The organism is Janthinobacterium algoris (genome assembly GCF_051380935.1).
Taxonomy (GTDB): domain Bacteria; phylum Pseudomonadota; class Gammaproteobacteria; order Burkholderiales; family Burkholderiaceae_D; genus Janthinobacterium.
Map to the genome: position 1 here is coordinate 56,725 of NZ_JBNYXZ010000003.1, position 113,757 is coordinate 170,481.

At 60.9% G+C, this 113,757-nt stretch carries 103 protein-coding genes, 1 tRNA gene and 1 pseudogene (2 of these 105 cut by a window edge); 63 read left to right on the plus strand and 42 right to left on the minus strand.

The genetic code is table 11. The annotated features are described in order from the left end of the window. From ACQ4W7_RS05195 to ACQ4W7_RS05230, 8 genes are all read left to right on the plus strand, one after another. Positions 1–297: the end of a heavy metal translocating P-type ATPase gene (locus ACQ4W7_RS05195; protein WP_436528963.1), read on the plus strand. The gene continues 2,145 nt to the left of window position 1, outside the view; only the last 297 of its 2,442 coding nucleotides appear in the window; the start codon falls outside the window, past its left edge; the stop codon is at positions 295–297. 3 nt (positions 298–300) lie between these two features. Then, entirely contained in the window at positions 301–477 is a 177-nt protein-coding gene (ccoS, locus tag ACQ4W7_RS05200) for a cbb3-type cytochrome oxidase assembly protein CcoS (protein ID WP_426074718.1), read from the plus strand. Between the two features lie 238 nt (positions 478–715). Then, positions 716–2,143, plus strand: a complete 1,428-nt coding sequence (gene ccoN, locus ACQ4W7_RS05205) for a cytochrome-c oxidase, cbb3-type subunit I (protein ID WP_034752511.1) — start codon at positions 716–718, stop codon at positions 2,141–2,143. 15 nt (positions 2,144–2,158) lie between these two features. Beyond that, complete coding sequence (gene ccoO, locus ACQ4W7_RS05210; protein WP_071080090.1) at positions 2,159–2,773, plus strand: cytochrome-c oxidase, cbb3-type subunit II; 615 nt, start codon at positions 2,159–2,161, stop codon at positions 2,771–2,773. 1 nt (position 2,774) lies between these two features. Continuing rightward, positions 2,775–2,978: a cbb3-type cytochrome oxidase subunit 3 gene (locus ACQ4W7_RS05215; RefSeq protein ID WP_353659451.1), complete on the plus strand. Its 204-nt coding sequence runs from the start codon at positions 2,775–2,777 to the stop codon at positions 2,976–2,978. Next, positions 2,971–3,891 (plus strand): cytochrome-c oxidase, cbb3-type subunit III, encoded by a 921-nt coding sequence (gene ccoP / locus ACQ4W7_RS05220; protein ID WP_426074721.1) that lies wholly within the window; start codon positions 2,971–2,973, stop codon positions 3,889–3,891. Before ACQ4W7_RS05215 ends, ccoP begins: the two co-directional genes overlap by 8 nt. A gap of 4 nt (positions 3,892–3,895) precedes the next feature. Further along, on the plus strand, positions 3,896–5,278 hold the full coding sequence (ccoG, locus tag ACQ4W7_RS05225; RefSeq protein ID WP_426074722.1) for a cytochrome c oxidase accessory protein CcoG: 1,383 nt from the start codon (positions 3,896–3,898) through the stop codon (positions 5,276–5,278). A 54-nt stretch (positions 5,279–5,332) separates the two neighbouring features. Beyond that, the gene (locus ACQ4W7_RS05230; protein WP_436528967.1) at positions 5,333–5,857 is read left to right on the plus strand and encodes a FixH family protein; all 525 of its coding nucleotides are present in this window, start codon (positions 5,333–5,335) and stop codon (positions 5,855–5,857) included. Between the two features lie 3 nt (positions 5,858–5,860). Here ACQ4W7_RS05230 and fnr read toward each other — a convergent pair whose 3' ends face one another. Beyond that, a complete protein-coding gene (gene fnr, locus ACQ4W7_RS05235; protein ID WP_426074724.1) occupies positions 5,861–6,619 on the minus strand; it encodes a fumarate/nitrate reduction transcriptional regulator Fnr in 759 nt (252 codons plus the stop codon). Between the two features lie 239 nt (positions 6,620–6,858). On the opposite strand from fnr, the gene ACQ4W7_RS05240 reads away from it, so the two are divergent. Continuing rightward, entirely contained in the window at positions 6,859–9,933 is a 3,075-nt protein-coding gene (locus tag ACQ4W7_RS05240; RefSeq protein WP_426074725.1) for a response regulator, read from the plus strand. A gap of 1 nt (position 9,934) precedes the next feature. Here the strand turns inward: ACQ4W7_RS05240 and ACQ4W7_RS05245 are convergent, their stop codons facing one another. The 4 genes from ACQ4W7_RS05245 to modA are packed head-to-tail and all read right to left on the minus strand — an operon-like array spanning position 9,935 to position 12,909. Next, a complete protein-coding gene (locus tag ACQ4W7_RS05245; RefSeq protein WP_436529380.1) occupies positions 9,935–10,702 on the minus strand; it encodes a TOBE domain-containing protein in 768 nt (255 codons plus the stop codon). A gap of 40 nt (positions 10,703–10,742) precedes the next feature. Next, on the minus strand, positions 10,743–11,453 hold the full coding sequence (locus tag ACQ4W7_RS05250; protein WP_436529382.1) for a sulfate/molybdate ABC transporter ATP-binding protein: 711 nt from the start codon (positions 11,451–11,453) through the stop codon (positions 10,743–10,745). An 8-nt stretch (positions 11,454–11,461) separates the two neighbouring features. Beyond that, the gene (gene modB, locus ACQ4W7_RS05255; protein WP_077398318.1) at positions 11,462–12,133 is read right to left on the minus strand and encodes a molybdate ABC transporter permease subunit; all 672 of its coding nucleotides are present in this window, start codon (positions 12,131–12,133) and stop codon (positions 11,462–11,464) included. A gap of 17 nt (positions 12,134–12,150) precedes the next feature. Continuing rightward, complete coding sequence (gene modA, locus ACQ4W7_RS05260) at positions 12,151–12,909, minus strand: molybdate ABC transporter substrate-binding protein (protein ID WP_426074726.1); 759 nt, start codon at positions 12,907–12,909, stop codon at positions 12,151–12,153. 140 nt (positions 12,910–13,049) lie between these two features. Between modA and ACQ4W7_RS05265 the strand changes: the two genes are divergently transcribed. Together ACQ4W7_RS05265 and ACQ4W7_RS05270 are read left to right on the plus strand one after the other, a co-directional pair. Then, on the plus strand, positions 13,050–14,282 hold the full coding sequence (locus tag ACQ4W7_RS05265; protein WP_426074729.1) for a putative DNA modification/repair radical SAM protein: 1,233 nt from the start codon (positions 13,050–13,052) through the stop codon (positions 14,280–14,282). After that, the gene (locus tag ACQ4W7_RS05270) at positions 14,279–15,742 is read left to right on the plus strand and encodes a UdgX family uracil-DNA binding protein (protein WP_436528970.1); all 1,464 of its coding nucleotides are present in this window, start codon (positions 14,279–14,281) and stop codon (positions 15,740–15,742) included. The genes ACQ4W7_RS05265 and ACQ4W7_RS05270 overlap by 4 nt, the downstream gene beginning before the upstream one ends. Here ACQ4W7_RS05270 and ACQ4W7_RS05275 read toward each other — a convergent pair. Then, the gene (locus ACQ4W7_RS05275; RefSeq protein ID WP_436528972.1) at positions 15,694–16,707 is read right to left on the minus strand and encodes a bile acid:sodium symporter family protein; all 1,014 of its coding nucleotides are present in this window, start codon (positions 16,705–16,707) and stop codon (positions 15,694–15,696) included. The two genes, ACQ4W7_RS05270 and ACQ4W7_RS05275, sit on opposite strands and share 49 nt — an antisense overlap. Before the next feature lie 283 nt (positions 16,708–16,990). Between ACQ4W7_RS05275 and ACQ4W7_RS05280 the strand changes: the two genes are divergently transcribed. Beyond that, positions 16,991–17,434 (plus strand): hypothetical protein, encoded by a 444-nt coding sequence (locus ACQ4W7_RS05280; RefSeq protein ID WP_436528974.1) that lies wholly within the window; start codon positions 16,991–16,993, stop codon positions 17,432–17,434. Between the two features lie 62 nt (positions 17,435–17,496). Here ACQ4W7_RS05280 and ACQ4W7_RS05285 read toward each other — a convergent pair whose 3' ends face one another. From ACQ4W7_RS05285 to ACQ4W7_RS05300, 4 genes are all read right to left on the minus strand, one after another. After that, positions 17,497–17,859: a BON domain-containing protein gene (locus ACQ4W7_RS05285; RefSeq protein ID WP_426074732.1), complete on the minus strand. Its 363-nt coding sequence runs from the start codon at positions 17,857–17,859 to the stop codon at positions 17,497–17,499. Between the two features lie 277 nt (positions 17,860–18,136). Next, positions 18,137–19,504 (minus strand): sigma 54-interacting transcriptional regulator, encoded by a 1,368-nt coding sequence (locus tag ACQ4W7_RS05290; RefSeq protein ID WP_436528976.1) that lies wholly within the window; start codon positions 19,502–19,504, stop codon positions 18,137–18,139. Then, complete coding sequence (locus tag ACQ4W7_RS05295; RefSeq protein ID WP_436528978.1) at positions 19,501–20,043, minus strand: hypothetical protein; 543 nt, start codon at positions 20,041–20,043, stop codon at positions 19,501–19,503. The genes ACQ4W7_RS05290 and ACQ4W7_RS05295 overlap by 4 nt, the downstream gene beginning before the upstream one ends. After that, a complete protein-coding gene (locus ACQ4W7_RS05300; protein ID WP_436528980.1) occupies positions 20,040–21,452 on the minus strand; it encodes a HAMP domain-containing sensor histidine kinase in 1,413 nt (470 codons plus the stop codon). Before ACQ4W7_RS05300 ends, ACQ4W7_RS05295 begins: the two co-directional genes overlap by 4 nt. Before the next feature lie 297 nt (positions 21,453–21,749). Between ACQ4W7_RS05300 and ACQ4W7_RS05305 the strand changes: the two genes are divergently transcribed. After that, entirely contained in the window at positions 21,750–24,620 is a 2,871-nt protein-coding gene (locus tag ACQ4W7_RS05305) for an insulinase family protein (RefSeq protein ID WP_436528982.1), read from the plus strand. 28 nt (positions 24,621–24,648) lie between these two features. On the opposite strand, the gene ACQ4W7_RS05310 is transcribed toward ACQ4W7_RS05305, so the two are convergent. From ACQ4W7_RS05310 to ACQ4W7_RS05325, 4 genes are all read right to left on the minus strand, one after another. Next, positions 24,649–25,053, minus strand: coding sequence for a VOC family protein (locus ACQ4W7_RS05310; RefSeq protein WP_426074771.1), 405 nt, complete (start codon positions 25,051–25,053; stop codon positions 24,649–24,651). A 176-nt stretch (positions 25,054–25,229) separates the two neighbouring features. After that, positions 25,230–25,562, minus strand: coding sequence for a helix-turn-helix domain-containing protein (locus ACQ4W7_RS05315; RefSeq protein ID WP_436528984.1), 333 nt, complete (start codon positions 25,560–25,562; stop codon positions 25,230–25,232). A gap of 26 nt (positions 25,563–25,588) precedes the next feature. Then, on the minus strand, positions 25,589–26,482 hold the full coding sequence (locus ACQ4W7_RS05320) for a LysR family transcriptional regulator (protein ID WP_426074738.1): 894 nt from the start codon (positions 26,480–26,482) through the stop codon (positions 25,589–25,591). Between the two features lie 124 nt (positions 26,483–26,606). Beyond that, a complete protein-coding gene (locus tag ACQ4W7_RS05325) occupies positions 26,607–27,506 on the minus strand; it encodes a LysR substrate-binding domain-containing protein (protein WP_436528986.1) in 900 nt (299 codons plus the stop codon). A gap of 112 nt (positions 27,507–27,618) precedes the next feature. Here ACQ4W7_RS05325 and ACQ4W7_RS05330 point away from each other — a divergent pair, with 112 nt between their 5' ends. Beyond that, on the plus strand, positions 27,619–28,890 hold the full coding sequence (locus ACQ4W7_RS05330) for an MFS transporter (RefSeq protein ID WP_436528988.1): 1,272 nt from the start codon (positions 27,619–27,621) through the stop codon (positions 28,888–28,890). Here the strand turns inward: ACQ4W7_RS05330 and ACQ4W7_RS05335 are convergent. Further along, positions 28,887–29,546, minus strand: coding sequence for a helix-turn-helix transcriptional regulator (locus ACQ4W7_RS05335; protein WP_436528990.1), 660 nt, complete (start codon positions 29,544–29,546; stop codon positions 28,887–28,889). The two genes, ACQ4W7_RS05330 and ACQ4W7_RS05335, sit on opposite strands and share 4 nt — an antisense overlap. A 123-nt stretch (positions 29,547–29,669) precedes the next feature. Here ACQ4W7_RS05335 and ACQ4W7_RS05340 point away from each other — a divergent pair, with 123 nt between their 5' ends. From ACQ4W7_RS05340 to ACQ4W7_RS05360, 5 genes and pseudogenes are all read left to right on the plus strand, one after another. Further along, the gene (locus tag ACQ4W7_RS05340; RefSeq protein WP_436528992.1) at positions 29,670–30,152 is read left to right on the plus strand and encodes a DUF2165 family protein; all 483 of its coding nucleotides are present in this window, start codon (positions 29,670–29,672) and stop codon (positions 30,150–30,152) included. A gap of 46 nt (positions 30,153–30,198) precedes the next feature. Continuing rightward, positions 30,199–31,299, plus strand: a complete 1,101-nt coding sequence (locus ACQ4W7_RS05345) for an efflux RND transporter periplasmic adaptor subunit (protein ID WP_426074743.1) — start codon at positions 30,199–30,201, stop codon at positions 31,297–31,299. Between the two features lie 13 nt (positions 31,300–31,312). Beyond that, positions 31,313–34,411 (plus strand): MexW/MexI family multidrug efflux RND transporter permease subunit, encoded by a 3,099-nt coding sequence (locus ACQ4W7_RS05350; RefSeq protein WP_436528994.1) that lies wholly within the window; start codon positions 31,313–31,315, stop codon positions 34,409–34,411. Beyond that, positions 34,408–35,796, plus strand: coding sequence for an efflux transporter outer membrane subunit (locus ACQ4W7_RS05355; protein WP_436528996.1), 1,389 nt, complete (start codon positions 34,408–34,410; stop codon positions 35,794–35,796). Before ACQ4W7_RS05350 ends, ACQ4W7_RS05355 begins: the two co-directional genes overlap by 4 nt. A gap of 3 nt (positions 35,797–35,799) precedes the next feature. Then, positions 35,800–36,225, plus strand: a pseudogene (locus ACQ4W7_RS05360) (DUF1349 domain-containing protein). A gap of 1 nt (position 36,226) precedes the next feature. On the opposite strand, the gene ACQ4W7_RS05365 reads toward ACQ4W7_RS05360, so the two are convergent. Together ACQ4W7_RS05365 and ACQ4W7_RS05370 are read right to left on the minus strand one after the other, a co-directional pair. Then, positions 36,227–36,625 (minus strand): DUF4440 domain-containing protein, encoded by a 399-nt coding sequence (locus ACQ4W7_RS05365; protein WP_436528998.1) that lies wholly within the window; start codon positions 36,623–36,625, stop codon positions 36,227–36,229. Beyond that, the gene (locus tag ACQ4W7_RS05370; RefSeq protein ID WP_436528999.1) at positions 36,622–38,043 is read right to left on the minus strand and encodes an MFS transporter; all 1,422 of its coding nucleotides are present in this window, start codon (positions 38,041–38,043) and stop codon (positions 36,622–36,624) included. Before ACQ4W7_RS05370 ends, ACQ4W7_RS05365 begins: the two co-directional genes overlap by 4 nt. A 127-nt stretch (positions 38,044–38,170) precedes the next feature. On the opposite strand from ACQ4W7_RS05370, the gene ACQ4W7_RS05375 reads away from it, so the two are divergent. Beyond that, positions 38,171–39,073, plus strand: a complete 903-nt coding sequence (locus ACQ4W7_RS05375) for a LysR family transcriptional regulator (RefSeq protein WP_436529000.1) — start codon at positions 38,171–38,173, stop codon at positions 39,071–39,073. A 139-nt stretch (positions 39,074–39,212) separates the two neighbouring features. Further along, positions 39,213–40,043, plus strand: coding sequence for a hypothetical protein (locus ACQ4W7_RS05380; RefSeq protein ID WP_426074749.1), 831 nt, complete (start codon positions 39,213–39,215; stop codon positions 40,041–40,043). Positions 40,044–40,071: 28 nt separating this feature from the next. On the opposite strand, the gene ACQ4W7_RS05385 is transcribed toward ACQ4W7_RS05380, so the two are convergent. The 4 genes from ACQ4W7_RS05385 to ACQ4W7_RS05400 all read right to left on the minus strand — a co-directional run bounded on the left by ACQ4W7_RS05385 (position 40,072) and on the right by ACQ4W7_RS05400 (position 44,104). Continuing rightward, the gene (locus ACQ4W7_RS05385) at positions 40,072–41,127 is read right to left on the minus strand and encodes a bifunctional nicotinamide-nucleotide adenylyltransferase/Nudix hydroxylase (RefSeq protein ID WP_426074750.1); all 1,056 of its coding nucleotides are present in this window, start codon (positions 41,125–41,127) and stop codon (positions 40,072–40,074) included. Beyond that, entirely contained in the window at positions 41,124–42,839 is a 1,716-nt protein-coding gene (locus tag ACQ4W7_RS05390; RefSeq protein WP_436529003.1) for an NAD+ synthase, read from the minus strand. The genes ACQ4W7_RS05385 and ACQ4W7_RS05390 overlap by 4 nt, the downstream gene beginning before the upstream one ends. Before the next feature lie 108 nt (positions 42,840–42,947). Continuing rightward, complete coding sequence (locus tag ACQ4W7_RS05395) at positions 42,948–43,460, minus strand: ClbS/DfsB family four-helix bundle protein (RefSeq protein ID WP_436529005.1); 513 nt, start codon at positions 43,458–43,460, stop codon at positions 42,948–42,950. After that, a complete protein-coding gene (locus tag ACQ4W7_RS05400) occupies positions 43,460–44,104 on the minus strand; it encodes an ArsR/SmtB family transcription factor (protein WP_436529007.1) in 645 nt (214 codons plus the stop codon). Before ACQ4W7_RS05400 ends, ACQ4W7_RS05395 begins: the two co-directional genes overlap by 1 nt. 62 nt (positions 44,105–44,166) lie before the next feature. Between ACQ4W7_RS05400 and ACQ4W7_RS05405 the strand changes: the two genes are divergently transcribed. Next, positions 44,167–44,655 (plus strand): DUF2938 domain-containing protein, encoded by a 489-nt coding sequence (locus ACQ4W7_RS05405; RefSeq protein ID WP_436529009.1) that lies wholly within the window; start codon positions 44,167–44,169, stop codon positions 44,653–44,655. Here ACQ4W7_RS05405 and ACQ4W7_RS05410 read toward each other — a convergent pair. Then, positions 44,652–47,123 (minus strand): DUF3772 domain-containing protein, encoded by a 2,472-nt coding sequence (locus tag ACQ4W7_RS05410; protein WP_436529011.1) that lies wholly within the window; start codon positions 47,121–47,123, stop codon positions 44,652–44,654. The two genes, ACQ4W7_RS05405 and ACQ4W7_RS05410, sit on opposite strands and share 4 nt — an antisense overlap. Positions 47,124–47,366: 243 nt before the next feature. Here ACQ4W7_RS05410 and ACQ4W7_RS05415 point away from each other — a divergent pair, with 243 nt between their 5' ends. Beyond that, a complete protein-coding gene (locus ACQ4W7_RS05415; RefSeq protein ID WP_436529013.1) occupies positions 47,367–47,813 on the plus strand; it encodes a hypothetical protein in 447 nt (148 codons plus the stop codon). Between the two features lie 38 nt (positions 47,814–47,851). On the opposite strand, the gene ACQ4W7_RS05420 is transcribed toward ACQ4W7_RS05415, so the two are convergent. The 3 genes from ACQ4W7_RS05420 to msuE form a co-directional block, all read right to left on the minus strand. After that, the gene (locus ACQ4W7_RS05420) at positions 47,852–48,880 is read right to left on the minus strand and encodes a methionine synthase (RefSeq protein WP_436529015.1); all 1,029 of its coding nucleotides are present in this window, start codon (positions 48,878–48,880) and stop codon (positions 47,852–47,854) included. 23 nt (positions 48,881–48,903) lie between these two features. Next, complete coding sequence (locus tag ACQ4W7_RS05425; protein WP_436529017.1) at positions 48,904–49,884, minus strand: DUF1852 domain-containing protein; 981 nt, start codon at positions 49,882–49,884, stop codon at positions 48,904–48,906. Positions 49,885–49,950: 66 nt separating this feature from the next. Next, complete coding sequence (gene msuE, locus ACQ4W7_RS05430; RefSeq protein WP_436529019.1) at positions 49,951–50,532, minus strand: FMN reductase; 582 nt, start codon at positions 50,530–50,532, stop codon at positions 49,951–49,953. 128 nt (positions 50,533–50,660) lie between these two features. Between msuE and ACQ4W7_RS05435 the strand changes: the two genes are divergently transcribed. After that, the gene (locus ACQ4W7_RS05435; RefSeq protein ID WP_436529021.1) at positions 50,661–51,593 is read left to right on the plus strand and encodes a LysR family transcriptional regulator; all 933 of its coding nucleotides are present in this window, start codon (positions 50,661–50,663) and stop codon (positions 51,591–51,593) included. A gap of 111 nt (positions 51,594–51,704) precedes the next feature. On the opposite strand, the gene ACQ4W7_RS05440 is transcribed toward ACQ4W7_RS05435, so the two are convergent. The 3 genes from ACQ4W7_RS05440 to ACQ4W7_RS05450 all read right to left on the minus strand — a co-directional run bounded on the left by ACQ4W7_RS05440 (position 51,705) and on the right by ACQ4W7_RS05450 (position 54,060). Continuing rightward, on the minus strand, positions 51,705–52,847 hold the full coding sequence (locus tag ACQ4W7_RS05440; protein ID WP_436529023.1) for a serine hydrolase domain-containing protein: 1,143 nt from the start codon (positions 52,845–52,847) through the stop codon (positions 51,705–51,707). 140 nt (positions 52,848–52,987) lie between these two features. Continuing rightward, positions 52,988–53,161: transfer RNA gene (locus ACQ4W7_RS05445), tRNA-Phe, on the minus strand. Then, positions 53,152–54,060, minus strand: coding sequence for a LysR family transcriptional regulator (locus tag ACQ4W7_RS05450; protein WP_436529025.1), 909 nt, complete (start codon positions 54,058–54,060; stop codon positions 53,152–53,154). Before ACQ4W7_RS05450 ends, ACQ4W7_RS05445 begins: the two co-directional genes overlap by 10 nt. A gap of 118 nt (positions 54,061–54,178) precedes the next feature. Here ACQ4W7_RS05450 and ACQ4W7_RS05455 point away from each other — a divergent pair, with 118 nt between their 5' ends. The 4 genes from ACQ4W7_RS05455 to ACQ4W7_RS05470 all read left to right on the plus strand — a co-directional run bounded on the left by ACQ4W7_RS05455 (position 54,179) and on the right by ACQ4W7_RS05470 (position 56,926). Beyond that, positions 54,179–55,270, plus strand: coding sequence for an aldo/keto reductase (locus ACQ4W7_RS05455; RefSeq protein ID WP_436529027.1), 1,092 nt, complete (start codon positions 54,179–54,181; stop codon positions 55,268–55,270). Between the two features lie 125 nt (positions 55,271–55,395). Beyond that, entirely contained in the window at positions 55,396–55,983 is a 588-nt protein-coding gene (locus ACQ4W7_RS05460; RefSeq protein WP_436529029.1) for a flavodoxin family protein, read from the plus strand. 33 nt (positions 55,984–56,016) lie between these two features. Next, positions 56,017–56,463: an ester cyclase gene (locus tag ACQ4W7_RS05465; protein WP_426074765.1), complete on the plus strand. Its 447-nt coding sequence runs from the start codon at positions 56,017–56,019 to the stop codon at positions 56,461–56,463. Positions 56,464–56,758: 295 nt separating this feature from the next. Continuing rightward, on the plus strand, positions 56,759–56,926 hold the full coding sequence (locus ACQ4W7_RS05470; RefSeq protein ID WP_436529031.1) for a hypothetical protein: 168 nt from the start codon (positions 56,759–56,761) through the stop codon (positions 56,924–56,926). An 807-nt stretch (positions 56,927–57,733) separates the two neighbouring features. Here the strand turns inward: ACQ4W7_RS05470 and ACQ4W7_RS05475 are convergent. The 3 genes from ACQ4W7_RS05475 to ACQ4W7_RS05485 all read right to left on the minus strand — a co-directional run bounded on the left by ACQ4W7_RS05475 (position 57,734) and on the right by ACQ4W7_RS05485 (position 58,908). Continuing rightward, positions 57,734–58,267 carry a hypothetical protein gene (locus tag ACQ4W7_RS05475; RefSeq protein WP_436529033.1) on the minus strand — a complete coding sequence of 178 codons (534 nt, stop codon included), beginning with the start codon at positions 58,265–58,267 and terminating at the stop codon, positions 57,734–57,736. A gap of 230 nt (positions 58,268–58,497) precedes the next feature. Continuing rightward, complete coding sequence (locus tag ACQ4W7_RS05480; protein ID WP_436529035.1) at positions 58,498–58,686, minus strand: LuxR C-terminal-related transcriptional regulator; 189 nt, start codon at positions 58,684–58,686, stop codon at positions 58,498–58,500. Between the two features lie 21 nt (positions 58,687–58,707). Then, positions 58,708–58,908 carry a response regulator transcription factor gene (locus tag ACQ4W7_RS05485; protein WP_436529037.1) on the minus strand — a complete coding sequence of 67 codons (201 nt, stop codon included), beginning with the start codon at positions 58,906–58,908 and terminating at the stop codon, positions 58,708–58,710. Positions 58,909–59,289: 381 nt separating this feature from the next. On the opposite strand from ACQ4W7_RS05485, the gene ACQ4W7_RS05490 reads away from it, so the two are divergent. The 6 genes from ACQ4W7_RS05490 to ACQ4W7_RS05515 all read left to right on the plus strand — a co-directional run bounded on the left by ACQ4W7_RS05490 (position 59,290) and on the right by ACQ4W7_RS05515 (position 64,530). Then, positions 59,290–60,687 (plus strand): hypothetical protein, encoded by a 1,398-nt coding sequence (locus tag ACQ4W7_RS05490; protein ID WP_436529039.1) that lies wholly within the window; start codon positions 59,290–59,292, stop codon positions 60,685–60,687. A gap of 67 nt (positions 60,688–60,754) precedes the next feature. After that, entirely contained in the window at positions 60,755–61,999 is a 1,245-nt protein-coding gene (locus ACQ4W7_RS05495; protein WP_436529041.1) for a hypothetical protein, read from the plus strand. Between the two features lie 31 nt (positions 62,000–62,030). Continuing rightward, complete coding sequence (locus tag ACQ4W7_RS05500; RefSeq protein WP_436529043.1) at positions 62,031–62,300, plus strand: hypothetical protein; 270 nt, start codon at positions 62,031–62,033, stop codon at positions 62,298–62,300. A gap of 92 nt (positions 62,301–62,392) precedes the next feature. Further along, the gene (locus ACQ4W7_RS05505) at positions 62,393–63,091 is read left to right on the plus strand and encodes a glycoside hydrolase domain-containing protein (protein ID WP_436529045.1); all 699 of its coding nucleotides are present in this window, start codon (positions 62,393–62,395) and stop codon (positions 63,089–63,091) included. Between the two features lie 220 nt (positions 63,092–63,311). Further along, positions 63,312–63,620 (plus strand): hypothetical protein, encoded by a 309-nt coding sequence (locus tag ACQ4W7_RS05510; RefSeq protein ID WP_436529047.1) that lies wholly within the window; start codon positions 63,312–63,314, stop codon positions 63,618–63,620. Between the two features lie 370 nt (positions 63,621–63,990). Next, on the plus strand, positions 63,991–64,530 hold the full coding sequence (locus tag ACQ4W7_RS05515) for a hypothetical protein (RefSeq protein ID WP_436529049.1): 540 nt from the start codon (positions 63,991–63,993) through the stop codon (positions 64,528–64,530). A gap of 335 nt (positions 64,531–64,865) precedes the next feature. Here the strand turns inward: ACQ4W7_RS05515 and glmS are convergent, their stop codons facing one another. Further along, the gene (glmS, locus tag ACQ4W7_RS05520) at positions 64,866–66,695 is read right to left on the minus strand and encodes a glutamine--fructose-6-phosphate transaminase (isomerizing) (protein WP_436529051.1); all 1,830 of its coding nucleotides are present in this window, start codon (positions 66,693–66,695) and stop codon (positions 64,866–64,868) included. A 161-nt stretch (positions 66,696–66,856) separates the two neighbouring features. On the opposite strand from glmS, the gene ACQ4W7_RS05525 reads away from it, so the two are divergent. Further along, positions 66,857–67,330: an Lrp/AsnC family transcriptional regulator gene (locus ACQ4W7_RS05525; protein ID WP_426075093.1), complete on the plus strand. Its 474-nt coding sequence runs from the start codon at positions 66,857–66,859 to the stop codon at positions 67,328–67,330. 298 nt (positions 67,331–67,628) lie between these two features. Here ACQ4W7_RS05525 and ACQ4W7_RS05530 read toward each other — a convergent pair whose 3' ends face one another. Further along, positions 67,629–68,330, minus strand: coding sequence for a response regulator transcription factor (locus tag ACQ4W7_RS05530; RefSeq protein WP_426075094.1), 702 nt, complete (start codon positions 68,328–68,330; stop codon positions 67,629–67,631). A gap of 53 nt (positions 68,331–68,383) precedes the next feature. Between ACQ4W7_RS05530 and ACQ4W7_RS05535 the strand changes: the two genes are divergently transcribed. After that, positions 68,384–70,417, plus strand: a complete 2,034-nt coding sequence (locus ACQ4W7_RS05535; protein WP_436529054.1) for a sensor histidine kinase — start codon at positions 68,384–68,386, stop codon at positions 70,415–70,417. Between the two features lie 101 nt (positions 70,418–70,518). Here the strand turns inward: ACQ4W7_RS05535 and ACQ4W7_RS05540 are convergent, their stop codons facing one another. After that, positions 70,519–70,713 (minus strand): hypothetical protein, encoded by a 195-nt coding sequence (locus ACQ4W7_RS05540; protein WP_436529056.1) that lies wholly within the window; start codon positions 70,711–70,713, stop codon positions 70,519–70,521. 65 nt (positions 70,714–70,778) lie between these two features. Here ACQ4W7_RS05540 and ACQ4W7_RS05545 point away from each other — a divergent pair, with 65 nt between their 5' ends. After that, positions 70,779–76,664 carry a YDG domain-containing protein gene (locus ACQ4W7_RS05545; protein ID WP_436529058.1) on the plus strand — a complete coding sequence of 1,962 codons (5,886 nt, stop codon included), beginning with the start codon at positions 70,779–70,781 and terminating at the stop codon, positions 76,662–76,664. 4 nt (positions 76,665–76,668) lie between these two features. Continuing rightward, on the plus strand, positions 76,669–78,369 hold the full coding sequence (locus tag ACQ4W7_RS05550; protein ID WP_436529060.1) for a ShlB/FhaC/HecB family hemolysin secretion/activation protein: 1,701 nt from the start codon (positions 76,669–76,671) through the stop codon (positions 78,367–78,369). Between the two features lie 432 nt (positions 78,370–78,801). Here the strand turns inward: ACQ4W7_RS05550 and glmU are convergent, their stop codons facing one another. Further along, complete coding sequence (gene glmU, locus ACQ4W7_RS05555; RefSeq protein ID WP_436529062.1) at positions 78,802–80,178, minus strand: bifunctional UDP-N-acetylglucosamine diphosphorylase/glucosamine-1-phosphate N-acetyltransferase GlmU; 1,377 nt, start codon at positions 80,176–80,178, stop codon at positions 78,802–78,804. A 42-nt stretch (positions 80,179–80,220) separates the two neighbouring features. Between glmU and ACQ4W7_RS05560 the strand changes: the two genes are divergently transcribed. The 5 genes from ACQ4W7_RS05560 (at position 80,221) to ACQ4W7_RS05580 (ending at position 83,440) form a co-directional block, all read left to right on the plus strand. Then, the gene (locus tag ACQ4W7_RS05560; RefSeq protein WP_436529064.1) at positions 80,221–81,111 is read left to right on the plus strand and encodes a DUF6279 family lipoprotein; all 891 of its coding nucleotides are present in this window, start codon (positions 80,221–80,223) and stop codon (positions 81,109–81,111) included. 69 nt (positions 81,112–81,180) lie between these two features. Then, a complete protein-coding gene (gene rsmD / locus ACQ4W7_RS05565) occupies positions 81,181–81,840 on the plus strand; it encodes a 16S rRNA (guanine(966)-N(2))-methyltransferase RsmD (RefSeq protein WP_426075100.1) in 660 nt (219 codons plus the stop codon). A 100-nt stretch (positions 81,841–81,940) separates the two neighbouring features. Further along, on the plus strand, positions 81,941–82,438 hold the full coding sequence (coaD, locus tag ACQ4W7_RS05570; RefSeq protein WP_034752633.1) for a pantetheine-phosphate adenylyltransferase: 498 nt from the start codon (positions 81,941–81,943) through the stop codon (positions 82,436–82,438). A 14-nt stretch (positions 82,439–82,452) separates the two neighbouring features. Next, positions 82,453–82,719: a YfhL family 4Fe-4S dicluster ferredoxin gene (locus ACQ4W7_RS05575; RefSeq protein WP_034752637.1), complete on the plus strand. Its 267-nt coding sequence runs from the start codon at positions 82,453–82,455 to the stop codon at positions 82,717–82,719. A 100-nt stretch (positions 82,720–82,819) separates the two neighbouring features. After that, on the plus strand, positions 82,820–83,440 hold the full coding sequence (locus ACQ4W7_RS05580) for a chalcone isomerase family protein (protein ID WP_436529067.1): 621 nt from the start codon (positions 82,820–82,822) through the stop codon (positions 83,438–83,440). 65 nt (positions 83,441–83,505) lie between these two features. Here the strand turns inward: ACQ4W7_RS05580 and ACQ4W7_RS05585 are convergent, their stop codons facing one another. Further along, on the minus strand, positions 83,506–83,811 hold the full coding sequence (locus ACQ4W7_RS05585; RefSeq protein WP_426075102.1) for a hypothetical protein: 306 nt from the start codon (positions 83,809–83,811) through the stop codon (positions 83,506–83,508). Positions 83,812–84,004: 193 nt separating this feature from the next. On the opposite strand from ACQ4W7_RS05585, the gene ACQ4W7_RS05590 reads away from it, so the two are divergent. Next, positions 84,005–84,985 carry a LysR family transcriptional regulator gene (locus ACQ4W7_RS05590; RefSeq protein WP_034752642.1) on the plus strand — a complete coding sequence of 327 codons (981 nt, stop codon included), beginning with the start codon at positions 84,005–84,007 and terminating at the stop codon, positions 84,983–84,985. Positions 84,986–85,035: 50 nt separating this feature from the next. Here the strand turns inward: ACQ4W7_RS05590 and ACQ4W7_RS05595 are convergent, their stop codons facing one another. Together ACQ4W7_RS05595 and ACQ4W7_RS05600 are read right to left on the minus strand one after the other, a co-directional pair. Further along, a complete protein-coding gene (locus tag ACQ4W7_RS05595; protein WP_436529069.1) occupies positions 85,036–86,595 on the minus strand; it encodes a methyl-accepting chemotaxis protein in 1,560 nt (519 codons plus the stop codon). 201 nt (positions 86,596–86,796) lie between these two features. Further along, the gene (locus ACQ4W7_RS05600; RefSeq protein WP_010393827.1) at positions 86,797–87,252 is read right to left on the minus strand and encodes an Lrp/AsnC ligand binding domain-containing protein; all 456 of its coding nucleotides are present in this window, start codon (positions 87,250–87,252) and stop codon (positions 86,797–86,799) included. A 206-nt stretch (positions 87,253–87,458) separates the two neighbouring features. On the opposite strand from ACQ4W7_RS05600, the gene putA reads away from it, so the two are divergent. Then, positions 87,459–91,112: a trifunctional transcriptional regulator/proline dehydrogenase/L-glutamate gamma-semialdehyde dehydrogenase gene (gene putA / locus ACQ4W7_RS05605; RefSeq protein WP_436529071.1), complete on the plus strand. Its 3,654-nt coding sequence runs from the start codon at positions 87,459–87,461 to the stop codon at positions 91,110–91,112. 77 nt (positions 91,113–91,189) lie between these two features. On the opposite strand, the gene ACQ4W7_RS05610 is transcribed toward putA, so the two are convergent. Continuing rightward, positions 91,190–91,966 (minus strand): 5'-methylthioadenosine/adenosylhomocysteine nucleosidase, encoded by a 777-nt coding sequence (locus tag ACQ4W7_RS05610; protein ID WP_436529073.1) that lies wholly within the window; start codon positions 91,964–91,966, stop codon positions 91,190–91,192. Between the two features lie 1,461 nt (positions 91,967–93,427). On the opposite strand from ACQ4W7_RS05610, the gene ACQ4W7_RS05615 reads away from it, so the two are divergent. The 7 genes from ACQ4W7_RS05615 (at position 93,428) to ACQ4W7_RS05645 (ending at position 102,176) form a co-directional block, all read left to right on the plus strand. Continuing rightward, positions 93,428–95,053 (plus strand): GMC family oxidoreductase, encoded by a 1,626-nt coding sequence (locus tag ACQ4W7_RS05615; protein ID WP_436529075.1) that lies wholly within the window; start codon positions 93,428–93,430, stop codon positions 95,051–95,053. Positions 95,054–95,186: 133 nt separating this feature from the next. Continuing rightward, positions 95,187–95,957: an ABC transporter ATP-binding protein gene (locus ACQ4W7_RS05620; protein WP_426073619.1), complete on the plus strand. Its 771-nt coding sequence runs from the start codon at positions 95,187–95,189 to the stop codon at positions 95,955–95,957. Further along, positions 95,957–96,682 (plus strand): ABC transporter ATP-binding protein, encoded by a 726-nt coding sequence (locus ACQ4W7_RS05625; protein WP_426073618.1) that lies wholly within the window; start codon positions 95,957–95,959, stop codon positions 96,680–96,682. Before ACQ4W7_RS05620 ends, ACQ4W7_RS05625 begins: the two co-directional genes overlap by 1 nt. A gap of 69 nt (positions 96,683–96,751) precedes the next feature. After that, positions 96,752–97,969 (plus strand): ABC transporter substrate-binding protein, encoded by a 1,218-nt coding sequence (locus ACQ4W7_RS05630; RefSeq protein WP_426073617.1) that lies wholly within the window; start codon positions 96,752–96,754, stop codon positions 97,967–97,969. 164 nt (positions 97,970–98,133) lie between these two features. Next, positions 98,134–99,018 carry a branched-chain amino acid ABC transporter permease gene (locus tag ACQ4W7_RS05635; protein WP_436529078.1) on the plus strand — a complete coding sequence of 295 codons (885 nt, stop codon included), beginning with the start codon at positions 98,134–98,136 and terminating at the stop codon, positions 99,016–99,018. Between the two features lie 31 nt (positions 99,019–99,049). Next, a complete protein-coding gene (locus tag ACQ4W7_RS05640; RefSeq protein WP_099761176.1) occupies positions 99,050–100,030 on the plus strand; it encodes a branched-chain amino acid ABC transporter permease in 981 nt (326 codons plus the stop codon). An 82-nt stretch (positions 100,031–100,112) separates the two neighbouring features. Then, positions 100,113–102,176, plus strand: a complete 2,064-nt coding sequence (locus ACQ4W7_RS05645) for a 3-hydroxybutyrate oligomer hydrolase family protein (RefSeq protein ID WP_436529384.1) — start codon at positions 100,113–100,115, stop codon at positions 102,174–102,176. Between the two features lie 57 nt (positions 102,177–102,233). Here ACQ4W7_RS05645 and ACQ4W7_RS05650 read toward each other — a convergent pair whose 3' ends face one another. The 3 genes from ACQ4W7_RS05650 to sugE all read right to left on the minus strand — a co-directional run bounded on the left by ACQ4W7_RS05650 (position 102,234) and on the right by sugE (position 104,169). Next, positions 102,234–103,391: an iron-containing alcohol dehydrogenase gene (locus tag ACQ4W7_RS05650; RefSeq protein ID WP_436529080.1), complete on the minus strand. Its 1,158-nt coding sequence runs from the start codon at positions 103,389–103,391 to the stop codon at positions 102,234–102,236. 86 nt (positions 103,392–103,477) lie between these two features. Next, complete coding sequence (locus ACQ4W7_RS05655) at positions 103,478–103,837, minus strand: NADH-quinone oxidoreductase subunit A (RefSeq protein WP_436529082.1); 360 nt, start codon at positions 103,835–103,837, stop codon at positions 103,478–103,480. An 11-nt stretch (positions 103,838–103,848) separates the two neighbouring features. Continuing rightward, positions 103,849–104,169 (minus strand): quaternary ammonium compound efflux SMR transporter SugE, encoded by a 321-nt coding sequence (gene sugE / locus ACQ4W7_RS05660; RefSeq protein ID WP_426073613.1) that lies wholly within the window; start codon positions 104,167–104,169, stop codon positions 103,849–103,851. Between the two features lie 318 nt (positions 104,170–104,487). Here sugE and mnmG point away from each other — a divergent pair, with 318 nt between their 5' ends. The 11 genes from mnmG to atpG all read left to right on the plus strand — a co-directional run. Then, on the plus strand, positions 104,488–106,425 hold the full coding sequence (mnmG, locus tag ACQ4W7_RS05665) for a tRNA uridine-5-carboxymethylaminomethyl(34) synthesis enzyme MnmG (RefSeq protein ID WP_426073612.1): 1,938 nt from the start codon (positions 104,488–104,490) through the stop codon (positions 106,423–106,425). Continuing rightward, entirely contained in the window at positions 106,422–107,066 is a 645-nt protein-coding gene (gene rsmG / locus ACQ4W7_RS05670) for a 16S rRNA (guanine(527)-N(7))-methyltransferase RsmG (protein ID WP_426073611.1), read from the plus strand. Before mnmG ends, rsmG begins: the two co-directional genes overlap by 4 nt. Positions 107,067–107,225: 159 nt before the next feature. Beyond that, positions 107,226–107,996, plus strand: coding sequence for a ParA family protein (locus ACQ4W7_RS05675; protein ID WP_426073610.1), 771 nt, complete (start codon positions 107,226–107,228; stop codon positions 107,994–107,996). 65 nt (positions 107,997–108,061) lie between these two features. Beyond that, the gene (locus ACQ4W7_RS05680) at positions 108,062–108,946 is read left to right on the plus strand and encodes a ParB/RepB/Spo0J family partition protein (protein ID WP_426073609.1); all 885 of its coding nucleotides are present in this window, start codon (positions 108,062–108,064) and stop codon (positions 108,944–108,946) included. 270 nt (positions 108,947–109,216) lie between these two features. After that, positions 109,217–109,585, plus strand: a complete 369-nt coding sequence (locus ACQ4W7_RS05685; RefSeq protein WP_426073608.1) for an ATP synthase subunit I — start codon at positions 109,217–109,219, stop codon at positions 109,583–109,585. Between the two features lie 46 nt (positions 109,586–109,631). After that, positions 109,632–110,441 (plus strand): F0F1 ATP synthase subunit A, encoded by an 810-nt coding sequence (atpB, locus tag ACQ4W7_RS05690; RefSeq protein WP_426073607.1) that lies wholly within the window; start codon positions 109,632–109,634, stop codon positions 110,439–110,441. A gap of 59 nt (positions 110,442–110,500) precedes the next feature. Continuing rightward, positions 110,501–110,779 (plus strand): F0F1 ATP synthase subunit C, encoded by a 279-nt coding sequence (gene atpE, locus ACQ4W7_RS05695; RefSeq protein ID WP_426073606.1) that lies wholly within the window; start codon positions 110,501–110,503, stop codon positions 110,777–110,779. Positions 110,780–110,822: 43 nt separating this feature from the next. Beyond that, positions 110,823–111,293, plus strand: a complete 471-nt coding sequence (locus ACQ4W7_RS05700) for a F0F1 ATP synthase subunit B (RefSeq protein ID WP_034752697.1) — start codon at positions 110,823–110,825, stop codon at positions 111,291–111,293. A gap of 2 nt (positions 111,294–111,295) precedes the next feature. Next, positions 111,296–111,841: a F0F1 ATP synthase subunit delta gene (locus ACQ4W7_RS05705; protein WP_010393786.1), complete on the plus strand. Its 546-nt coding sequence runs from the start codon at positions 111,296–111,298 to the stop codon at positions 111,839–111,841. 78 nt (positions 111,842–111,919) lie between these two features. Next, a complete protein-coding gene (gene atpA / locus ACQ4W7_RS05710; protein ID WP_096232956.1) occupies positions 111,920–113,461 on the plus strand; it encodes a F0F1 ATP synthase subunit alpha in 1,542 nt (513 codons plus the stop codon). A 62-nt stretch (positions 113,462–113,523) separates the two neighbouring features. Further along, positions 113,524–113,757, plus strand: partial view of a F0F1 ATP synthase subunit gamma gene (gene atpG, locus ACQ4W7_RS05715; protein WP_219887685.1) — the 5' portion only. The gene runs 642 nt beyond the window's last position; 234 of the gene's 876 nt are visible here — the first part of the coding sequence; its start codon is at positions 113,524–113,526; its stop codon lies beyond the right edge, outside the window.

A 113,757-nucleotide genomic window follows, 5' to 3' on the forward strand; every position in this document is an offset into this window, starting at 1 on the left:
GCCGTGCTGAGCGCGGCCGACGTCTCGTTCGCCATGGGTTCCGGCGCCGCGCTGGCGCAGGCGCATGCGGACACGGTGCTGCTCTCGAGCCAATTGGTTTCCGTGCTCGATACGGCGCAAACGGCCGCGCGCAGCATGCGCATCATCCGCGAAAACCTGGGCTGGGCCACCCTGTACAATCTGACGGCCATCCCGGCCGCCGCGCTGGGTTTCCTGAACCCCTGGCTGTCCGGCGTCGGCATGGCTGCCAGCTCGGCGGTCGTCATCGCCAACGCCCTGCGCCTGCGGAAAGCTTGAACCATGGAAGCACTCTACCTTCTCATCCCTTTAAGCGTCGTGGTCGTCTTCATCGCCCTGTGGGTGTATTTCACCGCCTCGGACAGCGGCCAGTTCGACGACCTCGTCGGACCGGGCCTGCGCGTGCTGCAAGACGACGATACGGCCGTCAAACCGCCGCCCGACGAACCGCACGCTTGACTTTTCCACACCCGGCACGATGGTACCCAGCCATCGTTGGCATACGCTTTTTGACACAGGTCAAGCACCTCTTGCAGGGATCTTGCCTGGCTTTTTTTATCCAAATCAGCATTTATTTCGATGCCAGTTAGCTACCCTTATTTCATCCTGGGAATTTTGATCCACATCAAAGTTTTTTCGCGGTCAAACACTTACTCTCTGGCCACCATCATAAATAGTAATTCCAGGGAGAGTCTTTGTGGATCAATCGCTGAACTATAACTACAAGATCGTGAAGCAATTCGCGGTCGCTACTGTGGTATGGGGCATCATCGGCATGCTGGTTGGCGTTATCATCGCCGCTCAGTTGGCCTGGCCTGCCCTGAACCTCGACATACCTTGGCTGACATACGGACGTTTGCGTCCGCTGCACACGAATGCGGTGATTTTCGCCTTCGGCATCTGCGGCCTGTTCGCCACCTCGTACTACGTTGTACAACGCACCTGCCAGGTGCGCCTGTTTTCCGACAAACTGGCCGCTTTCACGTTCTGGGGCTGGCAAGCGGTGATCCTGTGCGCCGTCGTCACCCTGCCCATGGGCATGACGCGCGGCAAGGAATACGCCGAACTGGAATGGCCTATCGCCATCCTCATCGCCGTCGTCTGGATCGCTTACGCCATCGTGTTTTTCGGCACCTTGATCAAGCGCAAGGTCAAGCACATCTACGTGGCCAACTGGTTCTTCGGCGCCTACATCCTGGCCGTGACGATTTTGCACGTGGTCAATGGCGCTGTCATGCCAGCCTCGTTCACCAAGTCGTATTCCGCCTATGCGGGCGTGCAGGACGCCATGATCCAGTGGTGGTACGGCCATAACGCGGTGGGTTTCATCCTCACCGCCGGCTACCTGGGCATGGTCTACTACTTCATCCCGAAACAGGCCGAGCGCCCCGTGTACTCGTACCGCCTGTCCATCGTCCACTTCTGGGCGCTGATCTTCACCTACATGTGGGCCGGCCCGCATCACCTGCATTACACGGCATTGCCTGACTGGACGCAATCGATCGGCATGGTCTTCTCGCTGGTTCTGTTGGCACCAAGCTGGGGCGGCATGATCAACGGCATCATGACCCTGTCGGGCGCGTGGCACAAGCTGCGCACCGATCCGATCCTGAAATTCATGATCGTCTCGCTGTCGTTCTACGGCATCGCCACCTTCGAAGGTCCGATGATGTCGATCAAGACCATCAACTCGCTGTCGCACTACACCGACTGGACCGTTGCCCACGTACATGCGGGCGCCCTGGGCTGGGTGGGCTTCATCACCATGGGTTCGATCTACTATCTGCTGCCACGCCTGGCGGGCCGCACGCAGATGCACAGCACGCGCCTGGTCGACGTGCACTTCTGGGTGGCCACCATCGGCATCGTGCTGTACATCGCGGCAATGTGGATCGCCGGCGTGATGCAGGGCCTGATGTGGCGCGCGGTCAATCCGGACGGCACCCTGACCTACACCTTTGTCGAAAGCGTGAAAGCAACATATCCGTACTACGTGGTACGCGTGGCCGGTGGCCTGCTGTACCTGTCGGGTATGTGCATCATGGGCTACAACACCTGGATGACCTTGCGCGGCAGCAAACTCCCCGTCGCCCGCATTCCGGAACTGAACGCGGCGCACGCCTGATAGGAGCAAAAGCAAATGAAATTTTCACATGCATGGATTGAGAGAAACCCCTGGCTGCTGATCGCCCTGGTCACGGTGGTGATCAGCATCGGCGGCGCCGTCGAAATCATTCCCCTGTTCTTCCAGAAGAGCACGACGGAACCGGTCGCCGGCCTGAAGCCGTATTCGCCGCTGCGCCTGGCGGGCCGCGACATTTACGTGCGCGAAGGCTGCTACAACTGCCACTCGCAGATGGTACGTCCGCTGCGCGCGGAAACGGAACGCTATGGCCACTATTCGGTCGCTGGCGAGTTCGTGTATGACCGTCCGTTCCAGTGGGGTTCCAAGCGTACGGGGCCGGACCTGGCCCGCGTGGGCGCCCGCTACAGCGATGAATGGCACCGCACGCACTTGAACAACCCGCGCGACGTGGTGCCCGAGTCGAATATGCCGGCCTACCCATGGCTGGCGAAGACCAAGCTGGTGCCTGACGACATCATGCCGAAGATGCGCGCCCTGCAACGCCTGGGACAGCCGTACAGCGATGCGGAAATCACCGCCGGCCCGGCGCAGCTGCAGGACAAGACGGAAGAAGACGCCCTGGTCGCCTATCTGCAAGGCCTCGGTACATTAATCAAAACAAGGAATTAGCATGGCAATCGAAAACCTGTTTGACAGCGCCAGCAGCGTCATGACGGTGGTTTCCTTTACGACGTTCGTAGGCATCCTGTGGTGGACGTTCAGCCGCAGCAACAGCGACTTCGACGCGGCGGCACGCCTGCCGTTCGCCGATGACGCATTGGACTATCCGGCCGAGGCCGAGATGAGCGTGGCAAAGGAGCGCAACCATGGCTGACTTTACCAATGGCTTCTGGAATATCTACATTATCGTGCTGTCCTTGCTGGGCATCATCGGCTGCGGCGTGCTGCTGTACTCGCAGTCGAAAATCAAAGTGGTCGACGGCGCCCCTGCCGACGGCACCACGGGCCACGTCTGGGACGAGGACTTGAAGGAACTCAACACGCCAATGCCGCGCTGGTGGATGTGGTTGTTCTACATCACCATCGTCTTCGCCCTGGCGTATCTGTTCCTGTATCCGGGCCTGGGCAACTATGCCGGCAGCCTGGGCTGGAAATCGACTGGCCAGTACGAGGAAGAGCTGAAGAAGGCGGAAGCCGACTACGGCCCCCTGTTCAACAAGTACCTGAGCCAGGACTTGAAGACGGTGGCCGCCGATCCGCAGGCGCAAGCCATCGGCCAGCGTTTGTTCCTGACTTACTGCGCGCAATGCCACGGTTCGGATGCGCGCGGCAACAAGGGCTTCCCCAACCTGACCGACAAGGACTGGCTGTATGGCGGCGAACCTGACATCATCAAGACCACCATCCTGCACGGCCGCAATGGGCAGATGCCACCGATGGGCGCCGCCCTGGGCTCCGAAAAGGATGTCGAGAACGTGGCCCACTATGTGCTGAGCCTGTCCGGTTCCACCTCGGATCCCGTCAAGTCGGTGTTGGGCAAAGCCAAGTTCGGCGCCTGCATGGCCTGTCATGGCGCCGATGCGAAGGGCAACCCGATGCTGGGTTCGCCGAATCTGACGGACAAGATCTGGCTGTATGGCGGCAGTGCCGATACCATCATGGAAACCGTACGCAAGGGACGCAGCAACACCATGCCGGCCTTCAGCGATTTCCTCGGCGAGTCCAAGGTACACGTGCTGTCGGCCTATGTCTGGAGCCTGTCGAATCCCCAGACGCCCGTGAAATGATGTAATGGAACCTCAAGTCATCAAGATGTATGCGGCCCGCGAGCAAATCTACCCTCGCGAGGCCAAAGGACGCTACGCTACCTGGCGATGGGTATGCGTATGGCTTACCCAGCTGGCGTTCTACGGCTTGCCGTGGTTGACCTGGAATGGCAGGCAAGCCCTGCTGTTCGATTTGACCACGCGCAAGTTCTACATTTTCGGCGTCGTGCTGTGGCCCCAGGATTTCATCTATCTGGCGGCCCTGCTGATCATCTGTGCGTATTTGTTGTTCCTCGTCACGGCCATTGCCGGGCGGGTGTGGTGCGGGTTCTCTTGCCCGCAAACGGTATACACGGAAATCTTCCTGTGGGTCGAACGCCGCATCGAAGGCACGCGCAGCGCGCGCATGGCCCTCGACAAGCAGGGTCCCTCCGTGCGCAAGGCCTTCAAGAAGACGGCCAAGCACCTGGTGTGGGGCGCCATCGCCCTGTGGACGGGCTTTACCTTTGTCGGCTACTTCACGCCGATCAAGGAACTGGCGCAGGCGGTGACCACCTTGAATTTCGGTCCCTGGGAATGGTTCTGGGTCTTGTTCTACAGCCTGGCAACCTACGGCAACGCGGGCTGGCTGCGCGAGCAGGTGTGCAAATACATGTGCCCCTACGCACGCTTCCAGAGCGCCATGTTCGACCAGGACACGCTGATCATCACCTACGATACCAAGCGCGGCGAACCGCGTGGCGCCATGAGCAAGAAGGCCGGCAACAACGACAAGCTGGGCGATTGCATCGACTGCACCCTGTGCGTGCAGGTGTGTCCGACCGGCATCGATATCCGTAACGGCCTGCAGTATGAATGCATCGGTTGCGCCGCCTGCGTCGATGCCTGCAACAGCGTGATGGACAAAGTCGAGCGGCCACGGGGCTTGATACGCTACAGTACCGACCATGCGATGGAAAACAACTTCAATTCGAAGCAGATACGCCAGCGCGCCATGCGCCCGCGCGTGCTGATCTACACTTCCATCCTGGCTTTGATCATCATCGCCGTGTGTACTTCGCTGGCCTTGCGCACGCCCCTGAAAATGGACGTGATCCGCGACCGCGGTTCGATGGGACGCGAAGTGGAAGACGGCATGATCGAAAACGTCTACCGCCTGCAGATCATGAACACCTCGGAGCAAAGCCAGCATTTTAAAATCAGCGTCTCCGGCTTGCCGGGCCTGACCTTGCTGACGCGCGAAGAAGTGATGTTGCAGCCGACGGAAACGCTGGGCTGGCCGATCCGCCTGCGCGTGCCGCACGGGGTCGGCGAAAAGGGCTCGAACAAGATTGCGATCGAATTGCACTCGCTGGACGACCCATCGCTGCATGTACGTGAAAGCGCGGTATTCATCGTGCCGCGCTAATGTAGGAAGGCCAGTCCCCGCATGGGGACTGGCTGATCAAACAGGAGAAATATCATGTCCGACAGTCTCAAGCTGCAAGCACCCGTTGCACCGTGGTACAAGCATCGCTGGCCTTGGCTGCTGATGATCGGCCCAGGCCTGTCCGTGGTCGTCGGCAGCTTCATGGGCTATATCGCGTTTACGCAGCCCGATGCGCTGGTGGTGGGCGACTATTACAAGCAGGGCAAGGCAATCAACCAGGATTTGAAGCGCGACACGATCGCCAGCAACCTGGCAATGGATACCAGCTTATCCTATGATGTGGCGCACGCGCGCCTCAGTGGTTCCGTGCACAGCTTCGGCAAGGCTTACCAGGGTCCGCTGCAGCTGCATCTGGCGCATGCGACCTTGCCGGAAAAGGATATCAAGCTGCTGGTGCAGCCCGATGCGGCCGGCAACTTCTCGGTAGCGCTGCCGATGCTTGAGCGCAGCCGCTGGCAAGTGCTGGTGGAAAACGATAAACGCGAGTGGCGCCTGTCCGGCATCTGGACCTGGCCCCTGCAGCGCAGCATCGCGCTGCATGCTGACGCAGAGCTGTAAAGCTTACTTGCAGACGTCGGTACCAGCCGTAATGGCTTTCAACTTGGCGGGCTGCAAGATTTCAATTTCTCGATTCGAGACGCGCAGCCAGCCTTCCTTCTTGAACTTCGACAGCAGACGGCTGACGCTCTCGATGGTCAGCCCCAGGTAATTGCCAATTTCCTCGCGCGACATGCGCAACTGAAATTTGCTGGCCGAATAGCCGCGCGCTTCATAGCGTGAGGCCAGGTTGACGATAAAGGCGGCAAAACGCTGCGTCGCCTGCATATTACCCAGCAACAGCATCACGCTTTGCTCGCGCGTGATTTCCTGGCTCATCATGCGGTGGAAATGGCGCAACAGGGTCGGCATATTGCCCAGCAATTGTTCCAGGCTGGAAAACGGTATTTCACAGACTTCGCTGTCTTCCAGCGCCACGGCATTACAGTGGTGGCGGTCGGCGCTGATGGCGTCCATGCCCAGCAGTTCGCCGGCCATCTGGAAACCCGTCACCTGCTCTTCGCCACCCGGATTGATCTGGTACGTCTTGAAGTGCCCCAGGCGGATCGCATACAGGTTCTGGAACGAGTCGCCGATGCGGAACAGCGAGGCGCCGCGCACGATCTTGCGGCGGCGGCCGATGATCTGGTCCAGCCTGTCCATATCGCCCACATCGAGACCCATCGGCAGGCACAATTGATGCATGCTGCAGGTCGAGCATCGCGCACGCAACGCTTCCACGTTCACTATGGGCAAGGTGGGAGTGAGTAGCGCTTCAGTCATGTTAATACCTTTTAGAAAATGCAATAACAAGTTTACTGCATACACGGTTGCCGTGTGCCAATTTCACCGCAATTGCGCTGAATAAACGACGTTCTGACTTTAATTATATGGCAACATCGTCAAAAGCCCATGCGGGGAGGGCAATTTGCGCCGCGCCGCTTGCCAAGCTCGGGTATTGATAGGAAAATTCCTGACAGCATTATCTGCCGCCTGTGCCGCCCGGTACTGAAAAGGAAATCATGAAGCCTCTCGGCATTAAAGCAAAAGTCGCGCTAGCCACCAGCCTGACCTCGATCGCCATGATCGCGCTGGTCACCATGATCCAGGTGCAGCACATGCGCGCCGACTTCACCAAAGTGCTGCTGAGCCAGCAATCAGCCCTGATCACCCGCACCGCTGCCGAGCTCGACGACAAGCTGGGCATGCTGCTGCAGATCGTCGCGCTGACGGCCAGGCAGCAGCCGCCGGAATTGATCGCCCAGCCCGCCCAATTGCGCGAATACTATGCGCGCCGCGCGATGCTGGTGCTGTTCGACGACGTGCTGGTGCTCGATGCGCAAGGCGCCATCGTGGCCGACATGCCGCGGGTCGCGGGACGCGCCGGCATCAACGTCGGCGAGCGCGAATACTTCCAAACCGTCGTGCGCACGCGCCAGCCCATGATCACCGAGCCGATGCTGGGCAAATCAAGCGGCATGCCCATCGTGCAGATGGTGGCGCCCGTGCTCACCGCCGATGGCCAGGTGGCCGGCGTGGTGATTGGCGTGCTGCGCCTGTACAAGGATAACCTGCTGGGACGCCTGCGCTCGGAAAAGATCAGCAAGAGCGGCTATTACTTCATCCTCACGCGCGGCGCCGTGCCGCGCTACGTGCTGCATCCCGACACCAGCCGTTTGCTGCAGCCGCGCCAGCCGAACGCCAACCTGACGACCACGCAGTTGCTGAAGGAAGATGGCGAAGGCAGCATGGTCAGCACCAACAACCGCGGCATCACGGCCGTCAACAGCTTCAAGCGCCTGAAATCCGTGAACTGGCTGCTGGGTGCCTCGCTGCCCGTCGAGGATGCCTTCGAACCCTTCGATGGCGTACTGTACCGGCTGGTACTGTGGAGCATCCTCGCTTCGCTGCTGGCTGCTTTTGTTCTGGGCTGGGTCACCGTGCGCCTGCTGTCGCCGCTGGTACGCCTGCGCGACACCCTGCTGGCCCTGCGCACCAGCGGCAACCGCTTCACTCCCGTGCCGGTGCAGCAGCGCGACGAGATCGGCGAACTGACGGAAGCGTTCAACGGCCTGATGAGCGAACGCGACCGCCTGCAGCAGGAGCTCGAATCGCGCGCGGCAGAGCTGGAACAGGAGCGTGACCGGGCCGAGGCGGCCAACCGCGCGAAGAGCGATTTCGTGGCCAACATGAGCCATGAAATCCGCACGCCCCTGAATGCCGTGCTGGGCATGGTGTACTTGCTGGGCAATACCAAGCTCGATACGGAACAGCGCAAGTATCTGACCATGGTGCGCGTGGCGGGCCAGTCGCTGCTGGGCATCCTCAACGACGTGCTCGATTATTCGAAGATCGAGGCGCGCCGCATGGAATTGTCGCCCGTCGAATTCGATCTCGACGAAGTCATGAATACCCTGGCCACGACGATGACCATGAATGCGGGCGAAAAGGAGCTGGAACTGGCCATCGCCGTCGAACCCGACGTGCCGCGGCGCCTGGTAGGCGACGCCCAGCGCCTGCAGCAGATTCTCGTCAACCTGGCCGGCAATGCCATCAAGTTCACCGAGAGCGGCGAAGTGGTGGTGGCCGTCAGTCTGGCCGAGAGCGAAAACGGGCGCGCCTGGCTGCGCTTCGAAGTGCGCGACACGGGCATCGGCATGACGGAGCTGCAGCAACAGCAGCTGTTTTCCGCGTTTTCACAGGGCGACCAGAGCATCACGCGGCGCTTCGGCGGCACGGGCCTGGGCCTGGCCATCAGCAAGCAGCTGATCCACATGATGGGCGGCGACATCGCCGTCGCCAGCAGCGAAGGCAAGGGCAGCCGCTTCTGGTTCAGCGTGCCGTTCGACATGCTGGCGCAGCCGGCCGAAACGCGGCGCACGCCGGCCTTGGGCCAGCTGCGCCTGCTGGTGGCCGACGATAACCGCACCACCCGCGAACTGATCGTCAAGCTGATCGAGGCGTGGGGCTGGCTGGCCGACGAAGTGGACTCCGGCTTTGCCGCCATCGAACTGTACCGCGAACGCCTGGCGCAGCAGCAACCCTACGACGTGGTGCTGGCAGACTGGCACATGCCCGTCATGGACGGCCTGGCCACGGCCAAGGCCATTCGCCAGGCGGCCATCGGCCAACGCCAGCCCATCGTGGTCATGGTCAACGCCTTCGCGCGCAATCACCTGGAGGAAATTTCCAGCGCCGCCGAGGCCGATGTCGTGCTGATGAAGCCGATCACGGGATCGAGCCTGTTCGATGCCCTGCACCAGGCGCTGATCACCAAGAACGACGGCGGCGAGCAGCGCATCTTGCACCAGCCGCTGGGCACGGAGCTGGCCGGCGCGCATTTCCTGCTGGTGGAAGACAATCATTTGAACCAGGCCGTGGCGCGCGGCATCCTCGAGCACATGGGCGCCACTTTGGACGTGGTGGGCGACGGCTTGCAAGCCGTGGAACGGCTGCGCACGGAGGCGCTGCGCTACGACATCGTGCTGATGGACATGCAGATGCCCATCATGGACGGTTTCAGCGCCACCCACATCATCCGCACGGAACTGCGTTTGAGCCTGCCCGTGATCGCCATGACTGCCGGCGTGCTGGCGTCCGAGCGCGAGCGCTGTATGACGGCCGGCATCAGCGATTTCATCGCCAAGCCCGTGGTGGTGGAAGAGATGATGGAAGTCATCCTGCGCCACCTGCCCAAGCGCCCGCAAGTGCAGACGGCCGAGCCGGCGCCCGTTGCCGATGAGGAAGTGTTTTCCATGGCGCCGCTGATGCGCGTGATGGGGCGCGATGCAAAGGGGCGCGGCGTGCTGCGGCGCATGGTGGAAGACGCGCTGAACAAGGGCATGACGCCCGCGCGCGACGCCGAAACAGCGTTGCAGGAGGACCGCCACAGCGACGTGGCGCGCATCCTGCACGGCGTGCGCGGTTCCGTCGGTACGCTGGGCACGAAGCGCCTGATCCGCGCCGCGTTTGCCACCGAGGAAGCCATCGACGCGGGCCGCCTGGACGAGGTGCCGGCGCTGCTGGCGCACACGGCGCAGGAACTCGAGCAGGCGCTGGCCGCCGCGCGGGAGTGGCTGGCGCGCTTACAAGATTAAATCAGGCCGGTACGCCCAGAATCACGCTGGAAGCCTTAAATATAGCCGTCACCTTGCTGCCGATCTCAATGCCCAGGTCGGTGCTGCTCTGGTTCGTGATGATGGCAGCGATCGTGCCGCCACGCGGCAAGTCCAGCACCACTTCCGTGTTGACGGCGCCCGTCTGCACGCGCGTCACCAGTCCGGCCAATTGGTTGCGCGCGGAAAAGCGCGCTCCTTCGCCATCGAGCACGAGGATGATCGACGACGCCTTGATCAGCGCAAACGCTTCCGCGCCCGGCACCAGGCCCAGGCTTTCGCTGCTGCCCTGCGTGACGATGGCCACGATGTGCTGGCCGCCTGGCAATGCCAGGGTGACTTCATCGTTGACGGCGCCCTGTTTCATTTCAGCAACTTTGCCCAGGAATTGATTGCGTGCCGTGGTTTTCATGGCCATTCTCCGTATGAGTAAAAGATCGTCGGCGATGCCTTCCGCCTGGCTGCCCAGCTGGCGCAGGTAACGGGCATGCTCGCGCTCGATGATACGGAAATTGTCGACCAGCTGGCGCCCCCGTGGGGTGAGCCGCGTGCCGCCGCCGCCCTTGCCGCCCGTCAAGCGCTCGACCAGCGGCTCGCCAGCCAGGTTGTTCATGGCGTCAATGGCGTCCCAGGCCGCCTTGTAGCTCATCTTGACGAGTTTGGCCGCCTGCGTGATGGAGCCGCATTCGGCGATGGCGCCCAGCAATTCCACGCGGCCGACGCCGCCCAGGTGCTCGCCGCCCACCGTCATCCATACCGAGCCTTGCAGGCCGATTTCTGCTGCCGCTGATTTATCCAATGCGTTCACCCAATGCCCTATTTTCTTCCATGCTGTCAATTTGTCCGTCACGCAAGTACAGCACATGCTCGCCCAGGATGCGCGCATCTTCCGGATCATGCGTGATCAGGATCATGGGCACGTCCAGGCGCTGCTGCCACTGGCTCAATTCCAGACGCATTTTGACACGCAGGGCCGGATCGAGGGCGGCAAACGGCTCGTCGAGCAGCAGCGCGGCCGGCTCGGCCACGAGCGCCCTCGCCAGCGCCACCCTTTGGCGCTGGCCACCGGACAACTCGTCGGGGAACTGGTGCGCCAGTTCCTGCAAATGAAACGCGGCTAGCCAATGCTCGACTTTCTGCAATTTTTCGCGCGCACGCGGGTTGAACCAGCCCCGCGCCAGGCCGAAGCCCACGTTCTGGCGCACCGTCAGGTGCGGAAACAGCGCGTAGTCCTGGAACAGGTAGGCCACGTTGCGCTGCTGCGGCGGCAGGTTGATGCCGGCGGCGGAATCGAACAGGGTACGGCCATTCAGGCGGATATGGCCGGCGTCCGGTGTCAACAGTCCGGCAATGGCTTTCAGGGTCATGCTCTTGCCGGCGCCGGACGGGCCATACATGGCGATGCGCTGGCTGCTGGACGTGCATTGCACCTGCAGCTCGAAGCGGCGTTTGCCGGAGCGCAAGGTGGCGCGAAGGTCGAGGTCGAGTTGCATAGGCGTCATCATCAGTGTCATTTGTGCGCAATGCGCCCGGGCGCCAGACGGCCGGCCGACAACAGCACCACGATGCAAACGGCAGAAGTAATCAGCACCAGGGTGTTGGCGACGTCGTCCTGGCCTGCCTGCACGGCTTCATACACGGCCACTGACAAAGTTTGTGTCTTGCCGGGAATACTGCCGGCCACCATCAGGGTGGCGCCAAACTCGCCCAGCGCGCGCACAAAACCCAGCAGCACGCCGGCCAGGATGCCGCGCCAGGCCAGCGGCAAGGTCACGCGGAAGAAAATCGCCATTTCCGAGATGCCCAGCACGCGGGCCGCCTGCTCCAGTTGGCCGTCGACCGCCTCGAAGGCGGCGCGCGCCGGCTTGAAAACGAGGGGAAAGGCGACCACCGTGGAGGCGATCACGGCGCCCTGCCAGGTAAAGATGAGGTTGATGCCGAAGTTGTCTTGCAGCCAGATGCCCAGCGTGCCGCGCCGGCCCAGCAGCACCAGCAGGTAATAGCCGAGCACGGTGGGCGGCATCACCATCGGCAGGGTCAAGAGGGCGTCGAGCAGCTCACGCCCGGGAAATCGCGTGCGCGCCAGCAGATAGCCCGTGCCGATGCCGAGCAGCAAATTGAGCGCCGTGGCCCAGGCCGCTACTTTGAGCGACAGGGCCAGCGCGGTCCAGGCAATATCCATGCGGGCGCGTGCCTAAGTTATGGTTTCTTGAATCCGTACTTGGCGAGGATGGCTTGCGCCGGCGCCGTCTGCAGGTAGCTGACGAAGCGCTTCGCTTCGGCGGCATTGCCGCTGCTCTTGATGGTGGCGATCGGGTACAGCACGGGCGCCTCGAGCGGCACCTCCAGCACGACGTTGACTTTATCCTTCATGATGGCCGCGTCGGTGGCGTAGACAAAGCCCGCATCGACTTCGCCGCGCGCCACATAGTCGAGCGACTGGCGCACATTCTGCGTGCCGATGGCTTTAGCTTGCACGGCGTCCCACAGCTTCGCCTTTTTCAGTGCGCCTTCCGAATAACGGCCGACGGGCACGCTGGCCGGGTTGGCGATGGCCACGCGGGTCACGCCCTTGTGCGTCAGGTCGCTCAAGCTCTTGATACCCAGCTTGCTATCGTGCGGCACGATCAGCACCAGGCTGTTGCTGACGAAGTCCATGCGGTCGGTCGGCAGCACCAGGCCCTGCTTTTGCGCCGCATCCATGGTTTCCTGGTCGGCCGAGGCAAACACGTCCACGGGCGCGCCCTTGACGATCTGCTGCAGCAGCACGCCCGAAGCGGCGAAGTTCAAGGACACCTTGCTGCCCGGATACTGCGCCTCATAGCTTTGCGCCGCATCCTTGAACGCATTCGTCAGACTGGCCGCAGCCGACACCACCACTTCGCCGGCCAGGGCGGACGAGGCGACGGTGGCAAGCAGGGCGGCGCCGAAGAATTGGGCGAGAGGGGTGAGGCGCATGGTCGTATCCTTGTAAGTGAACGGTGAACAAGGAGCGTAATATACACTTATATATAGCGTTCTACCATGGCACAAGTCAAGACAGCACAAGGTCGATTCCCTGATATACTGTATATAAACACAGTATACCGAGGCACCCCATGGAACTGACAGACAAGCTGGAAATCCTGGCCGATGCGGCCAAGTACGACGCGTCCTGCGCCAGCAGCGGGGCGCCCAAACGCGATTCCATCGGCAAGGACGGCTTTGGCGCCACCTCCGGCATGGGCATTTGCCACAGCTACACGCCGGACGGGCGCTGCGTCTCGCTGCTGAAAGTGCTGCTGACCAATTACTGCCTGTACGATTGCCAGTACTGCGTCAACCGCCGTAGCTCGAACGTACCGCGCGCGCGGTTTACGGTGGCCGAAGTGGTGAAACTCACCGCCGACTTTTACCTGCGCAACTACATCGACGGCCTGTTCCTCAGTTCCGGCATCATCCAGTCGGCCGACTACACGATGGAGCAGCTGGTACAAGTGGCGCGCGAGTTGCGCGAGGTGCACCAATTCCGCGGCTACATCCATCTGAAAACCATCCCCGATGCCGATCCGGGCCTGATCGCGCAGGCGGGCCGCTATGCCGACCGGCTCAGCGTCAATATCGAACTGCCGACGCAAGACAGCGTGCAAAAGCTGGCGCCGGAAAAAAGCGTGCACACGATCAAGCTGGCGATGGGGGCGATCCGCCGCAAGCTCGATGAAAAGGCGGAAGAACCGCGCTCGCCGCGTTTCGCGCCGGCAGGGCAGAGCACACAGATGATCGTCGGCGCCGACGCCAGCGACGACCAGCAAATTCTCTCCACGGCCGAGACCCTGTACGGCAGCTACAAGCTCAAGCGCGTTTACTATTCGGCCTTTAGCCCGATCCCCGACAGCCCGAACAGCGTGCCGCTGGCGCCGCCGCCCATGCTGCGTGAACACCGGCTGTACCAAGCTGATTTCCTGCTGCGCAGCTATGGCTTTCAGGCCAGCGAATTGCTCCCGAGTACGGGCGGCAACCTGGCGCTCGACATCGATCCCAAGTTGGCCTGGGCGCTGGCGCACCGCGAACATTTTCCGCTGGACTTGAACCGCGCGGCGCAGCACATGATCGCGCGCGTGCCCGGCATCGGCTTGCGCAATGCGCAGCGCATCGTCGACCTGCGCCGTTTGCGGCAGGTGCGCTACGCCGATTTGTCGCGCCTGCGCTGCAGCATGAAAAAGATTGCGCCGTTCATCATTACGGCTGATTACTTTCCCGCGCGCGACACCACCGCCTCGGAACAGCTGCGCCGCACTATGGCCGATGTGCCGCGGCAGATGAATTTATGGCCGGAGCTGCAGGCCGCATGAGTACGATGGTGCGGCTGGCGCAGTCGTTCGACGAGTGGCGCGCGGCCGCACGCGAACTGATCGCGCGCGGCGTGCCACCTGCCGACGTTGCCTGGCAGTCGCAACCCGGTGATGGCGACCTGTTTTCCTCCACGCCAGATGCAACGGATACCAGCGCGCCACTGCTGCGCCTGCCCCGTCCCTTGGTGGAACTGCTGGAGGCTGCCGCCTGTTTCAGCGCCGCCGACCGCTGGGCCTTCCTGTACCAGGTGCTGTGGCGCTGGCAACTGGGCCAGCACGACGTGATGTCGCCTGCCGATACGGACGGCGCGCGCCTGCACGCCATGGCCAAGGCCGTACACCGCGAAGAGCACGACATGCACGCGTATGTACGCTTCCGCGAGCGGGCCGAAAGTGACGGTGCCCCCCGTTTTGTCGCCTGGTTCGAGCCGACCCACGACGTACTGCCGCAAGTGGCGCGCCATTTCGCGCGCCGCATGGGCACCATCAGCTGGATGATCGCCACGCCCACGGCCACCATGCTGTGGGATGGCACGACCTTGCGCGCCGGCCCCGCATTGCTGCGCGGCGCAGCCGACATCGATGACGCGGGCGAAGCGCTGTGGCTGACGTATTACCGCAGCATCTTCAACCCGGCGCGCGTGAATGCGGACTTGCTGCACAGCCATATCCCCTCGCGTTTCTGGAAGAACTTGCCTGAAGGAGCCATCGTGCCCGCCATGCTCAGCGGCGCCGCGAATGGCGAACGGCGCACGGGGCAGACCGCTAGCGTGGGCCAGCGCAGTGGCGCCACCATGATCCCGATTTCCGCCGAGCGCGCCCAGCCCGCGCGCGCGGCAGCCACCACTTTGGACCAGTGCCGCCGCTGCGAACTGTGGCAACACGCCACGCAAGCCGTGCCCGGCAGCGGCCCGCAACAGGCGCGCATCATGCTCGTCGGCGAGCAACCGGGCGACCAGGAAGACCTGGCGGGACTGCCGTTTGTGGGCCCGGCCGGCGCGCTGCTGGACCAAGCGATGCACGATGCGGGCATGGCGCGCGACAGCATCTATCTGACCAACGCCGTCAAGCATTTCAAGTGGGAACCGCGCGGCAAGCGCCGCCTGCACAAGACGCCCGCGCAGCGCGAAATCCTCGCCTGCCATGGCTGGCTGGAAGAAGAGATCGATCATGTCAAACCACAGGTGATCGTGGCGCTGGGCAGCACGGCGTTAAAGTCCGTGCTGCAAGATGGCACAGCCACCATGACGCCGCTGATCGGCACGCCCATCCAGCACGACGGGCGCTGGCTGGTTGCCGTGTATCACCCCTCATATGTGCTGCGCGCGCCGGACGAGGCCAGCTGGCGGCAGGCGTATGCGGTGATTATTGCTGGGCTGCAGCAGGCGATGCGGCTACTACAAGACCAGGATCACAGCGTCGACGCAGGCACTTCCTCCCCCGCATCACGCCGCGCATAGCGCTGCGCAATCACGGCGCAGATCATCAACTGGATCTGGTGGAACAACATCAGCGGCAAAATCACCATGCCCAGCGAACGCGTGGAGAACAGCACCTTGGCCATAGGCACGCCGCTGGCCAGACTTTTCTTCGATGCGCAAAAGACGATGGCGATTTCATCTTCCTTGTTGAAACCCAGGCGGCGGCTGACAAAGGTCGAGATGCCCAGCACCAGCGCCAGCAGCAGCAGGCTGATCAGGCCCAGCGCGACCAGGGTTTCCACCGAGATCGTATGCCACAGGCCTTCGCTGACGGCTTCGCTGAACGCCGTGTAGACCACCAGCAAAATCGAGCCCTGGTCGACGTACTTCAAGGTGGCCTTGTGACGGTCGACCCAGCGGCCGATCCAGCGGCGCAGGAATTGGCCGGCCAAAAATGGCAGCAGCAACTGCATGACGATGGCGAGCACCGCGTCCACCGACGACTTGCTTTCCGCGCCCTTGGCCACCAGCAAGCCGACCAGGATGGGGGCGAGGAAAATACCGATGAAATTCGAGGCCGAGGCGCTGCAGATGGCAGCCGGTACGTTGCCGCGCGCCATGGCCGTCATGGCGATCGACGATTGCACGGTGGATGGCAGGGCGCACAGAAACAAAATGCCCATGTACAGGTCGGGCGTCAGAAACGTCAGCGCCAACGGACGCAGGGCCAGACCCAGCAGCGGAAACAGGACAAAGGTGCTGGCCAGCACCAGCAAGTGCAGCCGCCAGTGCATGGCGCCGGCCACCACGGCTTCGCGCGACAGCTTGGCGCCGTGCAGGAAAAACAGGGCGCCGATGGCAACGGTGGTGATATTGCCGAAGACCACCGCCGTCATGCCCGTGCAAGGCAGGAACGTGGCCAGCACCACGGTGACGAGCAGAGCAACGGTAAAACTATCGGGTTTCAGATTGCGCAACAGGGCAGCGGTAGAAAAAGAAGACATGCGGTAACCTGGTAGCGGCGCAGTCTTGCAACACTGTGCCGGGTATGACAAACAGCGCCGGGAGCGGCGCCAGTGCCGGCTATTCTACCGTTGAATTTGATTCCTCATTGCTAGAAATGATGCTGTAAGAATGACAGGGGCTTTGCTGTCGCATTATTTGCGCTTCCAGTGATTCATCTAAAAAGAAACAAAATTTCCACAATTAAAATATTTTCATAGATAAATAAACAATGCCAATTTACACTGATTTGTTTTGAAAATTACAACTACATCTAGGGTAAATATGTTTAAGTTATCTATTGTTTTAGCATCACTGGCGTTGACTGGCTGCGCATCCGTCGCGGGCGAAAAATTTCAACCGGTATCTATCCAAACCATCCATGACAGCAAGGAAGTATCCGGCATTGGTTGCAATCTCAGCAACGATGCAGGTAACTGGTTCCTTGTCAGCCCAGGTAGCGTTATGGTGCATAAGAGTACTGGCGACATGATCGTCGACTGCAAGAAAGGCAATCTGTCAGGGAGTTCGACTTTGGTATCGAAGTCGAATGGTGCCGTATGGGGCAATATTCTCCTGGGCGGCGGCATCGGCTACATTGTCGACCGGAACACGGGGGCGGGCTTTGATTATCCCAATACGACAACTATCCAGATGCGGGACATCGCCACCGCCCCGGTGGCACTGCCGTCCCCGCAAGCAGCTTCCGAAACCGTCAAGGCCAATTGAATAGTCAAAAAAATGCCCTGTCCGCAGACAGGGCAACCCGGAGTAAAGTACAGCGCGAGGGATTAACCGGCGGCTTTGACTTTCAGCTCGTTCTTGATTTCTTTCACGCCGCTCACGGAAGCGACGATCTGCACGACGCGGTCACCCGCTTCGGCGCTCGGCACATCGCCCGACAGCACAACGACACCTTGCTGGGTTGCTACCTTCACTGGCAGGGCAGCGGCTTGCGCATCGGCGCTCAGGGCGGCCTTGGCCGAGGAAGTGATGGTTTCATCAGGGATGGCAGCGGCAGCGTTGGCGGCCACTACGGTGTCAGCAGGAGCTTGTGCTTTTGGGGCGGAGTCAGCTGCATGCGAAGCGGTGATCGAGGCGCCCGACAGTACGATAGCGGCGACTAGGGTATTGAACAGTTTCGATGTTTGCATGGTAGTTCCTCTCAATGAAGTTAAAAGCTTCTTACTTGGCTATAGCAATAAACAGCAACACGTTGAAGCGTCACATATACCCATACAGCAAGCACCGTGCCAGCTTTTAAATTACCTTCAAAATCAACGACTTACTTGCAAACCCGATTTTTCCAGCCCGTTTCAGCCGGATCTGCCCCGAAAAACGGGGCTTTTTGTCGCCTGACAGCGACAGCTTGTGGCAAGACAATCAATATTTCTCGGTAAGTCTTTGATTATCCATGCTTTATTTTTGTCGCTATTCAGCGACAGGGTCGCCGTCAAGCCGGAACAGGGCCGGCGTCAGCTCGTATTTCTGTAGTAAACGGTAGAACTCCGTGCGGTTGCGGTCGGCCAGGCGGGCCGCGTCGGCCACGTTGCCGTCCGTCAGGCGCAGCAATTGAATCAGGTAGTCGCGCTCGAAGCGCTGCTTGGCTTCGTTGTAACTGAGCGCTTCCAGCGACGGCACGCGCAAGGCCCGTTGCACCAGGCTCAGGGGTACCAGCGGCGCCGTGGCCAGCGCGCACACTTGCTCGACCACATTGACCAGCTGGCGCACGTTGCCGGGCCATGGCGCGCTGACCAAGGCAGTGAGGGCGTCGGGCGCGAAGCCGTTCAGGGGCTTCTGGTACTTGGCCGCCAGTTTCTGCAGGAAATGATTCGCCAGCAGGGCGATGTCTTCGCGGCGCTCGGCCAGCGACGGCAGGGTCAGGGTCACCACGTTCAGGCGGTAATACAAGTCTTCGCGGAATTGCCCTTCCGCCATGGCCACGTCCAGGTCGCGGTGCGTGGCGGACAAGAGCCGCACATCCACGGGACGCGTCTGGTCGGCACCGACGGGGCGCACGGCCCGCTCCTGCAGCACGCGCAGCAGTTTCACCTGTAGCGGCAGCGGCATGTCGCCGATCTCATCTAAAAACAAGGTGCCGCCATCGGCCGCCAGGAACAGGCCTTCACGGTTGCCGACGGCCCCCGTAAACGAGCCCTTCACGTGACCGAACAGTTCCGATTCCAGCAACTGCTCGGGGATGGCGCCGCAATTGACGGCGATGAAAGGTGCCTTGGCGCGGCGGCTGGCGTTGTGCAGGGCACGCGCCAGCAACTCCTTGCCCGTGCCACTGGGGCCACGGATCAGGATGCTGGCGTCCGAGCCGGCCACCAGCTTGGCTTCGGCCAGCAGCTCGGCCATCTGCGCGCTGCGGCTGATCAGCTCGGCGCGCCAGCTCTCGTCGCCGGACGCTGGTGCCGGCATGACGGTAGACAGGTTGATGGCATACGCCACCTTTTCCATGAGCAGCTTGCCATCGAACGGCTTCGTCAGGTAGGCAAACGCGCCGCGCGCCGTCGCCTCGACGGCGTCGGGGATGGTGCCATGCGCCGTGAGCAAAATGACGGGCAGGGCCGCATGCTGGCGGCGGATTTCATCGAACAGGGCCAGGCCATCGCGGCCCGGCAATTGCACGTCAGTAATGACCAAGGCCGGCAATTCCACGGCCAGGCGGGCCAGCGCCGCTTCCGCGCTGCCCACGGCCGTGACCCGATAATTGCCCGCTTTCAAGCGGATGGTCAGCAGGCGCAGCAGGTCAGGGTCGTCGTCGACCAATAAAATGTGGGCGTGCTCGCTCATTTCGGCACTCCTGCGGCTGGGCGCACGGACAGGCTGCGCTCGATGTTTTTCAGCGCTTCCAGTTTTTCATTGAGCTGATCGATACGGCGTTGGGCGTCGCGCAACTGGGTGTTGAGCTTATCGATGCTGTCTTCCTGGCGGCGCAGTTCCGCATATTGGCTGCTGAGCAATTGCACCAGCGGCGCCAGCAATTGTGCATCCTTGCCCGTGGCCGTGAGCAATGGTTCGAGCAGCGCTTGCGCGCGGGCAAGGTCGCCGGCACCACGCAAGGCCGCTTGCAGCATGGCGCGGCGGACGGTGCTGTGCGGCGCGTGATCGGCCTTCGCCAGGTCCAGCTGCGCTTTCACCAGTTCCGACGGCGTCATCAGGCGCAAGGCGCCTTGATACGCCAGCAGTTCGGCCAGCTGGGGGTCCATCACCACCACGACGCGCGGCGGCGTTTGCACCAGCACGGGCGTCTGGGTGGGGGCCTTGGCGGCGCAAGCGCCCAATAGCAGCGCGCAGACCGCCATGCCAGCCAGGGAAATTCTCGTCATCATAAGGGCAGTTCTATCCGAAAATGCGCGCCAGCGGGGCGCGGTAAAAGAGTCACGCTGCCATCGTGGGCGGCGACATATTCGCGCACGATGGACAGGCCAATGCCATTGCCGTTGCGCGCGGCGGCCGCCTGGCGCACTCCTTGGTAAAACGGTTCAAAAATACGCGCGGCATCCTCGGGCGCCACGCCAGTGCCTTCATCGATGCAGTCGATGCGCACACGGCCGCCTTCGCTGGACAAGGTAAAGCGCACGGTGCCGCCTTCCGGGCTGAAGCGCACGGCGTTCGACAGCAGGTTCGCCAAGGCCGTCGCCAGCTTGTCGCGGTCGGCCTGCACGCTCAAGGATTCGCCCTGCACCTCGACGGTCAGGCGGCGCGCCAGCCATTGCAAGCGCTGCCCGGCCACCACATCTTGCAGCAAGACCAGCAAGTCGACCTTGCTGCGTGCCAGATGCTGGGCGTCAAAGGCGGCAGTATTGTAGCGCAGCAAGTCTTCGATCTGGGTTTGCAAGGAGGCCGTGTTTTGCTGCAGGATGCCGGCGATTTCGCGCTGGCCATCGCTGAGCTTGCCGGCCACTTCGTCTTCCAGCAAGGCCACGCCTTCGCGCAGGGCCGCCAGCGGCGTCTTCAGTTCGTGCGAGATGTGGCGCAGAAAGCGTTCCTTGTCCGCGTCGAGGTCTGCCAGGCGCTGGCGCAGCCAATCGAGCTGCTGGCCCAGGCGGCGCGTGTCAGCCGGGCCACCGACGACGATGGGCTGGTCATAGCGCTTGTCGCCCAGGCGCCCGATGGCCGTCTCGATGCGGCGCAGCGGACGCGACAGCAAGAAGCCGAAGCAGGTGGCCAGCACGGCCGCCAGCAACACGGCGCCGCCCACCAGCACGCTCAGCACGCGGCGCTGGCGTTCCAGCTCGGCCAGCAAGGCATCGTTGCGGCTGCCGATTTCCGTCTTGCTTTCGCGCGCCAGGCGGTCATTGATCTGCGTCATGCGGGCAAACGCGCGGTAGACGACGGCGTGGCCATCGCGCTTGCGACGTTTTCCCGCTTGCAACACTTCCCAGGCCGCTTGCGCTTGCACCATCCACTCGTCGGCCAGTTGGGGCGCGAACTCGGGCGTGGCGCGGTTCAGCAACTGCAGCGCCGCCGTCGCTTCGTCGCGGGCCGCCGCGTAGCGCTCGCGGAACACGGGATCATCGAGCACGAGGAACTGGCGCGCGCTACGCTCCATGGCCAGGGTGCGCTCGGACAAACGCTGCGACTGTTCCGTCAGGGCAATCGCCTGCGCCGCCGTCTCGCGCCCCAGGCGCGCCAGGTACTCCAGGGTCAGCAGGGCTTGCACGGAGGTGGCTGTCAAAATGCCCGTCGTCAAAATGAAAGCGGCAAATAACAGTTGGCGAAAGGACAGTCTGGACAAGGTAAGCGCCTTCGGATCAGTCAGCAAGGGGAAAAGGCGCATGGTACGCTAAGCCTCCATCCCAGGGCGCCACCTGTCCACAAATAGTTTATTTAGCAATATTGTTGCTTTTGCGTCCGACAAGCAAGCCTCGGCGGCGGCGCGCAGATACTCCTAGTACAATAGGGAAAACTTCATACAGGCATCAAAGTGGCACCCCGCCCTGGCGGCCAGCCCTGGCATTGTGCCACTTTGCCCCCACATGTCATGCAGCCCAACCGACTATCCGTATCACCTACCGCAGAGATCCCATACCGCATGAGCACATTTGAAAAAGTCAGCAGCAACTTCATTCCAGTCTTGCAGGCAACCATCGAGCAATATGTCGAGCCAGCAACGGGCATGCGCCATATCCACATGCATACCGAGCAGGCTGAGATGGTGTTCCTGGTGGCCTTTCCCACTGTGCCGGAAGTGAGCGACGGGCGTGCCCACATCCTCGAGCATCTGGCCCTGTGCGGCTCGTCGCGCTACCCGGTGCGCGACCCCTTCTTCTCGATGCTGCGCCGCTCGACGGCCACCTTCATGAATGCGATGACCTATCCGGACCGCACCGTGTACCCGTTCGCCAGCACCGACCGCAAGGATTTCTTCAACTTGCTCGACGTCTACCTCGATGCCGCCTTCTTCCCGAACCTCGATTACCTGAACTTCCGCCAGGAAGGCTGGCGCCATGCGTTCGAAGGCGATAAGCTGGTGTACCAAGGCATCGTCTTCAATGAAATGAAGGGCGCCTTCAACAGCCCCATGCGCGCGCTCGACAGCGGCATCGCCAGCGCCTTGCTCAAGGGCACGACGTATGAAGTGGAATCGGGCGGCGATCCGCTGGTGATCCCGGAACTCACGCATGCCATGCTGAAAGAATTCCACGCCAGCCATTACCATCCTTCGCAAGCCGTGATCATGACTGCCGGCAATATCGAAGCGTCGGCCGTGCAAGAGCAGGTTGCCGAACGCGTGCTGTCCAAGCTCAGCGGTTTTTCCGAGCGCCGCTTGCCGCAACTGGCTCCCGCGTGGACCACGCCGCAGGAAAACGTGGTGAAAATTCCTTCGCAGGAAGCGCGCGACGATGAGTTCGGCCTGCAATTCGCCTGGCTGATGGGCGAGTCGAGCGACCCCATCGCCTACTACCACGCGCATTTGCTGTCGCACGGCTTGCTCGGTGAATCCTCGGCGCCCGTCATGCGTGCCATGGAATCGGCCGGCTATGGCCGCCCATCGGACATGAATGGCCGCGACGCGGGCATCCGCCAGATGGTGTTCCACATCGGCATGGAAGGTTTAACCCAGGAACAGATCACCGATGCGCACCAGCGCATCTGGACGGCCCTGGAAGAAACGGCGGAAGAGGGCATCCCGGCCGCCGTGCTGCACGCTGCCTTGCGCGACATCAAGTACAGCCAGCGCGAGATCAGCAGCGGCCGCATGCCTTACGGCCTGGGACGCTTGCTGCACGCCTTGCCGCTGGCCATGTATGGCGGCGATGTGATGGATGCCTTCGACAATGCAGCCATCCTGGAAACCTTGGAACAGCAGATCGAAGACCCGGAATTCTTCAAGCAATTGGTGCGCGAACTGATCGCCAATCCGACCCGCTTGACCACGCACGTGGTGCCCGACAGCGCCTACTTCACGGACCGCGCGGCCCAGGAAGACGCCAAGCTGGCGGCCCTGCAAGCGCAGCTGACGGATGCCGAGCGCGAACACATCATCGCCGAATCGGCCGCGCTGGAAGCGCATCAGCAACTGCCATCGAATTCGGAAGTCTTGCCACGCATCCGCCCTGGCGATGTCAGCGCCGCGCCGCGTCCGGCCTTGCCGATCCCCCCGGCGATCGACGGCGCCGTGGCGTTTTCCATCGCATCGAACGGCATCAGCTATGCCAACGTGCTGTACGACGTGTCGAGCCTGCCGGAAGCGTCGTGGCCATGGCTGCGCCTGTACACGGACCTGGCGCCGGAACTGGGCGTGGGCGACATGTCGTTCGACGACGCCAGCGCCTGGCGCCAGAGCATGGTGCCCTCGTTCCACATCGGCCTGGAAGCCATTCCCCGTCCGCAGCAAGCGATGCGCGTGGAACTCTCGTTCTCGGCCAGCGGCTTGCGCGAAGAACACGCGGCGATTGCCGCCGTGCTGTCGGCCTGGATCGCCAAGCCCCGCTTCGATGAAGAAGAGCGCCTGGCCTTCCTGATCGAAAGCCTGGTGCAGGACAAATTGAGCAGCCTGGCCGAATCGGGCAACCGCTACGCCATGCTGGCCTCGGCAGCGCCCCTGTCGCCCACGCGCCGCTTCGACGACATTGTCGGCGGCCCGGCCGCGCTGCCGTTCTACCGCCGTTTGCAGCAACTGAGCAAGACGTCGGCAGGCTTGCAGGAAATCGCGCGCGAGCTCGACACCCTGCACGCGCACATCATCGCGCAGGCGCCAACCGTGTTGTGCGCCGGCCTGGAGCAAGATGGCATCACCCTGGCCCGCTTGCTGGAGTTGCCAACGGCTAGCACGGATGCGGCTACGCCAAGCGACACGGCGGCACCAGCAGCATTGCCACTGGCTAACACTGCCCTGCATGCGACGAGCCAGATCAACCATTGCTTCGTTTCCTGGGCCGTGCCTGGCGTGCACAATCCGGACGCTGCCGCCCTGGCTGTCGCCGCTGAACTGATGACCAACCAGGTGCTGCATACGGCCCTGCGCGAAAAAGGCGGCGCGTATGGCGGCAGCGCCAGCTATGCGGCCGGCGCCGGCACGTTCACCCTGAGTTCCTACCGCGATCCGCGCCTGGCCGGCACGTTCGCCGACTTCGGCACGACCCTGGATCAAATCCTCGATGGCGATTTCTCGCAAGAGCAAGTGGAAGAAGCCATCATCTGTGTCATCAAGGGTCTCGACAAGCCGCACTCGCCGTACGCGGAAGCGCTGACGGCGTGGAACATGCAGCAGCGGGGCACGACGGAAGCCGTGCGCCAGCAGTTCCGCACCGGCGTATTGACCTGCACCTTGAGCCAGATCAAGGAAGTCACGCGCACCTGGCTGAAAAACGGCCAGCAAAGCCGCGCCGCGTTTGCGGGCAACACGACGCAAGACCTGGCAGGCCTGGAAGTGGTCGACCTGCTGGCGCTGGCCAGCTAAGAGCGCCGTGCCGGATTCAATACCGCAACTATTGCGGTATTGAATTCGCTTCCATGTACATCAACTCCCATTGATGCCCATCGGGATCCTGGAAACTGTGGCCATACATGAAGCCGAAATCGATCGGCTCCTTGTAAATGCTGCCGCCCGCCTGGACGGCCTTTGCCACCAGGTCATCGACTTCGCCCCGGCTCTCGGCCGACAAACACACCAGCACTTCCGTCGCCACCTTGGTATCGCACAGCTGCTTGGGCGTGAATTGCTTGAATTTTTCGTGCGTCAAGAGCATGACGAAGATATCGTCGGCGACGATCATGCAAGTCGCCGTTTCATCGGTGAAATAGGCATTGAAACTGAAGCCCAGTGCCGTGAAAAAGGCCACGGAACGCTCAAGCGACTGCACGGGCAGATTGACAAAGATTTTGCGGGCCATCATGTCTCCTTGTAAGTCGAATGAGTACATCTTGCCCGCCGATTCTACACCGGCTTTTCAGCGCTTCGCGCGCGCCACGGTCTTGCGCGCGTAGTCGAAATGGCGGCTAAATGCGGCACTGAAATTGGCCGGGTGGCGGTAGCCCGGTTTATCAGCCCGGTTTATCAGCCCGTTTATCAGCTCGCTTGCGCCACCTGGCAAGCATTTTCCAGCAGCAACTTTGCCAGCTGCATGCGCAGCGCCAGCAGAGTGCCTTGCGGGCTGTCGTTGTGGCGGTAGTGCCAACCCTGCTTGAACTTGAACAAACTCAGCCCCACTTGCGCGCACAGGTAGTCGAGCGTGAGGTCTTGCGCCATCGGCTCCTGCATCAGCGCGTAGGCGCGCTCCAGTTTGGCAATGTCAGCCTTGGACCAGCGCGGCAAGGGGAACTGGCACAGCACTTGCGCAGCGCCGGCTTTGCCCGCATCGAGCGATACCAGGCCAGCGACTTCCCCATGACGCCCGTGCAAGTGCTGATCGCCCGCCAGGCGGCCAGTTAAAGCTTCGACAGCGCGTCGCCCAACTCATCGAAGACGAGGCGCAGCCGCTGCGCCAGCGGCCCCCGCTGCGGGCGATAAATATAGATGTCCCATGGCACAGGTTCTGCGGCGCGCATGACGGCCACCAGGCGACCGGCGGCCAGGTGGCTGTCGACGAGAAAGCTGGGCAGCTGGCCAAACGCCAGTCCTGCCAGCACGGCGGACAATTCCGCTTCCGCGTCATCGCACATGAAACGCGCGCCCGCCGGATAGATGTGCTGGCCATCGGCAAACAGCCATGGCCAGGCGCGGCCCGTGTTGCGGTCATGCATGGCGGTGGTCGGCAAGCGGTTCAAGTCGTCGAAGACGTCCGGGCTGCCGTGGCGCGCGATGCACTCGGGCGTGCCCACCACGTACAGCTGCGTCTTGGCCACTTTGCGCGCCACGAAACGGTTGTCGCGCAGCACGCCGATGCGCACGCCGATATCGATCTTTTCATTGACCACGTCGACCAGTTCATCGCTGAGGCGCAAGTCGAAATTGATCTTCGGATGGCGCAGGGCCAGGTCCGTCAGGGTCGGCAGAATCACGGCGCGCGCCAGCGAAGCGGGCGCCGTCAGGCGCACCAGCCCGGCCGGTTCATCGCCATTGTCGATATCGTCGTGTTCGAACAACTGGTCCACTTGCTGCACGGCTTGCTGCGCAAGAATGGCCAATTTCGCACCAAATGCGCTGAGCTGCACCTGCCGCGTATTGCGGTGAAACAGTAATTCACCCTGCAAGCGTTCCAGTTCCTGTACCGCGCGCGTGACGGCCTGCGGTGAAATGGCCAGGCGGATGGCCGCTTCCCTGAAACTGCCCAGTTCGGCAGCACAGCAAAAAATACGCAACATTTCCAGTCGATTCGACATAAGGCGGCCTCACGATGCTTCCCAATTTTGAAATTTTTTAAGCTTAGCATTCCATTGTTTGCAAGCATGATGGGCCAGCGACTGATGTCATCCGCAGCAGCGGCTGCCTCACGGTGCAGGCGTGTCAATCCGCACCTTGCTGCAGCGACTCGATGATCAGGCTGGCGAGCCGCTCGACGGGCGGCCTGGACACGCTGGAGGCGCGCAGCAGTTCCAGCGACAGCGGGGGCAGGGCGGGCAAGCCCTCCGCCACGTGATCGAGCGCGCGCACGGAAGAGGGCAAGCCCAGGCTGGTGCGCACCGTCACGCCCAGCCCGGCGGCCGCGGCGGCCCACAGGCCGGCCAGGCTGGGACTGGTGAACGCCGTGCGCCAGGCGATGCCAGCCCGGTCCAGCGCCTGCGTGGCGCAGCGCTGGAACAGGCAATCGCGGTCAAACGTAATCAAGGGTAACGGTTCGCCCGACCCGGGCCGCCAGTCCAGGCTGGACGAAGCGATCCAGCGCATGGCCGGCTCGGCAATATGCTGGCGCTGCTGCGGCGGATACTGCGCCACGTCGGCGATGCAGGCGCCACCCCACAGCAGGGCCAGGTCCAGCTGGCCCATGGCCAAGCCTTCCATCAGGGCCGTGTTACGCGCCACGTGCGCCTCGATGCGCACTTTCGGATGCGCGCGCGCAAAGCGCCCCAGCACGTCGGGCAGCAAGGCTTCGCCAAAATCCTCCTGCAAGCCCAGCCTGATCCAGCCTTCCAGTTCCGCGCCGCGCAAGGCAACGGCCGCCTCGTCGTTGAGTTCCAGCAAGCGGCGCGCATAACCGAGCAGAACTTCGCCGGCCGGCGTTAGCGCCAGTCCCCGGCCATCCTTGCGGAACAGGGGCATGCCCGCTTGCTCCTCGAGTTTTTTCAGCTGCGCGCTGACGGCCGAGGTGGAACGGCCCACCTTGTCGGCCGCGCGGGCAAAGCTGCCCAACTCGATGCCAGCTACATAGCTGCGCAAGAAGGCAATGTCAAAATTAAGCAGGCTCATGGCGCAGATTCAATCGTCCTATTTTATGGGATGGTGCAGCGAAAATTATCTGATATTCAGAATGATCGTAGCGCGCAACACTGTCAGGGTCAACCACTTTCCTCTCCATACCATGACCACCAGTTGCCCAGCTGTTCCTGTTCCCGTCTCCACGCCCGCGCTCGGCGATGCCCACCGCTGGAAAGTGCTGGCCGTGGGCGTGGCGGCCAATGCCAGCTTTTCCGCCGCCGCCAACGGCATGCCCACCACAGCCATCTGGCTGCGCAGCGGCTATCACCTGAGCAATACGCAACTAGGCGTGGCGCTGGGCGCCATGGGCCTGGGCGTGGCCCTGACCGAATTGCCGTGGGGCATGGCCACCGACCGCTGGGGCGACCGTCCCGTGCTGCTGACAGGCTTGCTAGGCACCATGCTGGCCTTGCTGTCCCTGCTGCTGTGGATCACGCCGCAGGATGGTAACGTGCCGCCCTTGTGGGCGCTGGCGGCCGGGCTGGCGCTGGTGGGCGTGCTGGGCGGTAGCGTGAATGGCGCCAGCGGTCGCGCCGTGATGCGCTGGTTCGGCACGGGCGAACGGGGTTTCGCCATGAGCATCCGCCAGACGGCCGTGCCGCTCGGTGGCGGCTTGGGTGCCCTCATCTTGCCCAGCCTGGCATCGCGCTTTGGCTTCATGCCCGTGTTTGGCGCCCTGGCCCTCGTATGCGGCCTGTCGGCGTTTTTTACATGGCGATGGATGCATGAACCCGATTTCTCTGCCGAGGCCGCCACGGACCCACAAAACGCGTCCATGGGCCTGTCCGGGGCCAAGCCGCCGCCACCGCTGCAAGGTCCCCTCAAGAACCGCAAAGTCTGGCGCATGGTGGCCGCCATCGGCCTGCTGTGCGTGCCGCAATTTGCCGTGCTCAGCTATGCCACCGTCTTCCTGCACGACCATGGCCACCTGGGCCTGGCCGCCATCACGGCGGTGATGGTAGCCCTGCAGGCGGGCGCCATGGTGATGCGCATCTGGAGCGGACGCCACACGGACCGCCACGCGAACCGGCCCGCCTACCTGCGCGGCTCGGCCCTGGTGGCGCTGGCCTCATTCGTCTTGTTGGGATGCATCGCCGGACTGGACGCGCCCGGCTGGCTGCTGATGGCCGCCGTGGTGGCTGCCGGCATCGCCGTGTCCGCCTGGCATGGCGTGGCCTACACGGAGCTGGCCACGGAAGCGGGCGGCGCCAATGCGGGCACGGCCCTGGGCATGGCAAATACGGCCGTCTACGTCGGGCTGTTCCTCACGCCGATGGCCATCCCGCACCTGCTGGCGGCCAGCAGTTGGCCCGTCGTGTGGTGGCTGGCGGGGCTGGTGGCGCTATGCACGTGGCCGCTGTTCCCCAAGACTTAAGGCAACGGCGAAATGCGATAGATACACCGCATGGCGTTCGTCAGCAAATGCTGTTCGCGCACGATGGTCGCGCCCGGCCCCACCACTTCCTGGAACAGCTGCAATTCGGAGCGGCAAAAGCCCTGGCAAGTGCGCGCGGCGGCGCAAATGGGGCAGTGGTCTTCGATCAGCAGCCAGTCGTTGCCATCGGCTTCCACGCGCGCCATGTAGCCCTCTTCATCGCGCACGGCCGCCAGTTGCTGCAAACGCGTGGGCAAGTCCGGCGCCGAGCATGCCAGCGCATACGCGCTGCGGCTTTCCTCTTCGCGCTGGGTAATGAGTTTATCCAGCCCCGCTTCGCCGAACAGCTGGCGCACCGAGCCGATCAGCTTGATCGTCAGCTGCGCATGCGTGTCGGGAAAGCGCGCATTGCCCGCTTCCGTCAAGACCCAGTTCTGGCGCGGCCGGCCAGCACCTGCCTGCGCTTCCTGGCGCCCCTCGATCAAGCCCGCCGCCACCAGCTTTTGCACTTGCTGACGCGCCGCCTCGCCCGTCATGTCCAGGGTCTTGGCCAGGGTGGCCGTGGAGACGGGTCCCTTGGTCTTGATGAAATATAGGATGCGCTCCGTCGTTTGCGGTGCCTCGCCATTATCCAAACGTTTACTTGTGTAATTCATTTCGCTCAACTATCATGGGGCCAGTTAACCAACTAATTGCTTGCATAATAGGCCGGTAGCTCCCCGCTGTCGAGGAGTTTCCACGTCCGCATGCAGGCAAGACACTTTTTGGACTGGAATCCCATGCAACTTCCGCACTCCATCTGGCTGTTTCACGCCATCCTCGCTACCGGCCTGGCCACCTGGCTCAGCCTGGCCGCGATGAACAATCTGCACGCCTTCCACGGCGCCGTCTGGGCCATCGGCAACACCATGCGCATGGACCCGCTGCGCCAGGACCCCACCATCCAGACGCCGCTGCTGCGTCGCGCCCTCACCTCATTGACCTTGCACCGGCTATCGCTGGGCGTGGTGCTGGCGCTGCAACTGCTGGCCGCCATCACCGCCTGGACGGGCGTGGTGCTGTTCTTTGGCGCCTCCCTGACGGCGGCGCTGCCTTGGCTGAACCTGGCCTTGTGCGCCATGGCCGCCTTTTTGCTGCTGATGCACCTGGGCGGCCTGTGGTTCGGCTACTGGATCGCCCAGGAAGGCTTGCAGACGACGCATTTGGTGCTGCTGCTGTGGACCTTGGGTTTGTTCTTTCTTTTCAACGCGCAGTGGACCTGATCAGCCTCCGCTGCGCCTCTTCTTTCCTGTTGTAAAGGACTTCATCATGAATACGAAACTCGTCGGCGCTTCCGCGCTGGCCATCACCCTGGCCGTCGCCGGTGCCGCGCTCTATCCGCGTGCCGACTCACATGCGGCCGATGCCGCCGCCTACCCCGCCACCAAGGTGGCCCTCGTGCCCGTCGTGCTGGGCACGCAGCAGCGTTTTTTTGCGGGCGTGGGTGAACTGGAAGCGGCGCGCCAGGTGCAGGTAGCGGCCGAAACGGGCGGGCGCATCACGCAGATCCGCTTCGCATCGGGACAGACCGTGGCAGCCGGCGCCATACTGGTGCAGCTCAATGACGCGCCGGAGCAGGCGGCCCTGCTGCGCCAGCGCGCGCAGCTGAAAAACGCGGAAAGCAGCCATGCCCGCACGGCGCAGATGGTCAAGGAAAAGGCCGCCACGCAGGAGCAATTGGATAGCGCATTGGCCGCGCGCGACGCGGCCCAGGGCGACGTGCGCCAGACGGAGGCGCTGATCGCGCAAAAGACCATCCGCGCACCGTTCGCCGGGCAGCTGGGCATTCGCAAAGTGCACGCGGGTCAGTACCTGAACGCGGCCGACACGGTGGCCAGTTTGATCGATACGCAGTCGCTGCTGGTGAACTTCGCCCTCGATGAACAGAGCAGTGCGAAGCTGGCGCCGGGCCAGGCCGTGCAAGTGCTGGTGGACGCCTATCCCGGCGAGGTTTTTACAGCCAGGATCAACGCCATCGATCCGCTGATCGCCCGCTCACGCATGGTGCAAGTGCAGGCAGCGCTGACAAATCCGCGGGGAGCGCTCAAGGCGGGCATGTACGCGAATGTGCGCGTGGCGCGCGAAGCGGGCCAGCAGCTGACGGTGCCGGAAACGGCCGTGACCTACAGCGCGTATGGCGACACGGTGTTTGTCGCGCAGCAGGAGGGCAAGCAGCCGCTCACCGTCAAGCGCGTGAGTGTCAAGCTGGGCGAGCGGGCCGGGGGTCGCGTGGCCATTCTTGACGGCTTGCGTGAAGGCCAGCGCGTGGTCGCCTCGGGCCAGCTGAAACTGGCCGACGGCATGGCCGTGCAGGCGGTGGCCAACACCCTGGACGAGGCCAAGCGCGCCGCGCCCAAGGCCGGTTCGTAAGGAGCACGCTACCATGAAATTTACCGACTTATTCGTGCGCCGCCCCGTGCTGGCGCTGGTGATCAGCACCCTGATTCTGATGCTGGGCGTGATCGCCATCAAGCAACTGCCGATACGCCAATATCCGATGCTCGAATCGTCCACCATCACCGTCACCACCAACTATCCGGGCGCCTCGGCGGAACTGATGCAGGGTTTTGTGACGCAGCCGATTGCGCAAGCCGTGTCGTCGGTGGAAGGCATCGACTACCTGACCTCGTCGTCGGTGCAAGGCAGCAGCACGGTGACCGTGCGCATGGAACTGAACCGCGATTCCACGCAGGCGTTGACGGAAGTCATGGCCAAGGTTAACCAGGTGCGCTACAAGCTGCCCGAAGGCGCCTTCGATCCTGTCATCGAGCGCTCGGCCGGCGATTCCTCGGCCGTCGCGTATGTCGGCTTTGCCAGCGAGAGCGTGTCGGCGCCCGCGCTGACGGACTACCTGGCGCGCGTGGTGCAGCCGATGTTCGCCACCATCGATGGCGTGGCGAAGGTCGACGTGTATGGCGGCCAGCAACTGGCCATGCGTTTGTGGATCGACCCGGCGAAACTGGCGGCGCGCGGCCTGACGGCGGCCGACGTGGCCGACGCCGTGCGGCGCAATAACTACCAGGCGGCGCCCGGCAAAGTGAAGGGACAATTCGTCGTCTCGAACATCAGCGTCAACACCGACCTGACCAGCGTGGCGGAATTCCGCGACATGGTCGTCAAGAAGGGCGGCGATGCAAAGGACAGCGCATCCCTCGTGCGCCTGAAGGACGTGGGCACGGTGGAACTGGGCGCGGCCGCGACGGAAACGAGCGGCATCATGGATGGCGTGCCAGCCGTGTACCTGGGCCTGTCACCCACGCCGGGCGGCAACCCGCTGGTGATTGTCGACGGCATCAAGAAACTGCTGCCGGAGATACAGAAAACCCTGCCGCCCGGCGTGAAAGTCGAGTTGGCATTCGAGACGGCGCGCTTTATCCAGTCGTCCATCGACGAAGTGGCGCACACCCTGCTCGAAGCGCTTGTGATTGTCTTCATCGTTATCTACCTGTGCATGGGTTCCTTGCGCTCGGTGCTGATTCCCGTCGTGACGATACCGCTGTCGATGCTGGGTGCGGCGGCGCTGATGCTGGCCTTCGGCTTCAGCATCAATCTGCTCACCCTGCTGGCAATGGTGCTGGCCGTGGGCCTGGTGGTCGATGACGCCATCGTCGTGGTGGAAAACGTGCACCGCCATATCGAGGAAGGCAAGACGCCCGTGGCGGCGGCCCTGGTGGGCGCGCGTGAAGTGGCCGGCCCCGTGATTGCCATGACGATCACCCTGGCGGCCGTGTATGCACCCATCGGCATGATGGGGGGTCTCACCGGCGCGCTGTTCAAGGAATTCGCGCTGACCCTGGCCGGCGCCGTGGTGGTGTCGGGCGTAGTGGCCTTGACCTTGTCGCCCGTGATGAGCTCCTTGCTGCTGCAGCCGAAACAATTGGAAGGGCGCATGGCGCGCGCCGCCGAGCATTTCTTCGAGGGCCTCACCAGCCGCTATGCGCGCCTGCTGGACCGCTCCTTGCACCACCGCTGGCTGAGCGCCGGGTTCGCCGCGCTGGTAATGGTCAGTCTGCCGTTTTTGTACCTGCTGCCGCAGCGCGAACTGGCGCCGGCGGAAGACCAGGCCAGCGTCTTGACGGCGATCAAGGCGCCGCAACACGCCAACCTCGATTACGTCGAGCGCTTCTCGTACAAGCTCGATGACATTTACAAAAATATTCCCGAAACGGCGTCGCGCTGGATCATCAATGGCGGCGAAGGCCCGGCATCGAGCATCGGCGGCATCAACCTCACGCCATGGGCCGAACGCTCGCGCAATGCAGCCGTCATCCAGGCAGAACTCCAGCACGCCGTGGGCGATGTGGAAGGCACCAGCATCTTCGCCTTCCAGCTGGCGCCCTTGCCGGGATCGAGCGGCGGCTTGCCCGTGCAGCTAGTCTTGCGCAGCGCGCAAGATTACGCCACCCTGTTCCGCACCATGGAAGACGTCAAGCAGCGCGCACGCGATAGCGGCTTGTTTGCCGTCGTCGACAGCGACCTCGATTACAACAACCCCGTGGTGAAAGTGCGCGTGGACCGCTCCAAGGCGAACAGCCTGGGTATCCAGATGCAGGATATCGGTGAATCGCTGGCCGTGCTGGTGGGCGAAAATTACCTGAACCGCTTTGGCATGGATGGCCGCGCGTATGACGTCATCGCGCAAAGCCCGCGCGAACAGCGGCTCACGGCGCAAGCCCTGACGCAGCAGTACGTGCGCGCCGACGATGGCAGCCTGCTGCCCCTGTCGGCCGTCGTGTCGGTGACGGAACAGATCGAGCCGAACATGCTGACACAGTTCAATCAGCAAAATGCGGCCACCTTTCAGGGCGTGCCGGCGCCGGGCGTAACCCTGGGCGATGCCGTGGCCTTCCTCGACGGTGTGGCGAAAACCCTGCCACCGGGCTTCAGCTACGACTGGCAATCGGACGCACGCCAGTTCGCCACGGAAGGCAATGCCCTGCTGCTGGCCTTCCTCGCGGCCGTCGTCGTGATTTACCTGGTGCTGGCGGCCCAGTATGAAAGCCTGACGGACCCTTTGATCATCCTGATCACGGTGCCCCTGTCGATTTGCGGCGCCCTGATTCCGCTGGCGCTGGGCTACGCCACCGTCAATATCTATACGCAGATCGGCCTCGTGACCCTGATCGGCTTGATCAGCAAACATGGCATCTTGATGGTGGAATTTGCCAACGAATTGCAGGTGCATGAACAGCTGGACCGCATCACGGCCATCCGCAAGGCGGCGCAAATCCGCTTGCGCCCCATTCTGATGACGACGGCCGCCATGGTGGTGGGCCTGGTACCGCTGCTGTTCGCTTCCGGCGCGGGCGCCAACAGCCGCTTCGGTCTGGGCGTGGTGATCGTTTCCGGCATGTTGATCGGCACCTTCTTCACCCTGTTCGTGCTGCCCACCGTGTACACCTTTTTGGCCCGCCGCCATACGGCCGACCATGCCACGCCGCGCGCGCGCGACCTGTCGCAGGCGCTGAAGGAATCCCTATGAAAAACTACCGCTTTCTTGTCTCCCTTTTCCCCCTGCTAGCCGGCTGCGTCGTCAGTCCCGCCTACGTCACGCCAGGCACGCCCGACGTCCATCTGGCCAGTCCGCAGCAAGCGCAATTCGCGCCCGGTGCGAGCGCCGTCAGCGAGACCGCCTGGTGGACATTTTTCGACGATGCGCGCCTGTCGCAACTGATCGCCAGCGCGCTCGAACACAACCTCGATATCGCGCAGGCGCAGGCGAACTTGCTGGCCGCGCGCGCCGTCTTCGACGAGCGCCGCCTCGATGAACTGCCTGCCGTCACCAGCCAGGCGGGATGGCAACGCCAGGTGCAGCAAAACACAGCCGATAGCCGCGCCGCCAGCGCCAGCACGCGCGTGGGCTTCGACGCGCAATGGGAAATCGACCTGTTCGGCCGCCTCGCCCATATCAGCCGCTCGGCGCAGGCGCGCGCCGACGCGGCGCAGGCGGATTTGCGGCAAGTGCAGTTGACGATAGCCGCCGATGTGGCGCGCAATTACTACGAGGCCCTGGGTTACCAGCAAAACCTGGCGCTGACGCAGGCGCAGGTGCAAAGCTGGCGCGATACGGTGGCCCTGATCGACGCGCGCATCCGCGCCGGCAGCGGCTTGCCGGAAGAACGCCACAACGCGCTGGCCAACCTGGCGCGCAGCGATGCGATGCTGCCTTCCTTGCAGGCGGGCCTGCGCCAGGCGCAGTATCGGCTCGATGTGCTGAGCGGCCAAGCGCCGGGCGCCATTTCGCTGGCGACCATGCCGCGCCAGGAAGCGCCGCTGGCGGGCCAGCTGCCGCTCGGCGACGTGAACCGCTTGATCAAGCAGCGTCCCGACGTGGTGCGCGCCGAGCGCCTGCTGGCAGCTTCCAGCGAAGACGTGGGGGCGGCCACGGCCGACCTGTATCCGCGCCTGAGCCTGGGTGGCTTTTTAGGCTTCTTTGCGCTGCGCGGCAGCGGCGTGTTCGATGGCGGCGCGCGCGCCTTCGAGGTAGCGCCCTCCGTCAGCTATCCAGCCTTCCGCCTGGGCAGCGTCAAGGCACGCTTGCGCGGCACGCAGGCGGAGGCGCAGGGCGCCCTGGCGCGCTATGCGCAAGCCATCCTGGTGGCGCAGGAAGACGTGGAAAACGCCGTCACGCAACTGGCGGAAAACCAGACGCGATTGGCTTCCTTTCTGAAATCGGCGCGCCACGGCAATGCCGCCCTCGATATCGCCAACACGCGCTATCAGAGCGGTTCCGGCAGTTACCAGGCGGTGCTGGAAAATCAGCGCGCCTTGTACGATATCCGGCGCGAAGCGTTGCAGGTGGAAACGGCGTCCTATATCGATGCGATCGCCCTGTACAAGGCGCTGGGATGGGGGCACACTATGTGAAATATCGAGGGCGATTTTACGGCGCAGCTGCACGTGGCGGCGCAGTACGCTGCGCTGTACGACCAGGCCGGCATGATGGTGCGCATCGATGCGGAAAACTGGATCAAATGCGGCGTCGAATTTTCCGATGGCCAGCTGCTGCTGAGCACCGTGCTGACGCTGGAGAAATCGGATTGGGCCGTCAGCCTTGCCCCTGCCATGCCCAATGGTTTCTGACTGCGCGTGACGGTGGAGCAGGGCGTGATCCGGGTGCAGTATTCGACCGATGGCCTGCGCTGGCCGCTGCTGCGCCTGGCGCCGTTTCCCGAGGCCAGCAACTACCGCGTGGGACCCATGTGCTGCACGCCGGAACGCGGTGGGCTGGAAGTGGTTTTTTCCCGCTTTTCCATCGCTCCGGCGCAACAAAAAGACTTGCATGATGTGAGCTAGATCAAGCCGCCCACGTCTCGTGCAAATGGCGCCAATGCAGCGTTCCAGCCGCTGTTTTTTCATACACGACGGTCGACAGGCGCTCGGTGCTGTCGCCGCCGGGCAGCGACTGGAACTCGCGGTAAGTTACGCTGGCGCCGGCGGCACTTTCCTGGATCAATGTCAGGTCGGTGATGCGCATGGCAAGGCCCGGACGGCTGCCGCCGGCTGCGCGGAAAAACTTTGTTAAGCCGGCGCCATCGAGCTGCTTGCCGCCCGGCGCCACCATCGTGAAATCGGGCGAGAAACGCGCCAGCAATTGGGCGCAGTTTTCCGCTGCCGCCGCTTCGCCAGAAAGCCAGTCGCGGATCAGCACATGCGTAGATAAAACGTCGTCAAAATAGGGATTCGTTGCATTCATTTTTTGCTTGCTCCATGGTGATGTAAAAGATCGAGAATGGCACGGTTATCGATGCGCAGGCACAGCGCCAAAGGCAGCACGCACGAGGCGGCTGCCAGCGCAAAACACCAGTGAAACACCTGCGCCGCGCGCGCATGCAGGGCAGGGTCGTCCAGGCTGCCGATGCCCTGCGCCGCCAGCAAGCCATTCAGTAGTACGCTAAGCAGCGCCACGCCCAGGCAAAATCCCAGTTGGCGGTTGATATTCCACACCGCGCTGGCCTGGCTCAATTGCGCGTCCGGCGTGCGCAAGTAGGCCGTGCTTTGCGCCGTGCTGCTGCACAAGCCGCCGCCAAAACCCATCACGGCATACGCGCCGGCCAGCCAGAACAGCTGACCTGCCGCATCCACCCGCAGCAGCATCAGCATGCCCGCCGCCTGCAACAGCGCGCCGGCGATGAACAGGGGTTGCGGACCCACGCGGCGGTAGCTTTTACCGGTCAGCGCAATGGCCGCAAACGAGGCCAGCGCCCACGGCAGCATCAGCGCACCCGCCGTCGACGCCGACATGCCCAGCACGCCCTGCAGGTACAGCATGGCCAGCAAGCTCACGCCCATGAATACACCCGGCACCAGCAGATACATCAACATGGCAATGCGCAGCAGGGGTTCGGCGGCCAGACGCAGGTTGAGCAGCGGCGTGGATTTGCGCAGCGCGCCGCGCACATAGCCCCATGCGCAGACGGCGCCCAGCGCCAGCAGACCGGCGCCAGCGGCCAGCTCGCCCGGCGTGCCCAGCATGCTCAAGCCCAGCAACAGCAGCAAAATCGCCGTGCTGCCCGCCAACAAGCCGCTCACGTCGAGGCGGGTAACGGTCGCGCGAGGCGGGTCGGGACGCAGCCAACAGGCGGCCAGCAGCAGCGCCAGCGCCGCAAACGGCACGTTCAGGTAGAAAATCCAGCGCCACGAGAGACTGTCGACGATCACGCCGCCCAAGGCGGGCGAGAGGGCGGGCGCCAGCAAGCCCACCAGCATGATGACGGAGGACAGGCCGGGGCGCTCGGCAGGCCGGTATAACTGGTAGGTCATGCTTTGCCCCAGCGGGATGAGCAAGCCGCCGCCCAGGCCCTGCACGCAGCGCCAGATAATCAGCGCCTCGGTCGACGGTGCCAGGCCGGCGCCGATGCTGGCGCATAAAAAAGTTAGCAACGATGCCATGAACACGGTTTTGCCGCCATAATAGGCAGCCAGCCAGGCGCTGGCCGGGATGACGATGGTCAGGCCGAGAATGTAGCCGGTGCTGATCCAGGCCAGCTGCGCCACCGAGGCGTGCAGGGCATGGCCGATGTCGGGGTAGGCGACGCTGGTGATGAACATGTTGATCAGGTCGACGAAAAACCCCAGCAGATAAATGGCCGCGACCTTTTTGCGATAGTCCATGGTGCTCCGAATGGCAAACGGCCAGCTTAAGCGCCCATCGCCATTTGCGTAACGGGCCAGCCCCGATTACACTGTCAAACAAATTTTGACAAAACCTTGCAACCGGCATTTCTTCTCACTGTTATCTATGATCAGTCTCGACCGCCTGGGTATTTTTATCGCCATCGTCGATGCCGGTTCGCTGACGGCGGCAGCCGCCGTGCTGGGCCAGAGCAAGGCCGTCGTCAGTTTTAACTTGAAACAGCTGGAGGCGGAGCTGGGCGTGTCGCTGCTCACGCGCAGCACGCGGAGCCTGGCGCTGACTGACGTGGGGCGGCGTTTTTACGAAGATTGCCAGCGTGTGCTGAGCGAAGCGCAGAGCGCCATCGAGACGGCGCGCCAGGGGCATCAGGGCTTGCGCGGCACGCTACGCCTGACCACCACCGTCGAATACGGCAGCCGCACGGTGATCCCCGCGATGATCGCCTTTGCCGCCGCCCATCCGCAGCTGCAAATCCAGCATTCCTCGTCGTCCTCGCATGAAGACCTCATTTCGGGCGGCTATGATCTGGCCATCCGCATGGGTTCACTCAACGATTCTAGCTACCGCGCTTCGCTGGTGGAGCGCTACGCCATCTGGCCCGTCGCCTCGCCCGCCTACCTGGCCAGCCTGCCCGGCAAGGACATCGCCACCTTGCCCGACTTGCAGCGCGCGCGCTGGCTGGCGCACAGCCGGCTCAGCACGCCGCTGCGCTGGGACGTGCAGACGCCGGACGGTCCCGCCGCCTTCACCGTGCAGGACGAGGCCGCCATCCATTCCGACTCCGCCTCGGCCCTGCTGGGCTTTGCCCTGGGTGGCTGCGGCGTGGCCCTGCTGCCGCAGTGGCAAGTAGAAGGGGAAGTGCGCGCGGGACGCCTGCGCCGCCTGCTGCCCGACGTCGTCTTTCCGCAGCAGGGCGTGTATGCCATGTATCCGAACACCCAGCATATTGCGGAAAAGGTGCGCGCCTTTATCGACTTTTTGCGCGCGTTCGTGGGCACGCCCGCCTGAGGTTTCACGTGGCGCCACGCTGCCCATATCACGTCGATAATACTTGTTGAATACAACGATTTCCAAGGGGCAAACGAGCGCCCTTTTTCTTGTGCACGGCCTACACTGACAGGACGTTGTTCACCGATTGGAGATCATCATGGCACACACATTGGCAGCAGTTTTCGTCCTGCGCGACATGGCCGAGCGCGCCCGGCACGACCTGATCACGGCTGGCTTTTCCGGCGCCAGCATCCGCCTGCACGATGCGGGCAGTGACGATATTTCCGCCACGGAAAACATCCGCCGCGACGACAGCGACAGCCTGCTCGACAACATCAAGCATTTCTTTACGGACCTGTTCGGCGGCCACGCCGACCGCCACATCTATGCGGAAGCCGTGCGGCGCGGGCATGTCGTGCTGACACTGGAAGGGGCCAGCGACGCCGATATCGAGCGCGCCACCGACATCGTCGAGCGCTACGCGCCGCTTGACATCGATGCGCACGCCGACCACTGGCGCGCGGGCGGCTGGCAAGGCATGCCGCAAAACGACAGCGCGATGCGCCAAGGCGCCAGCATGCAGTCAAGCGCATCATCGCAGCAAGGCACGCCCAGCGGCAACCTGAACGCGGCGGCAGCGGCGTCGCAGCAATTTGCGGGCGGCATGGCATCGCCGCCGTCCAATGCGGGCGCCAACGTGCGCCGCTATCCAAGCGCCGACAACCTGCCAGGCACCAACTACGACGACGAGCAGTATTACCGCAACCACTGGAGTAACCAGTATGCGTCCAGCGGCGGGCGCTTCGACGACTACGATCCCGCCTACCGCTATGGCCATTCGATGGCGGGCAGCGACAGCTATCGGGGGCAAAGCTGGGAAGAGGTCGAGCTTGAACTGCGCAGCACCTGGGAACACACGTATCCGCAGTCGGCATGGAACGACTTCAAGGCGGCCGTCAGGCATGGCTGGGAACGCGTGATGTCCTGACACGCGACGAGAGGGGGAAAACGCCCCCTCAGCGCCCCTCGTGCGTGAGCTGCAGGAAGTGGTTCAGAATATGAAAGTGGTCTTCGAAGAATTGCTCTTCCATGGCCGGCAGCGATGCCACGGGCACCCACTCGGCCAGCGCCGCATCGTCGGCCGCCGTCACGGCCGGCAGCTGGCGCGTCTTCAGGTCGAAATAATGCGCATGCGTGATGGTGCGGCCGCGCTGGCTGCGATCCGGGTGGTCGAACACGGCCACGCCGACCAGCGCCTCGACGAGGGTGGGCGCCAGCACGCCCAGCTGGGTTTCTTCCGCCAGTTCGCGCAGGGCGCCCTGCAGCAGGCGTTCGCGCGGTTCCAGGAAGCCACCGGGCAAGGCCCAGAGGCCCTTGCCCGGATAGCCACCGCGGCGCACGAGCAAGACGTGGCCGCCCGTCTGCACCAGCGCGTCCACGGTGCAAAAGATGGGCGCATATGGCGCCGTGCGCCAGCGCGCCTTGTAAGCCTCGATGGCGCGGTATTCCTGCACCAGCGGCGCGTACCACGGCAACAAGGTCCACGCTTTTAAATACTGGCCGATGGCCGCCGGTAGCAGCTGCGCCACGGCGCTCAGCGACACATCCACATCCTCAGCTTCAAACAGCACGTTGCGGATCGCCGTCGCGCCAATCGGTGAACCAGGATCGATCTCCAGATTGAGTAACTGCCAGTGCGGGAAGTGGTGCAGATAGTAGCTGGTGGCGTCCTTGAAGCAAGCCACCAGGGTGACGCGCTGCGCCGCGGGCACGGCGCCCGCCACGGCGCGCCGCACGGCATCGGCCCACAGGCCATCATCGTAATAATCGCGCACGGCCACGTAATGCACGCGCGCGCGCTGCGCCTCGGGCAGGGTGGCGGCGATCATGGCGGCCCGCTCCTGCCACGTAAACGGATTCTTCGGGCTGCGCGCATGGAAGGCGGAACCGAGCACCACCACCACCTGGGCGGCGGTGGCCAACGCCGTTTGCAGCAAGCCGGCATGGCCATTATGAAAAGGCTGGAAGCGGCCGATCAGGATGGCGGCGTCAGCGGAATAGGCAAGGGTCATGCGTCGTCTCCGGTGGGGTAGTGGGCGGCGATCGGCAATTGGCGCCCGCTGCCAAAGGCGCGCGAACGCACGCGGATGATGGGCGCCGCCTGGCGCCGCTTGTATTCGTTGCGGGCGACCATGCCAAGGATGCGCGTCACCAGCGCCCGACCCTCGTCCGTCTCGCGCAGCTGATCGACCAGGGTCAGCGCTTGCGCGCTTTCCTGTGCCGGCAGGCGCCGTCCCTCGATATGCCACTTCAAAATTTCATCGAGCACGGGATATGGCGGCAGGCTGTCGGTGTCGCGCTGGCCCGGCGCCAGCTCCGCCGACGGGGGTTTATCCAGCACGGCGAGAGGAATCAGTGCGCGCCCGGCGCTGGCGTTGAGATGGCGCGACAGGGCGAACACTTCGGTTTTATACAGGTCGCCGATCAGCCCCAGTCCCCCGTTCGTGTCGCCGTACAGGGTGCAGTAGCCAACCGAGATTTCACTCTTGTTGCCGGTGGTAAGCAGCAGGGCGCCGAAGGCATTCGAGTATTCCATCAATATGGTGCCGCGCACACGCGCCTGCAGGTTTTCCAACGGCAGTCCTTGCAGCTTGCCGTCGAAGGCGGCCGCGTAGCCGACTTCGTACTGCGCCACGATGTCGCGTATCGGGTGCGTGTACAGGGCAATGCCAAGGTTGGCGCACAGGGCGACGGAATCGGTGACGGAGCCGGCACTGGAAAAGACAGATGGCATGGTGATCGCCGCCACGTTGTCGGCACCCAGCGCTTCGACGGCCAAGGCCAGGGTCAGCGCCGAATCGATGCCGCCCGAGCAGCCGACGACAACTTTCGTGAAACGGCAACGGCGCGCGTAGTCTCGCAAACCCAGCACGATCTGACGCCGCGCAAACTCCACGGCGGAAATGCCGTCCGGGTCCGGCACGGGGAAAGGCTGGCCATCGGGCTGCGCGAAACGACCGTCGGCAAAGCGCAGCAATGGAAAATCCTCGACGAAGCGGGCCGCCTCGAACTGCACGCCCAGGCTGGGTGAGATGGCAAACGAGGCGCCGTCGAACACAAGTTGGTCCTGGCCCCCCACCTGGTTGACGAAGAGCAGGGGCAAGTTGACGCGCGCGCTGGCGGCGCCAAACACGGCGTGGCGCTGCGCGCGCTTGCCGATGTCAGACGGGCTGGCATTGATGCTGACGACCAGGTCGGGCCGCGCCGCGTGCAGTGCCTCGAAGGGGTTGACGGCGTAGGCGCGGCCGTCGTCGTTCCAGCCATCCTCGCAAATCATGAAGCCCACCTTGCAGCCGGCGATGGACATGGTGCAGGCACCGGGCGGGCCCGGCTCGAAATGGCGGCCCTCGTCGAAGATGCCATACGTCGGCAGCAGCTGCTTGTAGTATTCGGCCACGATGCGCCCGTCGCGGATGGCCAACAAGGCGTTATACAGCGGCTTGCCAACGCCGGGATTGGGCCGCGCCGTGCCGATGACGGTGACCAGCACCGGCCAGCGCGTCGATGCCTGCAGCAAGGTTTCCAGCGCCTGTTGCATGTCGCGCAGGAAGGCGGCATCCTCGAACAGGTCGCCCGGGTAATACGCGCACAGCGACAGTTCGGGGCACACCAGCAGGTCGGCGCCATCGCTGCTGGCGCGCTGCATGCGCGCGATGATGGTGGCGACATTGGCGTCGAAGTCGCCCACGGTGGGATTCAGCTGGGCGAGGGCGATGGTCAGCATGGTGATCCTTCATTGGTTACGCATAATGGTGGCACTTGAGACCACTATCCTGCCTGAAAAATTTTCTGAAGGTACTGATGCAATCGTGCAAGCCTGCCGATCAAGCAGCTACAAGGTCTTGAGCCAGGCCCGCAAGCGCGTACGTGCATTCGCATACGGCGACGAGGTATTGAACTGGATCATGCGTCCCATCGTGTAATGCGTGTACCAGGGTTGGCCATACAACTGCGCATCGTCGTGCGCCTCGATCAGCGCCAGCAGCTGGTTTTTCGCCTGTTCCAGGCGCTGCAGCAAGTCTTCCATGCCCAGTTCAGCATAGTCGGCATAGAAGCGTTGCGCCAGTGGACCCAGAGCGTTCCACGTGAAACCTTCGGCGGGAAAGGCGATGTCCTCGATGCGCTTGCCTTCGCGCAGCTGCGCGTGCCAGTGCAAGACCAGCTCGTTCCACCCCACCAGATACGCGAGCAGATCGCACACGCTCATGCGCGTGCCCTTCACTTGCCCCTCCAGCACGGGTGCGCGCGCCAAGGCCGGTGGCACGCGCGCCAGCTCCTGCGCCAGCTTGGCGTAGGTGGTGCTAATCGCCTCGACCAGTTCCTGCTTGCTGTTCGGGATCGCCATCACGCCGCCTTCACGACAGGCAAGCCGGCCGCCTGCCAGTCGTCGTAGCCGCTGCCGAGACGGCGCGCATGCAAGCCGTGCTGGCGCAAGACCGCCACCGCCTGCACGGACAGCACGCAATACGGGCCGCGGCAATACGCGGCGATGTCCTGGTTGGCAGGTAGCTCGGCAAGGCGGCGCTGCAAGTCTTCAAAGGGAATATTGATCGCACCGGGCAAATGGCCGGCAGCAAACTCCTGCGCGGGCCGCACGTCGAGCACGGTGATGCTGGCTTCCTGCATGCGTGAGAGCAGCTCCTCGCCCGTGATCGCTTCCACATGGTCACCCCGGCTCAGCGTCTGCAACTCGCTGCGCTGATGCTGCGCATACAGCGCCAGCGCATCGAGCAACTGCATGACAGGGCCGCTACCGAGCCGGTACAGCACGCGCTTACCGTCGCGCCGCGCCTGCACGAAGCCGGTGCGCCGCAACTGCTGCAAATGCTGGGAGGTATTCGCCACGGACAGGCCCGTCAACTCCACCAGTTGCTCCACCGCATACTCGCCCTGCGCGATTTGCTCGAGCAGGCGCAGACGCGGCGCGCTGCCCAAAATATGGGCAAACCCGGCGGAACCGGTGAGAAATTCGATGTCGGCATTTTTCATTGACACGATGCTAGCACCCTTATAACATTCAATCAACAAATTGAATGTTATAAGGGTTAGCGATGCAAATACTCTGGCTGGATGCCTTGGCGATCGGCGTGGGCGCGACGGCGGTGATGGATGTGTGGGCGATAGCGTTAAAGCGCTTCTGGTGCATTCCCTCGCTGAACTTTGCGATGGTGGGACGCTGGCTGGGCCATCTGCCACGCGGTACTTTGACGCATGCCAACATCGCCCAGGCGGCGCCCGTGCGCGATGAAGCGGTCATGGGCTGGAGCGCCCATTATGTGATCGGTGTGCTGTTTGCGGCCGTGCTGCTGGCGCTGGTGGAGCGGGAGTGGGTGCAACAGCCGACGTTCGCGCCGGCGCTGCTGGTGGGCCTCGTGAGCGTGGCCGCGCCGTTTTGCATCTTGCAGCCGGGCATGGGCGCTGGCGTCGCCGCCAGCAAGACATCGCATCCAGCCGCCGCCCGCCTGCGCAGCCTGATGGCCCACACGGCGTTCGGCATCGGCCTGTACCTGACGGCCCTGCTGTGGTCGACCGTGCGTTAAGACGTCAACGGCGGCACGGGTGCCGGCGCCGCAGTCGGTGTGGGTACCGCTGCAGAGATGGCCGGCGTCTCCGGCTGCGCCGGTACGCTGCTCAGCACCATCGTGCTGGGCTTGGCAATCGCGATATGCGCCTCGTCCAGGCGCTTGAGCAGCTCGAACAACAGGGCGCTGCGGATGCCTGCCGTCAGGCGCGGCGACGAGGCATAGCCGGTGGCGTTGAACAGCAACAAGCCATTGTCGATGCCGTCGAGCTGCACGCTGGGCGCCGGCGTGTCGAGCACGTCAGGATTGTCGACAAAGGTGGACAGGATCAGCGCGCGCGCCGCCTGCGCATCCGTGCCCAGCGGCAGCGGCAACTTGACCTGCACCAGGCCCAGGGGATTGGCGTGCGTGACGTTGCGCACCGTCTTGGTGATGAATTCCGAGTTCGGCACGATCACCGTGGAACGGTCGCCCAGTTGAATTTCCGTGGCGCGTACATTGATGCGGCGAATGTCGCCTTCCACGCCGCCCAGCGAGACCCAGTCGCCCACCTTGACGGGACGCTCGGCCAATAAAATCAGGCCGGAGACGAAGTTCTGCACCACCGCCTGCAAGCCAAAACCGATACCCACCGACAAGGCCGACGCCACCCATGCGATGCGTTCCAGGCCGATACCGGCCGCCGACAGGGCCAGCGCCACGGCCAGCACGCCGCCAATATAGCCAAACAGCGTGATGAACGACACTTGCATGCCAGAATCGAGATTGGTGGTCGGCAAATAACTGTTTTGCAGCCAGCGCTTGAACAGACCCAGCGCAACAAAGCCCACCACCAGCACCAGCAGGGCCTGGATCAGCGCGGCAGGGCGGATCGCCACCTCGCCGATGGCCAGGCCATCCTGTAGCTTGCCGACCCGCTGGAACAGCTCGCCCGGACCTTCGCCGAACGGCGCCAGCAGCAGCATCAGGGCCAGCAGCACGACGATGGCACGGCCGATGCCCGACAGCAGCACGGCCGCCTGGTCGCGCGCCTTGGGCGTGGCCAGCACGGGATTGACGGCGTCCGGCGGCGGCGGGGTGGATGCCAGCAGCATGCAGATATCGTCGACCAGCACCGTCAGCAGATAGGTGCTGCCCACCACCACGATGACCCAGGCGATTTGCTTGGCGATAAAACTGCCGAAGGCCACATAACCGACCAGCAAGCTGATGACGCTCGACGCCAGCGCCAACCACAGCAGCACCGTGACGCAGCGCAGCCACAGCGGCGTGATCAAGCTGGCGGGGTCGGCCTCGCGCAACAGGCGCCAGCAACGCTCGGCGCGCATCAAGCCATAGGCGATGGTCGTGCTCATCACCAGGGCGACGATGCAATTGACGGCCACTGCCGTCGACAGACCCGCATTGATGACGATGGTGACCCGTTCCGTGGCCCACACCAGCACTACGATGAAGGCAAACGTTGACGGAAAATGGCGCAAGCGGTGCGCCAGCGCATCAGGCAGGGGCAGCAAACGCCACGACACGCGCCAGGGCGACAGCAGCGCGTGGCCCAAGCCCGCCGTAAAACCGGCAAAACAGATGATGCCGATCAAGCTGCTGAGGAAAGTCGAAGTTTTTTCGGACAGGCCGCCATCCCAGCGCAGCCCCATGGCCAGCAATTCGGCCACCAAGCCCGGCGTGGCCAGCGCCAGCACCAGCACGGCTAGCGCATGCAAGGAGCGGCGCAAGCGGCCATGCGGCACGCGCGTGGCCGTCACCACCAGCAGATAGCGCGACACCCAGACGCTGGCGCCGATCACGGCCACGATGCCGGCCAGCAAACCGCCCCAGGCCGACCACGGCGTAGCGCGCGCGGCGTTGGCCAATTCCAGCTCCAGCGCTCGCAGGCGTTGCAGATTTTGCGGCAGTTCGCCATGCAGCTGTTTCCAGAAGGAACCGGCCAAGATCGATGCCGTGCGCTCACCCAGGCGCGCCTGCAACTGCGCGCGGCGCACCGTCGATACTTGCTCGGACGCCTGCGTCGCTTCCACGGCCAGCAATCGCGCCAGCTTCACCTGCGCATCGAGCGCGCTGCTGGTGCGGTCCAGCTGGCTGCGTTGCGCTGCCACGTCAGGGGCATCTTTCGTGCCCGCCGCCGGCTTGCCCAGCTCGGCCAGCCGCGCCTGCACGCTGGAAAGCGTGGGCGCGAGCGCCTCGGCCACCTTGTCCGCCTCGGCGCTGGCCGCCAGCGCATCGGCGCGCATCTGCGACAGGGTCGCATCATCGAGATCGGCCTCGCCATCGAGCGCCTTCTGAATGGTCGTGATCTGCTTGCGCAAGCCATCGAGGCGCTGATCGGCCGTGGCCGCATCATCGACGGGCTGCGACCAGGCCGGCGGCGCAGATAGCGAGCACGCCAGCAGCAAGGTCAATAGCAGCGGTAATAGCCAGCCACGCCAACGGTGGTGCGCAGAAAAAGAATGGGGGGTACGGAATGAAATCATGCGGTCCTATCGGCCAGGTCAATACGGGTGAAAGCGAGACAGCATCGCGCCAGCAGGCGCAGCGGCAAAAAGCAGCGGCGGCCGGCACCGGGGCGATGGGTATTACGGGAGTTGCTGAACTGTACGGCAAACAGCGACAGCCTAGCGCACTCCTGCGATAGATGGCGGAAATTTTCGTGCGGCAAGGAATTAGGGCATATAGGTGAACATAAAGTTGAATTTAGAATGATTCAATTCAATTTTATGTTTATATATTATGCGCAGTTCTTGCGTCTGTCGGGCAACGGTGAGCGCTGGGGTGCGCTAACCGTGGGTGACACGCCCAAACCGAACATTGCCAAGCTGGCTAGTCCCAGGCTGCATCACCTTGACGCGCTGGTGCAGGAACTGTTGGCCATCGCTAAAAGCCGGCCGACACTCAATGCGTCCTTGCGCAAGCGCCTGTTCGCCGACACGCGCCACCATCCATTGACGGCCGAACGCAGCGTGGTGCGCATCCTGCGCTACGACCTGCGCGGCACGCGGCGCAGCATGACGGTCAGCGCCGCCTCGCTGCTGCTGGTGCGCATCGCGGATGGTTTTACGCAAGTGGCGCCACTACTGAACGAAGCCTTGCGGGCACGGATGGCGGAGCGCTTGCGGGTGATGCTGGCGGTGTTGGGCAAGACGCAGGCAGAAAACGAGTTGTAAAGTACCGCTACTCACCTGTTCGGTATGTCACCCGCCTGCTAGGTTGAGAGTTCTCCTCGGATGATTTCTGCGCCTGCACTGAGCGCATGTAATTTGCCTCTGGCTACGCGACGAGCCAGGGGCGCCATGCCACAGTTGGTACTCGGATAGAGCTTGTCTGCATCGACAAACCGCAGCGCTTTGCGCAGGGTGTTGGCGACTTCCTCCGGCGTTTCAATGGTATTGCTTGCCACGTCAATGGCCCCGACCATCACTTTTTTGCCACGAATGAGTTCAATCAGGTCCATTGGAACACGCGAGTTGTGGCATTCCAGCGAGATGATATCGATATTCGATTGCTGCAGCTTGGGAAAGGATTCTTCGTATTGCCGCCACTCGGACCCCAGCGTATTTTTCCAGTCAGTATTGGCTTTGATACCGTAGCCATAGCAAATATGGACGGCAGTTTCGCATTTGAGCCCTTCAATCGCCCTTTCCAGGGTAGCAATCCCCCAATCATTCACCTCATCAAAGAAAACATTGAATGCGGGTTCGTCAAACTGAATGATGTCGACCCCGGCAGCCTCTAATTCTTTGGCTTCCTGATTGAGAATTTTAGCGAATTCCCAGGCCAGTTTTTCGCGGCTCTTGTAGTGGCTATCATACAGCGTATCAATCATCGTCATCGGACCTGGCAAGGCCCATTTGATCGGTTGCGTGGTTTGCCGACGTAAAAACTTGGCGTCTTCGACAAAAACCGGCTTTGGGCGACTCACCGCGCCAACGACGGTCGGCACACTCGCATCATAGCGATCACGAATTCTGACGGTCTCGCGTTTGTCAAAATCGACTCCGCTCAGGTGCTCGATAAACGTGGTGACGAAATGCTGGCGGGTCTGCTCGCCATCGCTGACGATATCGATGCCTGCGTGCTGCTGTTCCTGCAGGGACAAACGTAAAGCATCTTGTTTGCCCTCGATCAATTCCTCGTCCTGCAATTTCCATGGCGACCACAGCTTTTCAGGTTGGGCAAGCCAGGAAGGTTTGGGCAAGCTGCCGGCAGTGGAAGTCGGTAATAATTTTTTCATGATGGTGATTTCGTGTATTTTTGTTAGTTAGAGAGCGTGGTGGCAGTCCATTGTTCAAGAACATTTTTATATGGCTTGATGAAGTGCTCTTCCGTATATTTTCCCTGCTTGACAGCCAGCTGGCTGCGCTCTTCCCGGTCGTAGACAATCTGCGTCAATGAATAATCCTGATTCTTCAGGCTGGGCTGATACGACTTGCCTGCCGCCGAATTGGCATTGTAAATTTCGGGCCGGTAAATCTTCTGGAATGTTTCCATCGTGCTGATGGTGGCGATCAGTTCAAGATTGGTATAGTCGTCCAGCAGGTCGCCGATAAAATAAAACGCCAGCGGCGCGGCGCTATCCGGCGGCATGAAGTAGCGAACTTGCATCCCCATTTTTTCAAAATATTGATCGGTGGAGGAAAACTCGTTTTGTTGATACTCGACACCCAATACGGGATGCTGATTTCCGGTCCGCTGATAGGTCTTGCTGCTCGATGCACTGAGACAGATGACCGGCGGCTTGTTGAAGCGCTTTTTGTAAGTATTTGATCTTACAAAGTGCTTGAACAGCTTGCCATGAAAATCGCCGAAATCATCTGGTGCACTGAATGCAGATTTATTATTGTTGTGCTCTGCCAGCACTACGCTGAAGTCGTAATCGCGCACGTAAGAGGAGAAGTTATTGCCTGCAATCCCATCGATGCGTGCCCCGGTTTTTTTGTCGATGATGGTCGGTTTCAGTATCTCGATCAATGGAATATTGCCGCCTTTGACATCAATATTCAACTCCACGGAAATGATTTCAAGCTCTACGGAGTAGCGATCGCCTTTCGGGTTGTCCCAATGCGCCAGGTTGTTGAAACGGTTGTCTATCATCCTCAGGGTATTGCGCAGGTTTTCCTGGCGGCTGTTTCCCCGGGCCAGATTGGCAAAGTTGGTCGTCAGGCGCGTATTGTCGGCCGGATGATAGTTTTCATCGAAAACAATACTCTTGATGCTGAATATAAAATCTTTGCTCATGGTGATCTGGTGTCCTGATTTCTGCGAAAAAATGAATGTGTGGATTGCTGGCCGTCGTGATGCGTGTCAGGCCGCGACCGCTTCATCAGCCTTGGCAGCTCTCGCATGGCACGTCAATTCGATCAAGGGCAATGCCCGCTGGACCGCCAAAGTGGCCCGCTGGATCAATGCCTCGTCCTGCAGACGGTAGTCGAGGAAATCCTTGTCGGTTGCATAAACGCCCAGCGGCAATGTGCGTGCCTGGAAGAAGCTGAACAGCGGGCGCAACTGGTGCTCGATCATCAGGGCATGGCGCTCGCTGCCGCCGGTGGCAGCCAACAAGACTGGCTTGTCGATCAAGGCGTCCTGATGAATGAAGTCGAAGAAGTGCTTGAACAGTCCCGTGTACGCGCCGCGAAAGACTGGTGTTGCCACCACCAGGATGTCGGCTTGCTCGACTGCTGCAAGTTCGCGCTCCACCGTATCGGGCAGGTGGGAGCGCCAGACCGCGCCGGCGAGCTGCGGTGCGAGCTGACCCAGTTCGACTAGGCGTTGTTCGCACAGCACTTCGTCGGCGATCAGATCCATCAGGTGCTCTGCCAGGGCTGCAGCCTTCGAAGGGCGTTGCAGCCCGCCGGAAACCGCGACTAAACGAAGTGGACGTGTCATTTTTGCTTTCATAGGGATGGATGCGCCAGGGCCGAAAAATACAGGCAACAAGGGGATCGATGATAGCGGCGGGAATCGATGAAGTATAATGGTCTTATTTCATACATCCATGAACATGGCTCATCTCAATGCTTGAACGCATCCACCTCAGCATCGTCCAGCAGGTCGAGAAACAAGGCTCGTTGACGGCCGCAGCGAGCGTGCTGCACCTGACCCAGTCGGCCCTGAGCCACAGCATGAAGAAGCTGGAGCAGCAACTGGGCACCGACGTTTGGCTGCGCGAAGGGCGAAGCCTGCGCCTGACGCAGGCCGGCCAGTATCTGCTGGCGGTGGCGAACCGGGTGCTGCCGCAACTGGACCTGGCCGAAGAGCGCCTGGGCCAGTTCGCGCAGGGCGAGCGCGGCGCGCTGCGCATCGGCATGGAATGCCACCCTTGCTACCAGTGGCTGCTCAAAGTGGTGTCTCCCTATCTGGCCGCATGGCCCGACGTGGATGTGGACGTCAAGCAGAAGTTCCAGTTCGGCGGGATCGGCGCGCTCTTCGGCTACGAGATCGACTTGCTGGTCACGCCCGACCCGCTATACAAGCCAGGGCTGACATTCGAACCCGTGTTCGACTACGAGCAGGTGCTCGTCGTGGCCAAGGGCCATGCCCTGGCTACCGCGGCCTATGTGAAGCCCCAGCAACTGACCCAGGAAGTGCTCATCAGCTACCCCGTGGACATCGAGCGCCTGGACATCTATAACCAGTTCCTGTTGCCGGCCGGTGTCACGCCCAAGCGCCACAAAGCCATCGAAACCACCGATATCATGCTGCAGATGGTAGCCAGCGGCCGCGGTGTGGCCGCCCTGCCGCGCTGGCTGGTCGAGGAATACGCGGCCAAGATGGACGTGGTGCCTGTGCGGCTGGGCGTGCGCGGCGTCGCCAAGCAGATCTTCCTGGGGGCACGCGAGGCGGACACCGCCATCGACTACGTGCGGGCCTTCATCGAACTGGCCCGCCAGCCTGCTATCGTCGTTGCGCAAGGAAACGATGCTAACGCCCTTGATGCATCCAGATAAATCCAGGCCCGCCAACAACATCACGCACGGCTATTCCCTGGAAGTCAGTGCCCTGCTTTGAGCGCAGCGGCGCCCCGGATATTGCCCGCGTCAACCATTTCCATTCCCGGCCTACTTCGCGCTTTCCATGGATTCCACTGTATTGAAAATATGCGCCAGCGCGCTTTCCATGGCGCTGGCAGTAGCGTCGCCGCTCTGGTTGGTGATGATGAAAACCCCAAGCTGATATTGAGGAACGACGTAAGCGTAGCTTTGCGCACGTGGCACGCCGCCATGGTGGACATAATGCGTGCCCAACTGGCGATTGCTACCGATGTTCCAGAAATAGCCAATGCTGAAGTCGTCCTGAAAGCGTACCAGCGGCTTGTGTGATTCGACGACCGCGGGATTGGCGCCCAATTGCAGGCGCAGGTACTTCGTCATATCCGGCATAGTCGACTTCAGGTTGCCCGCTGCCCCCCAAGGCAGTTGTGGCATCGCTGTTGTGACGACGGGATTGTCGCTGTGGTAGCCGGGCGCCAGCTGGCCGGTATCCCTGGCTGTGATTCTCAGCTTGGTATCGTGCATGCCGGCTTCGCGCGCGACGAATTGCGTGAGCAGGACTTCATAGGGCATTCCGTAGATTTTTTCGAGCGTGTGCGCAATGAGTTCGGTACCGGCGCTTGAATAGGCGTAGTCCTTGCCAAGCGGACCTTTGATGCTGACTGTGTGCAAGTCCTGCCAGAATTGCTGTTGTCCGTAGTTGGCGTAGGCTGCATTGAGCTTTGCCGGCGTGGCGTGTGCAGTGAAATCCTTCAATACGGTGTTCACCTGCAATGGCAGCATGCCCGGCATATTGCTGGTGTGCGTGATCAAATGGCGCAAGCGAATTGGCTGGCCCTGCGACTGCAGGTTCGGGTAGGCGGCTGCCAGGTACTTTTGTATGGGATCGTCGAGCGCCACCTTCCCATCAAGCACTGCGTTCGCCAGTAGCAGGCCAGCAAAAGTTTTGCTGACTGAGCCGATTTCATATAGCGTTGTATCGTTCGGCGGATTGGCTTTGCCGGTCTCCAGCTCGCCTTGATGCAGAATGAATTCCTTGCCGCGATAAACGACAGCAATCGAGGTCGCGTGTAGAAATTTTGATTGCAGCAGCGTGCTTGCGGTCTGGCGCATTGCCGCAGGAATGTCATGCGCAGGTACTGGGGCTGCGGGCTTGCAAGCTGCCAGCACTAGTGTCATTCCAATCATGATTGCGGCGAGTTTGGTCATCATGCGCACCATCCAGGGGAGAGGGGCATTCTCGCACAATGGATTCAGCGGTGACAGAAAAAAGTCATTCGTATGGTTTTTCCAGAGAATGAACGGTGGTGCCTGATAAAAGAAAACGCCACCCGGAGGTAGCGTTTTCTTCTTGGTGGCCCGGGGCGGAATCGACCCACCGACACAAGGATTTTCAATCCTTATGTGATCTTTCAATAAAATAGAACTTGGCTCCAAGACCAAGAAAGAACATGCGTGCCTGCTTCAGCAAAACTGAGCGCATTGCCTAGGTCAAGGGAATCGCAGTCCGCCGTGACTACCGGTCCAGGTAAGGCGTCAGAATGTTCTCAAGCCACTCGACGAAGATGCGTACCCGGCGTGACAGATTATGCCGATGTGCTACCACGATAGACACTGGCAAGGATTTTGGCCGCAAATCAGGCAGAACTTCTACCAGCTCACCACTGTGAAGGAAAGGCTTCAGGCTCGAAAGGCCAGCCTGAATCAGCCCAAGCCCCGCCAAACCGGCACCATGGTATGTCTGCACGTTGTTGACGCTGAGCGATCCTGGAAGTGCAAGCACAGCATAGGTCTGACCTGTTGGATATTCCCAACCAAGCGTCCGACTGCCCAGTGTTGGGGTGTAGTGCACCATGCGATGTGCCTGCGCCAATAGGTCTTCCAGCGTGTGCGGAACACCGTACCGCGCTAGGTAGGCTGGACTCGCGGCATTCACCATCCGCAAGGTGCCAAGCGTCCGCGCAACGAGGGTCTCGTCAACGATGCCACCGACGCGAAGGGCGCAATCCATTCCTTCCTGAATCAAATCAACGCGCCGGTCAGTGCTGGATAACTCCAGCTCGATGCCGGGGTATCTCTCCATGAACGTGGGCAACGCTGGCATGACCGTGGAGCGAGCGAATTCGGTCGGCAGATCGATGCGGAGACGGCCGCTGAGCGGGGCCTCGCTCGCGGCGAACATCACACTTAGCTCCTCAGCATCAGCAAGCAGTGCACGTGCGCGCGCGTAAAAGCTGCGCCCATCCTCCGTCAACTGCACTGTCCGAGTTGAGCGGTGCAGCAAACGGGCGCCCATCTGAGCCTCCAGTTCACGCACCACGTTCGACGCGCGTCCTTTCTGGATGCCGAGACTCTCCGCTGCGTGAGTGAAACTGCCCATTTCTGCAATGCGAACAAAGATTGCCAGGGCCTCCAGATTTTTCATTGTAATTCTTTTGAGTAACAACGGGTTTTGATTGGAGTACTTTATAGCAAAAGTCGCACAGGGCATAGTTAACTCCACTGGAGCAAACGGTTGCTCCCCACGAATGTTGGAGCTCGCAATGCGCTACAAGCAACTGGGTAACACTGGACTGTTCGTGTCCGAGCTTTGTCTCGGCACAATGACCTTCGGGCCTTCGGGACAAGAAGGTCTGTATCACGATATTGCGGGGATGGATCAACTGACCGCTGATCGTATCGTCGAGCAATCCCTGGCGGCAGGAATCAACTTCTTCGATACCGCCGATGTGTATACGCACGGCCAGTCCGAGCGAATGCTGGGGCAGGCTTTAAAAAATCTTGGCGTGGCGCGCAAGGACATCGTCATTGCCACCAAGGTATTCAACCCTTCAGGCACCGGCCCGAATGACAGGGGAGCCTCGCGCGGGCACATTATGGATTCGGTATCGGCAAGCTTGGAACGTTTGCAGACCGATTACATCGATCTCTATCAGGTGCACGCCAACGATCCCCTCACACCGATCGAAGAAACGCTACGTGCGTTCGATGACCTTATTTCGCGTGGACTGGTGCGTTACATCGGCGTCTCGAACTGGTCGGCGTGGCGGATCGCCAAAGCCAATGGTATTGCCCGTCGCCATGGATATGCACGTTTCGAAACCGTACAAGCCTATTACTCGATTGCGGGGCGGGATATCGAGCGTGAAGTCGTGCCGATGCTAACCGAGGAAAAGATGGGCCTGCTCGTCTGGTCACCGCTTGCAGGCGGTCTGCTGTCGGGCAAGTTCGGCCCCGATTCGTCGAGCGAAGGGAGGCGCGCAGCGTTCGACTTTCCGCCCGTTGACAGGAATAAAGCTTGGGAATGTGTGGACGCGATGCGCCACGTCGCCGAGAAGCATAGCACCAGTGTAGCGAGCGTCGCGCTGGCCTATGTCTTGGCAAAGCCTTTCTTGACGTCGGTAATCATTGGCGCAAAACACCTTGATCAGCTGGCGCAGAACTTGGGTGCCGTCAAGCTCCAACTTGATGCTGACGACCTCGGCTTGCTTGATACCGTCAGCGAGCTCACGCCCGAATATCCCGGGTGGATGCTCGCGCGCACCGCTCACACACGTATGCCCTCCGGCAGCCAAATCATGCCAGGCGGCCCGAGTCCAACAGTCAATGCAAAGGAGGCTGCCATTGATCTCTGAACGACGCGCAGGGTGCAGCTTAAAGCAGGTGCACAGGCCCACTGATCGCAGCGTTGCGTATTCCGTTTTTTCTGATGCCAGTTAGAGCTGGCGAACTACATTACTTAACATTAAGGGTTTTTATCATGAGCATGCATCCATCGGAATTAAAAGGCGTCGTTATTTTTCATTCAGGCTACGGCCACACGAAACGGGTGGCCGATGCCGTAGCGGCAGGTGCGAAAGCAGGCTTGTTGCAAATCGATGCAGATGGGAATCTGTCCGACCAGGCATGGGCGGAAATCGAGCATGCACACTACATCATTTTTGGATCGCCCACCTATATGGGCGGGCCTAGCTGGCAGTTCAAGAAATTTGCGGACGCTTCGTCCAAACCATGGTTCGCCGATCTTTGGAAGGACAAAGTTTTTGGCGGATTCACTAATAGCGCCAGCGTCAATGGCGACAAACTGGCGACGCTGCAGTATTTCACCCTGCTTGCCGCACAACATCGCGGTATCTGGGTGGGCGTGGGAATGAAATCGTCCAACACAAAGGCTTCTCAACGAGATGACATCAATCGTATGGGTTCCTTCCTAGGGCCGATGGCACTGTCGCCGGCCGATGCGGCACCGGAGGAAATGTCTTCGGGTGACTTGGAAACCGCGCGTCTTTACGGCTCGCGTGTTGCCGAGATAGCTGCCAAATTGTTCTTGGCCTCTACACCACACTGAATCCATTCTCAACCAACTCAACTAATTACTTTCATGAAAACGTCAACTACAGACTTGTCCTCGCAATTACGCGCCGAACGCATCGCAGTCGAAACGCTGTATCGCGCGTTCAGCGAGCAAAACCCAGATATGGTGGATTCGGTCCTAGCTCCACAGTGGGAGGATATTCCACTGGCGCCAGGCCAGGGACCCGGTCCGTCCGGCATCAAGCCCATCATTCGTATGCTTGCTGCCGCGTTTCCGGATGTTCACATCACCATCCACGACATGCTCCAAGAGCCGGGCAAGATTGGCGTGCGTGCCGAGATCAGCGGTACGCATCTGGGCGAGCTGTTCGGCATCGCACCAACCGGCAAAAAGGTGAGCTTCCGTCTGCACGAATTTCACACCGTCGCCAACGGCCTAATCACGACCACGTGGCACATGGAAGACTGGTTCGGTTTGTTTTTGCAACTGGGCCAATTCCCATCGCACGGTTAAACCCATCAATATCGGCCGGCATTACATCAGAAATATCAGCTGATGCAGAATGCTGGCATCTGAACGCGGCTCCCCCGCCGCGCAAACAACTGACGCCTGCTGTTGGCCAGGTTGTCATTCAATGGTCTGGGCAGCGCCAGATCACCTGGGTTTGATGCACCTCGTACTGAGCGCTTGCAACGTGGCGTGAGTATTCTCATCACTGCAGCCCCCCAATCGCATTGAACGATCTGTGCTTGCCCCACAACAATTACAGCAGCACGGCCTACCTTGCGCACCTGCGGCCAGAGCGTTGATGCCTCGCCGTGCAGCACCGGTCCAACGCAACAGGCGCGAGGAAGCCGAGATCGTCAAGGACGGCATCATGCCGTTGGGCTGGAAGGACGCTTGTCAAAGCGGAGAAGCCCTGAACACCTGTGCCGTACAGCGCCCATCGGTCAAGTCGCGGCTGGCGGAGAGCTGAACTTGTGAAGTGCCAGGTGGCAGCAATTTTTTTTGAATTTTCACGGCACGTGAAATCCAAAACAATATTGCATGTGCGAGCGTGAGCCGCCTTGGAGAGCGACGATCCGCGTCCACACCAGTCTGCGTGAAAACTTGGCCGTCGGCCGCGAATCTTCCATTTTTTTAGCCGGTCAACGGTAGGCGCTCACTCCACAAATGGCGCAGCCCACAAGAATTAGTATCGCCCTGTGGATCGCAGCTCACCGCATCGCATTCGAGCGTAAGGATGACGACCTCAGGATGGAGGATTTCAGGAAAGCATCAATCACATACCTGGTCGGAGCAAGGCATCAGGTCGTTTTACATCGACAATCCGCATAGCATGCGCCCGGCCGTGATGACTCAGTGAACGAAGCAAATCAGCCCCCGTCTGTACGGTCCATGTTGCTACCGGCAAGATTTGAGCTCGAGGCACAAATCGATTGTGTTCACAAACTCGATTCTGCACGCAATAATTCAATCAGTCGTTAGGCCCTCAAAACGTGGTGCATGGCCATGGAATAGTTCCTCTTGGAATCTCGGCGCCATAGCCATTCGTTAAGCGTGATCAGCCAAACAACCAGAAAAGCAACAGAGCCAAAACCGTTGGCCAGCCATCATGTAAACTACGGCCCAAGCATGGGTTACTAAAAAATATAAGGTTGCATCCATTGTCTCCGCGTGTCACCTCCCGAGATGAGCATCAGGTCGATCCTCGCAGCCACCTCTACGGACCGCTACCACTTGCAGGGGGCGTCGGTCCGGAAGCCACATGAGAAGTCGGGCGTTATGCCCGCACTGCCGCAAGCCCTTTCCAATCGACAACCTCAAAGGCAGTGTCCCCAAAACGTACTTGTCCGCGTCGGCGTTCAACAAGGTCCAACTCGATCACCAATTGGCGCAATGCAGGGGAGAGCTGGCGCAGCGCCCGAAATAAGTGCGTGTTGATGTGTTGGGTGTCGATGCCGAGCATCGCACCGAGCGACACCATATCGCGCCAGCCAGCCTCCGAGGAGATGATGCTTTGACACTCGTCCCCACGTCGCTCCCGGGCAAGCAACAGCAGCGTTTGATGATGAGCGCGTTCGCCCAAGTCGACGACCGAACCATCCACAATGAGTTCGAGCCGCACGTGTTCCTCGTCCTGGCTTACCAAAAAGTGAAACTTCGGATGCCTATGGCTGGGCTTGCCGAGAGTAGCGTTGGCCTCCTTGGCGTCGCCGGCCTCCTCAGGCTCAACGGTGCTCGTGCGCGCTATGGCCGTGGTGCGGCCGGCTTTTGAAGGCAACGCGGCCATTGCACTCAGTTCTTTATCCATCATGCATCCCTCAATGTTTAGGCCGTCAAGCACGACGCCAGCGGTCCGTTATTTATGATGCAATTTACTTTTTGATAACTCAATACTCCCAATGTCGTACTGACATGGCTTGGAATTACGAGTCATTTACATCGTTTTGGGTACCGAAGCACTAACCTTTTGCACCAAGTCTGACAATCAGCCGAAGCCGTCGATTCAATGCGCTCGCTACCTGTCAACTCCACAAGCTATTTTTACAAATCTAGGGTGAGCGCAATCAACTGGGCAGTGCTGCGTAAGCCCAATCGACGAAGGAGGTTCTCGCGGTGCTTGCGCACGGTAAGTACGCTGACGCCAAACAGACGTGCGATTTCCTTGCTCGTTCGGCCCTGAACGATGAGAACCATGACTTCCTGTTCGCGCCTGGAAAGGGCTGCTCCCAAGGGTATCCGGCTCGTCCGAATTCAGCCAGCGTTTCGGGCGTACGCAAGTAGCTCAGCTGCATTGCGTAACCCAAGTTTGTTGAGCATGTTGCTCCGGTGTTTGCGGACCGTCGACTCAGTGATCGACAACTGAGTGCCTATATCTCGGCACGACAGCCCACCAGCAATAGCTAGCAAAATTTGCGACTCGCGCCGGGTGAACGGCTCAGATTCATGACTCATTGACCTGCTGCTCCCCGCCTGTTTCGCGGATCAAGAGGCCTCGATGCGCACACGCTGGCTATTTCGGCCCATCGCTCGAAATTGCTCAGAGGAGACATCGGTTTGAACGTGGTCCAAGCCATCGTGCCGGGGCTGCGCCATTTTTGGCCCGGGCCAGCCCCGGGGCGGCTGAATGACGTGTCCGTCGCTATGGGTTGGCGACCCGCGGCCGAGGCCGATACTGGATTGAATTCGGTACCATTGTTCCTGTGGCGGGTTATTGTCTGGTCATGGCTCGTCATCGGCGGTAATGGTAACACTCAAGTTTAAGAAGGATATTACGTAGGCAGGCCGCAAATGTAACCTGCTTCCGAAACGAACCCTTAACTTGAGGTAACCAAGATGGCAAACGTAGATCAATCCAAAATGTGGGCGCAGTTGATGCAGGCCATGCAGTCCAAGCTATTTCCGGGCGGCATTGGCTCCGACATGGTGTTCTCGGCCGCGTCGGTGGCACGCTCCGTCAATCTCAACGCTACCGATCCCGGCGTCACGAACTATGGCGTATATGCGCTCGGTGACATCGTTCCTGCCAACAGCCCCGCATACAATCCCGCGCCCAGTGGCTTGCTGACCTCGTACTCGCAATTCCTCGACTGGATTAATCTAGGCGGCGACAGTAATCCGAACCTGCAGTCGCAACTGAACATCGCAATTAACGGCGACGGTGGCGCAACACCTGGCTTAGTTGCTATACAGACCGGCTACAACACCCAATACACCGCCGCTGTGACGCAGTACCTGGCCCAGAAGACGGCCGCTACGTCGGTTGGGGACACCATCGCGCCCTTCCAGTCCTGGGTCCTGACCAACTACCCGCAGTTAGCCGTTGCCAAGAGCCAGCTCGACGGCGCGCAGTCCCAGGTCGACCAGCTGAGCAGCCAGTTATACGGGCCGGGGTACGCACAGGTTCAACTGGCGCGCCAGATCACCAGTATCAATGGTGGCGCCCAAGATCCGATGAAGCAGAATGGCTACAACATGCAGGTCACCTCCGCGACATACGTTCCACCGGGATCGACGGCAGCGGTGATCGGTGCCGCTGCGGCAGCCAGCACCAGCACGACGGCCCAGGGCGTCTCTTCGTTCGTGCCACTGTATTCGCTGGACACGGCCTATGCCGCGACCTACGCCGAATGGCAGAAGGCGAGCGCTGCCGGCCAGATCGGCGAAACTTTCCACTTCGACTCGCACAGCAACGACTACGACTACCAGGAATCGGGCTGGAATGCGTCGGCCAAAGCGAGCTGGAGCAGTTTCTTCTGGTCGGCCAGCGCTTCGTCATCGTCGAGCGCGCAGACGGTGAGCGTGGATGCTAGTTCGTCCGACTTCAGCGTCGATGTCGAGTTCGTCGGCGTGAAGGCCTTCGGCATCACCCCAGGTCCTTGGTGGCAGAACGGTTCGCTGCTGTCGACCTACAAGGGCAAATTGAAACCGGGTGCGCCGGACTTCTTCTCCGACGACGGTGCCTTGGCGCGCCGGGCCTCGCAGATCGTGCTCGGCTTTGAACCAACGATCACGGTAAAGCTCAGCGCCTCCGACTACAGCCGGCTGAAGAGCTCGTGGCAGACCCAGGCGAGCGTCTCCGTTGGAGTCGGCCCGTTCAGCTTCAGCGGCTCCGGCGGGGCTGATTCATCGAAGGACAAGATCCATTACGACGACGCAACGTCATCGCTGAAGATCGGACCGATTAAGTCGACAATGCCGGTCCTCCTCGGAGTAGTCAGTAGCAAGGTTTAGGGTAGTCAGTCCCCACTGGCCCGCGCGAGCGGGCCCTTCCCTAGCATCCCGATTGGAGAGATCAATCATGACAACACCTGAAGGCGGTCTCGAAGTGGCATGGTCGGAGTGGTCGCAGGCTCTCGTGAGTACGCTGTTTCCCGGGGGGCTTGGACCCGGCCAACACTTCGCGTTCGGTCAGACGACGCTTATGGCGGATTTCGCGAACGCCGACCCGCAAGTCGCCAATGCCGAGATCTTCCGCATCGGTGACACGGTGCCAGCTGCGGCGCCCAATTTCGTGCCCCAGGCGAGCCTGAGCGACGCCTACGGATTCTTTCTGCAGCGCATCGAATCGCCGGCGCTGGCGATGGCACAGGCCAACATGGCCGCCGCATGTAGCGCGGCGCAAACTGGCTTCAACATGCCCGCGAAAGTGGGCACGCAATCGCCGGGGGGCTACCTGCCGCCGGGGCCGGGCGGGACGGCGCAGGCATTGCAGGCAATTTTTTTACCGGCCTACGAACTCGACACCGGGTTTCGGACGCGATACCAGGAGTGGCAAAGTTTAAGCGCCAGGGGCCAGACCCGAGCAGGCGGCGTGATTAGCTTCAGTTCGCGCATCGGCGACCCGTCGGGATCGTCACCGTCGATGAACACGTTGATGCTGCCGCCAGTCAGTACCATGGCGGCGCAACTATCGCCGGACACAGCTGTGGCACCCCAGGTTCCAACTCCCCCCGCCTTTTTCAGGGTTGTCATGGCCACCCCCGATCCCTTACAGTCCGCGTTAGCGGCCGGCACGGCGCAGCCTCCCACCTCACCGCGGAACTCTGCGCAAGCTGCCGTCGAACACTACCGGCCCGTGGCGCTGGCTTCCAATGGAGATTCAAGCAATTTTTCGCTTGAGGTCTCGTTCACGGGACTCGGTACCTTCATGATCGGGCCCGCCCGATGGTTTAGCGACACCGCGGTGCGGCTGTTCGCCGACCAGCTTTCGCCCACGGACAAGGCTCTATTCTTTGCGGCAGGCGGCGTTCTCGCGCGCCGCATCTACCAGGTCGTCCTCGCCTTCGAACCCACCGTCATCCTGCGTTTCGACGACCGCCAAGTCTTTAAGAACGCGAAAACGCTCCTGTCCGACCCGCAGGGCGACTCTGTCAGCATCGGCCCCCTCAACTTCGACTCGAAGCTGGTCACATCGATGAGTAGCAAGGGACCGGTCTATAGCGACGATGTCCAGACCATTACCATCGGCCCCGTCCCATCGACTTTGCCTATCTTGCTCGGCGTGGTCAGCACGGACGTGGCCAATTTCCCTCCGGCCCCATGACCGGATTTTTTCAAACTCTAAAGGAAATCAAATGTCTGACTATTTCGTATGGCTCGAATACTACGCCGCCGCTCCGGTGAGTAAGAACGTGAAATCGGATGAGATGAAGTACGCCGACGGGCACCAGCATGGCATCCAGCCGACTCAGGGCCAGGTCGATGGCCTGCAGCCCTCTCTCACGAATAATGTCTTGGCAGTGTACGCGACCTACAACCGCACGCATCCGGCGGCGGGGGCCGTGGTTCCGACCAACGCCGCTATAACGCAGGCGCGCCTCATCAAGACTCGATCAGCCCACTAACCTGGACCTGCACCCGCGCCGCAGGGAAATCAACAGCTGAGAAATTCACCAATCTTCGCGTCCTTCGGACGCCTAAGCAGAGAGGAAATGCCATGACCAACTACGCAGGATTCGATACCGACATCCACCCAGGCCTCGCCCAACTTGAATGGCTGCAGCTCAACACCAATCTCAGATGGTGCGGCTACTACCTCGCGCCTGCACCAAGCCACGACAATACCAGCTGGATGGGCCAGCGCCAGCGGCTATTAGCCCAGGGCTGGGGTATGGCGCCCATCTTCGTCGGCCAGCAAACTGCGGGGCCGGGCTCCCATAATGCAGTGGGACCGCAAGGCAGCACTGACGGTGCGCTGGCCGCCGAGCTCGCAGGCAAAGAGAGTTTCCCTCCACAGTCGTACATCTATCTCGACTGGGAAGACGGCAGCAGCCCGAGCCAGGACGCCCAAGCCTATATCAGCGCTTGGGTCACTGCAGTGACCGAAAGCGGCTACAATCCGGGCATCTATTGCTCGCATCACCTGGCGCCCGACATGGCAACGCTGATCTGCCAACTCAATCCGGCGCCCGCGTTGCGCATCTGGGCGTGGGAGGTAGCCACCGTTGCCGTACACCGTTATGAGGGCTCGATCGATGGATTTCCGGACTTCGCCCCAGCCAGTTGCGGCTATACGGACGCAATAGCATGGCAATGCGAGCAAAACAGTGAGCTGGACCTGCCCGGGGCACCGATCACCAGCATGAAAGCTGACCTCAGCTGCGCTAGCGTGGCGGATCCGAGCGCACCTCAGTGATGAGTTGCAATCCGAGTCGTGAACAGCAATAAAGTGAGCCGAGAGGCTGACGCTAAACGCTTTCAATGACTAATAATCCGAATGGTGGCGCAGGTACTGGAACGCATTACAGAGAATGCTCTCGCGCAAAAATACTCTCTGTCTCCCGGCTACGTCATAATCACTGCACCTTTTCATCATCATATTGGTACATCCAAAGCCGGCAATCGAGGGGCCGTTCATGGCAGAAACCGAAGGCATTCATCAGAATTATCTTCCACGCCGAATCCAGTTGCATCAAGACGATGGGACCTTTCGGCAATTTAGTGAAATAGAATTTCTGGCACTCGATGGCGCAAAAGTGGTCTTAGGAGAGCCAGGAATGGGCAAGTCGGAATTTATGTCAGTTGCTGGACGCCACTTCGAAGTAGAACCAATCCGGACTAGCCGATTCATACTGAGCAAACGTGTAGACCGTTTAGTGAACGATCGTCATTGGAGCAGATCCATTCGGTGTACCGAGGTATGGAGAAACGAAGAATTTCACTGAGGCGCAAATAACAGCCCTGTTTGACGCCTTGCAACATTTGACCGAAGACGATCCGTACTTCCTGAGCCGAAATCGGGACGATCGCACGGCAGCCGGATTGATGATTTTGCCGCTCAAGGAAAGGATCAAGAGTGCTATCGCATCAGCAGATAACATCCCCGATAGCTGGAAAGCGTACTTGTCCTCAGTTAGGACGGGACACCACCGATGCACGTCAACGATATTTTCAAATAATTAATATTGTTACATTTGAATAGCTTCTCTTTAGTATAAACATATAGGATTTGTACTTCTTATATCCTAGAGCTACGAGCCGGACCTTAATTCGAGATACCAGACTCAACCATTTAACCAAGTCGAAAGGAACAAGATGAAATCCCAGATGCGTCTTGCAGCAATGACCGTTTCGCTGTTGTCCGCCTCCGCCGGTGCTTTGGCGCAGGCTCCAAATCGATGCCCATCGCTGGCGTTTTATGGCAATGCCGCCGCCAGCGGCCTCTGCAAAAGCCTCAGCCCTGCTACGCAAAACCTGCAAGTGTGTGAATTGACGGCCGCACAACCCGACGTTCACTTGACCTTCGGCCTCCTGCCAAATGGCGTGAACCCGCCCACCACTCTCCACCTGACAGTGCGCACTCAGGCCAATAACTGCGAACAGGCGACCAATATAGTCCGGAACGCTGCCGGAGCGTTTGTCGCGCAAAACAACGCCCTGCTCTGTGGTGTCAACCCCGTCAGCTATGTTCAACGCATGAACGCTCAAGCAATTGTCCCGGGGGCCAACGGTCAAAGCGCTTGTCGCACAGCATTCATAAACGCACAGGCGGGCGGTAAATTGACGCCCGCAGTGGCGCAAAGCTACCTCAACGCTTGCAACACCGGGGGCCTAGCGAATGCCGCATGTCCGTGATGTGAAGCGGCAAGCACCAAAGGCGACAAGAAATGAGCTGCATTCCGAGTGCGAGCGCGTGGCCTAAACGGTCTCCCTTTTCCATAGAACAGAACCGTGAATCACCACGACCATTGTAGACACTCCTGTGGCCTTCCTCCGTCCTCACGGACACTTCCGCTAGGCGCGTTTTAGATTTTCAAAATGTACTGGGCTGAGATAAGCGATGGTGGAATGCCGCAGCCGTGGATTGCAAAACCTTTCCATATAGTCGAACACATGGCTCATTTACGACTTTAATGAACCATTTACGACTTTAATGAGCCGGAATACATGAAAGGCGGAATCCGGCCTGCTTACTCCACCGTCACTGACTTCGCCAAATTCCTCGGCTTATCCACATCCGTGCCGCGCGCCAGTGCCGTGTGATACGCCAGCAGTTGCAGCGCGACCACGTGCAGGATCGGCGACAGGTCGCCGTAGTGCTCGGGCAGGCGGATGACGTGCAAGCCTTCGCCAGAGCTGATGCGGGAATCCACGTCGGCGAAAACGTAGAGCTGGCCGCCGCGGGCGCGTACTTCCTGCATGTTCGATTTGAGCTTTTCAATCAGGGCGTCGTTGGGCGCGATGGTAACGACCGGCATTTCATTCGTTACCAGGGCCAGCGGGCCGTGTTTCAGCTCGCCGGCCGGGTAGGCCTCGGCGTGGATGTAGGAAATTTCTTTCAGTTTCAAGGCGCCTTCCAGGGCGATCGGGTAGTGCATGCCGCGCCCCAGGAAGAGGGCGTTTTCCTTGCGCGAAAATTCCTCGGACCAGGCGATGATTTGTGGTTCCAGCGCCAGCACGGAAGCGATGGCGACGGGCAAGTGGCGCATGGCTTTCAGGTGCGCCGCTTCCTGTTCGTCGGACAGGCGGCCATTGACTTGCGCCAGGCACAGGGTCAGCAGGAACAGGCCGGCCAGCTGCGTCGTAAACGCCTTGGTCGACGCCACGCCCACTTCCACGCCGGCGCGCGTGATGTAGGCCAGCGCGCATTCGCGCACCATGGCGCTGGTGGCCACGTTGCAGATGGTCAAGGTGTGCAGCATGCCCAGGCTGCGCGCATGTTTCAGGGCGGCCAGGGTATCGGCCGTCTCGCCGCTTTGCGAAATCGTCACCACCAGGGTGTTCGGGTGCGGCACGCTGTCGCGGTAGCGGTATTCGCTGGCCACTTCCACGCTGACGGGCACCTTGGCAATCGCTTCGATCCAGTACTTGGCCGTCATGCCCGCATACGAGCTGGTGCCGCAGGCAAGGATCAGCACGCGATCGATCTGCTTGAAGATGGCATAGGCATTGTCGCCGAACAGTTCCGGCATGATGCCCGTCACGCCTTCGAGCGTATCGCCGATGGCGCGCGGCTGTTCAAAAATTTCCTTCTGCATGTAATGGCGGTATGGGCCCAGCTCGGCCGCACCCGTATGCGCATGCACGGTTTTCACTTCGCGCTCGACGGGCTTGCCATCGACATCGACGATCCAGCAGCGCGACAGTTGCAGGTCGACCACGTCGCCTTCTTCCAGGTAGATGATCTGGTCCGTCGTGCCGGCCAGCGCCATGGCGTCGGACGCCACAAAATTTTCACCGTTGCCCAGGCCGACGATCAGGGGCGAGCCCTGGCGCGCGGCCACCACGCGGTGCGGCTCGTCGCGGCAGAACACGGCAATCGCATACGCACCGTCGAGGCGTTTCACGGCCTGCTGCACGGTCTCGAACAGGTCGCCGTTATACATGTGCTCGACCAGGTGGGCGATCACTTCCGTATCCGTTTGGCTCTGGAAGACGTAACCGAGGGCCGTCAGTTCGGCACGCAGTTCGTCATGGTTTTCGATGATGCCGTTATGCACCAGCGCCACGCGGGCGTTCTCTTCCGTCGGGGAAAAGTGCGGGTGGGCATTGAAGGAAACCGGGGCGCCATGCGTGGCCCAGCGCGTGTGGGCGATGCCCGTAAAACCGCTCAAGCCTTCTTCGGCGATCTGCTTTTCCAGCTCGGCCACGCGCGAGGTGGAACGCGAACGCTGCAAACGGCCATCAGCGTGCAAAGCGATGCCGCAGGAATCGTAGCCGCGGTATTCCAGACGCTTCAAGCCTTCGAGCAGGATGGGAGTGATATTACGTTGCGCTACCGCGCCGACGATGCCGCACATGGAAACCTCTGTCTAAAATTTAATCAATGCACGCATGCTAATGCAGAGTGCATGAAATATGCTTTCTAAATTAGCATATTTTTGACTGAATATTTCACGACTATTTTGCGATGAAATATTATTTCATTTAGAATCAATATATTCTCCATTTCGTTAAAACTATGAGCGAACTCAACATTACCCTCGACGAGATTGATCGTCGCATCCTGAACGCCTTGCAAATTGATGCATCGCAAACCAACAGTGAGCTGGCGCGCGCGGTGCATGTCTCGGCGCCCACGTGTTTGCGGCGCGTCAAGCATTTGACGGAAAGCGGCGTGATCGAGCGGCAGGTGGCCATCGTTGCGCCGCAGTTGGTGGGCGCGCGCCTGACGGCCATCGTGGAAATCACGCTCGACGTGCAGGCGGCGGAACGCATGACGGAATTCGAGCAGCTCGTGGCGGACGAGCCCGCCGTGCTGCAATGCTACCGCGTCTCGCCCGGTCCCGATTTCGTGCTGATGGTGCAAGTGGCCGACATGCCCGCGTATCACGCGCTGGCGCACCGCCTGTTTGCCGCGCACGCCAATGTGCGCAACGTGAAAAGCTATTTTTCCACGTTTCGCAGCAAGTTCGAGACACGCATTGCCGTCTGATTTTAATCCGCCGATTATCCACCGCTTGCCCACATGCTTATACGCGCCTTGTGCACCGCTTATACGATACTTTTGCACAAACTTATGCACAAGCAATACCTGGCAAATGTCATGCCACGCAGATACTGCTCAATGAAGAGCCTGACGAGCCCCCACCGGAGCCAGCAAGCGCGCCCCGCGCATCAGCGGCACTACTTACCAAGGTAAGCGGCGTGACTTTCACACAGCTTGCCAACAGGCTTTTGCACCACTTATCGACAGGCTTATCCACAACCACCAACGCATGGCAACGGTACATTCAGCGACGCACTTGCGCGTCGGCATAAAACCGGTAGCCGGCATTGCGGGCAGTATTGATGGGCAAGGTCATGCCGGTGGCCTGCTCGGCCTTGCGGCGCAAGCGGCTGATCTGGGTGTCCAGGCGGCGCTGGTCATAGCTGAGGAAATCCTCGCCCAGGGACTGGACGATCTGCTGGCGGCTGACGATGCGCTCCGGTTCGGCCATCAGGGCGTGCAGCACCGTCACATCCTGTTGCGACAGCGCAATGGCGTCGCCACTGGGCGGCAGCAGGCGGCGCGGCCCCAGTTCCAGCACCCAGGCCGTGGCGGGCGCCGCGATGACAGCGGCGGCAGGTTCGCCCAGGCGCCGTGCCAGCGCGCTCAAAGTGGCTGCCAGTTCATCCAGGTCGGCGCTTTTGGGCAGGTAATAGTCGGCGCCGCCACCCAGGCCATTCACCTTGTCTTGCGTCGTGCCGCGCGCTGTAAACACGACGATGCCGATGGGCTCCCCCTGCGCCCGCAAGGCGCGTACCAGCAGCATGCCATCGCCGTCGGGCAAGCCCAGGTCGATGATGGCGATACAGTGCAGCGCCGGTGCGTAACAGGCATGAAACGCGGCCAGGTCGGCCACGGCGGTCACGCGGTAACCGCTGTCGCCGAGAAACTCGGTCAACTCCTGCCGCAGCACGGCTTCGTCTTCAAGCAAAATGAGGTTCAACATGGCGCAAGGATAACCGATCGTCATGCTGCCGGGAAGCAAGCCGCAGGGGCATCATGCCCCGCATGATAAGCTCCTGCGCCATGAAAATCCTGTTTGCCATTGTCCTGTTGTTCGCCAGCCTGCCAGCGCTGGCCGGCGAGGCCGCGCCCGTCTTGGCGCCACTGACGCTGCCGTCCAGCGGGCAGCCCGTGTCGGCCAGCGGCCACATGCAGATGCTGCGCGATACGTCCGGCCAACTGGATCCCAAGGCCGCGCTGGCCGCGTCAGGCTGGCGCCCGCTGCCTGGCGCCGTCAGTGCCGGCTATACGCAGGACGCCATCTGGCTGCGCCTGGAGGTAAGGCGCGCAGCCCAGTCGCCCGATGAATGGGTGTTGCGCTTTAGCAACGCCGTGCTCGATGACGTGCGCCTGTATCGCCAGGATCAGGCCGGACATTGGCTGCTGCAGGAGGCGGGCGCCGACGTGAGCCGCGACGCCTGGCCCGTCGATACGCGCCAGGCGGTGTTTCCCGTGCAGTTGCCGCCAGGTCAGCCGCAGCGCTGGCTGGTACGCCTGCACAGCAAGAAAGCCATGTCGACGGAGCTGACGTTGTTGCCCAGCGCCAGCTTCGACGCGTCCTCGCGCCGCGAATACCTGTATTACGGCTTGCAGTTCGGCAGTTATTTGCTGCTGATCCTGTTCCATATCTTTTTCTGGCGCATGACGCGCGAAGCCCACAGCGGCTGGTATCTGCTGTACGTGCTAACGAATGCCACCACGGAAGCGCTGACGATCGCCATTCCCCAGCAAATTTTCGCCATGCCGAACTGGCTGTCCGATCCCATGCTGGGCGTATCGATGGCCATGTCCATCGCCGTCGGCGCGCGTTTTTCCACTTTACAATTGGAGCTGCCCGCGCTGTATCCCCGTTTCAGCCGTGCCGTGGTGGGCATCACGGCTGCGGCCGCCCTGTTCGGGGCGCTGCTGGTGCTGCGCGGCGACTATGCCGCAGGCGTGCTGGTGGTGCAAATGACGGCCTTGCCGCTGATCGTTCTGTTCATCACGCTGGCCAGCTGGCTGGCGCTGCGCGGGCACCGCCCGGCGCATGCCTTTCTGTTCATTTTCGGCATCTTCTACGCCGGTGTCATCATCAGCTTCCTGCGCAATATGGCCGTAGTGCCGCCGAATTTCTGGACCAACCATGCAGCCACCCTGGGCGCCTTTGTCCACATGATGCTGATGAGCCTGCGCCTCAACCGCCGCTACGCCGAATTGCGCCGCGCCAAGGACAGGGCACAGGCCGAAGCCGTGCGTGCCGTGCGCGCACTGAATGAACGCCTGGAAGAGCAGGTGGCGCGGCGCACGCTGGCGCTGCAACAGGAAATCGGCCGGCGCGCCGCGCTCGAAGTCGAATTGCGTGCCGCCCTGGAAGTAGAAACCCGCACGCGCGAAGAACAGCAGGATTTCGTTGCCATGGTGTCGCATGAATTCCACACGCCGCTGGCCATCATCAACACCACGGCCCAGCAAATTGCCCGCAACACGGAGGCGCCACGGGAAAAAACCTTACAACGCTGCCAGAATTTGCGCGAAGCGAGCGGCCGCATGACGGCACTGGTGGATGAATACCTGAGCGCCGACCGTATGGAAACGAGCGCGGCGACGTTCCGTCCCCAGCCATGCGACTTGCGCGCCCTGCTGCACGCCGTGCTGGCTGAATGGCCCGATGGCCGCATCGATGCCAGCGTGCAGGCACTGCCCGACAGCGTCGTGGCCGATGCCAGCCTGCTGCGCGTGGCCTTGCGCAACCTGCTCAGCAATGCTGACCGGCATGCGCCGCAGGCCCAGGCGATACGCGTGCAAGCCACCACGCTCGATGACGGCCGCGTGCAAATCGTCGTCAGCAATGCGGGCGAGCCTCTGCCTGCCGATGAAATCCCGCGCCTGTTCCAGAAGTACTTCCGCGGCCGCATCGCCCAGCACAAGCCTGGTGCCGGATTGGGCCTGTACCTGGTGCAGCGCATCGCCGCATTGCACGGCGGCCAGGTCACCCTCGACAGCGCCGGCAACAACGGCACCATCAGCTTCGCCTTGCGCCTGCCCGCCTGATTGCCTGATTGCCTGATTGCCGCCGGCATTCCCGACTAAATCAGTCGGGAATCGCTCAGGTTTGCTCAACTTCAAATTCTTCCATTCTGCTATATTTCCCATTAGAAATTTTTGTAACTTTTTATAACATTAATATTTAAAAAGACAACAAAAAAGATGACTTCAGGGAAGCGCACTTTTCCTGTCAGCCATCGGCGCCACCAGATACAGCACAGGAAAAACATGCATCGCCGTTCATTCTTCAGCAGCAGCATTGGCCACGCCTGCCCCCGGCCGCATTCCTGAGCGATGTTCATCCCGTTTCTGCCCACGCCAGCCTGGCGTCAGGGCATTCTTTTTCAAATCAACAAGGATCGACCAAATGCATCGTCATGGATCATTGAATCACGTATACCGTCTCGTCTGGAGCCACGTCCTGAACGCCTGGGTCGCCGTTGCGGAAACCTCGCGCGGGGGCGGCAAGGGCAGCCGCCGCAAACTGGCCGCAGCGGCTGCCGCCATGACGGCGCTGGCGCTGGGAGGACCGGCGCTGGCCGCTCCCACGGGCGGGCAGGTGGTGGCAGGCACGGCCAGCATCAGCCAGCAGGGCAACAGCACCACCATCCGGCAATCGAGCCAGCAGGCGGCGCTGAACTGGAACAGTTTCAACGTTGGCGCCAATGAAACCGTCAACTTCGTCCAGCCCTCGGCCAGCGCGCTGGCCGTCAACCGCATCTTTGACAACAACGGCACGCAAATCTTGGGGCGCGTCAACGCGAACGGCCAGGTGTACCTGATCAATCCGAACGGCGTGCTGTTCGGCCGCGGCGCGCAAGTCAATGTGGGCGGCCTGGTGGCCTCGACGCTCGACGTCGACAACGCCAGCCTGGGCGGCTCGAAGCACGCGTTCGGCGGCAATGGCACGGGCCAGGTCATCAATGAAGGCACGCTGCGCGCGGCCGATGGCGGCTATATCGCCCTGCTGGGCCGGCAAGTGAGCAACCAGGGCAGCATTTCGGCACGCCTGGGCACGGTTGCCTTGGGCGCCGGTAGCGCCGCCACCCTGAGTTTTGACGGCGCGCGCCTGCTGCAGTTGCAGATCGACCAAAGCACCCTGAACAACCTGGCCGAGAACGGCGGGCTGATCCGCGCCGATGGCGGCCAGGTGCTGATGAGCGCTGGCGCCCGCGATTCCCTGCTGGCCAGCGTCGTCAACAACACGGGCGTCATCGAGGCGCGCAGCGTGGAACAGCGCGATGGCAGCATCATCTTGCTCGGCGGCATGGCCGCCGGCACCACCCACGTGGCCGGCACACTGAATGCCAGCGCCCCTACCGGCGGCAATGGCGGCTTCATCGAAACGAGCGCCGCCCACGTGAAGATCGACAACGGCGTGCACATCAGCACCGCTGCCCCCCAGGGCCGCGCCGGCACCTGGCTGATCGACCCGGTCGATTTCACCATTGCTGCCAGTGGCGGCGATATCAGCGGCGCCGCCCTGTCGGCCAATCTGCGCAATGGCAATGTGGTGATCCAGAGCACGCAAGGCAGCGCCGGCACAGCCGGCGACGTGCACGTCAACGACAAGGTCAGCTGGTCGGCCAATGCGCTGACCTTGAACGCCCAGCGCAACATCAACATCAATGCCACCTTGAATGGTTCCGGCACGGCCAGCCTGGCGCTGGAATATGGCCAGGGCGCCGTTGCCGTCGGCAACACGGCCGTGTATCAACTGGGTGGCGGCGCCCAGGTGCATCTGCCCGCCGGACAAAATTTCAGCACCAAACTGGGCGCGGACGGCACACGCACCGACTACACGGTGATTACCGCCCTGGGCGCGTTCGGCAGCGTCACGGGTACCGACTTGCAAGGCATTAATGGCAAACTGGACGGCAAGTATGTGCTGGGCGCCGATATCGACGCCTCAGCCGCCGCCGGCTGGCAACTCAACTGGAGCTCGGGCTTCACCCCACTGGGCGGCGACACGGGCTTCAGCGGCGTGTTTGACGGACTCGGCCACTCGATCAATCAGCTCAGCCTGCACTCCTCCAGCAACACGGGTAGCGGCTTGTTCTCCATCACCACCAAGGAGGCCTTGATCCAGAACGTCGGCATGAATGGAGGCAGCATCTGGGCCAACTATGTGGCAGGCGGCCTGGTGGGCAAGAACGGGGGCACGATCAACAACAGCTATGCCTCGATCGATGTCAGCAGCTATTCCGTCAGCGGCGGACTGGTGGCGCAAAACAATGGCATCATCACCAACAGCCACGCCACCGGCGCAGTCGTGGGCCATGCGCAGACCGGTGGTCTGGTCGGCAGCAATAGCGGCAGCATCAGCAACAGCTATGCCACGGGTAGCGTGGCGGGAACGACGTATATTGGCGGCCTGGTCGGCATCAACTGGGGCATGGTCGACACCAGCTTCGCTGCGGGCCGTCTGACCATCACCCCCGGCGGCTACGGCGTCGGCGGCCTGATCGGCGCGAATGCCTCCAGCGAAAAGGTCAGCAACAGTTTCTGGTCCATCGACGGTACCGGGCAGGCCACCTCCAGTGACGGTAGCGGCCTGACGGATGCGCAGATGCGCACGGCCAGCAGTTTTACAGGCTTTCAGTTCACCACCACGCCTGGCGCACCAGGCAACAACTGGGTGCTGGTCAACGTGGACGGCGGCTTGAACAATGCCGATGGAGCGCCGGGCGCCACCTATCCGATGCGCGCGTCCGAATACTCGACGACGGTGAGCAACGCGCACCAACTGCAATTGATGGCCATGGCGCCGGGTGCCGCGTATGTGCTGGGCACCAACATCGATGCCAGCAGCACGGCGGGCAACAAGGGCGTCTGGGGCGAAGCCGGCTTCATTCCCGTCGGCACGCGCGACAACGCATTCACGGGTAGCCTGGACGGCCAGGGCCATACCATCAGCGGCCTGTATATCAACCTGCCCGATACCAAGAATGTAGGACTGATCGGCTACACGGAGGCAGGTTCCGTCATCAGCCATGTCGGCATGCTCGGCGGCAGCATCAGCGGAGAGGACAATGTTGGCGGCCTGGTAGGGTCGAATGCCGGCTTGGTCAGCGATAGCTACGCCACCGGGACGATCAGCGGCGATGACTATGTTGGCGGCCTGGTAGGGGCGAATGCCGGCCTGGTCAGCAATAGCTACGCCACCGGGACGATCAGCGGTGACGACAGCATCGGCGGCCTGATGGGCCTAAACTACCAGGGCACCGTCAATGACAGCCACGCCAGCGGCAATGTCAACGGCAGCGGCAGGGTGGGCGGCCTGATCGGTGAAATTGACCATGGCAGCGTCAGCGGCAGCCACGCCAGCGGGACGGTCGTCGGCGTCGAAAACCGCGTGGGCGGCCTGGTGGGCGAGAACTACAGTGGCACCATCACGGGTAGTTATGCCACCGGTAACGCCAGCGGATTTCGCAACGTAGGCGGCCTGGTCGGAGCCAATACTGGCGACGATGGCATCATCGCCACGGTACGCGGCAGTTACGCCACCGGCAACGCCACCGCCGTCAAGGACAATGCTGGCGGCCTGGTCGGCTACAACGTGGATGGCGCCATCGTCGACAGCTACGCCAGTGGCGTGGCCAGCGGCGACTACGATGTCGGCGGCTTGCTTGGTTTCAATAGCAACCCGGATGACAGCGTAAGCAACAGCTACGCAACGGGCGCCGTGCACGGCAATGCGACGACCGGCGCCTTGGTTGGCAACAACTTCGGCATCGTGCGCGACAGCTTCTGGAGCGGCGCGGCCACGGCGCCTGGCATCGGTGGCAACGAAGGCACGCTGAGTAATGTGCGTGCCCTGAGCGATGCACAGATGCGCTCGCAAGCCAGCTTCGACGGCTGGGACATGGCGTCCGCCAGCGGCAGCCATGCCGTCTGGCGCATCTATGAAGGCCAGACGGCGCCGCTGCTGCGCAGCTTCCTGAGCGCCTTGACCGTGACGAGCGATGGCGTCAGCAAGACCTATGATGGCAAGCTCTACGTCGGAGGCTTGAACAATGCGCAGTATTCGGTGGCTGGTGCCGCCAGCTCCGGACTCGTCCTGAGCGCCGCCAGCGGTCTGTATGGCAACGCACGCAACGCCGGTAGCCATCAAGCTGGCGGCAGCTATCTGTATTCCAGCCAGCAAGGTTATGACATCGATCTGCGAGCCGGTGCGCTGACGATCAACCGGGCCGTCCTCAATCTTGATGGCATGCGCACCTACGACGGCGGCCGCGACATCGCCGCAGGCCTGCTGACCTTGCGCGGCCTGGTCAGCGGCGAGAGCCTGGTGCTGTCTGGCATTGGCAAACTCGACAACAAGAACGCCGGCGCCAACAAGCACATCAATAACGGCACCCTGATGCTGGCCGATGGCCAGGGTGGCCTGGCTGGCAACTACACGCTGGAAGGCGGCCAGCACCGCGCCACCATCACCCGCGCCACGCTGAACGTGCAAGGCGTGGGCGCGGCCAACAAAGTCTACGACGCCACCAATCAAGCCACCTTGACGGGCAAGGCCACGGTGCTGGCGCTGGGCGACGACCAGCTCGGCGTGACGGGCGGCAGCGCGGCGTTTGCCGACAAGCACGCTGGCAACGGCAAAACCGTGATCGTCGGCGGCTTCAGCCTGCAGGGTGAGGACGCGGCCAACTATGAGCTGGTACAGCCAGGGAATGTCACGGCCGACATCGGCAAGGCCAGCGTGCTGGTCACCGGCGTGGGTGCCGCAAACAAAGTCTACGACGCCACGACCGGCGCCACACTGACGGGCACGGCCACGGTGCTGGCGCTGGGCGGCGACCAGCTCGGTGTGACGGGCGGCAGCGCATCGTTTGCCGACAAGCACGCCGGCAACGGCAAAACCGTCACCGTCGGCGGCTTCAGCCTGCAGGGTGAGGACGCGGCCAACTATGTGCTGGTACAGCCAGGCAATATCACGGCCGACATCGCCAAGGCCAGCATGGTCGTCACCGGCGTGGGCGCGGCCAACAAAGTCTACGACGCCACCAATCAAGCCACCTTGACGGGCAAGGCCACGGTGCTGGCGCTGGGCGACGACCAGCTCGGTGTGACGGGCGGCAGCGCGGTGTTTGCCGACAAGCACGCCGGCAACGGCAAAACCGTCACGGTCGGCGGTTTCAGCTTGCAGGGCGCTGACGCGGCCAACTATGAGCTGGTACAGCCAGGCAATATCACGGCCGACATCGGCAAGGCCAGCGTGCTGGTCACCGGCGTGGGTGCCGCAAACAAAGTCTACGACGCCACGACCGGCGCCACACTGACGGGCACAGCCACGGTGCTGGCGCTGGGCGGCGACCAGCTCGGCGTGACGGGCGGCACGGCATGGTTCGCCGACAAGCACGCCGGCAACGGCAAAACCGTCACCGTCGGCGGCTTCAGCCTGCAGGGTGAGGACGCGGCCAACTATGTGCTGGTACAGCCAGGCAATATCACGGCCGACATCGCCAAGGCCAGCATGGTCGTCACCGGCGTGGGCGCGGCCAACAAAGTCTACGACGCCACCAATCAAGCCACCTTGACGGGCAAGGCCACGGTGCTGGCGCTGGGCGACGACCAGCTCGGCGTGACGGGCGGCAGCGCGGCGTTTGCCGACAAGCACGCTGGCAACGGCAAAACCGTCACGGTCGGCGGTTTCAGCTTGCAGGGCGCGGACGCGGACGCGGCCAACTATGACCTGATACAGCCAGGGAATGTCACGGCCGACATCGCCAAGGCCAGCTTGCTCTACACGGCCGGCCCCGTGACCTTGACGAGTGGCCGCACGCCCAATGGCTTGCGCGGCAGTGTCACTGGCCTGCTCGGCAACGATAGCTTGGCGGACGCCACCAGTGGCACCCTGGCCTGGAACAGCCCGGCAACGGCCAGCAGCCCGGCCGGCAACTACGCCATCACCGGTAGCGGCCTGAGCTCGACCGACTATGCCTTCGTGCAAGCCGGGAGCAATACCGGCGCACTGACATTGCAGTCGGCGACCCTGCCGCCGCCGGCCCAGGCAGCCGTGGTGCAACTACAGGCGCAAGTGCTGGGCAGCTTTGCCGGCAGCCATCCCGGCACGCCGGCCGCCGCCCCCACCATCACCGTCACGCAGACTGACGCCCCGGCCGACACTGGTGCCGCCAGCAATGCCATGCCAAACACCACCATGCAGATCGGCAGCCGCGGCCCGGCCCTGCAAGTGGTCCTGGGCGGCGTCAAGCTGCCCGCTAACATGCTCAACGTAAATCAATAACACCATGACTCATCCATCGACTCCGCGACACCTGCTGCAACAACCGTTGCTGTCCCTGCTGCTGCTGGCCTTCGCGCCATGCGCCGCCGCCCAAACCATCCTGGCCGTGCCCGATGCGGGTGCCATCCTGCGCCAGTTGCAGCCGGCCACGCCCGCCAATGCGCCAGCCAATGCGCCAGCGCTGCGCATCGAACAGAAAGAGGGCGCGCCGCTGCCCGCCAGCGCGCCATTTCTCGTCACGCGCATCGATATCGCCGGCAACAGCGCATTCGATACGGCCACCTTGCAGGCGCTCGTCGCCAGCGCCCACGGCACGACCCTGTCGCTGGAGCAGCTGGGCGAACTGGCCGCCCGTATCACCAACTACTACCGCGTCAACGGCTATCCGCTGGCGCGCGCCATCGTGCCCGCCCAGACCATCCGCCAGGGCATCGTGCGCATCGAGGTACTCGAAGCGCGCTATGGCCAGGTGGGCATCGCCAACCAGAGCGACGTCAGCGATACCTTGCTGAACGCCACCCTGGCGCCGCTGCAAACGGGCCAGACCATCAGCCAGGCGGGGCTCGACCGCAGCTTGCTGCTGCTGTCCGACATGCCGAATGTCGCCATCACGGCCACGCTCAAGCCCGGCGCCGAAGTTGGCAGCTCCGACCTGCTGGTCGATGCCTGGTCCGGCCCTGGCGTGGCAGGCAATGCTTTCCTCGATAACAATGGCAACCGTTACACGGGCCGCGCCCGCGCCGGCGCCACCTTGTACCTGTACAACCCGCTGCACCAGGCCGACGTGGCCAGCGCCAGCGTGCTCAGCTCGGGCAAGGGTATGTACTATGCCCGTCTCGGCTATGACCTGCTGCTGAACGGCGCAGGCACGCGCGCCGGGGTGAGCATGTCCGCCTTGCGCTACCGCCTGCAAGGCGCCATGCGCCCGCTGCAAGCGCATGGAACGGCCCAGGTCGCCAGTGGCTGGTTGCGCCATCCGCTGCTGCGCAGCCGCGATGCGAATATGTCTGTCCAGCTGCAATATGACCAGGTGCACTTGCGCGACCGCATCGATGCCAGCGCCATGCGCAGCGACCGTCGCCTGGATAACTTGAGCGCCACGCTCGGCGGCGACGTGCGCGATGCCGCCCTGGCTGGCGCCCTCACCAGCTGGAGCGTGGCCGCCACTGCTGGCAAGCTCGACATCAGCGACCCGCTGGCACGCCTGAACGATGCCTTCAGCGCACGCAGCCATGGCACGTACGCGAAATGGAACGTCAACCTGTCGCGCCTGCAAAACCTGGACCAGCGCAACGCCATGTATCTGACGCTCGCCGGGCAGTGGGCGGACAGCAACCTCGATTCATCCGAAAAGATGAGCGTGGGCGGTCCGTACACGGTGCGCGCCTACGATGTGGGCGTGGCCGCTGGCGACCTCGGCTATTTTGGCAGCGCGGAATGGCGACATGCACTCAGCGCCAGCGACGCGGGACAATGGCAAGCCGTGGCCTTCATCGACAGCGCACGCGTGACGGTCAACCAGCAGCGCTGGTCGGCCGGCCCGAACAGCGCGCGCCTGCACGGCGCCGGGCTGGGCGTCAACTGGGCGGGCGGGCAGCAATGGAATGCCCGGGCATATTTCGCCAAGCCCTTCGGCAGCACGCCTGCCCTGATCGCCTCACGCAGTTCGGCCCGCCTGTGGATCGAGCTCAATCGCCACTTCTGATATGACGGTAACAGCCGGTAGCCTGGCTTTCGGCTGTTGCTTGATTTAACGCAATACTTACCCACCAGCTATCCACCGCCTGTGCAGGGCTTTTCCACAGGCTTACCCACAGCAACACCAGGGGGTGCTGCAGACGAAAGACAGTTATCCCCATTTATACCAAGGCTATCCAGCGCTTATCCGCAGGCTTACACACAAAGTTATCCACAATGCGCAGATAAATGCGGCTGCGATGCTGATAACCCGCTGAAATCGAAAAAAAATGAAGTGACAGGCGCATGCCAGGCGATTTGTACAAACTTGCCAACAGCTTATGCAGGCGCTTGCACACAGACTTATCCGCTACTTGTGCAGCGGCTTACCCACATAGTTATCCACAAATAAAAAAGGCAGGCCGCTAGGCCTGCCTGTGTGCAAATGTGGAGGTTTCGCTTATTTCTTGATCTTCACGGGACGCGTCCAGCCGTCGATGCTCACCTGGCGCGCGCGCGAAACGGTCAGCTTGCCGGCAGGCGCATCTTTCGACAAGGTCGTGCCGGCGCCCAAGGTGGCGCCCTTGCCGACGGTAACGGGTGCGATCAGCTGGCTGTCGCTGCCAATAAAAGCGTCGTCTTCGATGACGGTACGGAATTTATTCACGCCATCGTAGTTGCAGGTAATCGTGCCTGCGCCGATGTTGACCCTGGAGCCGATGGTGGCGTCGCCGATATAGGCCAGGTGATTGGCCTTGCTGTGCGCGGCGATCTGGCTGTTTTTCACTTCGACGAAGTTGCCGATATGCACGTCTTCCGCCAATACCGTGCCCGGGCGCAGGCGCGCGTAGGGGCCGATGATGGAAGCGGCGCCTACGACGGCGTCTTCGATGTGGCAGAACGGCTTGATATGCGCGCCAGCCGCCACGCTAGCGTTGATGAAGACATTGTTGGCGCCCACGCGCACGCCATCGCCCAGTTCCACGCGGCCTTCGAACACGCAACCGACGTCGATGGTGACATCGCGGCCGCAAATGAGTTCGCCGCGCACATCGATGCGGGCAGGGTCGAGCAAGGTCACGCCACGCTCGAGCAGCGCTTGCGCAATATTGTTCTGGTGAATGCGTTCCAGCTGCGCCAGTTGCACCTTGCTGTTGACGCCCGCCACTTCCCACACGGCAGCCGGGTGGGCCGAGGTGACGCTCACGCCATCGGCGACGGCTTGCGCGACGATATCGGTCAGATAGTATTCCCCTTGCGCATTGTCATTCGACAAAGCCGACAGCCATTGCTTGAGCTGCACGGTGGGCGCGACCATGATGCCGCTGTTGATTTCGCGGATGGCGCGCTCTTCCGGCGTGGCATCCTTTTCCTCGACGATGCGCACGATGGCGCCGTTATCGCGCACGATGCGCCCCAGGCCAAACGGATCGTCCTGTTCCACGGTCAGAATGGCCAGCTTGTCCTTACCGGCCGCCTGCACCAGCTGCTGCAGGGAGGTGGCGCTGGTCAGCGGCACGTCGCCGTACAGGATCAAGGTCGGCACCGTGTCGTCCAACAAAGGTAGCGCCTGCTGCACGGCATGACCGGTGCCCAGCTGCTGCGCCTGCTCAGCGGCGTCGATCTGCACGGCATGGCTGGCGTTGTAGCCGTCGAGCAACTTCAGCACCGCTGCGCCCCCATGGCCGTAAATCACGCATAATCGGGACGGCGCCAAGCCGCGCGCCGTGTCGATGACGTGCGACAACAGCGGCTTGCCCGCCAACGGGTGCAATACCTTGGGCAGGGCCGACTGCATGCGTTTGCCCATACCGGCAGCGAGAATGACAACGTTCATAGACCGTAATTTTTATAAGTTAAGAATATGCAAAAGTTTAACATGCACGCCCCGTCTTCCACGCCCTTTGGGCGTTTTACTTATGCCGTGCTGGCCTTGTTGCTGGTCGTCATGGCCGGCTGCAGCGGTTTGCGCCTGGCCTACAACAACGGCGATACCGTGCTGTACTGGTGGCTGAACGCGTATGTCGACCTGGACCGCGACCAGAAGGGCTGGGTACGCGACGACATCGAGAAGATGTTCGACTGGCACCGCAAGACGCAATTGAAGGATTACGTGGAAATCCTGCGCACGGGCCAGAAGCAGTTGCAAGGCAATATCACGCAGGCGGACCTGATGGCCGACTACAGTGAGATCAAGCAGCGCACCCAGGCGCTGCTGCTGAAGGCAGCGCCCGAACTGGCCGACCTGGCGCGCTCGCTCAAGCCCGAGCAAATTGCGCAGATGGAAAAGAAGTTCAAGTCAAATAATGATGATTACCGCAAGAAATACCTGAGCGGCGACCAGGAGAAACGCCAGAAACTGCGCTACAAGAAGGCCATGGAACAATTCGAACTGTGGTTCGGCAGCTTCAGCAGTGAGCAGGAAGCCATCATACGCAAGGCATCCGACGCGCGTCCGCTGAACAATGACATCTGGCTCGACGAACGCATGCGGCGCCAGCAGAATGTGTTGAATCTGGTCAAGAAAGTCCACCAGGAAAAGCTCGGCAAGGAAGCAGCCGCGGCCTTGGTCACGACCCTGATCAAGGACAGTTTCGAGCGCCTGGAACACTCGGAGCGCAAGGCTTTTTTTGACAGTTACGAAGCGAGCACGGCGCAAATGGTCTTGACGGTGATCAAGATCGCCACGCCGGCGCAAAAAGCCCACGCCATCAAGCGCATGCAGGGCTGGATCGACGATTTCAATTCCCTGGCCAGCGCGCCCAAATAGACAGGTAGCAGCAGCAGGGGAGGTGGGGCCATATGCTATAGTGGCCGCCATCGAATTGAAGAAATCCCCATGCAAAAGAAGATTAAAAAACCCGCCAAAGTCCCCGTCCACCATGCGCCGCCACCGAACCAGGTGCGCATCATCGGCGGCCAGTGGAAGCGCTCCGTGCTGCCTGTTTTGCAGGCACTGGGCTTGCGCCCGACACCGGACCGCGTGCGCGAAACCGTGTTCAACTGGATCAATCACTTGCGCGATGGCGACTGGGCCAACGCCCAGGTGCTGGACCTGTTCGCCGGCAGCGGCGCACTGGGCTTCGAAGCGGCCAGCCGCGGCGCCGCCGCCGTCACCATGGTCGATACGCACACACCCGTGATCCGCCAGCTGGAAGAAAACAAGACGAAATTGCGTGCCGACAACGTGCAACTGCTGCGCGGCGACGCCCTGCTGACGGCGCAAGGTCTGGCATCGCGCGGTCAGCGTTTTGACCTGATCTTCCTCGATCCGCCCTACCAGCAGGATTTCCTCGCCAAAGTGTTGCCCTTGTGCGCCAACCTGCTCAAGGAAGGCGGCATGGTCTACGCGGAATCGGGCTTGCCGCTGGTCTTCGACGACAGCAATGCACTGGAAAAACCCGAGTGGATGGCGCCCTGGGAAGTCATCCGTGCCGACAAAGCCGGCACCGTTTATTATCATTTGCTAACTTACAACAAAGTGCCGTCAACTACCTGAATCTGCCTATAAATGAGGCAAAAAAGCTCCCTGCCCCGAGGCGCAGCACCAATTTCAGGCATAATGCGCGTCTATATTGGTGCATCGTTAGGGAGCCGCAATGGTTGTAGCCGTTTATCCAGGAACATTCGATCCGCTCACGCGCGGTCATGAAGATTTGGTGCGCCGCGCATCGGGTCTGTTTGACAAGCTGATCGTCGGTGTGGCTGACAGCAAGAACAAGCAACCGTTTTTCTCGCTCGACGAACGCCTGGAAATCGCCAACGAAGTACTCGGTCATTACCCGAATGTGCAAGTGGAAAGCTTTTCCGGCTTACTCAAGGATTTCGTGCGCAAGCATGAAGCGCGCGTCATCGTGCGCGGCTTGCGCGCCGTCTCCGACTTCGAATACGAATTCCAGATGGCGGGCATGAACCGCTACCTGCTGCCCGATGTCGAAACCATGTTCCTGACGCCCTCCGACCAGTACCAGTTCATTTCGGGCACCATCGTGCGCGAAATCGCGGCGCTGGGCGGCGACGTCTCCAAGTTTGTCTTCCCCTCGGTGAACCGCTGGCTGCAAAACAAGATTGCCGCCAACGCTGCATCATCGCAATAAGTAAGAGTGAAATCATGGCATTACTGATCACCGACGAATGCATCAATTGCGACATTTGCGAGCCCGAGTGCCCGAATGACGCGATCTACATGGGCGCGGAAATCTACGAAATCGACCCCAACAAGTGCACCGAATGCGTGGGCCACTTTGACGAGCCGCAATGCCAGCAAGTGTGCCCCGTCAGTTGCATCCCCTTCAATCCCGCCTGGCGCGAAAGCCCGGAGCAATTGATGGCCAAGTACGAACGACTGCAAGCTGAACTGCCTGCGGCAAAAACCTAAGCCTTTCTCCCACGCCACTGTCCGTGGCGCCAGCTTCTGCCAACTGTTCTACACTGTGTGCTGACTTATCCACAGCCCATGGTTTCCACGGAGGTAGAAGATGCAAATAAGCACATCCCGCTTGGGCCGCTCCCTGGCCGCCGCCTGTCTGTGCGCGGGCCTGTGCGCGGGCCTGTGCGCCGCCCTGGCACAACCAGCGCTGGCCGTTGAAGTGGGCGGCGTCAAGCTGGACGACACGGTGCAACTGGCCAGCCGCGAACTCAAACTCAACGGCGCCGGCGTGCGCTACAAGGTCATCTTCAAGATCTATACGATCGCACTATACCTGCCGGAAAAGAAAACCCAGTTGGCCGACATCCTGGCATTGCCCGGGCCGCGGCGTTTAGAGATCATCATGCTGCGCGACATCAGTTCCGACGAGCTGGGGCAATCCTTCATGCAGGGCTTGAAGCGCAGTTCCGACCAGGCCGACCGCACACGCCTGCTGAGCCAGACGATGCAGTTCGGTGCCATGTTCGCCATGGTGCCCGGCCTGAAAAAGGGCGACATCCTGACCGTGGACTGGCTGCCGGAAGAGGGGACGTTGTGCAAGCTGAACGGCAAGCAGGTGGGCGACACCGTGCCGGACCTGGCCTTTTACAATGCGCTGCTGAAAATCTGGATCGGTATCCATCCGGCCGACACCTTATTGCGCGCGCACTTGCTGGGCGACGTGGCGTAATCGGCTGGCGGCGGGCGTAAAAAAGCCGGCTCACGCCGGCTTGTCATTGCGCAACAGTTGATCGCTCAGGCGCGCGTCGACAGGGCGCGCAATTCGGCCGCATTGCTGGGCGACACGCCATCCATCTTGCCCAAGGTGCGTTGCAAGGCTTGCGCTTCGCGCATCTGCTGGCGCGCCAGGCGCTCTTCGCGGCTCAGCTTGGGACGCACCAGCAGCAGCATGGCGCGGGCGATGCCCACCAGCAAAGGCTTGAACAGCAGGGCGAATGCGCCCACGGCGACGATTACCAGCACGAGTTGCAGGGCATTCAGCAGGGAAATCTCCAGCACGGGTGCGGAAACTGCGTACAGGGCGGAGGCGAAGGTAGACATACTGTTCCAGTGCATTATAGAATTTGCCAGTACTATAGTGCAGTGCAACATATAAATCTAATTCCATTTCTTGATACCATTTATATGAATCGTGAATGGAAAAATGTATTATTTTTTTGACGAGTGAAAATATTCGTGCCCGGCGCGGTTTACACTCTGAAGTAATCAATTCAACTTTTATCTTGGGCTTTCCATGAGTTTTCTGACGCTGGATCTGAACTTGCTGCGCGTTTTCGACGCCGTCATGACGGAACAAAACCTGACGCGCGCAGCCGGCCACCTGGCGATGACGCAGCCGGCGGTATCGAACGCCATCAAACGCCTGCGCGAGAGCCTCGGTGACGAATTGCTGATCCGCACGGCGTATGGCGTGAAACCCACGCCCCGCGCCGAAGCGCTGTGGCCGTCCGTGCGCTCGGCCCTGGCCAGCTTGGAAGCGGCCGTCACGCCGGAAACCTTCGACGTGTCGAAAACCCATGCCACTTTCCGCATGGCCATGGCCGATGCGACCGCCGCCTTCTGGCTGCCCTCGCTGATGCGTTCGATCGAACGCGAAGCGCCGGGCGTCAACGTGCGCATGATGCCGCTGACCACGCGCGAACCGCGTCCCATGTTGCTGCGCGGCGATATCGACTTGGCCGTGGGCTTCTTTCCCGGCGTGGCAGCGCAATTGTCGAGCGAAACGGGTTCGCCCATCCGCCATGAGCGCCTGTATTCCGGCAAGTATGTGTGCGTGATGCGGCGCGGTCATCCGCTGGCCGACAAGGAACTGACCTTGGATAACTATTGCGCGGCGAACCATTTGTTGGTGAGCTTTTCCGGCCGCGCGCATGGCTTGATCGACGAGGCACTGTCGCAGATCCACCGCGAGCGGCGCATCTTGTTGACGGTCAACCAGTTCTTCACGGCCGGACGCGTGGTGGCCAATTCCGACCTGATCACGGTCTTGCCGCGCCACCTGATCGCCTCGACGGGCATGACGGAGTCGCTGCTGTACAAGGACTTGCCATTGACCTTGCCGGCCGTTCACCTGGATATGCTGTGGCACGAGCGCGATGCGCGCAGCCCCGCCCACAAATGGCTGCGCAACCACCTGGAAAGCATGAACACGCCCACCTTGCGCACGGCCACGGCGGCCGGCGGCGGCGTGGCACCCAAGCCGCATATTGAGTAACCGTAACCGACTCAAGAAAAACGCCTGATGATGACTCATCAGGCGTTTTGCTATGCATGGTTGCTTGAGCGATAACCGATACGGAAACCGCCCCAGTGCTTGCCATCGACGTGGATGGGCACGGATAAATCGTGCATGACTTCGCCCGTGTCGCGCTTGTACGTCTGCAACAGGAACGGCTTGGTATTGCTGCCGCAGCGTTTGCCCGTGCGGTCGCTGAAGATGCGCTTGGTGCGGTTATTCACTATATCGGTGGCGTAGTCGCCCGTCAGGGGCTGGGAAAACTTCTTGTTGTGCGTTGGAAAGTATCCATTGGTGTCGACGGCGCCCGCATACGCCAGATGGGGCAGGGCGGCCAGCACGCCTTCCTGCAGGTCCGGCAGCACCTTGTCCGTAAATGCGTCGAACTTCGTGTTGTGCTTGGGCGGATTGGTATTCGGGATGGGCCGGTAATGGCGGTCGAACAGGGCTTCGCGCGTGATGCGCCCGGAAGCGATGGCTTGCTCGAACAGTTTGCCCACCTCGCGCGCCGCGCGCTGGGCCGCTACACGGATCTCGTCGTGCGGCGTGGCTACGCTCGATTCACCGAGGGCGCTGGCAATCACTTCGGCCCGCTCGGCCAGCGCCATGGCCGACTGCGTGGCGCGCGGCAATTCGGCATTCGTCGACAGCATGCTGTCGCGGATTTGCAGGATGGCGTCGGTGATCAGCTGCGTGGTGTCGACGTGTTCGCGCGAGGCGCGGGCGATTTGCCCGATCGCGTCTTCCGACACGCCCGACGATTCCTCGATATGGCTGAGCGAAGCATGCACGCTTTCCACATTACGCGCCGCTTCCGTCACGCCCGCCGCCAACGAAGTCATGCCGCGCGCGGCTTTTTCCGACTGTTCATTGATTTCGCGCACCATCACGCTGATTTCATCGGAGGCTTCCTTGGTACGCTGCGCCAATTGCCGCACTTCACCGGCCACCACGGCAAAACCGCGTCCGTGTTCGCCGGCGCGCGCCGCCTCGATGGCGGCGTTCAGCGCCAGCAAGTTGGTGCGCGCGGAAATATCGGAAATGGCTTCCGTAAAGCCGGTGATGCGTTTGGATTTTTCCTGCAAGCTCAGCATGTTGCTGGAGGCGCCTTGCGCTTCCTCGCGTGCGTTATTGATGCGGCGCAAGCCCTGATCCACTTCGGCGCGCGCCGCCACGCTTTCCACGCGCACGCCGGCGGCCACCTTGGCAGCCCGTTCCGCATTGTCGGCGATCTTTTCCGTCATCGCGGCATTTTGTATGGAACTGTCGGCGATGTCGCTGGCCGTGCGCACATCGAGTTCCACCTTCTGTTTGACGGAATCGACAAAATACGAGGTTTCCGCCGCGCCGATCATGATGGCGTCGATGGCATTGCCCACCGTGTCGGCGAACTGGTGCAAGCCCGGCTCACCGCGCGGGTGGCCGGAGAACGCCAGTAGCGCGGCGCCAACGGCGGCGGCCACGCAGGCAATCAGATAGGGATGGTCGCCGCCCGAGAGCAGCAGCAGATAGGCCAGGCAACAGGCCACGGCCATGGCCAGGATCGTGAATACAAGGAAACGCACCAGTTGGTGCTGCAACTGCTTCATTTGTCCCCCGCTGCGCGAACCCGTCACGTCCCGGCGGGGACGTGCTGTAACCGTATGCGGGTGGGCACGATTGCCCACCTTGCACCCTGAACGTAACGTCTGCGCGGCGTTTCAGGCGGCTACCGGATAGCAGTGTGTAGTTCTACCCTACAACAATTGTTCCGATAGCTCAATCAGAAAAGTGGGCTGGCTACACCGAGGTCACTTAATTGGCAATTTGGTGGTGTTTTTGACCTCTTCCATGACGGCATAAGTGTGGGTTTCCCGCACACCTTTTTGCAGCAAGGTCTTACCCAGGAATTCGCGGTAGGCCGCCATGTCCTTGACGCGCGCTTTGACCAGGTAATCGAAGCCGCCAGCCACCATATGACATTCCAGTACCTCTGGAATGATTTGTACGCTATGCTTGAAGGCGTCGAACACTTCCGGCGTCGTGCGATCAAGCACCACTTCGATGAAGACCAGCAGCGACACGTCGAGCAACTGCGGGTTCAACTGGGCCGTATAGCCCATGATGTAACCGGATTCGTGCAACTTGCGCACGCGCTCCAGGCAGGCGGCCGGCGACAGGTTCACGCGCGCGGCCAGCTCCACATTGCTGATGCGTCCATCGCTCTGCAATTCCATCAAGATTTTCTTACTGATCTTGTCCAGCATTACCATCACCCCCAAATTAATATTATTTGGTTAAATTGTCGCATCAAAAACTATCTATTGCTAGCCCCCTGTATTACCAGAATTAATCCATAAGAATCCCCTTTACAATCGAATCATCTTAACGTCCGACTTTCTGTATTTTTTTGCACCAAAAAAGAGCAAGAATTACGTCAGTTTTCGTCCCCATTTCCTTGTAAAGAGCACTTATGCACCCTGCAGGCCCCTCGGCTTTTACCCCGATTCCTTTTGCTGCGTTTCAGGCAGAAATCCTGCCCGAAGCGACACCCCAACGCGCCGCCATCACCGCCGCCTATAGGCGCGACGAGGTTTCCGCCGTGCAGTGGCTGTTGCAACAAGTGCGCGCCAGCAGCACCGAAACAACGGCCGAGGGACAAGCGCTGGCGCACCGCCTGGTCTCGAACGTGCGCCACAAACGCACACGCGCGTCCGGTGTCGATGCACTGATGCACGAGTTTTCGCTATCGTCGGAAGAAGGGGTTGCATTGATGTGTCTGGCTGAAGCGCTGTTGCGTATACCCGACAGTCAAACGGCTGATCGCCTGATCGCCGACAAAATCAGCAAGGGCGACTGGCGCAAGCATCTGGGCGAATCGCCGTCCCTGTTCGTCAATGCCGCCACCTGGGGCTTGCTGATTACGGGAAAATTGGTCAGTACCAGCAGCGAATCGGGTCTCGGTTCGGCGATGAGCAAGCTCATCGCCAAGGGTGGCGAACCGCTGATACGCAAGGGCGTCGACCTGGCGATGCGCATGCTGGGCAATCAGTTCGTGACGGGCCAGACCATCGAGGAAGCCTTGAAAAACAGCCGCGAGAATGAAACGCGCGGCTACCGTTACTCGTACGACATGCTGGGCGAGGCGGCCCTGACGCAACAGGACGCCGCCAACTATTACGCCTCGTACGAAACGGCGATCCATGCCATCGGCAAGGCGTCGAACGGGCGCGGCATCCGCAACGGCCCCGGCATTTCCGTGAAGCTGTCGGCCCTGCACGCGCGCTACAGCCGCGCCCAGCGCGCCCGCGTCATGGAAGAATTGCTGCCAAAAGTCAAAGCGCTGCTGTTGTTGGCAAAACAGTACAACATCGGCTTCAATATCGATGCGGAAGAGACGGACCGCCTGGAATTGTCGCTCGACTTGATGGAAGCTCTGGCGTTCGATACAGACCTGGCCGGCTTCGACGGCATCGGCTATGTGGTGCAGGCGTATCAAAAGCGCTGCCCTTTCGCCATCGATTTCCTGATCGACCTGGCGCGTCGCAGCGGTCGCAAGTTCATGGTGCGTCTGGTCAAGGGCGCGTATTGGGATGCGGAAGTCAAACGCGCGCAAGTCGATGGCCAGGAAGGCTATCCCGTCTACACGCGCAAGGTCTACACGGACGTTTCCTACCTCGTGTGTGCGCAAAAACTGCTGGCTGCCAGCAGCCTGATCTATCCACAATTTGCCACGCACAACGCGCAAACCCTGTCGACCATCTATACCTGGGCGAAGCGCGATGGCATTACCGACTACGAGTTCCAGTGCCTGCACGGCATGGGCGAAACCCTGTATGACCAGGTCGTCGGCGCCGATAACCTGGACAAGCCGTGCCGCATCTACGCGCCCGTCGGCTCGCATGAAACCCTGCTGGCCTACCTGGTGCGCCGCCTGCTGGAAAACGGCGCCAACTCCTCCTTCGTCAACCAGATCGTCGACGAAAGCGTGGCCATCGATAGCCTGATCCGCGATCCGCTGGAGCAGGCGCGCCTGCAGGGCGGCTTGCCGCACCCGTCGATTCCGCTGCCGCTGGACCTGTTTGGCAGCGAGCGCAAGAACTCGGCCGGCCTGGACCTGTCGAATGAAGACACCTTGCGCACCCTGGCCACCGGCCTGGCACAGCAGCAGCAATGGCAGGCAGCGCCGCTGATCGATGGCGCCGTCAGCCTGAATGGCCCCACGCATATGTTGCACAATCCGGCCCAGCACGACGATGTCGTGGGGAAAGTCATGGAAGCCGGTCCGGCCGACGTGGAAACGGCCCTGGCCAGCGCCAGCGCCTACGCCATGGACTGGCAAACCAAGCAACCGTCAATGCGCGCGCAAGCCTTGCAACGTGCGGCCGACCTGTTTGAAGAACATCACATCGAGCTGATGGCCCTTGCCGTGCGCGAAGCGGGCAAGTCGCTGCCAAACGCGATCGCGGAAATCCGCGAAGCCGTCGACTTCCTGCGCTATTACGCGGCGCAGGTGGAACACGCGCCGAACACCCTGGCGCTCGGTCCCGTCACCTGCATCAGCCCGTGGAACTTCCCGCTGGCCATCTTCACGGGCCAACTGGCCGCCGCTCTGGCGGCAGGCAACGTGGTGCTGGCCAAGCCGGCCGAGCAAACGCCACTGATCGCCCACCGCGCCGTGCAATTGCTGCATGCGGCGGGCGTGCCGCGCGGTGCGCTGCAATTTTTGCCTGGCAGCGGTGAAATCGTTGGCGCCGGCCTGTGCAATGACGCGCGCGTGAAAGGCGTGATTTTCACGGGCTCGACGGAAGTGGCGCAATTGATCAACCGCAACCTGGCTGCGCGGGCCGTGGCCGATGGCATCGATATTCCCCTGATCGCCGAAACGGGTGGCCAGAATGCCCTGATCGTCGATTCGTCTGCCTTGCCGGAACAAGTGGTGCAGGACGTGATGTCGTCCGCTTTTGATAGCGCCGGCCAGCGCTGCTCGGCCTTGCGCGTGCTGTTCCTGCAAACGGAAATCGCCGACAAGACCATCCACATGCTGAAAGGCGCGATGCAGGAGTTGCGCGTTGGCAATCCTGACCGCCTGGCAACCGATATCGGTCCCGTCATCGATGCGGAAGCGCAAGGTAACTTGCTGGCGCACATCAACAAGATGAAAACCATGGCCATCGACCATTATTCGCTCGATTTGCCCACAGTTAAAGGCACGTTTGTCGCGCCGACCGTGCTGGAAATCAAGTCGCTGGCGCAATTGACGCAGGAAGTCTTCGGTCCCGTGCTGCACGTGATCCGCTACAAGCGGTCCGAACTGCCGCAACTGGTGCAATCGATCAACGACAGCGGTTATGGCTTGACCCTGGGCATCCATACGCGCATCGATGAAACCATCGATTTCATCACCAAGCGCGCGCACGTGGGCAATATCTATGTGAACCGCAACATCGTCGGCGCCGTCGTCGGCGTGCAGCCGTTCGGCGGCGAAGGCAAATCGGGCACGGGACCGAAAGCTGGCGGCCCCCTGTACTTGAAACGCCTGCAGCGCAATGCACCGGCTGGCGCACAGCACCAGCGCCAGGCGCCGCCCGCGCTCGATGCGCTGACCGTATGGGCCAAGATGCATGGCCACGGCAAGGTCGAACAGCTGGCGCAGGAATACGCGCGCACGACCTTGCTGGGCAGCACTACCGTTTTGCCAGGCCCGACCGGCGAGCGCAATACCCTGAGCTTTGCCGCACGCGGCACAATTCTGTGCGCGGCAGCCACTTCCGGCGCGCTGATGAATCAGCTAGCGGCCGTGCTGGCCACCGGAAACCAGGCCCTGGTGCTGGCGCAAGCGCCGGATCTCATCCCCGGCGACTTGCCGGCAGCGCTGAAAGACCGCATCCAGGTTGTCAGCAGCCTGGAGTCGGTCAAGCATGATTTCCAGATCGCCATGCTCGAACCTAGCCTTGATGGCCAGCTCAAACCTCTGCTGGCGGCCCGGGAAGGGGCCTTGGTGGGCACCATCGCCACCACGCAGGAGGATGTCATCCCCCTGTGGCGCCTGGTCGCTGAGCGGGCGCTGTGCGTTAATACGACGGCAGCCGGTGGAAATGCCAGCTTGATGATGCTGAGTGTCTAAAATTTAAGCAGATAATCAAGGCAAAAAGGGCAGAACCGCTGGTTCTGCCCTTTTTATATGCACCGTCAGTTCAAGGATCAGCCAGCCAAACGCTGGCATAGCTGCTGAATCACCGTCAACGCATACGGCGAGGCGACGGTTTGCACAAAACGCATGAAGTCGACGGCCGCCTCCTCGTTGGCGTTGTCGGAAATGGTGCGCATGACAGTAAACGGCACGCCCAGTTCAAAACACACTTGCGCCACGGCGGCGCCTTCCATTTCGACGGCCAGCAAGTCGGGGATATCCGCTTTCAGCTGGTTCACATGCGCGGCGCTGCTGATGAACTGGTCGCCGCTGGCGATCAGGCCGCGGTGGACTTGCGCCTGTTGCAGCGCAAACTCTTGAATATCCTTGTCTTGTAATACCTTGGCAAGCTCATCGCGCAGGAAATCTTCTGCCGCACCGGCCAGTTGCGCACTCAACTCCAGATCCGTGGCGAAGCGCTGCAAGCCCGTCAGCGGCACTTCGAAGCGGGGAAACAAAGGTCGGGCATCCATATCGTGCTGCAGCAATGCTTCCGCCACCACGATATCGCCCACTTTCACGTTGTTATCCCCACTGCCGGCCACGCCGGTGAAAACGATGTGGGTAACTCCGTACTTTTCCACAAGGATGGAAGCTGTCATGGCAGCGGCAACCTTGCCCAGACGCGACAGGACGCACACAGCGTCGATATTCCATAGGGTTCCCAGGGTGTAGTCGCGCATGCCGTGCAAACGCTTCTGGGGGCCTTGCATGGCTTCTACCAGCCCCTGCTGTTCTTCGTGCAAGGCACTGATGATGCCTAAACGCATTTTTTTATGTGAATTCATGCTGTTCTTACCGGTTTCGGGGATTGCAGAACGGTTTATATGGTGAACACAGCCGTTTCGGTGACTTTTCCACTGTGCGCGTTTGTCTCTGTGTTTTAAATAAAGATGTATACATAAAAATAGTAGTAATAGTAAACGCCCAATTTTTTGTGGATAAGTCGGTATACCATCGAAAAATCATCGACTTAGCGCGTAAAAAAGTAGGCGCACAAGCATTGTATCGAGACAGGACTTGTTTGGGATAAAAATTGAGTTGTGGACAAAGATCGACTTTTCCCACATCTCATCCTGTGGATATGCAGGCACTTATCCACACCTGCAAGCAAAAATCATGGTTTTTCTTGCTGTTGTGGCATGTTTGACGTGCTTCGTCTGCACTGATGCTTGTCTGTGAATCAACCTTGAGTGACCCCGAGCGGTGTTCTTTCAGGAACGCTGGCATCCAGGTGATTCTTTGAAGACGGTTTGGCAGTGGATCTGGCTGTCGCCGTTGGTTTTTTTTTTGACGCTTCTTGCTTGCTTTTTAGAAATATCCCCGGACTTCCGCTTTTTTTATCGGTTTACAATGGATCTATATATAAAAATAGTAGTAATAGTAAACACGGTTTTTTCTGTGGATAAGTCACTTTTTTTCAACAGGATCAACCGTTTACGCGCAAAATAAAGCGTGCATAATCGTTGTATCACGCGAGGAGCAAAATTGTATAAAATGCGGGCCTGCGCACAACTTCGTGTTTACTCACAAGTCATCCTGTGGATATCAAGTGACTTATCCACAATCGATTCAAATTTCCCTTCTTTTCGACATAGAACCGCTTGCTGGCCCAGTGCCTGATCAGGTTTGTTAACGTTTCCATTTTGCACAACGGTTTGGCAGTGTTGTGTGCGTGATGCCGGCCGTGCCGGTTTTCGTCGCTCAGTTGTTGGCTCCATTTTTTTTTGTCAGCAGTTTGTCGGCTTTTTTTTGAAGTGAGGTTTGCGAACCTTCTCGATGGTGAAGGGCAGGCAAAACGCGCGTCATCGGGTTTACCTTAATAAGTTCGTATACAAGAATAGTAATAGTAGTTAACAGGGGCATCTTCTGTGGATAAGTCCTGATTTATCCATGTAAACAATCGCTTGGCGTACGGATAAGCGCTGAGTAAGCGTTGTATCTGCCCGGGATGGTTTCTGGACAAAAAAAAGCCGTCGAAAAAATTTTTCGTTTACGCACATATCGTCCCTGTGGATATCCATACGCTTATCCACAGCCTGCAGCTCCTGTTTTTCGCTGTGTTTTACCTTGTCGTGACGCTAGCCCGTATCGCTTGTCACGATTAATGTCGCCCTGGCCCGGCACTGGTGGTAATCTCAAGGCGGCTCAACAGCCATGCATGCATGAAAAAAGACAGACTCTGGTAGCGGAACGCGGTGGGGAGACACGCCGCGCGACAGCTTGATGGCATACCGAAAGGAGCTTCATTGGAATCGGCAGGCGAATACGACTACATCATCGTGGGCGGCGGCACGGCAGGTTGCGTGCTGGCCAACCGGCTCACACGCGACAAGGACGCCAACGTTTTGCTCGTGGAAGCGGGCGGCAAAGACGATTACGTGTGGATCCATATCCCCGTCGGCTATCTGCATTGCATCGGCAATCCCCGCACGGACTGGCTGTATTCCACGCAGGCGGACGCGGGACTGGGCGGGCGCAGCCTGATGTATCCGCGCGGAAAAGTCCTGGGCGGTAGCTCTTCCATCAACGGCATGATTTATATGCGGGGCCAGGCCGGCGATTACGACCACTGGGCCGACCTGACGGACGACGCATCCTGGCGCTGGGACAAAGTCTTGCCGCTATTCAAACAAAGCGAGGATTACTACGGCGGCGCCTCGGAAAATCATGGCGTGGGCGGTGAATGGCGCGTGGAAAAACAGCGCTTGTCGTGGGATATTTTGAATGCGTTCCGCGACGCCGCGCAGCAGGTCGGCATCCCGAAAACCAGCGATTTCAATGGCGGCGACAATAGCGGCAGCGCGTATTTCGACGTCAACCAGCGCCGCGGCATTCGCTGGAATACCTCGAAGGCGTTCTTGAAACCGGCTGCGCGCCGCCCGAATCTGACCATCATGACGGGTTGCCACGTGGAACGTCTGTTGCTGGAAACGACGGAGTCGGGACCGCGCTGCACGGGCATCGTATTTACGGGCGGCGGCACGCAGTGGCAGGCGACGGCCAAACGGGAAACTTTACTGACGGCGGGCGCCATCGGTTCGCCGCAATTGCTGCAATTGTCCGGTATCGGCCCGGCCGCCTTACTGCAGCAGCATGGGATTGTTCCCGTGTTGGACTCTTCTGGCGTGGGTGGCAACCTGCAAGACCACCTGCAGCTGCGCATGGTCTTTAAAGTACAGGGCGTGAAAACCCTGAACGTGATGGCCAGCAATATCGTCGGCAAGATGCAGATCGGCTTGCAATATGCGCTGTTCCAGAGCGGGCCCATGTCGATGGCCCCATCGCAGCTGGGCGCGTTTGCCAAGTCCAATCCGCAGCAAGCCACGCCGAACCTGCAATACCACGTGCAGCCGCTGTCGCTGGATAAATTTGGCGCACCGCTGCATGCGTTTCCTGCGTTTACGGCCAGCGTGTGCAATTTGCGCCCTACCTCGCGCGGCCATGTGCACATCGCGTTGGCCGACACCTATGTGGCGCCGAACATCGTTCCTAACTATCTCAGTACGGAGGAAGACCGCGCCGTTGCGGCCGACGCCTTGCGCCTGACGCGTGCCATCGCTGCCGCACCGGCCTTGAAACAGTTTGCGCCGCAGGAATATAAGCCCGGGGTGCAATTCCAGAGCCAGGAAGAACTGGCGCAGGCGGCCAGCCAGATCGGCACCACCATCTTTCACCCGGTGGGCACCTGTCGCATGGGCCTGGCCAGCGAGGCATCGAGCGTCGTCGACAGCGCGCTGCGCGTGATCGGTGTGGCCGGCTTGCGCGTTGTCGATGCCTCCATCATGCCGTACATTACTTCTGGTAATACGAACTCGCCGACGGTGATGATCGCGGAAAAAGCGGCGCAAATGATACACGCGGCCTGGAAATGACCGTGTAAAAGCGCGGGTTTGCGCCATTCGGGCTGGCGAAAAATCCCCGTAGTTATACTGTATTGTGCGTTAAATTTAAGTTGTGTATTATAAAAATGACTAAGTAGTACAAAAAGTACAACTAGGAGACACGATGTCAAACGTAATCTTGGAAACAAGAAATTTGACCAAGGAATTCAAGGGTTTCACCGCAGTGAGCGAGGTGAACCTGCAGGTAGAGCGGGGCCATATCCACGCCTTGATCGGTCCGAACGGCGCCGGCAAGACCACGTGTTTCAACTTGCTCACCAAATTCCTGGTCCCCACTTCCGGACAGATCCTGTTCAATGGGAAAGATATCACGGCCGCCAAGCCGGCGCAGATCGCGCGCATGGGCGTGATCCGTTCCTTCCAGATTTCCGCCGTCTTCCCGCATTTGTCCGTGCTGCAAAATGTGCGCATCGGCTTGCAGCGGCAGCTGGGTACCTCGTTTCATTTCTGGCAAAGCGAACGTTCCCTGAATCAGCTCAATGACCGCGCCATGGCCTTGCTGGCCGAAGTCGACCTGACGGAGTTTGCCGACACCATCACGGTTGACATGCCCTACGGGCGCAAGCGGGCGCTGGAAATTGCCACCACCCTGGCGATGGAACCGGAAATGATGCTGCTTGATGAACCGACGCAGGGCATGGGCCACGAAGACGTGCACCGCGTCACCGAGTTGATCAAAAAAGTCTCGGCCGGCCGCACGATTTTGATGGTGGAACACAATATGAGCGTGGTCTCGGGCATCTGCGACAAGATTTCTGTCCTGCAGCGCGGCGCCATGCTGGCTGAAGGCAGTTATGCGGAAGTGTCGCGCAATCCGCACGTGATGGAAGCGTACATGGGCACTACCCACGCCGAACTCGAAGGGGCGCATTGATGACGACGCAATCGAACAAGGCGCCGGCGCTGGAAATTACGCAATTGCACACCTGGTATGGCGAATCGCACATCCTGCACGACGTGAATCTGAAAGTGGAGCAGGGCGAAGTGGTGACGTTGCTGGGCCGCAACGGCGCCGGCCGCACGACCACCTTGCGCGCCATCATGGGTTTGACGGGCGCACGCACGGGTTCCATTAAAGTCAATGGCATCGAAGCGATAGGTTTGGCCACGCACAAAATCGCCCACCTGGGCATCGGCTATTGTCCCGAAGAGCGCGGCATTTTTTCATCGCTGTCGACCGAGGAAAACCTGATGCTGCCGCCGACCCTGGCCAGCGGCGAGAAGGGCATGTCGGTGGAGGAAATCTACGCCATGTTCCCGAATTTGCAGGAACGTCGCCACAGCCAGGGCACGCGCCTGTCGGGCGGGGAACAGCAGATGCTGGCCGTGGCGCGCATCCTGCGCACTGGCGCGCGCCTGCTGCTGCTCGATGAAATATCCGAAGGCCTGGCGCCCGTCATCGTGCAAGGCCTGGCGCGCATGATTACCACCCTGAAAGCGAAGGGCTACACCATCGTCATGGTGGAACAGAATTTCCGGTTTGCCGCACCGCTGGCGGACCGGTTTTATGTGATGGAGCACGGTCAGATCGTCGAGACTTTTGCTGCATCCGAATTGGAGGCCAAGATGCCGGTATTGACCGAGCTGCTTGGCGTCTAGTCATCATGTAGTACGCGTCATCGTCCAGCAATCGACTGAATAGCAAACAATAATCCCAACGGAGACACTATGAAACGTAACGCTATCGCCATTGCCACCGCCACTCTGTGTACCTTGTCTGCACTGGGCTTTTCCGCTACCGCGCACGCCCAGGTATCGGGCGACACCATCAAGATCGGTTTTATTTCCGACATGTCGGGCGTGTATTCCGACGTCGACGGCCTCGGCGGCGCGGAAGCCATCAAGATGGCGATCGCCGATGCCGGCGTGGTACTGGCCGGCAAAAAGGTGGAATTCATTTCTGCCGACCATCAAAACAAGGCTGACATTGCCGCTTCGAAGGCGCGCGAATGGTTCGACCAGCAGGGCGTCGACATGCTGATTGGCGGCACCAATTCCGGCGCCAGCCTGGCCATGGCCAAGGTCGCGGCGGAAAAGAAGAAGATTTTCATCGCCATCGGCGCCGGTTCTTCGCGCCTGACAAATGAAGAATGCACGCCCTACACCGTGCATTACGCCTACGACACGGTGGCGCTAGCGCGCGGTACGGGCGGCACCATTGTCAAGCAGGGCGGCAAGAGCTGGTATTTCATGACGGCCGATTACGCGTTTGGACATTCGCTGGAAAAAGACACGGCCGAGGTCGTCAAAGCGGCCGGCGGCAAGGTGCTGGGCAGCGTCAAGCATCCGCTGGGCGCTTCGGATTTCTCATCCTTCCTGCTGCAGGCGCAAGCAGCCAAGCCGCAAATCCTGGGTTTGGCGAATGCCGGCGGCGATGCCATCAACAGCATCAAGGCGGCCAACGAGTTCGGTTTGACGAAATCGATGAAACTGGCCGGCTTGCTGATCTTCATCAATGACATCCATTCCTTGGGCTTGAACCTGACGCAAGGCATGTACCTGACGGATGGCTGGTACTGGGACTTGAATGCGGACACGCGCGCCTGGTCGAAACGCTATTTTGCCAAGATGAAGAAAGAGCCGTCGATGCTGCAGGCGGCCGACTATTCGGCTGCGGCGACCTACCTGAAAGCCGTCAAGGCGTTGGGAACGGATGACACCGAGAAAGTCATGGCCTACCTGAAAAAGACCAAGATCAACGACATGTTTACGCAGAATGGCGAAGTGCGCCCCGATGGCCGCATGGTGCACGATATGTATTTGATGGAAGTCAAGAAGCCATCCGAGTCGAAATACCCATGGGATTACTACAAGGTGGTCGCCACCGTGCCCGGTGCGCAAGCGTATGTGACCAAGGCCGAATCGAAGTGTTCGTTGTGGAAGTAACGCTGTAGCCATACCTCCAGCGGATCGCCCGCCTGTGCGCGGGTGGTCTGTCCTGCATGCTCTTCGCTCGCAGGGTTCGCCTTGCGCCGCCGCGCCAGTCTGCGGTGGCGTGTTTCCCTTGATACCACACCGTCCTCCGGCGGTGCTTTTTATACTGTGATGCCATGGAAATTTTCGGCGTTCCAATACAAGCGATGATGAGCCAGCTGCTGCTGGGTCTCGTCAACGGCTCGTTCTATGCCATGTTGTCCCTCGGTCTGGCCGTCATCTTCGGCTTGCTCAATGTCATTAATTTCTCGCACGGCGCCATGTACATGATGGGCGCCTTCCTGGCCTGGATGGGTCTCAGCTATTTCGACATCAATTACTGGGCCATGCTGGTCATCGCCCCGATCCTCGTCGGCCTGGTCGGCATCCTGATCGAAAAGACCATGTTGCGCTGGTTGTACAAGCTTGACCATCTGTATGGCTTGTTGCTGACCTTTGGCATCACCCTGATCATGGAAGGCGTGTTTCGCTCCTTCTATGGCGTCTCGGGCCAGCCGTATGCCGTGCCTGAAGCGCTGGCCGGCGCGACGGACCTGGGTTTCATGATCTTGCCGAACTACCGCGCCTGGGTGGTGATCGCCTCGCTCTCCGTATGCCTGGCCACCTGGTTCGTCATCGAAAAAACCAAATTAGGGGCTTACCTGCGGGCGGGCACGGAAAACCCGAAACTGGTGGAAGCGTTCGGCATCAACGTACCGCTGATGGTCACCCTGACGTTCGGCTTCGGCGTGGCACTGGCCGGTTTTACCGGCGTGCTGGCGGCACCGATCATCCAGGTTTCGCCGCTGATGGGCTCGAACCTGATCATCGTCGTGTTTGCCGTCGTGGTGATCGGCGGAATGGGTTCCATCATGGGTTCCATCCTGACAGGCCTGGGCCTGGGCGTGATCGAGGGCCTGACCCGCGTGTTTTACCCGGAAGGCTCGGCCACCGTGGTCTTCGTGGTGATGGTCATCGTGCTGTTGCTGCGTCCCGCCGGCCTGTTCGGAAAAGAAAAGTAATCCTCATCAGTCATGTATTGGAGCTACCACGATGAATAAGAATGTAGGCTACGCCATTGCCTTGCTGCTGGCGTTGGCGGCCCCGTTTTACGGCTATCCCGTCTTCCTGATGAAGTTGCTGTGCTTTGCCCTGTTTGCCTGCGCCTTTAACTTGCTGATCGGCTACACCGGCTTGCTGTCGTTCGGCCATGCAGCCTTCTTCGGCGGCGCCGGCTATGTCACCGGCTATGCGCTGCGCACCTGGGGCTGGCCAACGGAATTGGGTCTGCTGGCCGGCGTCGCCACCGGCGCCTTGCTGGGCCTGGTGATCGGTGGCCTGGCGATCCGCCGCCAGGGCATTTACTTTACGATGATCACCCTGGCGCTGGCGCAGATGGTGTACTTCCTGGCCTTGCGCCTACCGTTCACGGGCGGCGAGGATGGCTTGCAGGGTGTTCCACGTGGAACCTTGCTGGGTATGATAGACCTGGGCAATGACACCGTACTGTATTACTTCGTGCTGGCCATCTTCATCGCCGGCTTTGCCCTGATCGTGCGCACTATCCACTCGCCGTTCGGCCAAGTACTCAAGGCGATCAAGGAAAACGAACCGCGCGCCATCTCGCTGGGCTACGACGTCAACAAGTACAAGCTGATGGCCATCGTGCTGTCCGCTTCGCTGGCCGCCCTGGCCGGTGCCACCAAGACCCTGGTGCTGGGCTTTGAAACCCTGACCGATGTGTACTGGGGCATGTCAGGTCTGGTCGTGCTGATGACCTTGGTGGGCGGCATGGGCACGTTGTCCGGTCCCATCCTTGGCGCCGTGCTGATCATCGCGCTGGAAAACAAGCTGGGCGATGTCGGCACCTACCTGGCCACGCACACGGGCATCGAGTGGTTCGGCACCCTGGGCGAATCGGTGGGTATGGTCACTGGTGTGATTTTCGTCATCTGCGTGCTGCTGTTCCGGCGCGGCATTGTCGGTGAAGCCATCGCGCGCTTCGGCGGCAGGCCAGCCAAAGCCGCTGTCTGATTTTCAAGCAACGCCGGACGATTCGTCCGGCGTTTTTCATTGTGCGTCCACTGTTACCTCAACGGAGAGAACCACCATGCAAATGACGATCACGCGCGCGGGCACTACTGGCATGAGCCTGTGCACCTTGCTGGCGTTGGCAGCCTGCGGCAGCAACCATGCGCCGGAAGAACTGAATCAGATGCCCGGCTACCTGGGTACCATCACGCGCGCCGACTACGATGGCAAGACGAATGATTTGCTCACGGCCGGCCTGGGCAAGACCGGGTTGGCGGGCGCGGCGCCCGCGTATGCGAATGCCGAACAGCCGACGCCGCTCGAACTGCGCCGCAATGCCATCTACGCCAACTACCGCGCCGTGCTCGACATTGCCGCCAACAGCGGCTACGGCACTTTGTACGGACCGAATGTCGATGCCGGCGGTAACGTGGGCACGGGCGAGGGCTTGGTCGCCGGCAGTGAGTATATCGCCTATGCCGACGATGGCACTGGCAAGAAGAATGTCACCTTGATGGTGCAGGTGCCGGCCAGTTTCGACCCCGAGCATGCCTGCATCATCACGGGCACGTCCAGCGGTTCGCGCGGCATCTACGGCGCTATCGGCAGCTCCGGTGAGTGGGGCTTGAAGAAGGGCTGCGCCGTGGCGTATGCCGACAAGGGCTCCGGCACGGGCTTGTATGTGTTTGAAGATGACAGCGTCAACCTGCAGAACGGACTACGGGCGGGAAGAGTGGCCGCCGGCAAGAACGCGCTCTTCGCGCCGGACTTGAGCGATGCTGACCGGCTGGCCTGGGCCGCTGCCAACCCGAACCGTATCGCCTTCAAGCATGCGCACTCGCAGCAGAACCCGGAAAAGGATTGGGGCAAGGTCACGTTGCAGGCGGTCGAGATGGCCTATTTCGTCTTGAACGAACGCTATGGCGTGCTGGCCCGCGATGGCAGTTCGCGCATCGTGCGCCTGACGCCGAAGAACACCATCACGATAGCCTCGAGCATTTCCAACGGGGCCGGCTCGGCCTTGCTGGCGGCGGAACAGGATAGCAAGGGCTTGATCAGCGGCGTGGCCGCCAGCGAGCCGCAGGTCCAGCCGGCAGCGTCGGGTGCCTACAGCGTGCGCCAGGGCGGGGTAGTGGTGGCCAATCCGGGGCGCGCCCTGTTCGACTACGCCACCTATGCGGCGCTGTATCAGCCGTGCATCGCTTCCGTGGCGGGCATTGCGGGACGCTGCACGGCGCTGGTGGCCAAGGGCTTGTTGAATGGCGCCGACCTGACGGCGCAGCAGGCGGACGCGAAGCAGCGCTTGCGGGCGTATGGCTGGCTGGTCGATGCCGATCCGCTGCAGGCCGCGCACGCGGGCACGAACATCCTGGTGGCCGTCACGTATGCCTATGCCTACGGCAAGTTTTCCGTGATGGACAAGGTATGCGGTTTCACGTTTGCGCAGACGGACGGCAGCGGCAATCCTATCCCGTTTACCACGGCGCAAAAGGCGGTCAGTTTTGCCGCGCAAAGCGGCATCCTCGGCAGTGTCGTGTATGAGAACAGCGTGGGTGGCGCCAGGGTCTACACGGCCGGCGTGTCGCCGTCAAACAGCTTGGCGGACCAGTCGCTCGATGGCTTCCTGTGCCTGCGCAGCCTGGCGACGGGCAAGGATGCCGTCAGTGGCGCCAGCTTGCAGGGCAGTCTGGCCACACAAAGCGTGCGCGTGCGTGCGGGCATGGCCGAGGTGGCGGCCAACGGTAAATTGAATGGCAAGCCGGCCATTATCGTGCACGGCCGCAGCGATACCCTGATTCCCGTCAATCACGCTTCGCGCGCTTACCTGGGGCTGAACGCTGCGGTGGAGGGGGCCAACAGCAAGTTGCGCTATATCGAGGTGACCAACGCCAACCACTTCGATTCCTTCAGCAGCGCCTTGCCGACCCTGATCGTGCCCTTGCATGTGTATCTGAACCGGGCACTCGACGCGATGTATGCGCATTTGTCTGCCAAGCAGGCCCTGCCGCCATCGCAGGTGGTGCGCACGGTGACGCGCGCCGATGCGTCGACCTTGATCACGAATCTCAACGTGCCGGCGATAGCGGCAACGCCAGCGGCGGGCAATGCGATCAGTGTCACGGGGACGGTTGTGGATGTGCCCAACTAGCATCAGCTTGCATGTCGCGCGAGAGCCACGTCGAATACGTGCCTTTTTTTTGAGCGCTTATAGCGCGGTTGCATAGATGGCGCGGGCATCCTCGCGTGTGACGACGCGCGGATTGTTGCCCAGCAAGCGCGTCTGCAGCATGGCTTCATCGGCCAGCCGGTCCAGGTCGCTGGCCGCGATACCCACCTCGCGCAGGGTGCACGCGATGCCGGTGGCGCGCGCCAGCGCCTGCATGGCGTCGATCAGGGCCTCGGCCCGCGCTTCCTCGCTGCCCGTGATGCCGGGCTGCACGACGGCCGCCAGTTGTGCATACAGCGGCGCCGCGTGGGACAGATTGAAACGCAGCACGTGCGGCAGCACCAGCGCATTCGACAGGCCATGTGGCACGTGGAACAGGCCACCGATGGGATAGGCGAGCGCGTGCACGGCGGCCACGGGTGCATTGGCAAACGCCTGGCCGGCCAGCATGGCGCCCAGCAACATTGCTTGCCGCGCCGGCAAATTGCTGCCATCGCGGCAGGCGGTGATCAGGTTGCGGGAGAGCAGCGACAGCGCTTGGGTGGCCAGCATGTCGGACAATGGATTCTTCAGCAGGCGGCTGGTGTACGCTTCGATCGCATGCACCATGGCGTCGATGCCGGTGGCGGCCGTCACGGCAGGAGGTAAGCCCAGGGTCAGGTTGGCGTCGAGGATGGCCAGGTCCGCATACAGTTGCGGCGCCACCACGCCCATCTTGCTGGTGGCGCCTGTGGTGACGATGGCGATATGCGTGACTTCCGAACCGGTGCCGGCCGTGGTCGGCAATTGCACCAGAGGCAGGCGCTGGCCGTGGACATTGCCGATGCCATACAGTTGCGCCAGTTCCTGGTGGCCCGGCGCCAGCACGGCGATCAGCTTGGCCACATCCAGCGAGCTACCGCCACCGAGGCCGATAATCAGTTCCACGTGAAACATCTGGGCCTGGGCCACGCCGGCAAGTACGATGGCTTCGGGCGGATCGGCTTGCACGTCGGAAAAGACATGCGCTTCTATCCCCGCCGTTCGCAAGCTGTGCAGCGGATCATCTGCGAGTCCTGTACGCAGAAATCCCGCGTCGGTGACGAGCAGGGCGCGGCGTACGGCGGGAAAGTGATGGGCGATGTGCGCGCCCAGCTGGGCGGCGGCGCCCGGTTGAACGATCAGATGCGGCACGGTGCGGAACTGGAAGGCGGACATGCAGACTCCTGACGGTAAGGACAGAAGCCCAAGCTTACTCCGCTTTCCAGCCCCGCGCGTGTTTCACGTGGAACCAGAAGCCGGGACTACTCCCACTCCAGCGCGCCGCGTTTCCATTCATAGGCCAGGCCGATGGTCAGCAGGCTCAAGAAGCCCATGACGGCCCAGAAGCCGGGTAAGCCCAGTTCGTTCACGTTGGCCGCCCACGGCATCAGGAAGGTCACCTCGATATCGAACAGGATGAAGAGGATGGCGACCAGGTAGAAGCGGATGTCGAACTTCATGCGCGCGTCGCCGAACGCCTCGAAGCCGCATTCGTACGGCGACAGCTTTTGCGCATCGGGTTTGTGCGGACCGAGCGCGCGCCCCAGCAGCATGGGTACGATGCCGACCAGGATACCGATCAGAATGAACAGCAGGACGGGAAAATAGTTTTCGAGGAGCATGGGGATTCCTCTCAGTGGCTGGACGACAGTTTCATCAGCACGATGCCGCACACGATGAGGACGGCGGCGCACACGCGCATGGCATTCAGTTGTTCACCGAGGGCGACGATACCGACGATGAAGGCGCCGACGGCACCGATGCCGGTCCAGATCGTGTAGGCCGTGCCTAGGGGCAGGGTGCGCATGGCAAGCGACAGCAAGCCGAAGCTGGCGATCATCATGACCACGGTAATCACGGAGGGAGTGAGTTTGGTGAAACCCTCGGAGAGTTTCATCGAGTATGCCCATACGACTTCAAGCATGCCAGCAATCAGTAAAAATATCCAGGCCATGGCGGCTCCTTATACAGAGCGGGCCGTCCCGGTGTGTGCCCATGATGGGGGAGGCCGTCCTCCTGAATGATCGTCCCGATGGCCACTGGCGTGACCACGGTGTTGCTGACGACGCGGCAATTGTAGCAAACATTGGCGGCCAGCGCAGCCTCGTCGCGAGCCCATGGAGTGTTCCACGTGAAACAGAAATCACCACTTCCTTGCCACTGCTGAGTAAAAATTAAGCAAAAATTGGCCCGTGGAAGGTTGCGCTCGCAAAAAGACTCTATAATCGGAGCTCTCTTCCCGCATTTTTACTTGCACTGTTACCTATTTATCATGTTATTTCCTACAGAATTCGACGTCATCGTTGTCGGTGGTGGTCACGCCGGTACCGAGGCGGCCCTCGCTTCCGCCCGTATGGGGCAGAAGACGCTATTGCTCACGCATAATATTGAGACACTGGGCCAGATGTCGTGCAATCCCTCCATCGGTGGCATCGGCAAGGGCCATCTGGTCAAGGAGGTCGATGCCATGGGCGGCGCGATGGCGATCGCCACCGACGAGTCCGGCATTCAGTTCCGCATCCTGAACTCTTCGAAAGGCCCGGCAGTCCGCGCCACGCGCGCCCAGGCCGACCGCATTCTCTATAAAGCCGCCATCCGTACGCGCCTGGAAAACCAGCCGAATTTATGGCTGTTCCAGCAAGCGGTCGATGATCTGATCGTCGAAGGCGACCGCGTCGTCGGCGCCGTGACGCAGATCGGCCTGAAGTTTCTGGCGCGCGCTGTCGTACTCACGGCCGGGACTTTCCTCGACGGCAAGATCCACGTGGGCCTGAACAGCTACTCGGCCGGCCGCGCCGGCGACCCGCCTGCCATCTCGCTGTCCGCCCGTTTAAAAGAATTGAAGCTGCCGCAGGGCCGCTTGAAAACGGGCACGCCGCCGCGCATCGATGGCCGCTCGATCGACTTTTCCGTGATGCAAGAACAGCCGGGCGACCTTGATCCCGTGCCCGTGTTCTCGGTGATGGGCAACACGGCCATGCACCCGCGCCAGGTGCCGTGCTGGGTCACGCATACGAATAGCCAGACGCACGACATCATCCGCGCCGGCCTGGACCGCAGCCCCATGTACACGGGCGTCATCGAGGGCGTGGGCCCCCGTTATTGCCCGTCCATCGAAGACAAGATCCACCGTTTCGCAGGCAAGGAATCGCACCAGATCTTCCTCGAGCCGGAAGGCTTGACGACGCATGAGTTCTATCCGAACGGCATCTCCACCAGCCTGCCGTTCGATGTGCAAATCGCCCTCGTGCAATCGATGAAGGGCATGGAAAACGCGCACATTCTGCGTCCCGGTTACGCCATCGAATACGACTATTTCGACCCGCGCGGCTTGAAAGCCTCGCTGGAAACGAAGGCCGTGGCAGGCCTGTTCTTCGCCGGCCAGATCAACGGCACCACCGGCTACGAGGAAGCAGCCGCGCAAGGCATGCTGGCGGGCCTGAATGCGGCCTTGCTGACGCAGGACAAGGAAGCCTGGGTACCGGGCCGCTCCGAAGCGTATCTGGGCGTGCTGGTCGACGATCTGATCACCCAGGGCGTGCAGGAACCGTACCGCATGTTCACCAGCCGCGCCGAGTACCGCTTGAGCCTGCGCGAAGATAATGCCGACATGCGCCTGACCGAAATCGGCCGCACCCTGGGTTGCGTGGGCGACGCCCAATGGCAAGCGTTCGAGACCAAGCGCGAAGCGGTGGCGCTGGAACTGCAGCGCCTGCGTTCCACCTGGGTCAATCCGCGCATCCTGGCGGCAGCCGAATCGGAACGCATCGTCGGCCAGGCCATCGAGCGCGAGTACTCGCTGGCGGACTTGCTGTGCCGCCCGAACGTGGCCTACGACACGCTGATGAGCATGACGGGCATGGAAGGCCAGGCCCTGGCCGGCCCCGGCGTGGAGGACTCCGCCGTGCGCGAGCAGGTGGAAATCCAGCTCAAGTATGCGGGTTACATCGAGCGTCAAAGCAAGGAAATCGAGCGCCACGAACACTATGAAAACCTAGCCTTGCCGGCCGGTTTTAATTACCTTGATATCGGCGCGTTGTCTGTCGAAGTGCGGCAAAAACTCGACAAGCAGCGCCCGGAAACCCTGGGCCAGGCATCGCGCATTTCCGGCGTGACGCCAGCGGCGATTTCGCTGCTGCTGGTGCATTTGAAAAAGCGCGGTTTTGGTGCCGCGCAGACCACCACTTTAAAGGACGAGGTTGTTGAATGAAGCAGTTTGACCGGGCCGCACTGGCCCCCATTTTGAATGAAGGCATCGCCGCGCTGGGGCTCGACCTGAGCGCGGATCAGACGGAAAAATTGCTCGATTACCTGGCCTTGCTGGCCAAATGGAATAGCGTGTACAACCTGACGTCGGTGCGCGACCCCCTGCAGATGCTGACTTTGCACGTGCTCGATTCGCTGGCGGCCGTGCCCGCGTTCGCGGACGCCAAAAACGTGCTCGACGTGGGCGCCGGTGGCGGCTTGCCGGGCATGGTGCTGGCCATCGCGCGGCCCGATGTGAAGGTGTCGATGATCGACACGGTGCATAAGAAGACGGCTTTTTTGACGCAAGTGAAGGCCGAACTGGGTTTGAGCAACGTCACCGTGTACACGAAACGGGTGGAACAGCTGGAGGTGCAGCAGAAATTCGACGTGATCACTTCGCGCGCTTTTGCCGACCTGTCCGACTTCGTCAACTGGTCGGGCCACGTGCTGGAAGAGGGCGGTCAGTTCATCGCCTTGAAAGGCATAGCGCCACCAGACGAGCGCGAGCGACTTCCAGCGGAATGGCAAGTTACAGCGCTACGCGCAATTGAGGTGCCAGGGCTAAATGCAGAGCGCCATCTGGTCTTTATAGCAAGAGTTTAAACACCAAAAAATTAAATGATATAAATGGTTTATACGGTATAAATAATATAAACCGTATAAATGGTTTATATCGTATAAATGAAATAAACAGTATAAATCGTTTCGGCAAGATGCCGGGGCGCACGATGAAGTTTGCATCTCTTTACAACTAGAAGATACATGGCCAAAATTTTTTGTGTAGCAAATCAAAAGGGTGGTGTTGGTAAAACCACAACAAGCGTCAACCTCTCCGCCGGCCTGGCCAAGTTGAACCAGCGCGTGCTGCTGGTCGACCTCGACCCGCAAGGCAATGCGACCATGGGCGCCGGCATCAACAAGGCCGGCTTGAAGGCGTCCACCTATGAAGTCATGCTGGGCGAGTCCGATGTCAAGACGGCACGCCAGCGTTCGGAAGCGGGGCGTTTCGATGTCTTGCCGTCTAACCGCGAACTGGCCGGCGCCGAAGTGGAAATGGTCGACCTGGACAACCGCGAACGCCGCCTGAAGGATGCGCTGGCCGAAGTCGACAGCGAATATGACTTCATCCTCGTTGATTGCCCGCCAGCATTATCGATGCTGACCTTGAACGGCCTGTGCGCCGCGCATGGCGTGATCATCCCGATGCAGTGCGAGTACTACGCGCTGGAAGGCTTATCCGACCTGGTCAACACCATCAAGAAGGTGCACGCCAACCTGAACCCGGATTTGAAGATTATCGGCCTGCTGCGCGTGATGTTCGATCCGCGCATGACATTATCGCAACAGGTGTCGGCCCAGTTGGAACAGCATTTTGGCGACAAGGTCTTCAATACCATCATCCCGCGCAATGTGCGCCTGGCCGAAGCGCCATCGTACGGCGTGCCCGGCGTGACTTTCGACCCCAGCTCGAAAGGTGCCCAGGCGTACATCGCCTTCGGCGCCGAAATGGTCGAACGCATCAAGCATATGTAAACAAAGGGCGAGCGACTCGCAAAGAATGATGTGAGTGCTTACTCTGAAAACACGATTAGGACAGCATGGCTACGAAAAAATTAAAAGGACTGGGTCGCGGACTCGACGCCCTGTTGGGCGGCGGCGGCGACTTCGCCAGTCCGGACACGCATCAACCGTCGAACTTGCCCGTGTCACAAATGCAAGCCGGCAAATACCAGCCGCGCACGCGCATGGACGAGGGGGCTCTGAATGAACTGGCCGCCTCGATCAAGGCGCAAGGGCTGATGCAGCCCATCCTGGTGCGCCCGATCGGGCAAGACACCCTGAGTGGCTTGATCAAATATGAAATCATCGCAGGTGAACGCCGCTTCCGCGCCTCGCAGCTGGCGGGGCTGACGGAAGTGCCGGTGCTGGTGCGCGATGTGGACGACCTGGCCGCCGCGGCCATGGCGCTGATCGAGAACATCCAGCGCGAAGACCTCAATCCCCTGGAAGAGGCGCAGGGCATCCACCGCCTGATCGCCGACTTCAACTTTACGCATGAGCAAGCGGCCACTGCGCTGGGACGCTCGCGCAGCGCCGTGTCGAACCTGTTGCGTTTGATGAACCTGGCCGCTCCCGTGCAAACCATGCTGATGGCCGGTGATATTGACATGGGCCATGCGCGGGCGCTGCTGGCGGTCGACGCGGCCAGCCAGATCACCCTGGCCCACCAGGTGGTGGCCAAGCGCCTGTCGGTGCGCGAAACGGAAAAGCTGGTCACGCGCACGGTCGAAGAAGCGGCCAACCCCGTCGAGCCGCGGCAAAAGGAAAAGTCCGGCGACATCGCCCGCCTGGAAGAAGAGTTGTCCGATGCGCTGGCCACGCCCGTGGTGTTCAAAATGGGCAACAAAGGCCGTGGCCAATTGGTGATCGATTTTGCCGATCTTGACGTGCTCGATGGATTGTTGACCCGCTTGCGTGGTTAAATAGCAAGCTGCAAAGACATGGGGAGTGTGGGTGTGGACAATCCGGCCATGCTTTCCAGATGCACCACGTGATTCCTTGATAACACGGCTGGAAGCGGCCAGACAAGCGACTTTGCCATATAGTGGTGCAAATGGCGGCGAATAGTCGGTAAAGCGTCAGTTTCACGCAGCAATCGCCCTGCTGCGGTGCAGCAACGTTTGACTCTATAGATCAAAGCCAACTATAATCCCGTGTCTTTGCGTGTGTAGATTTTTCTGGGAACCTGGCAATTGAGTGATTCACAACAAAGTATTGCCAAACCCGTCTACAAAGTAGTTGCATTGCAGTTAGCAATCGCTATCAGCTTTGCTACCGTCACCCTGTTTTTCGGTGGCAGTGTCAGAGGCTGGTCCGCCGCATACGGCGGTGCTATCGCAGTCATCGGTAGCCTGGTGTATGCCATGCTGGTGGTTCGCGGTACTAGCGACGCCAATAAGGCATTCCGGGCGCATTTGCGCGCAGAAGTGGTGAAAATATTTATCACAGCGGTGCTGTTTATCTTGGCACTGGTGTTGTTTCAGTCGGCCGCCTGGTTATGGCTGATCTTGGGTTTCGCGGTGGCAACCTTAGCATACTGGTTTTCATTGCTCGCTGTTTAATCATTGGTTTCGGGGCGGTGCTCTGAAACGACAAATCTAAATTCATATGACCACAGAACACGCTATTGAAGCGGGCCATGCTGCCCCGGCCAACGCCACAGAGTACATCAGTCACCATCTGACCCACTTGAAAAGTGCGGATGGCGCCTATAACCTGGACACCTTCTGGATTTCCGCCATTCTGGGCTTTGTTTTCCTGGCTGTTTTTTACATGGCTTCGCGTCGTGCCACTGCCGGCGTGCCTGGCAAACTGCAAAATTTCGTCGAAATGATCATGGAAATGGTCAATGAAACTATTAATGGGGCCTTTCACGCGAAAAGCAAGATCATCGCACCGCTGGCCATCACGATTTTTGTCTGGGTCTGGCTGCTCAATGCGATGGACTTCTTGCCGGTTGATCTGTTGCCGATGATTTTGAGCTGGTTTGGCGTGCATAAGCTGCGCGTTGTAGCAACGGCCGACGTGAATCACACCTTCGCCATGTCGTTCTCGGTTGTTTTGTGCATTATCGCTTTCTCGGTCAAGGCCAAGGGCCTGGGCGGCTGGATCAAGGAGCTGTTCACGGCGCCGTTCCATGCAAGCGGCATCATCGGTACGATCTTGCTGGCACCCATCAATTTCTTGTTGCAAATGGTTGAGCTGGTTGCAAAACTGATCTCCCTGTCGCTGCGACTGTTCGGCAATATGTATGCCGGCGAACTGATTTTCATCTTGATCGCGTTGTTGCCTTGGTGGGCACAGTGGGCGTTGGGTGGTCCATGGGCAATTTTCCATATCTTGATTGTAACTTTGCAAGCTTTTGTGTTTATGGCGTTGACGGTTGTGTATCTGAGCCTCGCGGTTGAGAAACATTAATCAGCAACTTTATATTTTGTTTTTTTAGTATCTTTCGTTTTTAAATTTAGGAGAATTTTATGCAAGCTCTGATCGCACAAGTACAAAGCATGACCGTTCTGGCAGCAGCAATCATCATCGGCCTGGCCGCAATCGGCACTGCTCTGGGCTTCGCTATCTTGGGTGGCAAATTCCTGGAAGCATCGGCACGTCAACCAGAACTGATGCCACAACTGCAAACCAAACTGTTCGTTATCGCTGGTCTGCTGGATGCCATCTCGATGATCGGTGTTGGTATCGCTCTGCTGTACACGTTCGCTAACCCGTTCCTGGCTCCTTTGATGGCTGTTGCTCAGTAATTCGCTCCAATCCTAGGAGAAACTTTTAGTTAGGAGCAAAGGTATGGACATCAATATGTCGCTCATCGGCCAGATGATCACCTTCGCGGTGTTGGTCTGGTTCTCGATGAAGTTCGTATTTCCAGCGCTGAACAATGCGCTGGATGAGCGTGCCAAACGAATCGCGGATGGATTGGCTGCGGCCGATCAAGGTCAAGCTTCGATGGCTGTCGCTGAAAAGCGTGCGCAAGAGGCATTGAACAGTGCACGTGAAGAAGCGTCGCAACGCGTTGCGGACGCTGAAAAGCGCGCGCAGCTGGTTGCTGAAGAGATCAAGCAAAATGCACAAGCTGAAGCTGCGCGTATTATTGCGCAAGCCCAGTCGGACGCCGAACAGCAACTGTCGAAAGCACGCGAACAATTGCGCGCTCAGGTGGCTGACCTGGCTGTCAAGGGTGCCGAGCAGATCTTGAAGCGTGAAGTCAACGCTACGGCTCACGCCGAAATGTTGCAGCGTCTTGCTGTCGAGCTGTAATCATGGCAGAACTCGCAACCGTCGCCCGTCCCTACGCGGAAGCTTTGTTCCGCGTAGCCCAAGCTGGTAAGGAGTCAAGCAACCTCGCGGCGTGGTCCGAGCTGGTGTCCGAACTGGCACAGATCGGTAGCCACCCCGAGGTACAGGCGTACGCGCGCAATCCGAAAGTTTCGGAAAGCGACGTCGCCGCCACCATCCTGTCGTTGTTGAAATCGCCGCTCAATGAAGAAGTGAAAAACTTCGTCACGTTGTTGATCGAAAATGGCCGCATCAGCCTGCTGCCGGAAATCGGCGCGCAATTCCATACCTTGAAAAACGGTCTGGAAGGTGCGGCTGACGCCGAGATCACGAGCGCTTTCGATCTGAGCGAAGGCCAAACGGCCGAGCTGGTCGCAACGCTGGAAAAGAAATTCAGTCGTAAGCTCAACCCTGCCGTCACAGTGGATCCATCGCTGCTCGGCGGCGTGCGCGTGGTTGTTGGCGACCAAGTGCTCGATACCTCGGTGCGCGCCAAGCTGCAGCAACTGCACGCTGCATTGGTGTCGTAAGACACGCGCTTCGGCAGGCCAGCTAAGACAGACCCTTACCCCTCGCGCAAGCTGAGAGAAACACTTTTAGGAGTTAGTATGCAACTCAACCCATCTGAAATCAGCGAGTTGATCAAGAGCCGGATCCAAGGTCTTGATGGCGGCGCTGAAGTGCGTAATCAAGGCACGGTTATTTCCGTCGCCGACGGTATCTGCCGCATCCACGGTTTGTCGGACGTGATGCAAGGCGAGATGCTGGAATTCCCAGGCAACACGTTTGGCCTGGCAATGAATCTGGAACGCGACTCCGTCGGTTCCGTGATTCTGGGTGCCTACGAGCACATCTCCGAAGGCGACACGGTGAAATGCACCGGCCGCATTCTGGAAGTGCCAATTGGTCCTGAGCTGCTCGGCCGCGTTGTCAACGCACTGGGTCAGCCAATCGACGGCAAAGGCGCCATCGACACAAAACTGACGGCCGCGATTGAAAAAATCGCTCCGGGCGTGATCGCCCGTGAGTCCGTTTCGCAACCAATGCAAACCGGCTTGAAGTCGATCGATGCGATGGTTCCAGTTGGCCGCGGCCAGCGCGAACTGATCATTGGCGACCGTCAAACCGGCAAGTCGGCTGTGGCGATTGATGCGATCATCAATCAAAAAGGCCAAGGCATGAAATGTATCTACGTCGCGATTGGCCAAAAAGCCTCGTCGATCAAGAACATCGTGCGCTCGCTGGAACAGCACGGCGCGATGGAATACACCATCGTTGTCGCCGCTTCCGCTTCGGAATCGGCCGCCATGCAATACATCTCGCCGTACTCCGGTTGCGCCATGGGCGAATACTTCCGTGACCGCGGTGAAGATGCACTGATCGTCTACGATGATCTGTCCAAACAAGCTGTTGCATACCGTCAAATCTCGCTGCTGCTGCGCCGTCCGCCAGGCCGCGAAGCCTACCCAGGCGACGTGTTCTACCTGCACAGCCGCCTGCTGGAACGCGCAGCACGCGTGAACGCCGCCTACGTCGAGAAGTTCACCGACGGCGCCGTCAAAGGCAAGACCGGTTCCCTGACGGCTCTGCCGATCATTGAAACGCAAGCTGGCGACGTGTCCGCATTCGTTCCAACCAACGTGATTTCGATTACCGACGGTCAGATCTTCCTGGAAACCTCGCTGTTCAACGCTGGTATCCGTCCTGCCATTAACGCCGGTATTTCCGTATCGCGCGTCGGTGGTGCCGCCCAGACCAAGGTCATCAAAAACCTGTCCGGCGGTATCCGTACCGACTTGGCGCAGTACCGTGAATTGGCCGCGTTTGCGCAGTTCGCATCCGACCTGGATGAGTCGACCCGCAAGCAGCTGGACCGTGGTGCGCGCGTCACGGAATTGCTCAAGCAAGCCCAGTACTCGCCACTGTCGATCTCGCTGATGGCCGTATCGCTGTTCTCGGTGAACAAAGGCTTCATGGACGACGTGCCAGTCAAGCAAGTGCTGTCGTTCGAAGCTGGTGTCCACGCTTACATGAAGACCAAGCAAGCTGCTCTGCTGGCCAAGATCGAAGAAACCAAGCAACTCGACAAAGACAGCGAAGCAACTCTGTCGGCGGCCATTGCTGATTTCAAGAAATCCGGCGCATATTAAGCGGCCAGGCGGCGCCCACCTCGAGTGAGGCGCCGCCCTACGCGCAGAAGGAGTAAGGACTCATGGCATCAAGCAAAGAGATACGAGGCAAGATCAAGAGCGTAGAGAATACGAAGAAGATCACCAAGGCGATGGAAATGGTCGCCGCGTCCAAAATGCGCAAGGCGCAAGACCGGATGCGGGCCGCCCGTCCCTACAGTGACAAGATTCGTAATATCGCCGCCAATCTGGCGACCGCCAATCCGGAATATACGCACCCGTTCCTGGCAGCTGCCCAGGGCACGCAAGCGAAGGCA

Bases quoted from the DNA above. Each gene is read 5' to 3' on its own strand.
- ACQ4W7_RS05700 (WP_034752697.1), top strand. From the start codon at position 110,823: ATGGACATCAATATGTCGCTCATCGGCCAGATGATCACCTTCGCGGTG.
- mnmG (WP_426073612.1), top strand. From the start codon at position 104,488: ATGTTATTTCCTACAGAATTCGACGTCATCGTTGTCGGTGGTGGTCAC.
- ACQ4W7_RS05535 (WP_436529054.1), top strand. From the start codon at position 68,384: ATGCCCCGCATGATAAGCTCCTGCGCCATGAAAATCCTGTTTGCCATT.
- atpB (WP_426073607.1), top strand. From the start codon at position 109,632: ATGACCACAGAACACGCTATTGAAGCGGGCCATGCTGCCCCGGCCAAC.
- putA (WP_436529071.1), top strand. From the start codon at position 87,459: ATGCACCCTGCAGGCCCCTCGGCTTTTACCCCGATTCCTTTTGCTGCG.
- ACQ4W7_RS05610 (WP_436529073.1), bottom strand. From the start codon at position 91,966: ATGAATTCACATAAAAAAATGCGTTTAGGCATCATCAGTGCCTTGCAC.
- atpA (WP_096232956.1), top strand. From the start codon at position 111,920: ATGCAACTCAACCCATCTGAAATCAGCGAGTTGATCAAGAGCCGGATC.
- ACQ4W7_RS05410 (WP_436529011.1), bottom strand. From the start codon at position 47,123: ATGATTTCATTCCGTACCCCCCATTCTTTTTCTGCGCACCACCGTTGG.
- ACQ4W7_RS05655 (WP_436529082.1), bottom strand. From the start codon at position 103,837: ATGCTCCTCGAAAACTATTTTCCCGTCCTGCTGTTCATTCTGATCGGT.
- ACQ4W7_RS05585 (WP_426075102.1), bottom strand. From the start codon at position 83,811: ATGTCTACCTTCGCCTCCGCCCTGTACGCAGTTTCCGCACCCGTGCTG.
- ACQ4W7_RS05285 (WP_426074732.1), bottom strand. From the start codon at position 17,859: ATGCAAACATCGAAACTGTTCAATACCCTAGTCGCCGCTATCGTACTG.
- ACQ4W7_RS05475 (WP_436529033.1), bottom strand. From the start codon at position 58,267: ATGATGGATAAAGAACTGAGTGCAATGGCCGCGTTGCCTTCAAAAGCC.
- ACQ4W7_RS05470 (WP_436529031.1), top strand. From the start codon at position 56,759: ATGCCTCGCCGTGCAGCACCGGTCCAACGCAACAGGCGCGAGGAAGCC.
- ACQ4W7_RS05240 (WP_426074725.1), top strand. From the start codon at position 6,859: ATGAAGCCTCTCGGCATTAAAGCAAAAGTCGCGCTAGCCACCAGCCTG.
- ACQ4W7_RS05505 (WP_436529045.1), top strand. From the start codon at position 62,393: ATGACCAACTACGCAGGATTCGATACCGACATCCACCCAGGCCTCGCC.
- ACQ4W7_RS05550 (WP_436529060.1), top strand. From the start codon at position 76,669: ATGACTCATCCATCGACTCCGCGACACCTGCTGCAACAACCGTTGCTG.
- msuE (WP_436529019.1), bottom strand. From the start codon at position 50,532: ATGACACGTCCACTTCGTTTAGTCGCGGTTTCCGGCGGGCTGCAACGC.
- ACQ4W7_RS05705 (WP_010393786.1), top strand. From the start codon at position 111,296: ATGGCAGAACTCGCAACCGTCGCCCGTCCCTACGCGGAAGCTTTGTTC.
- ccoO (WP_071080090.1), top strand. From the start codon at position 2,159: ATGAAATTTTCACATGCATGGATTGAGAGAAACCCCTGGCTGCTGATC.
- ACQ4W7_RS05325 (WP_436528986.1), bottom strand. From the start codon at position 27,506: ATGAGCCTGCTTAATTTTGACATTGCCTTCTTGCGCAGCTATGTAGCT.
- ACQ4W7_RS05350 (WP_436528994.1), top strand. From the start codon at position 31,313: ATGAAATTTACCGACTTATTCGTGCGCCGCCCCGTGCTGGCGCTGGTG.
- ACQ4W7_RS05525 (WP_426075093.1), top strand. From the start codon at position 66,857: ATGAGCGAACTCAACATTACCCTCGACGAGATTGATCGTCGCATCCTG.
- ACQ4W7_RS05250 (WP_436529382.1), bottom strand. From the start codon at position 11,453: ATGACGCCTATGCAACTCGACCTCGACCTTCGCGCCACCTTGCGCTCC.
- atpE (WP_426073606.1), top strand. From the start codon at position 110,501: ATGCAAGCTCTGATCGCACAAGTACAAAGCATGACCGTTCTGGCAGCA.
- ACQ4W7_RS05465 (WP_426074765.1), top strand. From the start codon at position 56,017: ATGAAAACGTCAACTACAGACTTGTCCTCGCAATTACGCGCCGAACGC.
- ccoP (WP_426074721.1), top strand. From the start codon at position 2,971: ATGGCTGACTTTACCAATGGCTTCTGGAATATCTACATTATCGTGCTG.
- ACQ4W7_RS05355 (WP_436528996.1), top strand. From the start codon at position 34,408: ATGAAAAACTACCGCTTTCTTGTCTCCCTTTTCCCCCTGCTAGCCGGC.
- sugE (WP_426073613.1), bottom strand. From the start codon at position 104,169: ATGGCCTGGATATTTTTACTGATTGCTGGCATGCTTGAAGTCGTATGG.
- ACQ4W7_RS05295 (WP_436528978.1), bottom strand. From the start codon at position 20,043: ATGATGACGAGAATTTCCCTGGCTGGCATGGCGGTCTGCGCGCTGCTA.
- ACQ4W7_RS05270 (WP_436528970.1), top strand. From the start codon at position 14,279: ATGAGTACGATGGTGCGGCTGGCGCAGTCGTTCGACGAGTGGCGCGCG.
- ACQ4W7_RS05280 (WP_436528974.1), top strand. From the start codon at position 16,991: ATGTTTAAGTTATCTATTGTTTTAGCATCACTGGCGTTGACTGGCTGC.
- ACQ4W7_RS05575 (WP_034752637.1), top strand. From the start codon at position 82,453: ATGGCATTACTGATCACCGACGAATGCATCAATTGCGACATTTGCGAG.
- glmU (WP_436529062.1), bottom strand. From the start codon at position 80,178: ATGAACGTTGTCATTCTCGCTGCCGGTATGGGCAAACGCATGCAGTCG.
- ACQ4W7_RS05640 (WP_099761176.1), top strand. From the start codon at position 99,050: ATGAATAAGAATGTAGGCTACGCCATTGCCTTGCTGCTGGCGTTGGCG.
- ACQ4W7_RS05395 (WP_436529005.1), bottom strand. From the start codon at position 43,460: ATGGCGATCCCGAACAGCAAGCAGGAACTGGTCGAGGCGATTAGCACC.
- ACQ4W7_RS05450 (WP_436529025.1), bottom strand. From the start codon at position 54,060: ATGAAAAATCTGGAGGCCCTGGCAATCTTTGTTCGCATTGCAGAAATG.
- ACQ4W7_RS05305 (WP_436528982.1), top strand. From the start codon at position 21,750: ATGAGCACATTTGAAAAAGTCAGCAGCAACTTCATTCCAGTCTTGCAG.
- ccoS (WP_426074718.1), top strand. From the start codon at position 301: ATGGAAGCACTCTACCTTCTCATCCCTTTAAGCGTCGTGGTCGTCTTC.
- ACQ4W7_RS05680 (WP_426073609.1), top strand. From the start codon at position 108,062: ATGGCTACGAAAAAATTAAAAGGACTGGGTCGCGGACTCGACGCCCTG.
- ACQ4W7_RS05460 (WP_436529029.1), top strand. From the start codon at position 55,396: ATGAGCATGCATCCATCGGAATTAAAAGGCGTCGTTATTTTTCATTCA.
- ACQ4W7_RS05500 (WP_436529043.1), top strand. From the start codon at position 62,031: ATGTCTGACTATTTCGTATGGCTCGAATACTACGCCGCCGCTCCGGTG.
- ACQ4W7_RS05290 (WP_436528976.1), bottom strand. From the start codon at position 19,504: ATGAGCGAGCACGCCCACATTTTATTGGTCGACGACGACCCTGACCTG.
- ACQ4W7_RS05530 (WP_426075094.1), bottom strand. From the start codon at position 68,330: ATGTTGAACCTCATTTTGCTTGAAGACGAAGCCGTGCTGCGGCAGGAG.
- ACQ4W7_RS05635 (WP_436529078.1), top strand. From the start codon at position 98,134: ATGGAAATTTTCGGCGTTCCAATACAAGCGATGATGAGCCAGCTGCTG.
- ACQ4W7_RS05600 (WP_010393827.1), bottom strand. From the start codon at position 87,252: ATGCTGGACAAGATCAGTAAGAAAATCTTGATGGAATTGCAGAGCGAT.
- ACQ4W7_RS05495 (WP_436529041.1), top strand. From the start codon at position 60,755: ATGACAACACCTGAAGGCGGTCTCGAAGTGGCATGGTCGGAGTGGTCG.
- ACQ4W7_RS05310 (WP_426074771.1), bottom strand. From the start codon at position 25,053: ATGGCCCGCAAAATCTTTGTCAATCTGCCCGTGCAGTCGCTTGAGCGT.
- ACQ4W7_RS05365 (WP_436528998.1), bottom strand. From the start codon at position 36,625: ATGAATGCAACGAATCCCTATTTTGACGACGTTTTATCTACGCATGTG.
- ACQ4W7_RS05630 (WP_426073617.1), top strand. From the start codon at position 96,752: ATGAAACGTAACGCTATCGCCATTGCCACCGCCACTCTGTGTACCTTG.
- rsmD (WP_426075100.1), top strand. From the start codon at position 81,181: ATGCAAAAGAAGATTAAAAAACCCGCCAAAGTCCCCGTCCACCATGCG.
- ACQ4W7_RS05455 (WP_436529027.1), top strand. From the start codon at position 54,179: ATGCGCTACAAGCAACTGGGTAACACTGGACTGTTCGTGTCCGAGCTT.
- ACQ4W7_RS05540 (WP_436529056.1), bottom strand. From the start codon at position 70,713: ATGAACATCGCTCAGGAATGCGGCCGGGGGCAGGCGTGGCCAATGCTG.
- ccoG (WP_426074722.1), top strand. From the start codon at position 3,896: ATGGAACCTCAAGTCATCAAGATGTATGCGGCCCGCGAGCAAATCTAC.
- ACQ4W7_RS05245 (WP_436529380.1), bottom strand. From the start codon at position 10,702: ATGACGGTGGGCGGCGAGCACCTGGGCGGCGTCGGCCGCGTGGAATTG.
- ACQ4W7_RS05380 (WP_426074749.1), top strand. From the start codon at position 39,213: ATGGCACACACATTGGCAGCAGTTTTCGTCCTGCGCGACATGGCCGAG.
- ACQ4W7_RS05650 (WP_436529080.1), bottom strand. From the start codon at position 103,391: ATGTCCGCCTTCCAGTTCCGCACCGTGCCGCATCTGATCGTTCAACCG.
- ACQ4W7_RS05340 (WP_436528992.1), top strand. From the start codon at position 29,670: ATGCAACTTCCGCACTCCATCTGGCTGTTTCACGCCATCCTCGCTACC.
- fnr (WP_426074724.1), bottom strand. From the start codon at position 6,619: ATGACTGAAGCGCTACTCACTCCCACCTTGCCCATAGTGAACGTGGAA.
- ACQ4W7_RS05375 (WP_436529000.1), top strand. From the start codon at position 38,171: ATGATCAGTCTCGACCGCCTGGGTATTTTTATCGCCATCGTCGATGCC.
- rsmG (WP_426073611.1), top strand. From the start codon at position 106,422: ATGAAGCAGTTTGACCGGGCCGCACTGGCCCCCATTTTGAATGAAGGC.
- ACQ4W7_RS05405 (WP_436529009.1), top strand. From the start codon at position 44,167: ATGCAAATACTCTGGCTGGATGCCTTGGCGATCGGCGTGGGCGCGACG.
- ACQ4W7_RS05400 (WP_436529007.1), bottom strand. From the start codon at position 44,104: ATGAAAAATGCCGACATCGAATTTCTCACCGGTTCCGCCGGGTTTGCC.
- ACQ4W7_RS05675 (WP_426073610.1), top strand. From the start codon at position 107,226: ATGGCCAAAATTTTTTGTGTAGCAAATCAAAAGGGTGGTGTTGGTAAA.
- ACQ4W7_RS05545 (WP_436529058.1), top strand. From the start codon at position 70,779: ATGCATCGTCATGGATCATTGAATCACGTATACCGTCTCGTCTGGAGC.
- ACQ4W7_RS05625 (WP_426073618.1), top strand. From the start codon at position 95,957: ATGACGACGCAATCGAACAAGGCGCCGGCGCTGGAAATTACGCAATTG.
- coaD (WP_034752633.1), top strand. From the start codon at position 81,941: ATGGTTGTAGCCGTTTATCCAGGAACATTCGATCCGCTCACGCGCGGT.
- ACQ4W7_RS05590 (WP_034752642.1), top strand. From the start codon at position 84,005: ATGAGTTTTCTGACGCTGGATCTGAACTTGCTGCGCGTTTTCGACGCC.
- ACQ4W7_RS05370 (WP_436528999.1), bottom strand. From the start codon at position 38,043: ATGGACTATCGCAAAAAGGTCGCGGCCATTTATCTGCTGGGGTTTTTC.
- ACQ4W7_RS05385 (WP_426074750.1), bottom strand. From the start codon at position 41,127: ATGACCCTTGCCTATTCCGCTGACGCCGCCATCCTGATCGGCCGCTTC.
- modB (WP_077398318.1), bottom strand. From the start codon at position 12,133: ATGGATATTGCCTGGACCGCGCTGGCCCTGTCGCTCAAAGTAGCGGCC.
- ACQ4W7_RS05330 (WP_436528988.1), top strand. From the start codon at position 27,619: ATGACCACCAGTTGCCCAGCTGTTCCTGTTCCCGTCTCCACGCCCGCG.
- ACQ4W7_RS05415 (WP_436529013.1), top strand. From the start codon at position 47,367: ATGTTTATATATTATGCGCAGTTCTTGCGTCTGTCGGGCAACGGTGAG.
- ACQ4W7_RS05335 (WP_436528990.1), bottom strand. From the start codon at position 29,546: ATGAATTACACAAGTAAACGTTTGGATAATGGCGAGGCACCGCAAACG.
- ACQ4W7_RS05645 (WP_436529384.1), top strand. From the start codon at position 100,113: ATGACGATCACGCGCGCGGGCACTACTGGCATGAGCCTGTGCACCTTG.
- ACQ4W7_RS05510 (WP_436529047.1), top strand. From the start codon at position 63,312: ATGGCAGAAACCGAAGGCATTCATCAGAATTATCTTCCACGCCGAATC.
- ACQ4W7_RS05230 (WP_436528967.1), top strand. From the start codon at position 5,333: ATGTCCGACAGTCTCAAGCTGCAAGCACCCGTTGCACCGTGGTACAAG.
- ACQ4W7_RS05580 (WP_436529067.1), top strand. From the start codon at position 82,820: ATGCAAATAAGCACATCCCGCTTGGGCCGCTCCCTGGCCGCCGCCTGT.
- ACQ4W7_RS05390 (WP_436529003.1), bottom strand. From the start codon at position 42,839: ATGCTGACCATCGCCCTCGCCCAGCTGAATCCCACCGTGGGCGACTTC.
- ACQ4W7_RS05485 (WP_436529037.1), bottom strand. From the start codon at position 58,908: ATGAGTCATGAATCTGAGCCGTTCACCCGGCGCGAGTCGCAAATTTTG.
- ACQ4W7_RS05515 (WP_436529049.1), top strand. From the start codon at position 63,991: ATGAAATCCCAGATGCGTCTTGCAGCAATGACCGTTTCGCTGTTGTCC.
- ACQ4W7_RS05435 (WP_436529021.1), top strand. From the start codon at position 50,661: ATGCTTGAACGCATCCACCTCAGCATCGTCCAGCAGGTCGAGAAACAA.
- ACQ4W7_RS05425 (WP_436529017.1), bottom strand. From the start codon at position 49,884: ATGAGCAAAGATTTTATATTCAGCATCAAGAGTATTGTTTTCGATGAA.
- ACQ4W7_RS05420 (WP_436529015.1), bottom strand. From the start codon at position 48,880: ATGAAAAAATTATTACCGACTTCCACTGCCGGCAGCTTGCCCAAACCT.
- ACQ4W7_RS05215 (WP_353659451.1), top strand. From the start codon at position 2,775: ATGGCAATCGAAAACCTGTTTGACAGCGCCAGCAGCGTCATGACGGTG.
- ACQ4W7_RS05265 (WP_426074729.1), top strand. From the start codon at position 13,050: ATGGAACTGACAGACAAGCTGGAAATCCTGGCCGATGCGGCCAAGTAC.
- ACQ4W7_RS05345 (WP_426074743.1), top strand. From the start codon at position 30,199: ATGAATACGAAACTCGTCGGCGCTTCCGCGCTGGCCATCACCCTGGCC.
- ACQ4W7_RS05440 (WP_436529023.1), bottom strand. From the start codon at position 52,847: ATGATGACCAAACTCGCCGCAATCATGATTGGAATGACACTAGTGCTG.
- modA (WP_426074726.1), bottom strand. From the start codon at position 12,909: ATGCGCCTCACCCCTCTCGCCCAATTCTTCGGCGCCGCCCTGCTTGCC.
- ACQ4W7_RS05320 (WP_426074738.1), bottom strand. From the start codon at position 26,482: ATGTCGAATCGACTGGAAATGTTGCGTATTTTTTGCTGTGCTGCCGAA.
- ACQ4W7_RS05490 (WP_436529039.1), top strand. From the start codon at position 59,290: ATGGCAAACGTAGATCAATCCAAAATGTGGGCGCAGTTGATGCAGGCC.
- glmS (WP_436529051.1), bottom strand. From the start codon at position 66,695: ATGTGCGGCATCGTCGGCGCGGTAGCGCAACGTAATATCACTCCCATC.
- ACQ4W7_RS05595 (WP_436529069.1), bottom strand. From the start codon at position 86,595: ATGAAGCAGTTGCAGCACCAACTGGTGCGTTTCCTTGTATTCACGATC.
- ACQ4W7_RS05275 (WP_436528972.1), bottom strand. From the start codon at position 16,707: ATGTCTTCTTTTTCTACCGCTGCCCTGTTGCGCAATCTGAAACCCGAT.
- ACQ4W7_RS05560 (WP_436529064.1), top strand. From the start codon at position 80,221: ATGCACGCCCCGTCTTCCACGCCCTTTGGGCGTTTTACTTATGCCGTG.
- ACQ4W7_RS05620 (WP_426073619.1), top strand. From the start codon at position 95,187: ATGTCAAACGTAATCTTGGAAACAAGAAATTTGACCAAGGAATTCAAG.